The organism is Ensifer sp. R-19 (assembly GCF_049905105.1).
In the GTDB taxonomy this organism is placed as follows: Bacteria; Pseudomonadota; Alphaproteobacteria; order Rhizobiales; family Rhizobiaceae; genus Ensifer.
In genome coordinates this window covers 3,019,144-3,133,448 of sequence record NZ_CP184569.1, presented here as the reverse complement: position 1 = coordinate 3,133,448, position 114,305 = coordinate 3,019,144, and the positions used below count along the sequence as shown (strand labels likewise).

At 62.9% G+C, this 114,305-nt stretch carries 95 protein-coding genes, 1 tRNA gene and 2 pseudogenes (2 of these 98 only partly in view); 38 read left to right on the top strand and 60 right to left on the bottom strand.

Annotated elements, in window-relative coordinates; all coding sequences use genetic code 11:
* From ACN9MO_RS15235 to rpsU, 3 genes are all read right to left on the bottom strand, one after another.
* Positions 1-306, bottom strand: the 5' portion of a protein-coding gene (locus ACN9MO_RS15235; RefSeq protein ID WP_112996758.1) for a DUF992 domain-containing protein. It extends 171 nt beyond the left edge of the window; only the first 306 of its 477 coding nucleotides appear in the window; its start codon is at positions 304-306; its stop codon lies off the left edge, out of view.
* A gap of 247 nt (positions 307-553) precedes the next feature.
* Entirely contained in the window at positions 554-1,441 is an 888-nt protein-coding gene (locus ACN9MO_RS15230) for a tetratricopeptide repeat protein (RefSeq protein WP_057254590.1), read from the bottom strand.
* Positions 1,442-1,805: 364 nt separating this feature from the next.
* A complete protein-coding gene (gene rpsU / locus ACN9MO_RS15225) occupies positions 1,806-2,018 on the bottom strand; it encodes a 30S ribosomal protein S21 (protein WP_012709405.1) in 213 nt (70 codons plus the stop codon).
* 324 nt (positions 2,019-2,342) lie between these two features.
* Between rpsU and ACN9MO_RS15220 the strand changes: the two genes are divergently transcribed.
* From ACN9MO_RS15220 to soxG, 4 genes are read left to right on the top strand one after another with little or no spacing between them, the layout of a single operon-like run.
* Positions 2,343-3,596 (top strand): sarcosine oxidase subunit beta family protein, encoded by a 1,254-nt coding sequence (locus ACN9MO_RS15220; RefSeq protein WP_058326848.1) that lies wholly within the window; start codon positions 2,343-2,345, stop codon positions 3,594-3,596.
* A gap of 10 nt (positions 3,597-3,606) precedes the next feature.
* Positions 3,607-3,927, top strand: coding sequence for a sarcosine oxidase subunit delta (locus tag ACN9MO_RS15215; protein ID WP_057254592.1), 321 nt, complete (start codon positions 3,607-3,609; stop codon positions 3,925-3,927).
* Positions 3,924-6,917, top strand: coding sequence for a sarcosine oxidase subunit alpha (locus tag ACN9MO_RS15210; protein WP_113132254.1), 2,994 nt, complete (start codon positions 3,924-3,926; stop codon positions 6,915-6,917). Before ACN9MO_RS15215 ends, ACN9MO_RS15210 begins: the two co-directional genes overlap by 4 nt.
* Complete coding sequence (soxG, locus tag ACN9MO_RS15205) at positions 6,910-7,461, top strand: sarcosine oxidase subunit gamma (protein ID WP_113132255.1); 552 nt, start codon at positions 6,910-6,912, stop codon at positions 7,459-7,461. Before ACN9MO_RS15210 ends, soxG begins: the two co-directional genes overlap by 8 nt.
* A 103-nt stretch (positions 7,462-7,564) precedes the next feature.
* Here the strand turns inward: soxG and ACN9MO_RS15200 are convergent, their stop codons facing one another.
* The 12 genes from ACN9MO_RS15200 to ACN9MO_RS15145 form a co-directional block, all read right to left on the bottom strand.
* Positions 7,565-8,053 carry a MaoC family dehydratase gene (locus tag ACN9MO_RS15200; protein ID WP_057254595.1) on the bottom strand — a complete coding sequence of 163 codons (489 nt, stop codon included), beginning with the start codon at positions 8,051-8,053 and terminating at the stop codon, positions 7,565-7,567.
* A gap of 74 nt (positions 8,054-8,127) precedes the next feature.
* Positions 8,128-10,092, bottom strand: coding sequence for a glycogen debranching protein GlgX (gene glgX, locus ACN9MO_RS15195; protein WP_112996778.1), 1,965 nt, complete (start codon positions 10,090-10,092; stop codon positions 8,128-8,130).
* Positions 10,093-10,199: 107 nt separating this feature from the next.
* Positions 10,200-11,828 carry an alpha-D-glucose phosphate-specific phosphoglucomutase gene (locus ACN9MO_RS15190; protein ID WP_057254596.1) on the bottom strand — a complete coding sequence of 543 codons (1,629 nt, stop codon included), beginning with the start codon at positions 11,826-11,828 and terminating at the stop codon, positions 10,200-10,202.
* Between the two features lie 6 nt (positions 11,829-11,834).
* A complete protein-coding gene (glgA, locus tag ACN9MO_RS15185) occupies positions 11,835-13,277 on the bottom strand; it encodes a glycogen synthase GlgA (protein WP_112996755.1) in 1,443 nt (480 codons plus the stop codon).
* 7 nt (positions 13,278-13,284) lie between these two features.
* The gene (gene glgC / locus ACN9MO_RS15180; protein ID WP_057254598.1) at positions 13,285-14,547 is read right to left on the bottom strand and encodes a glucose-1-phosphate adenylyltransferase; all 1,263 of its coding nucleotides are present in this window, start codon (positions 14,545-14,547) and stop codon (positions 13,285-13,287) included.
* Between the two features lie 120 nt (positions 14,548-14,667).
* Positions 14,668-16,878, bottom strand: coding sequence for a 1,4-alpha-glucan branching protein GlgB (glgB, locus tag ACN9MO_RS15175; RefSeq protein WP_058325246.1), 2,211 nt, complete (start codon positions 16,876-16,878; stop codon positions 14,668-14,670).
* On the bottom strand, positions 16,875-19,340 hold the full coding sequence (locus ACN9MO_RS15170) for a glycogen/starch/alpha-glucan phosphorylase (protein ID WP_112996754.1): 2,466 nt from the start codon (positions 19,338-19,340) through the stop codon (positions 16,875-16,877). The genes glgB and ACN9MO_RS15170 overlap by 4 nt, the downstream gene beginning before the upstream one ends.
* 219 nt (positions 19,341-19,559) lie before the next feature.
* Positions 19,560-20,801: a vWA domain-containing protein gene (locus tag ACN9MO_RS15165; protein WP_058326677.1), complete on the bottom strand. Its 1,242-nt coding sequence runs from the start codon at positions 20,799-20,801 to the stop codon at positions 19,560-19,562.
* A 178-nt stretch (positions 20,802-20,979) separates the two neighbouring features.
* Positions 20,980-21,858, bottom strand: coding sequence for a transglutaminase family protein (locus ACN9MO_RS15160; RefSeq protein WP_093233532.1), 879 nt, complete (start codon positions 21,856-21,858; stop codon positions 20,980-20,982).
* 17 nt (positions 21,859-21,875) lie between these two features.
* Positions 21,876-24,284, bottom strand: a complete 2,409-nt coding sequence (locus tag ACN9MO_RS15155) for a circularly permuted type 2 ATP-grasp protein (RefSeq protein WP_112996753.1) — start codon at positions 24,282-24,284, stop codon at positions 21,876-21,878.
* Complete coding sequence (locus ACN9MO_RS15150; RefSeq protein WP_112996752.1) at positions 24,285-27,611, bottom strand: DUF2126 domain-containing protein; 3,327 nt, start codon at positions 27,609-27,611, stop codon at positions 24,285-24,287.
* Positions 27,612-27,773: 162 nt separating this feature from the next.
* On the bottom strand, positions 27,774-28,808 hold the full coding sequence (locus ACN9MO_RS15145) for an aldo/keto reductase (RefSeq protein WP_112996751.1): 1,035 nt from the start codon (positions 28,806-28,808) through the stop codon (positions 27,774-27,776).
* Positions 28,809-28,940: 132 nt separating this feature from the next.
* On the opposite strand from ACN9MO_RS15145, the gene ACN9MO_RS15140 reads away from it, so the two are divergent.
* Positions 28,941-29,852 (top strand): LysR family transcriptional regulator, encoded by a 912-nt coding sequence (locus tag ACN9MO_RS15140; protein ID WP_112996750.1) that lies wholly within the window; start codon positions 28,941-28,943, stop codon positions 29,850-29,852.
* Here ACN9MO_RS15140 and ACN9MO_RS15135 read toward each other — a convergent pair.
* The 4 genes and pseudogenes from ACN9MO_RS15135 to ACN9MO_RS15120 all read right to left on the bottom strand — a co-directional run bounded on the left by ACN9MO_RS15135 (position 29,824) and on the right by ACN9MO_RS15120 (position 34,112).
* The gene (locus tag ACN9MO_RS15135; protein WP_058325240.1) at positions 29,824-31,641 is read right to left on the bottom strand and encodes a GGDEF domain-containing protein; all 1,818 of its coding nucleotides are present in this window, start codon (positions 31,639-31,641) and stop codon (positions 29,824-29,826) included. The genes ACN9MO_RS15140 and ACN9MO_RS15135 overlap by 29 nt on opposite strands.
* A 305-nt stretch (positions 31,642-31,946) precedes the next feature.
* A complete protein-coding gene (locus ACN9MO_RS15130; RefSeq protein WP_058325930.1) occupies positions 31,947-32,714 on the bottom strand; it encodes a VOC family protein in 768 nt (255 codons plus the stop codon).
* A gap of 127 nt (positions 32,715-32,841) precedes the next feature.
* Positions 32,842-33,280, bottom strand: a pseudogene (locus ACN9MO_RS15125) (DUF1579 domain-containing protein).
* 103 nt (positions 33,281-33,383) lie between these two features.
* Positions 33,384-34,112: a DUF899 domain-containing protein gene (locus ACN9MO_RS15120; protein ID WP_112996749.1), complete on the bottom strand. Its 729-nt coding sequence runs from the start codon at positions 34,110-34,112 to the stop codon at positions 33,384-33,386.
* Positions 34,113-34,173: 61 nt separating this feature from the next.
* Here ACN9MO_RS15120 and ACN9MO_RS15115 point away from each other — a divergent pair, with 61 nt between their 5' ends.
* On the top strand, positions 34,174-34,620 hold the full coding sequence (locus tag ACN9MO_RS15115; protein WP_093233523.1) for a MarR family winged helix-turn-helix transcriptional regulator: 447 nt from the start codon (positions 34,174-34,176) through the stop codon (positions 34,618-34,620).
* 113 nt (positions 34,621-34,733) lie between these two features.
* Here the strand turns inward: ACN9MO_RS15115 and ACN9MO_RS15110 are convergent, their stop codons facing one another.
* Positions 34,734-35,207 carry a MarR family transcriptional regulator gene (locus ACN9MO_RS15110; protein ID WP_113132256.1) on the bottom strand — a complete coding sequence of 158 codons (474 nt, stop codon included), beginning with the start codon at positions 35,205-35,207 and terminating at the stop codon, positions 34,734-34,736.
* A 438-nt stretch (positions 35,208-35,645) separates the two neighbouring features.
* On the opposite strand from ACN9MO_RS15110, the gene ACN9MO_RS15105 reads away from it, so the two are divergent.
* Positions 35,646-36,050, top strand: coding sequence for a GFA family protein (locus ACN9MO_RS15105; RefSeq protein WP_057254613.1), 405 nt, complete (start codon positions 35,646-35,648; stop codon positions 36,048-36,050).
* A 20-nt stretch (positions 36,051-36,070) separates the two neighbouring features.
* Here the strand turns inward: ACN9MO_RS15105 and ACN9MO_RS15100 are convergent, their stop codons facing one another.
* Positions 36,071-36,499: a lipocalin-like domain-containing protein gene (locus ACN9MO_RS15100; RefSeq protein ID WP_057254614.1), complete on the bottom strand. Its 429-nt coding sequence runs from the start codon at positions 36,497-36,499 to the stop codon at positions 36,071-36,073.
* A gap of 159 nt (positions 36,500-36,658) precedes the next feature.
* On the bottom strand, positions 36,659-38,497 hold the full coding sequence (gene ilvD / locus ACN9MO_RS15095) for a dihydroxy-acid dehydratase (protein WP_057254615.1): 1,839 nt from the start codon (positions 38,495-38,497) through the stop codon (positions 36,659-36,661).
* Between the two features lie 301 nt (positions 38,498-38,798).
* On the opposite strand from ilvD, the gene ACN9MO_RS15090 reads away from it, so the two are divergent.
* The 6 genes from ACN9MO_RS15090 to ACN9MO_RS15065 all read left to right on the top strand — a co-directional run bounded on the left by ACN9MO_RS15090 (position 38,799) and on the right by ACN9MO_RS15065 (position 45,102).
* Complete coding sequence (locus ACN9MO_RS15090) at positions 38,799-39,293, top strand: hypothetical protein (protein ID WP_058325235.1); 495 nt, start codon at positions 38,799-38,801, stop codon at positions 39,291-39,293.
* An 11-nt stretch (positions 39,294-39,304) separates the two neighbouring features.
* Positions 39,305-40,243, top strand: a complete 939-nt coding sequence (gene dapA / locus ACN9MO_RS15085) for a 4-hydroxy-tetrahydrodipicolinate synthase (protein ID WP_113132257.1) — start codon at positions 39,305-39,307, stop codon at positions 40,241-40,243.
* Positions 40,244-40,329: 86 nt separating this feature from the next.
* Positions 40,330-40,521, top strand: a complete 192-nt coding sequence (locus tag ACN9MO_RS15080; protein ID WP_058325233.1) for a hypothetical protein — start codon at positions 40,330-40,332, stop codon at positions 40,519-40,521.
* 32 nt (positions 40,522-40,553) lie between these two features.
* Positions 40,554-40,814, top strand: a complete 261-nt coding sequence (locus tag ACN9MO_RS15075) for a hypothetical protein (RefSeq protein ID WP_112996746.1) — start codon at positions 40,554-40,556, stop codon at positions 40,812-40,814.
* Between the two features lie 218 nt (positions 40,815-41,032).
* Positions 41,033-44,293, top strand: a complete 3,261-nt coding sequence (locus ACN9MO_RS15070) for an adenylate/guanylate cyclase domain-containing protein (protein ID WP_113132266.1) — start codon at positions 41,033-41,035, stop codon at positions 44,291-44,293.
* A gap of 128 nt (positions 44,294-44,421) precedes the next feature.
* A complete protein-coding gene (locus ACN9MO_RS15065) occupies positions 44,422-45,102 on the top strand; it encodes a peroxiredoxin-like family protein (RefSeq protein ID WP_058325920.1) in 681 nt (226 codons plus the stop codon).
* Positions 45,103-45,231: 129 nt separating this feature from the next.
* Here ACN9MO_RS15065 and ACN9MO_RS15060 read toward each other — a convergent pair whose 3' ends face one another.
* The 3 genes from ACN9MO_RS15060 to cpdR1 all read right to left on the bottom strand — a co-directional run bounded on the left by ACN9MO_RS15060 (position 45,232) and on the right by cpdR1 (position 46,919).
* Complete coding sequence (locus ACN9MO_RS15060) at positions 45,232-45,924, bottom strand: alpha/beta fold hydrolase (RefSeq protein ID WP_057254621.1); 693 nt, start codon at positions 45,922-45,924, stop codon at positions 45,232-45,234.
* A 283-nt stretch (positions 45,925-46,207) separates the two neighbouring features.
* Positions 46,208-46,282: transfer RNA gene (locus ACN9MO_RS15055), tRNA-Val, on the bottom strand.
* Between the two features lie 271 nt (positions 46,283-46,553).
* Positions 46,554-46,919 carry a response regulator CpdR1 gene (cpdR1, locus tag ACN9MO_RS15050; RefSeq protein ID WP_034786813.1) on the bottom strand — a complete coding sequence of 122 codons (366 nt, stop codon included), beginning with the start codon at positions 46,917-46,919 and terminating at the stop codon, positions 46,554-46,556.
* A gap of 199 nt (positions 46,920-47,118) precedes the next feature.
* On the opposite strand from cpdR1, the gene ACN9MO_RS15045 reads away from it, so the two are divergent.
* Complete coding sequence (locus ACN9MO_RS15045) at positions 47,119-48,000, top strand: N-formylglutamate amidohydrolase (RefSeq protein ID WP_112996745.1); 882 nt, start codon at positions 47,119-47,121, stop codon at positions 47,998-48,000.
* A 338-nt stretch (positions 48,001-48,338) separates the two neighbouring features.
* The gene (gene hisN / locus ACN9MO_RS15040; protein WP_112996744.1) at positions 48,339-49,112 is read left to right on the top strand and encodes a histidinol-phosphatase; all 774 of its coding nucleotides are present in this window, start codon (positions 48,339-48,341) and stop codon (positions 49,110-49,112) included.
* Between the two features lie 72 nt (positions 49,113-49,184).
* Here the strand turns inward: hisN and ACN9MO_RS15035 are convergent, their stop codons facing one another.
* Entirely contained in the window at positions 49,185-50,150 is a 966-nt protein-coding gene (locus ACN9MO_RS15035) for an alpha/beta fold hydrolase (protein WP_057254624.1), read from the bottom strand.
* A gap of 386 nt (positions 50,151-50,536) precedes the next feature.
* On the opposite strand from ACN9MO_RS15035, the gene ACN9MO_RS15030 reads away from it, so the two are divergent.
* A complete protein-coding gene (locus ACN9MO_RS15030; protein WP_057254625.1) occupies positions 50,537-50,998 on the top strand; it encodes an Hsp20 family protein in 462 nt (153 codons plus the stop codon).
* Positions 50,999-51,216: 218 nt separating this feature from the next.
* On the opposite strand, the gene ACN9MO_RS15025 is transcribed toward ACN9MO_RS15030, so the two are convergent.
* The gene (locus tag ACN9MO_RS15025; RefSeq protein ID WP_112996743.1) at positions 51,217-52,206 is read right to left on the bottom strand and encodes a bile acid:sodium symporter family protein; all 990 of its coding nucleotides are present in this window, start codon (positions 52,204-52,206) and stop codon (positions 51,217-51,219) included.
* A gap of 95 nt (positions 52,207-52,301) precedes the next feature.
* Between ACN9MO_RS15025 and ACN9MO_RS15020 the strand changes: the two genes are divergently transcribed.
* Positions 52,302-53,159 carry a LysR substrate-binding domain-containing protein gene (locus ACN9MO_RS15020; RefSeq protein WP_112996742.1) on the top strand — a complete coding sequence of 286 codons (858 nt, stop codon included), beginning with the start codon at positions 52,302-52,304 and terminating at the stop codon, positions 53,157-53,159.
* A 76-nt stretch (positions 53,160-53,235) separates the two neighbouring features.
* Here the strand turns inward: ACN9MO_RS15020 and ACN9MO_RS15015 are convergent, their stop codons facing one another.
* Complete coding sequence (locus tag ACN9MO_RS15015; RefSeq protein ID WP_112996741.1) at positions 53,236-54,282, bottom strand: threonine aldolase family protein; 1,047 nt, start codon at positions 54,280-54,282, stop codon at positions 53,236-53,238.
* Between the two features lie 553 nt (positions 54,283-54,835).
* On the opposite strand from ACN9MO_RS15015, the gene gltB reads away from it, so the two are divergent.
* On the top strand, positions 54,836-59,560 hold the full coding sequence (gltB, locus tag ACN9MO_RS15010) for a glutamate synthase large subunit (RefSeq protein WP_112996740.1): 4,725 nt from the start codon (positions 54,836-54,838) through the stop codon (positions 59,558-59,560).
* 108 nt (positions 59,561-59,668) lie between these two features.
* The gene (locus ACN9MO_RS15005) at positions 59,669-61,126 is read left to right on the top strand and encodes a glutamate synthase subunit beta (RefSeq protein WP_058325223.1); all 1,458 of its coding nucleotides are present in this window, start codon (positions 59,669-59,671) and stop codon (positions 61,124-61,126) included.
* Between the two features lie 297 nt (positions 61,127-61,423).
* Here ACN9MO_RS15005 and ACN9MO_RS15000 read toward each other — a convergent pair whose 3' ends face one another.
* A complete protein-coding gene (locus tag ACN9MO_RS15000) occupies positions 61,424-62,677 on the bottom strand; it encodes an SGNH/GDSL hydrolase family protein (RefSeq protein ID WP_058325319.1) in 1,254 nt (417 codons plus the stop codon).
* A gap of 134 nt (positions 62,678-62,811) precedes the next feature.
* On the bottom strand, positions 62,812-64,032 hold the full coding sequence (locus ACN9MO_RS14995) for a lytic murein transglycosylase (protein WP_058325318.1): 1,221 nt from the start codon (positions 64,030-64,032) through the stop codon (positions 62,812-62,814).
* 399 nt (positions 64,033-64,431) lie between these two features.
* Here ACN9MO_RS14995 and galU point away from each other — a divergent pair, with 399 nt between their 5' ends.
* Positions 64,432-65,319, top strand: a complete 888-nt coding sequence (galU, locus tag ACN9MO_RS14990) for a UTP--glucose-1-phosphate uridylyltransferase GalU (protein WP_112996739.1) — start codon at positions 64,432-64,434, stop codon at positions 65,317-65,319.
* Between the two features lie 115 nt (positions 65,320-65,434).
* Here galU and ACN9MO_RS14985 read toward each other — a convergent pair whose 3' ends face one another.
* The 8 genes from ACN9MO_RS14985 to ACN9MO_RS14950 form a co-directional block, all read right to left on the bottom strand.
* Positions 65,435-66,880, bottom strand: a complete 1,446-nt coding sequence (locus ACN9MO_RS14985) for an outer membrane beta-barrel protein (protein ID WP_112996738.1) — start codon at positions 66,878-66,880, stop codon at positions 65,435-65,437.
* Between the two features lie 110 nt (positions 66,881-66,990).
* The gene (locus ACN9MO_RS14980) at positions 66,991-67,449 is read right to left on the bottom strand and encodes an NfeD family protein (protein WP_058325221.1); all 459 of its coding nucleotides are present in this window, start codon (positions 67,447-67,449) and stop codon (positions 66,991-66,993) included.
* A gap of 3 nt (positions 67,450-67,452) precedes the next feature.
* A complete protein-coding gene (locus ACN9MO_RS14975; RefSeq protein ID WP_058325912.1) occupies positions 67,453-68,451 on the bottom strand; it encodes an SPFH domain-containing protein in 999 nt (332 codons plus the stop codon).
* 200 nt (positions 68,452-68,651) lie between these two features.
* Positions 68,652-69,689: a ferrochelatase gene (gene hemH, locus ACN9MO_RS14970; protein WP_112996737.1), complete on the bottom strand. Its 1,038-nt coding sequence runs from the start codon at positions 69,687-69,689 to the stop codon at positions 68,652-68,654.
* Positions 69,690-69,805: 116 nt separating this feature from the next.
* Complete coding sequence (locus ACN9MO_RS14965; protein WP_113132258.1) at positions 69,806-71,692, bottom strand: 5'-nucleotidase C-terminal domain-containing protein; 1,887 nt, start codon at positions 71,690-71,692, stop codon at positions 69,806-69,808.
* A gap of 228 nt (positions 71,693-71,920) precedes the next feature.
* Complete coding sequence (gene omp10, locus ACN9MO_RS14960) at positions 71,921-72,289, bottom strand: outer membrane lipoprotein Omp10 (RefSeq protein WP_112996735.1); 369 nt, start codon at positions 72,287-72,289, stop codon at positions 71,921-71,923.
* Between the two features lie 173 nt (positions 72,290-72,462).
* The gene (locus ACN9MO_RS14955) at positions 72,463-73,914 is read right to left on the bottom strand and encodes a homospermidine synthase (protein ID WP_057254637.1); all 1,452 of its coding nucleotides are present in this window, start codon (positions 73,912-73,914) and stop codon (positions 72,463-72,465) included.
* A gap of 227 nt (positions 73,915-74,141) precedes the next feature.
* Positions 74,142-74,282: a hypothetical protein gene (locus ACN9MO_RS14950; RefSeq protein WP_373419820.1), complete on the bottom strand. Its 141-nt coding sequence runs from the start codon at positions 74,280-74,282 to the stop codon at positions 74,142-74,144.
* A 152-nt stretch (positions 74,283-74,434) separates the two neighbouring features.
* On the opposite strand from ACN9MO_RS14950, the gene ACN9MO_RS14945 reads away from it, so the two are divergent.
* Positions 74,435-75,385 (top strand): GGDEF domain-containing protein, encoded by a 951-nt coding sequence (locus ACN9MO_RS14945; protein WP_057254638.1) that lies wholly within the window; start codon positions 74,435-74,437, stop codon positions 75,383-75,385.
* Here the strand turns inward: ACN9MO_RS14945 and ACN9MO_RS14940 are convergent.
* From ACN9MO_RS14940 to ACN9MO_RS14930, 3 genes and pseudogenes are all read right to left on the bottom strand, one after another.
* Entirely contained in the window at positions 75,350-75,982 is a 633-nt protein-coding gene (locus ACN9MO_RS14940; RefSeq protein ID WP_110879136.1) for an aminotransferase class IV family protein, read from the bottom strand. The two genes, ACN9MO_RS14945 and ACN9MO_RS14940, sit on opposite strands and share 36 nt — an antisense overlap.
* A 62-nt stretch (positions 75,983-76,044) precedes the next feature.
* Positions 76,045-77,196, bottom strand: a pseudogene (locus ACN9MO_RS14935) (aminodeoxychorismate synthase component I); the annotation flags it as partial.
* 45 nt (positions 77,197-77,241) lie between these two features.
* Positions 77,242-79,101, bottom strand: coding sequence for a M3 family oligoendopeptidase (locus ACN9MO_RS14930; RefSeq protein WP_110879134.1), 1,860 nt, complete (start codon positions 79,099-79,101; stop codon positions 77,242-77,244).
* Positions 79,102-79,290: 189 nt separating this feature from the next.
* Between ACN9MO_RS14930 and ACN9MO_RS14925 the strand changes: the two genes are divergently transcribed.
* Complete coding sequence (locus tag ACN9MO_RS14925; RefSeq protein ID WP_057254642.1) at positions 79,291-80,835, top strand: sigma-54-dependent transcriptional regulator; 1,545 nt, start codon at positions 79,291-79,293, stop codon at positions 80,833-80,835.
* 180 nt (positions 80,836-81,015) lie between these two features.
* Entirely contained in the window at positions 81,016-82,875 is a 1,860-nt protein-coding gene (locus tag ACN9MO_RS14920; protein WP_110879133.1) for a DUF882 domain-containing protein, read from the top strand.
* A gap of 160 nt (positions 82,876-83,035) precedes the next feature.
* Here the strand turns inward: ACN9MO_RS14920 and ACN9MO_RS14915 are convergent, their stop codons facing one another.
* From ACN9MO_RS14915 to ACN9MO_RS14905, 3 genes are all read right to left on the bottom strand, one after another.
* Positions 83,036-83,299, bottom strand: coding sequence for a DUF2312 domain-containing protein (locus tag ACN9MO_RS14915; RefSeq protein ID WP_057254644.1), 264 nt, complete (start codon positions 83,297-83,299; stop codon positions 83,036-83,038).
* 126 nt (positions 83,300-83,425) lie between these two features.
* The gene (locus ACN9MO_RS14910; RefSeq protein WP_057254645.1) at positions 83,426-83,731 is read right to left on the bottom strand and encodes a DUF1244 domain-containing protein; all 306 of its coding nucleotides are present in this window, start codon (positions 83,729-83,731) and stop codon (positions 83,426-83,428) included.
* Positions 83,732-83,776: 45 nt separating this feature from the next.
* On the bottom strand, positions 83,777-84,565 hold the full coding sequence (locus tag ACN9MO_RS14905; protein WP_057254646.1) for an N-formylglutamate amidohydrolase: 789 nt from the start codon (positions 84,563-84,565) through the stop codon (positions 83,777-83,779).
* Between the two features lie 193 nt (positions 84,566-84,758).
* Here ACN9MO_RS14905 and ACN9MO_RS14900 point away from each other — a divergent pair, with 193 nt between their 5' ends.
* A complete protein-coding gene (locus ACN9MO_RS14900) occupies positions 84,759-85,235 on the top strand; it encodes a DUF1036 domain-containing protein (protein WP_057254647.1) in 477 nt (158 codons plus the stop codon).
* Complete coding sequence (gene pyk / locus ACN9MO_RS14895) at positions 85,235-86,674, top strand: pyruvate kinase (protein ID WP_057254648.1); 1,440 nt, start codon at positions 85,235-85,237, stop codon at positions 86,672-86,674. The genes ACN9MO_RS14900 and pyk overlap by 1 nt, the downstream gene beginning before the upstream one ends.
* 27 nt (positions 86,675-86,701) lie before the next feature.
* Here pyk and ACN9MO_RS14890 read toward each other — a convergent pair whose 3' ends face one another.
* From ACN9MO_RS14890 to ACN9MO_RS14865, 6 genes are all read right to left on the bottom strand, one after another.
* A complete protein-coding gene (locus ACN9MO_RS14890) occupies positions 86,702-87,718 on the bottom strand; it encodes an alpha/beta fold hydrolase (protein WP_082616139.1) in 1,017 nt (338 codons plus the stop codon).
* 571 nt (positions 87,719-88,289) lie between these two features.
* Positions 88,290-88,904, bottom strand: coding sequence for a hypothetical protein (locus tag ACN9MO_RS14885; protein ID WP_057254649.1), 615 nt, complete (start codon positions 88,902-88,904; stop codon positions 88,290-88,292).
* Between the two features lie 74 nt (positions 88,905-88,978).
* Complete coding sequence (gene ykgO, locus ACN9MO_RS14880; RefSeq protein WP_034806120.1) at positions 88,979-89,104, bottom strand: type B 50S ribosomal protein L36; 126 nt, start codon at positions 89,102-89,104, stop codon at positions 88,979-88,981.
* A 172-nt stretch (positions 89,105-89,276) separates the two neighbouring features.
* Positions 89,277-90,332, bottom strand: a complete 1,056-nt coding sequence (locus ACN9MO_RS14875) for a 5-(carboxyamino)imidazole ribonucleotide synthase (protein ID WP_057254650.1) — start codon at positions 90,330-90,332, stop codon at positions 89,277-89,279.
* On the bottom strand, positions 90,329-90,793 hold the full coding sequence (gene purE, locus ACN9MO_RS14870; RefSeq protein ID WP_057254831.1) for a 5-(carboxyamino)imidazole ribonucleotide mutase: 465 nt from the start codon (positions 90,791-90,793) through the stop codon (positions 90,329-90,331). The genes ACN9MO_RS14875 and purE overlap by 4 nt, the downstream gene beginning before the upstream one ends.
* A gap of 54 nt (positions 90,794-90,847) precedes the next feature.
* Positions 90,848-91,051 carry a YdcH family protein gene (locus ACN9MO_RS14865; RefSeq protein WP_057254651.1) on the bottom strand — a complete coding sequence of 68 codons (204 nt, stop codon included), beginning with the start codon at positions 91,049-91,051 and terminating at the stop codon, positions 90,848-90,850.
* A gap of 214 nt (positions 91,052-91,265) precedes the next feature.
* Here ACN9MO_RS14865 and ACN9MO_RS14860 point away from each other — a divergent pair, with 214 nt between their 5' ends.
* Positions 91,266-91,439 carry a YdcH family protein gene (locus tag ACN9MO_RS14860; protein ID WP_082616141.1) on the top strand — a complete coding sequence of 58 codons (174 nt, stop codon included), beginning with the start codon at positions 91,266-91,268 and terminating at the stop codon, positions 91,437-91,439.
* A 162-nt stretch (positions 91,440-91,601) separates the two neighbouring features.
* Here ACN9MO_RS14860 and ACN9MO_RS14855 read toward each other — a convergent pair whose 3' ends face one another.
* Both ACN9MO_RS14855 and ACN9MO_RS14850 read right to left on the bottom strand, forming a co-directional pair.
* Entirely contained in the window at positions 91,602-91,862 is a 261-nt protein-coding gene (locus ACN9MO_RS14855) for an ArsR/SmtB family transcription factor (RefSeq protein ID WP_057254652.1), read from the bottom strand.
* 101 nt (positions 91,863-91,963) lie between these two features.
* A complete protein-coding gene (locus ACN9MO_RS14850) occupies positions 91,964-92,743 on the bottom strand; it encodes a sulfite exporter TauE/SafE family protein (RefSeq protein ID WP_057254653.1) in 780 nt (259 codons plus the stop codon).
* A gap of 107 nt (positions 92,744-92,850) precedes the next feature.
* On the opposite strand from ACN9MO_RS14850, the gene ACN9MO_RS14845 reads away from it, so the two are divergent.
* The 6 genes from ACN9MO_RS14845 (at position 92,851) to ACN9MO_RS14820 (ending at position 99,932) form a co-directional block, all read left to right on the top strand.
* The gene (locus ACN9MO_RS14845; protein ID WP_057254654.1) at positions 92,851-93,498 is read left to right on the top strand and encodes a thiamine phosphate synthase; all 648 of its coding nucleotides are present in this window, start codon (positions 92,851-92,853) and stop codon (positions 93,496-93,498) included.
* Between the two features lie 78 nt (positions 93,499-93,576).
* Complete coding sequence (locus ACN9MO_RS14840) at positions 93,577-94,656, top strand: tetratricopeptide repeat protein (protein ID WP_245296007.1); 1,080 nt, start codon at positions 93,577-93,579, stop codon at positions 94,654-94,656.
* Positions 94,657-94,973: 317 nt separating this feature from the next.
* Entirely contained in the window at positions 94,974-95,774 is an 801-nt protein-coding gene (locus ACN9MO_RS14835; RefSeq protein WP_057254656.1) for an inositol monophosphatase family protein, read from the top strand.
* A 253-nt stretch (positions 95,775-96,027) separates the two neighbouring features.
* Positions 96,028-97,128 carry a hypothetical protein gene (locus tag ACN9MO_RS14830; RefSeq protein ID WP_057254657.1) on the top strand — a complete coding sequence of 367 codons (1,101 nt, stop codon included), beginning with the start codon at positions 96,028-96,030 and terminating at the stop codon, positions 97,126-97,128.
* A 3-nt stretch (positions 97,129-97,131) separates the two neighbouring features.
* A complete protein-coding gene (locus ACN9MO_RS14825; protein WP_058321021.1) occupies positions 97,132-98,163 on the top strand; it encodes a peptidoglycan -binding protein in 1,032 nt (343 codons plus the stop codon).
* Between the two features lie 122 nt (positions 98,164-98,285).
* Positions 98,286-99,932 carry an FAD-binding dehydrogenase gene (locus ACN9MO_RS14820; protein WP_112996732.1) on the top strand — a complete coding sequence of 549 codons (1,647 nt, stop codon included), beginning with the start codon at positions 98,286-98,288 and terminating at the stop codon, positions 99,930-99,932.
* A gap of 130 nt (positions 99,933-100,062) precedes the next feature.
* Here the strand turns inward: ACN9MO_RS14820 and ACN9MO_RS14815 are convergent, their stop codons facing one another.
* Together ACN9MO_RS14815 and ACN9MO_RS14810 are read right to left on the bottom strand one after the other, a co-directional pair.
* Positions 100,063-101,055, bottom strand: coding sequence for a Bug family tripartite tricarboxylate transporter substrate binding protein (locus tag ACN9MO_RS14815; RefSeq protein ID WP_093233897.1), 993 nt, complete (start codon positions 101,053-101,055; stop codon positions 100,063-100,065).
* Between the two features lie 132 nt (positions 101,056-101,187).
* Positions 101,188-102,990, bottom strand: coding sequence for an ABC transporter transmembrane domain-containing protein (locus tag ACN9MO_RS14810; RefSeq protein WP_093233898.1), 1,803 nt, complete (start codon positions 102,988-102,990; stop codon positions 101,188-101,190).
* Between the two features lie 207 nt (positions 102,991-103,197).
* Here ACN9MO_RS14810 and rpmE point away from each other — a divergent pair, with 207 nt between their 5' ends.
* Complete coding sequence (gene rpmE, locus ACN9MO_RS14805) at positions 103,198-103,419, top strand: 50S ribosomal protein L31 (RefSeq protein WP_034806140.1); 222 nt, start codon at positions 103,198-103,200, stop codon at positions 103,417-103,419.
* Between the two features lie 82 nt (positions 103,420-103,501).
* On the opposite strand, the gene ACN9MO_RS14800 is transcribed toward rpmE, so the two are convergent.
* Entirely contained in the window at positions 103,502-105,010 is a 1,509-nt protein-coding gene (locus ACN9MO_RS14800) for a winged helix-turn-helix domain-containing tetratricopeptide repeat protein (protein WP_112997184.1), read from the bottom strand.
* Between the two features lie 115 nt (positions 105,011-105,125).
* Between ACN9MO_RS14800 and ACN9MO_RS14795 the strand changes: the two genes are divergently transcribed.
* Both ACN9MO_RS14795 and ACN9MO_RS14790 read left to right on the top strand, forming a co-directional pair.
* Positions 105,126-105,368 (top strand): DUF1127 domain-containing protein, encoded by a 243-nt coding sequence (locus ACN9MO_RS14795; protein ID WP_425985426.1) that lies wholly within the window; start codon positions 105,126-105,128, stop codon positions 105,366-105,368.
* 67 nt (positions 105,369-105,435) lie between these two features.
* The gene (locus tag ACN9MO_RS14790; RefSeq protein ID WP_057254663.1) at positions 105,436-106,590 is read left to right on the top strand and encodes an MFS transporter; all 1,155 of its coding nucleotides are present in this window, start codon (positions 105,436-105,438) and stop codon (positions 106,588-106,590) included.
* A gap of 76 nt (positions 106,591-106,666) precedes the next feature.
* Here the strand turns inward: ACN9MO_RS14790 and ACN9MO_RS14785 are convergent, their stop codons facing one another.
* From ACN9MO_RS14785 to ACN9MO_RS14775, 3 genes are all read right to left on the bottom strand, one after another.
* Positions 106,667-107,185, bottom strand: a complete 519-nt coding sequence (locus ACN9MO_RS14785) for a DUF1465 family protein (protein WP_043610604.1) — start codon at positions 107,183-107,185, stop codon at positions 106,667-106,669.
* Between the two features lie 355 nt (positions 107,186-107,540).
* Positions 107,541-107,729 (bottom strand): DUF1192 domain-containing protein, encoded by a 189-nt coding sequence (locus tag ACN9MO_RS14780; protein ID WP_057254664.1) that lies wholly within the window; start codon positions 107,727-107,729, stop codon positions 107,541-107,543.
* Positions 107,716-109,017 carry an MFS transporter gene (locus ACN9MO_RS14775; RefSeq protein ID WP_112997187.1) on the bottom strand — a complete coding sequence of 434 codons (1,302 nt, stop codon included), beginning with the start codon at positions 109,015-109,017 and terminating at the stop codon, positions 107,716-107,718. Before ACN9MO_RS14775 ends, ACN9MO_RS14780 begins: the two co-directional genes overlap by 14 nt.
* A gap of 305 nt (positions 109,018-109,322) precedes the next feature.
* Here ACN9MO_RS14775 and ACN9MO_RS14770 point away from each other — a divergent pair, with 305 nt between their 5' ends.
* Positions 109,323-109,478 (top strand): hypothetical protein, encoded by a 156-nt coding sequence (locus ACN9MO_RS14770; protein WP_093233901.1) that lies wholly within the window; start codon positions 109,323-109,325, stop codon positions 109,476-109,478.
* A 111-nt stretch (positions 109,479-109,589) separates the two neighbouring features.
* A complete protein-coding gene (locus ACN9MO_RS14765) occupies positions 109,590-111,527 on the top strand; it encodes an adenylate/guanylate cyclase domain-containing protein (RefSeq protein WP_113132259.1) in 1,938 nt (645 codons plus the stop codon).
* Between the two features lie 26 nt (positions 111,528-111,553).
* Here ACN9MO_RS14765 and ACN9MO_RS14760 read toward each other — a convergent pair whose 3' ends face one another.
* A complete protein-coding gene (locus tag ACN9MO_RS14760) occupies positions 111,554-113,068 on the bottom strand; it encodes an MFS transporter (protein WP_112997182.1) in 1,515 nt (504 codons plus the stop codon).
* Between the two features lie 104 nt (positions 113,069-113,172).
* Here ACN9MO_RS14760 and ACN9MO_RS14755 point away from each other — a divergent pair, with 104 nt between their 5' ends.
* On the top strand, positions 113,173-113,727 hold the full coding sequence (locus ACN9MO_RS14755) for a TetR/AcrR family transcriptional regulator (RefSeq protein ID WP_093233904.1): 555 nt from the start codon (positions 113,173-113,175) through the stop codon (positions 113,725-113,727).
* A gap of 119 nt (positions 113,728-113,846) precedes the next feature.
* Here the strand turns inward: ACN9MO_RS14755 and ACN9MO_RS14750 are convergent, their stop codons facing one another.
* Positions 113,847-114,305, bottom strand: the final stretch of a protein-coding gene (locus ACN9MO_RS14750; protein WP_112997181.1) for a PhzF family phenazine biosynthesis protein. It continues 477 nt past the right edge of the window; only the last 459 of its 936 coding nucleotides appear in the window; the start codon falls outside the window, past its right edge — the gene reads right to left on this strand; it ends in the stop codon at positions 113,847-113,849.

Here is a 114,305-nt window from a genome sequence, read left to right as displayed (position 1 = left end):
GCCGGCAAGCGCGAATTTGCTGACCGGCGTTCCGGTCTTTGCAAAGACGTCCCAGACCATCGTGCTCTTGCCCGTCTTGCCGATGTCGATGCCGATCTTGCGGATCGTGCCGGCATAGACGGCCTTCGGTCCGCCATTGGTGGGCGTGAACGTGCACATCAGGTTCTTCGTCGAGGTCACGATCATGCCGGTGCCGCCTTCCGAACCGCAGACGAGGCGGCCGAGTGCGACATAGTTCTGCGCGGCGGCCGGACCGCTGGCAAGCGCGGCCAGTGCCAGCGCAGTGACGAGGGTTCGTTTGATCATGGCTTGGTCTCCGTTCTTACTGCGCCGCGCGTCCCTTAGGGCGCTTGGTCGCGGTAGTACTTCGAATAGCTGCATGTCTTGCCCTTGGATCGGAGCCGATCCGAGGAAACAGGCAGTGACGCCTCTGGCAAACGGATTATGGCCGGGAAGGTTCCGCTTTGGCGGAAAGGGCAGGGTGGCAAGCGGCACAAACGAAAACGCCCGCGAAGTGTCGCGGGCGTTTCGAGGAACATGCTCGGGGAAGGACTTACGATGCCTTGACGCGGGCAAGGCCGGCGCGCGCCGGCTCGTATTTTGGGTCGAGCTGCAAGGCGTGCGAATAGGACTTCGACGCCTTGGCCTTGTCGCCCTTGCGCTCGTAGATCAGCGCCTGGTTGGCCCAGGATTCGGCGACCTTGCCATTGAGGTTGATCGCAGTGTTGAAATCCGAGAAGGCGTTGTCATCGTCGCCCTGGGCGACATAGGAAATGCCGCGGCCGTTATAGGGCTCCGGCGAGCTCGGCGACAGAGAGATCGCGGTCGAGAAGTCTTCAATCGCCTGGCCGTGCTGGTTGCGTGCCTGGTAGATCAGGCCGCGATTGTGATAGGCGCGGGGATCGGTCGTGTCGAGCTGGATCGCCTTGTTGAAATCGTTGAAGGCGGAATCGAGCTGGCCGGCCTGGCGATAGAGGTTGCCGCGGCCGATATAGGCGACGTCGTAGTTGGCGTTGAGCTGCAAAGCCATGTTGTAGTCGGCAAGTGCGGCCTGGGTGTTGCCCATGTTGCGGTGAACCAGCGCCCGGTTGGCATAGGCCTGGTAGAAGCGTGGGTTCAGCTGGATCGCCTGGTCGAAATCGGCAATGGCGCGGCGGTATTCGCCGGCGCGGCCATAGGACGAGCCGCGGACATTGTAGCCTTCGGGATCGCTCGGGTTGGAGGCGATGACGCTCGAGAGCGAGGCGATGTTTTCCTGCGAGCCCTGTTCGCGCTCGACCTTGTTGGTCATCGAGTCCGGGCCGTCGGTCGTGCAGCCTGCGAGAAGAAGGGCCGAACCAAGGAGCAGCATCGCGGCAAGCCTCGGCTTGCGCTGGTGGCGGCGAGACGCCTCATGGACAGTAAAACCGGAGACGTCCGCAGTCATGGCAGCAAGTGTCAAAGGTTGATCCCTCAAATCGACAAGGTCTCGAAAGCTATCGGCTTCCGTTCCTACAGCGCCGCGTGTCGTCATGACGCGCCAAGATCGCTGTAACACGTTGAGTTTCTGCATAATTCTGCCCTTAAATCGAACCCGATTTAAGGAACTATGCAGTAGAGCCGCTGAAACTCCCCGCGGGCTCCGCAGCCGGGCTTCATCGTGCCTCGGCAAGCCGTCCGGTTAAACGCTCCGGCCGGCCATCCGTCACCGGCAGCGTCGATCACGCTAGCCTGTCGGCGGAAAAGATGTCCATACCAAAAAAAGGCGGTGGCGATATTTCGCCCCCGCCACGACTTACATCGGAAAGCGTCGAAAAAACGACAAATCAGCGGGCCAGGAGGCCTTCGCGCTGTGCACGCTTGCGTGCCAGCTTGCGGACGCGGCGAACGGCTTCAGCCTTTTCGCGGGCGCGCTTCTGGGACGGCTTTTCATAGAAATCGCGCATCTTCATTTCGCGGAAAATGCCTTCGCGCTGCATCTTCTTCTTGAGAGCGCGGAGCGCCTGATCGACATTGTTATCGCGGACAAGTACCTGCACGTGAAATCCCGTTCCTTTGGTTCGAGTTGTTTGTGACTCCGTCAGGTGCCGGAGGCAAAAGAATAACATTCGCTAAGCTGGAAGCTTTACGATTAGAGGAGCGGATACCAGATCATCAGGCGAAAGTCCAGCGACGACATGAGGAAGCGCTGAAAAATCCTGGGATGCGGGGCGGCACCTGTTCCCGCCCCGGAAGTAGCTGATCGGCGACCATGTCGCAACTGCGCGCAAGTCCACGCAATTGCGTCGCAAAAGAAACGTTGCGCGGGCGTCGGATTTGCGATCTCTAACGCCAATGAGAACGGGGTTCATGGAGTGAGGCCGATGCGCAAATATTCAGTTTTCGCCGTGGCGCGCGAGGCGTTGCGCGGCCACAAGGGGTGGGCCCCGCAATGGGCGTCGCCGGAGCCGCGCAAAGAGTATGATGCGATCATCATCGGCGGCGGTGGCCATGGCCTGGGTGCGGCCTATTACCTCGCCAAGGAGCACGGCATCACCAATGTCGCGGTGCTCGAAAAGGGTTGGATCGGCGGCGGCAATACCGGTCGCAACACCACGATCATCCGGTCCAACTATCTCTATGAAGAGAGCATGGACATCTACGAGCATTCGCTGAAGCTCTGGGAAAACCTGTCGCAGGATCTGAACTACAACGTCATGTATTCGCCGCGCGGCGTCATGATGCTGTCGCACAACATCCACGACCAGCAGTCGTTCAAGCGCCATATCAATGCCAACCGCCTCTACGGCATCGACAACGAATGGCTGACGCCGGAACAGGCCAAGGCCTATTGTCCGCCGCTCGATATCGCCAAGACGGCGCGTTACCCGATCAACGGTGCGGCCCTTCAGCGCCGCGGCGGCACGGCCCGCCACGACGCCGTTGCGTGGGGTTACGCACGCGCCGCCTCTGACCGCGGCGTGCACATCATCCAGAACTGCGAAGTGACCGGCATCCGCCGTGACGAGACCGGCCGGGTCGTCGGCGTCGACACCAACCGCGGTTACATCGGCGCCAAGAAGGTCGGCGTCTCCGCCGCCGGCCATTCCTCGGTGCTGATGCAGATGGCCGACGTGCGTGTGCCGCTGCAGAGCCAGCCGCTGCAGGCATTGGTCTCCGAGCCGCTGAAGCCGATCTTCCCCTGCGTCGTCATGTCGAACTCGGTTCATGCCTACATCTCGCAGTCCGACAAGGGCGAGTTCGTCATCGGCGCCGGCACCGACCAGTACAATTCCTATTCGCAGACCGGCGGCCTGCAGATCATCACCCATACGCTGGATGCGATCTGCGAGCTCTTTCCGATGTTCCGCCGCGTCAAGATGATGCGGCAGTGGGGCGGCATCGTCGACGTCACCCAGGACCGCTCGCCGATCCAGGGGGTCACGCCGGTTCCGGGCCTGTTCCTGAATGCCGGCTGGGGTACGGGCGGCTTCAAGGCGACGCCGGGCTCGGCCAATCTCTTCGCCCATCTGATCGCCAAGGGCGAGCCGCATCGTCTCGCCGCGGGCCTGACGCTGGAGCGCTTCCGCACCGGCCGGCTCATCGACGAGGCGGCTGCCGCTGCCGTTGCGCACTGAGGATTTCGAGATGCTTCTGATCTACTGCCCCTATTGCGAAGAAGAGCGCTCCGAGCTCGAATTCCGCGGCGCCGGCGACGCCCATATCGCCCGTCCGACCAACATCGCCGACATCACCGACGAGGAATTCGAGGAATATTTCTTCCTGCGTCAGAACCCGAAGGGTCTGATCTTCGAGCGTTGGCGCCATATCCATGGCTGCGGCCGTTTCTTCAACGCCGCGCGCGACACGGTCAGCGACCGCTTCTACACCACTTACAAGGCTGGCGAGCCGAAGCCTGACATCGCCGCCATTCTTCAGAGCGAGCAGGATAAGGGAGCTGCGAAATGATGGGGGCCAATCGCATTCCAGGCGTGGGCCGCCTGACACCGGCGCGCACCGCACGCTTCACCTTCGACGGCCGCACGCTGACGGCGCTCGAGGGCGATACGGTCGCCTCGGCGTTGCTTGCCAACGGCATTCACCTTGTCGGCCGTTCGTTCAAGTATCACCGCCCGCGCGGCATTCTGTCGGCCGGTGCGGAAGAGCCGAACGCGCTGCTCGATGTCTCGCGTGATGCCGCCCGACGGCAGCCGAACGTGCGCGCCACGGTGCAGGAAGTCTTCGACGGCATGAAGGTGGAATCGCAGAACCGCTGGCCGTCGCTCGCCTTCGACGTCGGCGGTCTCAACGATCTGATGTCGCCGTTCTTCGCCGCCGGCTTCTACTACAAGACCTTCATGTGGCCGAAGGCCGCCTGGCACGCGATCTACGAACCCTTCATCCGCCGCGCGGCCGGTCTCGGCGTCGCCCCGACGGAAGCCGATCCGGATCACTATGCGAGCCGCTACGCCCATTGCGACGTGCTCGTCATCGGTGCCGGGGTTGCCGGACTGTCGGCAGCACTTGCCGCCGCCAAGGCGGGCGCCAAGGTAATCATCTGCGACGAACAGCCGGAAGTGGGCGGTGCGCTGCGCTATGAAAGCGGCACGACGATCGACGGCAAGGACGGCTGGGACTGGGCGCAGGAGACTGCCAAGGCGCTTGCCGCCATGGACAACGTCACGCTTTTGACCCGCACCACCGGGTTCGGCTACTACAACCACAACTTCGTCGGCCTGGTCGAACGGGTGACCGATCACCTGGCGGCGCTCGACAAGTCGCTGCCGCGCGAGCGGCTGTGGCAGGTGCGTGCCAAGAAGGTGATCCTTGCCAACGGCCAGATCGAACGGCACATGGTGTTTGCCAACAATGACCGGCCGGGCATCATGCTCGCTTCGGCCGGCCGCACCTATCTCAACCATTTCGGCGTCGCCGTCGGCTCGAAGGTTGGCGTCTACACCGCCCATGACTCCGCCTATGAAGCCGCCTTCGACCTGAAGCGCGCCGGCGTTACCGTGGCGGCGATCGTCGATTGCCGCGAGAATCCCGGCGAGACGGTGCTCGCCGAGGCGCGCCGTCTCGGCATCGAAGTGCTGACGGGGCATTCGGTGATCAAGGCCGGCGGCAAGCTGCGCGTGAACTCGATCAGCGTTGCCCGCAACGGCGGCGGTTCGGCGCGCAAGATCGCCGTCGACGCGCTGCTGGTCTCGGCCGGCTGGACGCCGTCGGTGCACCTCTTCTCGCAGTCGCGCGGCAAGGTGAAGTTCGATGCGGCAACGCAGCGCTTCCTGCCCGGCACCTATCTGCAGGATTGCCTGTCGATCGGCGCCTGCAACGGCACCGACGATCTTCAGGCAACGATCGACGAGGCGCTTGCCGCCGGCGAACTGACCGCCCGTGCGGCCGGTGCCGAAGGCGGGGCGCAGGTGGCGCTTTCGGGTGAAAATCGCTTCGGCTGGACCGGCGGCATGATCGGCGCTGCAGAAGGCGCCGGGCCGGACACGACGGTCAAGGCCTTCATCGACTTCCAGCACGACGTCTGCGCCAAGGACATCCGTCTGGCGGTGCGCGAAGGCATGCACTCGATCGAGCATATCAAGCGCTTCACCACCAACGGCATGGCGTCCGACCAGGGCAAGCTGTCCAACATGCACGGTCTGGCGATCGCCGCCGAAGCGCTTGGCAAGGACATCCCTCAGGTGGGCCTCACCACCTTCCGCCAGCCCTATACGCCGATAACCTTCGGCGCGATCGTCAACCATTCGCGCGGCGCCCTCTTCGATCCGGCGCGCAAGACGCCCATGCATGCCTGGGAGGAGGCGCATGGCGCCGAGTTCGAGGACGTTGGCAACTGGAAGCGCGCCTGGTTCTATCCGCGCGCCGGCGAAGACATGCACGAGGCGGTCGGGCGCGAATGCAAGACCGTGCGTGACGTCGCCGGTGTCTTCGACGCCTCGACGCTCGGCAAGATCGAGGTCGTCGGCCCGGATGCCGCGCAGTTCCTCAATCTCATGTACACCAATGCCTGGGACAACCTGAAGCCGGGCCGCTGCCGCTACGGGATCATGCTGCGCGACGACGGCTTCGTCTATGACGACGGCGTGGTCGGCCGCCTGGCAGAGGACCGCTTCCACGTGACGACGACGACCGGCGGTGCGCCGCGCGTCATGAACCACATGGAAGACTATCTGCAGACCGAGTTCCCGCATCTGAAGGTGTGGCTGACCTCGACGACGGAACAGTGGGCCGTCATCGCCGTCCAGGGGCCGAAGGCACGCGAGATCATCGCGCCGCTGGTTGAAGGCATCGACCTTTCCAACGAGGCCTTCCCGCATATGAGCGTTGCCGAAGGCAAGATCTGCGGCGTCCCGACCCGGCTCTTCCGCATGTCGTTCACTGGCGAGCTCGGCTTCGAAGTCAACGTTCCGGCTGACTATGGCCAGGCGGTCTGGGAAGCGATCTGGGCGCGGGCCGAGCCAATGGGCGCCTGCGCCTACGGCACGGAAACCATGCACGTGCTGCGCGCCGAGAAGGGTTACATCATCGTCGGCCAGGATACCGACGGTACGCTGACGCCCGACGATGCCGGCCTCTCCTGGGCGGTGTCGAAGAAGAAGCCCGACTTCGTCGGTATCCGCGGCCTCAAGCGCCCGGATCTCGTCAAGGATGGCCGCAAACAGCTCGTCGGCCTGCTCACCAAGGATCCGAAGGTGGTGCTGGAGGAGGGCGCGCAGATCGTGGCCGATCCGAACCAGCCGAAGCCGATGACCATGCTTGGCCATGTGACGTCGTCCTACTGGTCGGAAAACTGCGGTCGTTCGATCGCGCTGGCGATGGTTGCCGGCGGGCGCGAGCGCCTCGGCCAGACACTCTACGTGCCGATGGCCGATCGCACGATCGCCGTCGAGGTGAGCGACATGGTGTTCTTTGACAAGGAAGGGGGTCGCCTCCATGGTTGATCAGGCAATTGCAAGCCGCAAGGCGGCGCTCACCTCGCGCGGCGGCTCGGCCGAAGCGATCCTGACGCCGGCACCGGCGGCGACACGCATCTCGTTGCGCGCCGGTGCCGATGCACTGCCGGCGCTCTCGGCAGCGCTCGGCGTCACCCTGCCGACGCGGCCGAAGACCTCGGCCTCATCAGGCCAGCGTCATGCCCTGTGGATCGGGCCGGACGAGTGGCTGGTGTTCGATGAAGGCGAAGCCGAGCTGATGGCGGCGGCTGCTTCGAGCGGGACACTACATTCGGCGGTCGACATTTCGCATCGCAACGTTGCCGTCATCGTCAGCGGTGCGGGCGCGGACGTGGCTGTTAACAGCGGCTGCCCGCAGGATCTGTCGCTGCCGGTCTTCCCTGTCGGCGCCTGCTCGCGCACCATCTTCGGCAAGGCGGAGATCATTCTCCTCCGCACCGGTGAGGACCAGTTCCGGGTCGAGTGCTGGCGGTCGTTCTCGCCCTTCGTCTTCGGTCTGCTGTCCGAAGGTGCTGCCGACGCGGGGCATTGAATAGAAGAGCCGGGAAGTGCCTGCAAGCGCTTCCCGGCTTTCTCAGACCGTCTGAAAATTGTCCGCTCTCATTGTGCTGGCAGGACGCGTGGGCCATGCCGCCTCACGCATCCGCTGGCCGGTCCTTCGGATCGAACTGGATGATCGTCTGCCAGGTGGCCGTCAACGCCGGCTTGCGCTCGCCCTCGATTTCGACGCTGACGTCGTAGGTGATCATCAGCATGCTGGCGCCGCGGAAGCGCGCATCGGCCATCACGAAGTGGCCGCGCACCTTGGCGCCGCTCTTCACCGGAGCGATGAAGCGCACTTTTTCGAAGCCGTAATTGATGCCCATGGTCTGTTCGCGGATCTTCGGCAGGCAATTGTAGTTCATGGCCGAAAGCAGCGAGAGCGACAGGAAGCCGTGTGCAATCGTGCCGCCAAAGGGTGTTTCGGCGGCGGCGCGGACCGGATCGACGTGGATATACTGGTAGTCGCTGGTCGCTTCGGCGAACTTGTCGATCGTTTCCTGAGTGACCGTGATCCAGTCGGAAACGCCGACCTCCTTGCCGACCAGTACCTTGATCTCAGAAAGTGATATGTCCTGCAGCATGTAAACGCCCCGAAACAAGCCCCCCGAACGATCTATAGGCCCGCCCGGTGCAACCTGCAAGCGGTGGAAAAGCTTTAGAAAACTTCGACAAGGAAGGTGACGGACCGCGGCGCGACATGGTCTGGAATGGCAGGTCTTGCCAGCACGTTCTGCCACTTTCCGTCGATGCTGTCGGGGAGCCTGACGGGGTGGGGCGCGTGGCTGCGGTTGATGACGACGGCAAGGCGCGTCGCCCGCTTCTGCGTGCGGTCACGGGTGGCGAGCACCATCATCAGATTGTCCGTCGCCGGATGCTCCCAGTCGCCGACGGCCATGGGCTGTCCGTCCAGCCGCCGCCAATCGACATCGCCGTTTCCGGTCAGGAACGCCGTTTGGTCAAATACGTCGAAGCGTCGGCGCATCGCCGACAAGGCCGCTGTGTGGGCGACGATATCGTCGTCCATCGCGGTCCAGTCGAGCCAGGTGATGGCGTTGTCCTGACAATAGGCGTTGTTGTTGCCGTGCTGGCTGCGCCCGCCTTCGTCGCCGGCGGTCAGCATGATCGTCCCGCGGGAGGAAAACAGCGTGCCGAGCAGCGCCATCACGTCATGACGTCGGGCCGTCAGGATTTCCGGATCTCCGGTGGCGCCTTCCGCGCCGTTGTTCCAGGAGTGGTTCTCGTTGTGGCCGTCGCGGTTCTCTTCGCCGTTCGCCTCGTTGTGTTTGCCGGCGTAGGAGACGATGTCGGCGAGCGTGAAGCCGTCATGGGCGGCGATGAAGTTGACGGTGCGTGTCCCGCTCTCGCCCCAGCGGGCAAAACTGCCCGACGAGCCGGCGAGCGCCGTCGCCAGAGCGCCGATCGCGTGGCGGTCGCCGCGCCAGTAGATGCGGATGTCGTCGCGCGCGCGGTCGTTCCATTCAAGGAAGGGGGAGGGGAAGTTGCCGAGTTGGTAGCCGCCCGGGCCGATGTCCCAGGGTTCGGCGATCAGCACGCGGTCGGCAAGCAGCGGATCGGCCGAGATCGCCTGGAAGAGCCGCGCCTCGCGATGGAAACCACCCATGTCGCGGCCGAGGATCGAGGCGAGGTCGAAGCGGAAGCCGTCGACACCGGCGGCATGCACGAAATGGCGCAGGCTGTCGAGGATCAGCGCTTCGACCACCGGGTGGTCGCAGGCAATGGTATTGCCGCAGCCGGTGTCGTTGATGAGTTCGCCTGGGCGATCGGTGACATGACGATAATAGGTCAGGTTGTCGAGGCCGCGCATCGACAACGTGGTGCCGAAGCGGTCGCTTTCGCCGGAATGGTTGAAGACGAGATCGAGGATGACACCGATGCCGGCCTTGCGCAGCGCCTCGACCGTCTTGCGCAGTTCCTTGATGCCGCCCGGCACCAGCCGCGGGTCGAGCGCCATCGGCGCGATCGGATTGTAGCCCCAGCCGTTCCTGAGACCGAGGGGCGGCAGGTGGCGTTCGTCGATCCAGGCGACGATCGGCATCAGTTCGACGGCCGAGACGTCCAAGCGCTTGAGATGCTCGATGATGACGGGCTCGGCCAGTGCCGCCACGGTGCCACGCTTGGCTTCCGGGATATCCGGATGGAGGATGGTGAAGGGCTTGACGGCGATCTCGTAGATAAGGCCGCCAGCACGGAAGAGTGGCGCCTTCGGCTTGACGATCTTCGCCTCGGTGACAATGGCTTTTGGCACCAGATCAGCTGTGTCTTCGCCAAAGATCGTCAGGCGCGGATCATGCTGGAAAGGCCGGTCGAGTTCGATGGCGTAGGGATCGACAAGGAGCTTGGAAGGGTCGAACCAGAGGCCGTGGTCGGGTGAGTAGACGCCGTCGGCACGAAGGCCGTAGCGCGTGCCCTTCGGCGCATCGACAACCGTCAGGCTGTGCAGGTCGCCGTTGCGGACCATCGGTAGCTGCCGCAATTGCCTGGAGCCGGTCTTGTCGAACAGGCAGAGATCGATGCGCGCGGCGTTGCGCGACCAGACGGAAAACACTGTGCCCTCAGGCGTGACGGTGGCGCCGAGGGGTGGATTTCCGGTGGTCGGCATGAAGGCGGCCCTCTTGTTCCAGATGTGCCCGAACACCCCCTCTGCCCTTCCGGGCAAAGGGGGTGTTCGGTCGACAGAAAAAGGGCCGCATAAAGCGGCCCAGGATCTCAGGTGATGACGCTCGGCTCGGTGCGGCCGGTGCGGGTCTTGATGCCGGCGATCTCGTCGGCAACGGCGATGAGATCGGCAAGCGCTGTCTGCGTTTCGATGTCGTGGCGCGCCGCATCGGGCTCGAAGCGCTCGATGTAGACGCGCAAAGTCGCGCCCGAGGTGCCGGTGCCTGACAGGCGGAAGACGACGCGCGAGCCGCCCTCGAACAGGATGCGGATGCCCTGGTTCTTGCTGATGGAATGATCGACTGGGTCGTTGTAGGCGAAGTCGTCTGATGTCGCCACCTTGAGCGCGCCGAAGGACATGCCGGGAAGCGTGGCAAGCTGGTCGCGCAGGTTGGCGATCAGGCCGTTGGCGGCGTCGCTATCCACTTCCTCGTAGTCGTGGCGCGAGTAGTAGTTGCGGCCGTAGGTCGCCCAGTGCTTCTGAGCGATGTCGAGGGCACTTTCCTTGCGCACGGCGAGAATGTTGAGCCAGAGCAAGACGGCCCAGAGGCCGTCCTTTTCGCGCACATGGTTTGAGCCGGTGCCGGCGCTTTCCTCGCCGCAGATCGTCGCCATGCCCTCGTCGAGCAGGTTGCCGAAGAACTTCCAGCCGGTCGGCGTCTCGTAGATGCCGATGCCGAGCTTCTCGGCGACGCGGTCGGCCGCGCCGCTGGTCGGCATCGAACGGGCAATGCCGGCAAGGCCCTTGGCGTAGCCGGGCGCCAGATGCGCGTTGGCGGCAAGCATCGCGAGGCTGTCGGAGGGCGTGATAAAGATGCCGCGGCCGATGACGAGGTTGCGGTCGCCGTCACCGTCGGAGGCGGCGCCGAAATCCGGCGCGTCGGGCGCCATCATCGTCTCGTAGAGCGCGCGGGCGTGCACCAGGTTCGGGTCCGGGTGGTGGCCGCCGAAGTCCGGCAGCGGAATGAAGTTCATCACCGAGCCCTTGGGTGCGCCCAAGCGTTTCTCGATGATCTCCTTGGCGTAAGGCCCGGTGACGGCGCTCATGGCGTCGAAGACGACGCGGAAGCCGCCCGAGATCAGCTTGCGGATGGCTGCGAAGTCGAACAGGCTTTCCATCAGCTCGGCGTAGTCGGCCACCGGATCGATGACGGTCACCGTCATGCCGTCGATCTCTTGCGTACCTTCGGCATCGAGGTTGATGTCGGCGACGTCAGACGTCTTGTAGCTGTCGATCACCTTGCTGCGGGCATAGATCGCGTCGGTGACCTTTTCCGGTGCCGGGCCGCCATTGCCGATATTGTATTTGATGCCGAAATCTTCCGTTGGGCCGCCGGGATTGTGGCTGGCCGAGAGCACAATACCGCCAAAGGCCTTGTATTTGCGGATGACGTTGGAGGCGGCCGGCGTCGACAGAATGCCGCCACGGCCGACGAGTACGCGGCCGAAGCCGTTCGCCGCCGCCATCTTGATGGCGATCTGGATGACTTCGCGGTTGTAGTAGCGGCCGTCGCCGCCGATCACCAGTGTTTCGCCCTGAAAGCCCTCGAGCGAATCGAAGATCGACTGGATGAAGTTCTCGGCATAGTTCTTCTGCTGGAAGACCGGGACCTTCTTGCGCAGCCCCGACGTGCCAGGTTTCTGGTCGCCATAGGGGGTTGTGGTAACCGTTCTTATCATGCTGACTTAACCTTTCCCGAGAAGACCGGAATATAGAGAGACGTAACGATCGGCACTTGTGGCCCAGGAAACGTCCGATTTCATGCCCTGGGTCTGAATTTTCGCCCAGACCTTGGGTTCGCTGTATGCACGCAGTACGCGCCGGATCGCAAGACGCAGCCCGTCGGCGTTCACTGGCGTGAACTGGAAGCCTGTGGCGACCTTGGCCGCAAGCCCGGCTTCGTTCGCGTCGATGATGGTATCGGCAAGCCCGCCGGTCCGGGCGACAACCGGCACGCAACCGTAGCGCAGGCCATAGAGTTGGGTCAGCCCGCAGGGCTCAAATCGCGACGGGATGAGGATCGCGTCGGACCCCGCCTGCATCAGATGCGACAGCGGCTCGTTGTAGCCGGTGACCATGCCGATATGGCCACGATGGCGGGAGGCGGCGGCCAGCAGCGCGCCTTCGAGCGCCGCATCGCCGGAACCGAGCACGATGAGCTTTCCACCCATGGCGACGATTTCGTCCGCGACTTCCGCGACGAGGTCCATGCCTTTCTGCCAGGTGAGCCGGCTGACGACGCAGAAGATCGGACCGTTGCCCTTTTCGAGGCCGAAGCGTTCTTCGAGCGCTCGGCGGTTGCCGGCGCGCTGCTTCAAGGTCGTCGCGCTGAAATGCTGGGCGATGTGCGGGTCGGTCTGCGGATCCCAGATATCGGCGTCGATGCCGTTGACGATGCCCGAGAGATCGGCGACGCGGCTCTTCAACAGGCCTTCGAGGCCCATGCCGAATTCCGGCGTCAGGATCTCCTGTGCATAGGACGGGCTGACCGTGGTGACCGCGTTTGCGGTCTGCAGACCGCCCTTCAGGAAGCCGACATCGCCGTAGTATTCGACGAACTGCATCGAGAAGGCTTCCGGGGGAAGCGCAAGCTCGGGGAAGACCGAGGCGCCGAACTGGCCCTGGAAGGCGATGTTGTGGATCGTCATGACCGTCGGGGTCGCGGCAGCGGAGCCGAAATGCATGTAAACCGGCGTCAACGCCGTCTGCCAGTCATGAGCGTGGACGATATCGGGCTTCCAGCCGGAAACGACATCGCCGCCGGCGATCTCGGCCGCCGCAAGCGAGAGTGCTGCGAAGCGGCGGAAATTATCGACATAGTCGCGGCCGGTCGCATCGACGTAAGGCCCGCCGTCGCGCGCGTAGAGTGCGGCCTGATCAAGGACCAGCAGGTCGAGCCCGTCGACCTCGGCGGCCAGAATTGTTGCCGGATTGCCGAACAGGTTGGCGAAACTGCCGACCTTCTTTTTCTTCTTCAGCTTCTGCAGCACGGCAGGATAGCCGGGCACCAGGGTGCGGGTCTTGACGCCGTGCGGCACAAGCGCTGCCGGGAGCGCGCCGACGACATCGGCGAGCCCCCCGGTCTTGATCAGCGGATAGACTTCGGACGCAACGGACAGGACGTTCATGGAGTGCCTACATTCCCAGCTTGTCGATCATCGTTTGCGTGATCAGGCAGACGCCGTTCTCCGAACGCCGGAAACGCTTGGCATCGAGCTCCGGATCGTCACCGACAACGAGCCCCTCCGGGATCACGACACGGCTGTCGATGACCACGTTGCTCAAGAGCGCATGGCGACCGATCTTCACATCGGGAAGAACTACGGCATTCTCCAGACGGGAATATGAATTAACTCTGACGCCTGTGAATAACAGGCTGCGGTTGAGCGCAGCACCGGAGATGATGCAGTCGCCTGATATAAGCGACGACGTCGCCGAGCCGCGCCGGTTCTCGTCGTCATGCACGAATTTCGCCGGCGGCTTGATCTCGGCAAAAGTCCAGATCGGCCAGGTGCTGTCGTAGATGTCGAGCTCGGGCGTCACATGGGTCAGGTCGATATTGGCCTGCCAGTAGGCATCGATCGTGCCGACGTCGCGCCAATAGGCCTCGCGCTCGAAATCGGACCGCACGCAGGACTGAGCAAAGCGGTGGGCGACGGCTTTGCCGTTGTCGACGATGTAGGGAATGATGTCCTTGCCGAAGTCGCGGCTCGATTTCGGATCGGCGGCGTCGCGGCGCAGGAGATCCATCAGGAACTTCGTGTGGAAAACATAGATGCCCATCGAGGCAAGCGCCATGTCCGGATTGCCGGGGATTCCCGGCGGATCGGCCGGCTTCTCGACGAAGGCGATGATGCGGTCCTTGTCGTCGACATGCATGACGCCGAAGCCGGTCGCTTCCATGCGTGGCACTTCGAGGCAGCCGATGGTGACGTCGGCGCCGGAATCGACGTGCTGCTGCAGCATCAATTCGTAGTCCATCTTGTAAATATGGTCGCCGGCAAGGATCACCATGTACTCGACGCCGTGGTCCTCGATGATGTCAATGTTCTGATAGACGGCATCGGCGGTGCCCTCGTACCACTGCGTTTCGGAAACGCGTTGGCTGGCGGGCAGGATGTCGAAGCTTTCGTTTCGCTCGGGGCGGAAGAAGTTCCAGCCGCGCTGCAGGTGTCGGATCAGGGAATGCGCCTTGTACTGGGTGGCGACGCCGATGCGGCGGATACCGGAGTTCAGCGCATTCGATAGCGCGAAGTCGATGATGCGGGCCTTGCCGCCGAAATAGACCGCCGGCTTCGCCCGTCGGTCCGTCAGTTCTTTCAGACGACTGCCGCGACCGCCAGCGAGAACATAGGCCATGGCATCACGTGCCAGAGGTTGCGAACGCTTTTCCACCATTTGTCCTCCCCAATCATTGACTTCCGGGGTCGTCACGGCGGCTTTTGGCGACGCCTTGCGGCCCTCGAATTTTACAGTCTCGTTCCGCCTGCCGATTTCGGGGGGCGGACCGGATGAAGTTTACTCCTGCTCCAGCATCAGTGTCGCCAGCGGCGGCAGCGTGATGTTGGCCATGATCGCTCCCGTGGTGCTCTTCCCGGCATAGACGGCGCCGCCGTTGCCCTTGCCGCTTCCTCCGTAGATTTCCGCGTCAGAGTTGAGGATCTCCTTCCAGCGACCTTCAACCGGCAGCGGGATGGCGTAGCTCTCCCGGTACACGGGCGTGAAATTGGTGATGACGGCGACGAGTTTTTCACCGGGCGCCTTGCGCAGCCAGGCAAAGACCGAATTGTCGCGGTCGTCGGCAAGCAGCCACTCAAAGCCGTCGCCTTCGCAATCGCGGGCATGAAGGGCGGGCTTGGCGCGGTAGGTGCCGTTGAGGTCACGCACGAGGCGCCGCATGCCCTCGTGCAGGTGATATTCGAGCAGGTTCCAGTCGAGCGCGCGCTCCTCGGACCATTCGCGCCATTGCGCGAATTCCTGTCCCATGAACAGGAGCTTCTTGCCGGGATAGCCCCACATGAAGGCGTAATAGGCCCTGAGATTGGCGAACTTCTGCCAGTCGTCGCCGGCCATCTTGGCGATCAGCGATCCCTTGCCGTGCACGACTTCGTCATGGGACAGCGGCAAAACGAAGTTTTCGCTGAAGGCGTAGAGCAGGCCGAAGGTCAGGTCATTGTGGTGGAACTTGCGGTGCACCGGCTCGCGCGACAGATATTGCAGCGTGTCGTGCATGAAGCCCATGTTCCACTTGAAGCCGAAGCCGAGACCCCCGGCATGGACCGGATGCGATACATTCGGCCAGGAGGTCGATTCCTCGGCGATCGTCAGGATGCCCTTATGGGATCCGTAGATTTCCGTGTTCAGCGTCTGCAGGAAGCGAACAGCCTCGAGGTTCTCGTTGCCGCCATACTCGTTCGGCACCCACTCGCCGTGCTTGCGCGAGTAGTCGAGGTAGAGCATCGAGGCGACCGCATCGACGCGCAACCCGTCGACGTGGAACTTCTCCGCCCAATAGAGCGCGTTGTTGACGAGGAACGACAGGACTTCCTGGCGGCCGAAATTGTAGATTGCTGTGTTCCAGTCCGGGTGAAAGCCCTGGCGCGGGTCCTCGTGCTCGTAAAGTGCCGTGCCGTCGAACCAGCGCAGCCCGTGCTCGTCGGTCGGGAAATGTGCCGGCACCCAATCGAGGATGACGCCGATGCCCACCTTGTGGCAGCCGTTGACGAAACGGGCAAAACCTTCCGGCTCGCCGAAGCGGGCGGTGGGCGCATAGAGCCCGGTCGTCTGGTAGCCCCAGGACGGATCGAAGGGAAATTCGGAGATCGGCAGGAACTCGATATGGGTGAAGCCCATGTCGACGCAATAGGGAATCAGCCGGTCCGCCAGTTCGTCCCAGGAGAGCATCTCGCCATTGTCGCGGCGCTGCCAGGATCCGGCATGGACCTCGTAGATCGAGATCGGCTGGCGACGGGCATCGACCGTTGCCCAATGCTTGCGATGTGCCTCGTCGTCCCAGGTTTGCGCAATCTCCGGCGTCGTCACGGAAGCGGTGTTGGGGCGAAGCTCGGAGCGCCGGGCAAAAGGATCGGCTTTCAACGGCAGCCGCGTACCGTTGCGATCGAGGATCTCGTATTTATAGGCGAGGCCGCCTTCGACGCCGGGAATGAAGATTTCCCAGATGCCGGTGTCGGTGCGCAGCCGCATGACGTGTCGCCGGCCGTCCCAGTCGTTGAACTGGCCGACGACGGAAACGCGCTTGGCATTGGGTGCCCAGACGGCGAAGTGGTAGCCGTCGGCGCCGTCATGGTGGATCGGGTGCGCGCCCATCTTGTCAAAGAGCCGGAGGTGCGAACCTTCGCGGATGTAGTAGTCGTCCATCGGGCCGAGCACCGGACCGAAGCTATAGGGATCGACGACGATCCATTCGCCGCCCTCATTGCGGGCGCGGTAGCGCACCGGCTGGGGTTTCTTCAGCGACACGGACCCTTCGAAGAAACCGGCGTCGTCACGTCGCTCGAGCGTGCCGAGTTCCTTGCCGGCGAGCGTTTCCACCGTCACGGTCTCGGCATCGGGGATGAAGCAGCGGGCAAGGACGGCCTTGCCGGCGGGGTGCACGCCGAGGACTGCGAAGGGGTCTTCGTGCGTGCCCGAAAGAATGGCCGCGATATCCGGCGCTGACAGCAGACCTGAAGCTGCGGGTTCCGGGTCCTTGCCGGCCGAAGGCGTCATCCAGCTCTCCAGATTTCCCCGGCATATTGCCGGATGGTGCGATCGGATGAGAACCAGCCCATCCGTGCGGTGTTGCGGATCGCTTGCGCATACCAGTCGGACGGTGTCGTCCAGAGCTGGTCGATCTCGCGCTGCGCCTTGGCATAGGCCTCGAAATCGGCCGCAACCATGAACCAGTCGTGATTGTAGATGCCGTCGATAAGACCGGAGAAGCGGTTGCGGTCGTCCGGCGAGAAGACGCCGGAGGCGATCGCCTGCAGTGCCTGCGACAGCTCGCGCGATCCTTCGATGATGGCGCGCGGATTGTGGCCCTCGGCGCGGGCCTTCGTCACCTCTTCGGCGGTCATGCCGAAGATCTTGATGTTTTCCTCGCCGATCCAGTCGCGCATCTCGACATTGGCGCCGTCAAGCGTGCCGATCGTCAGCGCGCCGTTCAGCGCGAACTTCATGTTGCCAGTGCCGGACGCTTCCATGCCGGCGGTCGAGATCTGCTCGGAGAGGTCGGCGGCCGGAACCATGATCTCGGCGAGCGAGACGTTGTAGTTTGGCACGAAGACGATCTTCAGGAGGCCGCGCACCGCCGGGTCGTTGTTGACGACGCGAGCGACGTCGTTGGCGAGTTTGATGATCAGCTTGGCATTGTGATAGCTGGGCGCCGCCTTGCCGGCGAAGAGCTTGACGCGCGGGACCCAATCGAGCTCCGGATGCGAGCGGATCTGGTCGTAGAGCGCCACCGCCTCGATGATATTCAGAAGCTGGCGCTTGTATTCGTGGATGCGCTTGATCTGGATGTCGAACATCGCCGACGGATCGAGCCTGATGCCGAGCCGGCTCTGAACGAGCTGGGCGAGGCGGACCTTGTTGGCGCGCTTGACGGCGGCGAAATGCTCCTGGAAATCCGCCTTGTCCGCAAAGGCATCGAGTGCCTGCAGCGCCTCGGTATTGTCCATGAACTCGTCGCCGATCGCGTCGCGGATCAGGCCGAAAAGACCGGGATTGCACTGCATCAGCCAGCGGCGCGGGGTGATGCCGTTGGTCTTGTTGTTGATGCGATCGGGATAAAGCCCGTGCAGGTTGGCAAAGACCGTTTCCTTCATCAGCTCCGTATGCAGTGCCGAAACGCCATTGATCGAATGCGAACCGACGAAGGCAAGGTTGCCCATGCGCACGCGACGTTCGCCGCTCTCGTCGATTAGCGAGATGTTGCGGATCTCGTCGTCCGTTGCGCCCTTCTGCCGGCGAGCCTCGATCAGGATCTTGGCGTTGATCGCGTAGACGATCTGCATGTGGCGCGGCAGCAGCCGCTCGATGAGCGGCACCGGCCAGCTTTCGAGCGCCTCCGGCAGAAGCGTGTGGTTGGTGTAGGAGATCGTGCGGCGGGTGATGTCCCAGGCCTGCTCGAAATCGAGGCCGTGCAGATCCGTCAGGAGGCGCACCAGTTCGGCAACGGAGATGGCCGGGTGGGTGTCGTTCAACTGAATGGCGACGGCGTCCGGCAGCGAGGTGAAGTCCGGATATTGCTGCAGATGCCGGCGCAGGATGTCCTGCAGAGAGGCGGAGGAGAAGAAATATTCCTGGCGCAGCCGCAGTTCCTGGCCGGCAGGCGTCGCGTCGGCGGGGTAGAGAACGCGGGTCAGGCTTTCCGCCTTGTTGCTCTCCCGCAGCGCGCCGATGTGGTCGCCGGCGTTGAAGGCGGCAAGCAGGATCGGGTCGATCGGCTGCGCCGTCCAGAGGCGAAGCGTGTTGACACGCTTTGCCCGCCAGCCGACGGCGGGCGTATCGAAGGCCGTGGCGATGACGCGTTCGGCCGGCTTCCAGACGAAACGCTGGATTTCCTCATCGACATTGGCGGTTTCGACGATGCCGCCGAAGCCGATTTCGTAGGAGCTTTCGCGCCGCTCGAACTCCCAGGGATTGCCGTGGGCAAGCCAGGTTTCCGGCAGTTCCACCTGCCAGCCATCGGCCATCTGCTGGCGGAAGAGGCCGTGCATGTAGCGGATGCCGTAGCCATAGGCGGGCACGTCGACGGTCGCCATCGATTCCATGAAACAGGCGGCGAGACGGCCGAGACCGCCATTGCCGAGCGCCGCATCCGGCTCGAGTTCGGCAACGACATCGATATCGACACCGAGCGAAGCGAGCGCATCACGCATCTCGTCCATCAGGCCGATATTGGTCATGGCGTCGCGCATCAGGCGGCCGATGAGGAATTCGAGCGAGAGGTAGTAAACGCGCTTGGCACCGGTCGCATAGGTCTTGCGGGTGGAATCCATCCACTTGTCGGTGATGCGGTCGCGGGCGACCAGGATCGCGGCCGTCAGCCAGTCGTGCGGCTTGGCAACCTTCGGATCCTTGCCGATGCGATACTTCAGGCGTTCGAGGATTTCGACGGCGAGCTGGCCGGGTTCGGACGACCTCAGGGCGGGCTGCGGCACGTCGTTGGTGGAGAGCCTGTTCATCATGAAACTGTCTTTACCCTTTTGCGTTGGGAGGTCGCAGGCCGGACCCGACCGGGGATAAAGGCAATTTATGCATCGATCCGAAGCGCTTGCAACAGATGTTTTTAAATGGATTAGAACTGTCTCAAACGGTGGGAAGTCGTTGGTGGAGCAGGCCGGCGATACCGAAAGCAAATGCCGCCCGGCAGGACCGGGCGGCAAGAAGGGCACGGGTTTGGTGTTTTATTTCGTCAGGCGCGTAGCCATGGCCGAGGCTTTTTCACCGATCGCCTTGAAGGCTGCGATCAGATCGGCGGCTTCTTCCGCCTGGAAGTAATTCGCTTCGGTCGTAGCGCAGGCCTTGAGCAACGCCTTGCCGCGATCCGGCGCCATGAATGCGACGGTATAGACCTGAACTTTGTTCTTTCGTGCGGTGTCGCACCACGTCAGGGTTGTCGTGTCGTCGCTCGTGTTGTTGTTGTCGCCGTCGGTCATGAAGACGATGTACTTTGTGGGAACCTGGCCGTTCTTAGCCTTGTGGGCGTCATCCTCGGTCGTCGCGGCAACGCGGTTGTAGGCTGTCTTGAACGCGTTGCCCGATGCCGTGCCACCTGTTGCGACAAGGGCGTTCACATAAGTCGAGGTGCCGGTTGTACCCCATGCGAGGTTCCCTGCCGTGTCCTGCGCGGAATTGTAGGAGACGGCCGCCGTGCGGACATACAGAGTGTTCGGGTCGGCGGTGTTCAGCTGCTTGACCAAATCGCCGACAGCGCTTTTCAGCGCGTCGATCTTCGTCACGTAGCAGGGGTTGCTTGCCTTCAGGTTCGGATACTTGCTCCAGTTCGATTCCGTGTAGTTCGGGCACGACGTCTTGGTCGTGTCCTTGGTATTGGTCTTCCAGGCCATGGAGCCGGAGCGGTCGAGCACCAGATACATCGAGAGCGCATTCTTGCTCTCTGTCGCGCTTTCGGCGGTGGCACGGGTTTCGATGTTGATTGATGTCTTTCCGAGCAGGCGTGTCATCGCGTTGAACTGGAACGTCTGCTTGTTCAGGACCGTGACGTTGTAGGCCCTACCGGTAGGGCCATTGCTGCTTTCAATGATGTCGATGACCGGCTGGCCGGCCGTCGACGCTTCCGCCGAAGCGGTTTTGGCCAGCGATCCCGTGCCGCCTGGATCCTGCCCGCCAGGAACGTCGACGGCGGTGCCGCCCGACTGGTTCTTGAGGAAGGCCGCGGCTATTTCCTTTGCCTTCGCAATCGTCGGTGGATCCTTCGCAACCAGAGAAGAGGCCGCCGCAAGCGCTGCGGCATCCGCTGCATCCTGCATTTGGTTCTTGGCCGTCATCATGCCGGCCATATCTATGGCGACGCCGCCGGCTGCCAATATCAATGGCGCTGCGAGTGCGGCCATAATGCCGAAATTGCCACCCCGGTCCTTGAGCATCGCTACGAAGGACCGGCCTACAGTGTATCGTCTTCCCATCTTTGCACACCCCAAAGGAACACGTTGCAAGCTTGCGGGCATCAATAGCGTCGATGGCTTACGATTTCGTTCCGGCGATCGCTGCAATTTTAACGGAATGCAGGAAAACCAGTGCTTACAGCGGGTTCCGCGGCATATGCCGTGTATGAAAATGAGAATTGTGGTGTGTCAATTCGGGTCAGGGCACGGGAATGACGTCGACGGCCTGTTTCGTCGTCTGGCTGCCATAGCTCTTCAGGACCCCGATGACGGGCGCAACGTCGCCATAGTCGCGCCCGTGACCGACGACGATATGGTCGGTTCCTGCCGGAATATTGTTGGTCGGGTCGAGTTCGAGCCAGCCGCCTGTGGTACCGCACCAGATCCGCACCCAGGCGTGCATGGCGTCGGCACCCTCGAGGCGTTCCTTGCCGGGTGGAGGGATTGTCCGCAGGAAGCCGCTGACATAGCCGGCGGGGATGCCGAGGCTTCGCAGCGCCACGATCATTACATGGGCGAAATCCTGGCAGACGCCGCGCTTCAGTTTGAACGCCTCGCCCGGCGTCGTGTTCACCGTCGTGGCCTCGCCGTCATAGGTGAAATCGTGGTGGATGCGCTCGCAAACTGCCGCGGCGATCTGTCGGACCGTCATGGTGTCCGTGACGATTGCCCGCGCATAGGCGGCAATGTCAGGTGCTTCCGGCAGGAGCGGGCTTGGTCCCGTGAAGTGATGCGGTGCGTCGGCGTCGACGGACCAGCAAGCGGAGAGCTCGGCCGGCAGGCCGGCGAGGTCAGGCGAAAAATCCGCGGTCAAAAGCTGCGACTCTACTTGTACCCGCGCTTGCATGCGGATCGTCAGGTCGTCGTGAGAGGACCGAAACAGGATCGAGGTGAACGGGTTGGCGAAGAAGTCGATGCTTTCGGCGCGCTCGGCCGGCATTGGCTGGCAGCTCAGCGAACCGACGATGAGCCGTTGGCGACCGGGGAGCGTCGCCGGCATCACGCGCACGAGATGGCGCCCGCCGGAAACCGGTACTTCATAGTCATAGGTGATCTTCAGGCTGATATCGTAGAGCATGTCCGTCCCTTCGCCCGCTAGCCGAGATAGGTTCGCGCGAGCAGATCGGACAGGCTTTCGAGATCCCGCTCCAGGCGATTGTAGACACCCAGGTTCATCGCTTCCGGCGTCATCACCGCGAGGCCCGAATGCAGGCGCATCGCCTCGCGGTAGAAGGGTGACATCTGCCCGTTGACGAAGGCGTTCGGCAGCAGTTCCACCTCGGTCTTGATCTCGTTCAACTGGTAGAGCACCGAGCGCGGGTTGAGCGGGTCGAGCGCCAAAAGATCGGTCACGGTCAAGGCGGCGGTGCTGACATTGTAGCGCCGGCGGTGGGTCATGACGCTGTCGCCGATCTCGAGCAGCATGTCATAGGCGCCGTCGGGCGCATCCGGGCCCGACATATGGCCGAGCAGCCGCGTCATGTGAAGGCCGCGCTCCAGGTATCGGCCGATCGACAGAAAGCGCCACCCGGTGAAACGGTACATGTTTTCATGCACGAGACCGGCAAAGCCGGCGAGCTTGCGGAGCAGCACCGTCATCGCGCGGGTCGCATCGTCGCCGGCCTGCACCGTCGCGTGAAACTTGCGCGCCGTCTGCGACAGGTCGTTGAGCGCCAACCATCCGTCCGGGGAGAACCGGTCGCGGATGTTGCCGGCGCTGAAAAGGGCGCTGGAGATGTTGGCAAGCAGACTGTCGGGCACCGCCTGGCGCGTGTCGATGTCCAGCGCGCCGAGATAGTCGCTGACATCCCTCAGGAGCGGCAGGTCCGGATCGGCGGTTTCGGCGAAGCGGCCGTGCCAGGCGCGCAGGATGCGCAGCGCCCCTTCCGAACGCTCGATGTAGCGGCCGAGCCAGAAGAGATTGTCGGCTGCGCGGCTCGGCAGGCTTCCCGGCATGTTGCGGGTAAAGCTTTCCTCAGCCGGAAGCAGTGTCGTGCGTTCCACCGGCCGGTCGCTGACGATCCAGACGTCGGCGGCAGTGCCGCCTGCCTGCATGGCGATTGCCGCGACATCGTCGCCGGAGCCGATGCGGGCGAAACCGCCGGGCATGATCTGCCAGCCGTCACGGGTGCGTGCTGCAAAGACGCGCAGGCTCATGGGCCGTGGCGTCAGCCGGCCGCGAACCCAGGCGGGGGTGGTCGAGAGCGTGACGACCTCCTGGCCGACGAGATTGCCGCCCTCGGCGCCGAGCCAATCGGCGATCGAGGCGCGGGCTTTCTCGTCGAGCGTGGCGCCGAGCACCGACTGGCCGTTGTCATCGAAAAAGGGGCGCGTCGCATAGGCCGGGCCGATGACCATGCGATCGAGGTTGGCAGCGACCTGTTCGCGCTCGGCCGGCTGTCCGCACCACCAGGTGGCGATCGAGGGCAGCTTCTGCTCCTCGCCGAGCAAATGGTGGCAGATCGCCGGCAGGAAGGCGAGGAAGGCGCGTGTCTCGACGATGCCGGTGCCGAGCGCGTTGACGATCGAGACGGAGCCGGCGCGAAGCGCCTCGACGATGCCGGGTGTGCCGATATGCGAGGACTGGTTGAGCTCGAGGGGATCTGCAAAGGCCGCGTCAAGGCGGCGCCAGAGCACGCCCACCGGCTTGAGGCCGGCGACGGTTCGCACCATCACCCGGCCGCCCAGGACCGTCAGGTCTTCACCTTCAAGCAGCATGAAGCCCAGGTAGCGGGCGATATAGGCGTGTTCGAAATAGGTCTCGTTGGCGATGCCGGGCGAAAGCACGGCGATGCGGTCATCCGGATGCAGCTTGCGGCTCTGAAGCGCGTCTCGGAACTCACCGAAGAAGCCCGCCAGTCGGTGGACATGAGATTCCGCGTAGAGATTGGAAAAGGCGCGCGTGGTCGCGACCCGGTTCTCCAATGCGAAGCCGGCGCCGGAGGGCGCTTCCGTGCGGTCCGAAAGCACCCACCAATTGCCGTCGGGGCCGCGGCCGATCTCGAAGGATACGAAATGCAGGAAATGACCATCGGCCGGCTTCACGCCGACGAGCGGCCGCAGGAACTCCGGGTTTGAGGCGACCAGTGCCGGCGGCAGGAGGCCCTCGCGCACCAGCCGGTTCTCGCCGTAGACATCGGCGACCACCTTCTCCAGGAGTTCGGCACGCTGCACGAGCCCTTGTGAAACCGTTGCCCATTCCTTCTCGTCTATCAGGACGGGGATATGCGACAGCGGCCAGTTCCGGTCAGAGGCCTCCTTGGCACCGTAGACACGGTAGAAGACGCCAGCATCGCGCAGGTAGCGGTCGGCGCGGGCGAAGCGGTTGGCAAGTTCCGTTTCGTCGAGCCGCCCCAGGGTCGCGAGTAGCCGCTGCCAGACGGGGCGGACATTGCCCTCCCGGTCGAGCATCTCGTCGGCGATATCAGGAAGGGCGCGGTAACCGAACACCGGATCGTCCTCGGTGCCCCGATGGCTCTCGGCGGCTGTTTGCTTTTTCGCCATTTACGCTCCTGGCGGACGCCTGAGATCAAGCGTCATCGGGAATTCCATCGACGGGCTTTCCGGGTGAAGCGGATATCCTCCTGGCGTATGACCCCAGGGCTCGAACCGCGACAGGCGCCGAGCCTCCGCCTCGTTGCCGTTGACCGGAAACGTGTCGTAGCTGCGCCCACCCGGATGGGCGACGTGGTAGATGCATCCGCCAATCGCCCGATTCGACCATGTATCATAGATATCGAATGTAAGGGGAGTGTTGACCGGCAGGACCGGGTGCAGGCCCGAGGCCGGCTGCCAGGCCTTGTAGCGGACGCCGGCAACAGCCGAGCCGTTGGAGCCGGTGCGCGTCAGCGGCACGGGCCGGCCGTTGCAGGCGACCGCGTAACGCTCGGGGTTGGCGGTATCGAGCTTGACCTGGAGGCGCTCGACCGAGCTATCGACATAGCGCACTGTGCCGCCGATCGCGCCCTGTTCGCCCATCACGTGCCAGGGTTCGAGCGCCTGACGGATTTCGAGCCTGGCGTCCTGGTATTCGACCTCGCCGCAGAAGGGGAAACGGAACTCGAGCTGGGCCTCGAACCATTCAGGCTTCAAATCGAAGCCGTGGGCGCGAAGATCGGCCAGCACTTCGAGAAAATCCTGCCAGACATGGTGCGGCAGCATGAAGCGATCATGCAGCGTCGTCCCCCAGCGCACGAAGCGGCCATCAACAGGGTGTTTCCAGAAGCGGGCGATGAGCGCGCGCACCAGCAGTTGCTGAGCAAGCGACATGCGGGCGTTCGGCGGCATCTCGAAGCCGCGGAACTCGACGAGGCCGAGACGCCCGGTCGGACCATCCGGCGAGAACAGCTTGTCGATGCAGATCTCGGCACGGTGGGTGTTGCCGGTGACATCGACGAGCAGATTGCGGAACAGCCGATCGATCAGCCAGGGCAGGGGTGGTGGGGTCGCCGAACCCGGCATCGGCACCTGGGCAAGCGCGATTTCAAGCTCATAGAGCTGATCGTGCCGGGCCTCGTCGATGCGCGGCGCCTGCGACGTCGGGCCGATGAACAGGCCGGAGAACAGATAGGAAAGCGACGGGTGGCGCTGCCAGTGCAGGACGACGCTCTTCAGAAGATCCGGACGACGCAGGAACGGGCTGTCATTGGGATTGGCGCCGCCCACGACCACATGGTTGCCGCCGCCGGTACCGGTGTGGCGCCCGTCGATCATGAACTTGTCGGCGCCAAGCCGGCTCCGCCGCGCCTCTTCGTAGACCGCCGTGGTGATGTCGACGCAATCCTGCCAGCTGGCAGCCGGATGGATGTTGACCTCGATCACGCCCGGATCCGGCGCAACGCGGATGACGTTGATGCGCTCGTCCTGAGGCGGCGCATAGCCCTCGATGTGCACGGGCAGTCCGATCGCGGCTGCAGCGCGTTCCGCGGACGCGATGAGGTCGAGATATTCCTCGACGCTGGCCATCGGCGGCATGAAGACGCAGAGCCTGCCGTCGCGCGGCTCGACGCTGATGGCGGTGCGCACCAGCCCGGCTATTTCGTCGCGTGGCTGTGCCTGCGGGCTTTCCGGTACTTCCGCGGCTTGAAAGCGGGAATGCTGCGGGCGGGCGCTGCTTTCGGCGAAATCAGGCAGATCGTTCCGGGGAACGGTCGGGTCGACCGGATGGATATAGGGATAGGCGGAGGGCGCGACATAGGGCAAGGCGCCGAGCGGCAGGCGATAACCGACGGGGCTGTCGCCGGGAACGAGGAAGATGCGGCCGCGGCGCGTCTGCCATTTCTCGCTCATCCACCGCACGCCAGTGGCACGCGCATTCCAGGCCTGCACAGGCAGCACGTAGCCGGTCGGTGCCGTCAGGCCGCGTTCGAAGACGCGGGCCATGCGGCTGCGCTCTTCGGGGTCCTTCAGCTTGGAATTGGAGGGATCGACGTTCTCGGGGAGGTTTGCCTCCTTCAGCAGCCAGTCGGCGGGATCTTCGAAGGCCGGTTGGACCATCTCGGTCGGCACGCTCAATTCGCCTGCCATCAGATGCAACAGACGTTCGGCGTCCTTCGCGGTGACGTCGTGGTGGCCTGCCTCCTCGGCGATGAGGTCGGGGCGGCGCCAGATCGGCACGCCGTCCTTGCGCCAGTAGAGCGAGAAGGTCCAGCGCGGCAGGCTTTCGCCGGGATACCACTTGCCCTGGCCATAGTGCAGGAAACCGCCGGGCGCGAAGCGTTCGCGCAGGCGGCGGATCAACGCGTCCGCCTTCTCGCGCTTGGTCGGGCCGACCGCGTCAGTGTTCCACTCCTCGGACTCGAAGTCGTCGATCGAAACGAAGGTCGGCTCGCCGCCCATCGTCAGCCGTATGTCGTTTTCCTGGAGCACGCGATCGACCTGTTCACCGAGCGCGTTCAAGGCTTCCCAGCTTTCGTCGGAGAACGGCTTGGTGATGCGCGGATGTTCCGCGACACGTGTCACCTTCATGTCGAAGGCGAAATCGGTTCGGGTGTCGGGATCGCCGAAGAAGCCGCCGGAGATCGGCGCGGCGTTGCGATAATGGGGCGTTGCGGCAAGCGGAATGTGGCTTTCGCCGGTCAAGAGGCCCGAGGTGGGGTCGAGCCCGACCCAGCCGGCGCCGGGCAGGTAGACCTCGGCCCAGGCATGCAGGTCGGTAAAGTCGTGGTCGGTGCCCGAGGGGCCGTCGAGCGCCTTGAGATCGGGCGTGAGCTGGATGAGATAGCCAGAGACGAAACGGGCGGCGAAGCCGAGATTGCGCAGGATCTGGACCAGCAGCCAGCTCGAATCGCGACAGGAACCGCGGGCCGACGTCAAGGTGTCCTCCGGCGTCTGGACCCCGGGCTCCATGCGGATGACGTAGCCGATCTCCTGCTGCAGGCGCGCATTGAGCCCGACCACCATATCGATCGTGCGTTGCCGCGCGCGGTCGACTGTCGCGAGGAAAGCGCCAAGCGCCGGCCCGACCGGTTCCGGCGTCATATAGATCTCAAGATCATCGCTGAGATCTGCAGGATAGGGGAAGGGCCAGTGTTCCGCCTCTTCTTCGACGAAAAAGTCGAAAGGATTGTAGACGGTCATGTCGGCGACGAGATCGACCTCGATCTTCAACTCGCTGACCGGATCGGGAAAGACGAAGCGGGCAAGGTAGTTGCCGTAGGGATCCTGCTGCAGGTTGACGAAATGATTGGCGGGCGAAACCTTCAGCGAGTGGCTGATGACCTTCGTCTTGGAATGAGCCGCAGGCTTCAGCCGGATGATCTGCGGCGACAGCCTTACGGGACGGTCATAGGTGTAGTGGGTCAGGTGATAGATACTGGCCTTGATCGACATGCCGAATTTGATCCCCTTCGTGGTAGGTCTTGCGCCCCCATCTCCGGGAAGTTTGTGCAATGCAAAGTAAGAAAGCAAGCGCGAAAGTGGCTGAGGAAAATCAAGGCGCTGCAGCGCTTTCGCACGCCCGTTCAGGCGTGCGAAAGACTGGCTCCATTGCGGTTAGACGAGCGGCGGGTTGATGCGTGCAAACCCTTCCTGGCGGTAATAGGGGAAGTAGGGATAGGCCGGCGTCGTCTTGCTCGCTTCATCGAGTCGGGCGATCTGTTCCGGCGACAGCGACCAGCCGACTGCACCGAGGTTCTGGCGGAGCTGCTCCTCGTTGCGGGCGCCGATGATGACGCTCGAAACGGTCGGGCGCCGCAGGAGCCAGTTGATGGCGATCTGCGGAACCGTCTTGCCGGTCTCTTCGGTCAACTGGTCGAGCACGTCGACGACGTCGTAGAGCTTCTCGTCATCAACCGGCGGGCCGAAGGCCGCGGTGTCGTGCAGGCGGCTGCCTTCCGGCCAGGGCTGGCCGCGGCGGATCTTGCCGGTGAGGCGGCCCCAGCCGAGCGGGCTCCAGACGAGCGCGCCGACGCCCTGGTCGGCCGCAAGCGGCATCAGTTCCCACTCGTAGTCGCGGCCGACGAGCGAATAGTAGACCTGGTGGGCGACATGGCGCACGAGGCCGTGCTTCTCAGAGGCGGCCAACGACTTCATAAGCTGCCAGCCGGCGAAGTTGGAGGCGCCGACGTAGCGTAGCTTGCCGGCGGCAACGAGGTTGTCGAGAGTCGATAGCACCTCTTCGACCGGCGTGCCGGCGTCGAAGGCGTGCAGTTGCAGGAGGTCGATGTAATCGGTGCCGAGCCGCTTGAGGGCGTCGTCGACGCCTTTGATCAGGCGCGCTCGCGACGTGCCGGCATTATTCGGCCCATCGCCCATTGGCAGCGCGATCTTGGTCGAAATCAGCACGGCATCGCGCCGTCCCTTGATCGCGGCGCCGAGCACGCTCTCGGAGGCGCCGTCCGAGTAGACGTCGGCCGTGTCGAAGAGGTTGACGCCGGCTTCGAGCGAAATGTCGATCAGTCGTCGCGCTTCGGCTGCGTCGCTGTTGCCCCAGGCGCTGAAAAGCGGCCCCTTGCCGCCGAAGGTCCCTGCGCCGAAGCTCAGGGCCGGCACCTTCAGTCCCGATGATCCAAGCCGTCTGTATTCCATGTCTTCAATCTCCTCGTTGGCTTTGTTCGCGCGAGACACCGGCCGTCGATGCTCGCTTCAAGGAGAAGGTGGTGTTGGGTTCATTTGCGATGTAGAGCTCATGAAGGAACATCATTTGTGAGTTGAAGTCACATGTCGCGCTTGACGATCAATCGTTCGGGGGAGATGGCGGTTTTTGCCAAGGTGGTGGAGCTTGGCGGCTTCTCGGCTGCGGCAAAGGTCTGCTGCATGACGCCCTCGGCTGTCAGCAAACTCGTCCAGCGACTGGAGGAAAGGCTTGGCGTCCGGCTCGTCAACCGGTCGACGCGGCGGCTGCAACTGACGGCGGAAGGCTGCGTCTTCTATGAGCGGGTCGTACGCATCCTCGCCGACATTGATGAAGCGGAGCGCTCGGCGGGCGCCGGCGAAACGCCGGAGGGCCGGGTGCGCCTCAATGTCAGCGCGTCCTATGCGACGCATGCGTTGATGCCGGTGCTGCCCGAATTCCTGGCGGCGTTTCCGTCGGTCTCCCTCGATATCCTGCAGACCGATGCCGTGGTCGACCTGATGGCGGAGCGGGTCGATATCGCCGTGCGCGCCGGACCGCTCAAGACATCGAGCCTGATCGCACGCAAGCTCGGCACCACATCGATGACGATCGTCGGTGCCCCATCCTATCTCGATCGTTTTGGCGTGCCTCAGACCATCGAGGATATCGAGGTGCACAACCGGCTGAGCCATAGCTACGCACGGGCGTTCGATGGCTGGCCGTTGCTGTCGAATGAAGAGCAGATCGTTCTGCCGCCGACGGAACGGGTGCGGGTCAGCGATGGCGAGGGCTTGCGCCAGCTTGCGCTTGCGGGTGTGGGCCTTGCCCGGCTTCCGACCTTCACGGTCAGGGAAGATATCCAGGCCGGCCGGCTGCTGCCGCTGGTCGAGCATCTCAATCCCGGTGATATCGAGACTTTTCATGCCGTGTTTCTCGGCCAAGGCGGAGCCTTGCCGTCGCGTGTGCGGGTCGTGCTCGATTTTCTGGCTACGCGCGCGCGGATTTCGTCTTTGTGAAGTGGGAAAGGGTCGCCTCTGCCGGGTGGCCGCAGACGCGGTTGCGGCCTTCGGATTTGGCGCGATAGAGCTCCGTGTCGGCGCACTCGATCAGGTGCTTCCAGCCGCCGTTTGCGGTTCGGCCCTCCGCCACGCCGAAGCTGGCGGTGACCTTCAGTTGCTGTCCATCCGCAACGACGATCGGCTCGCGCGCAAGGTTGGCCCGGATCCGCTCCGCCAGCGCAAGGGCCGACTCGATGTTGTCGCCGGGCGTGATGACCGCGAACTCCTCGCCGCCGAAACGGGCGACGAGATCGGAGTTGCGCACGGAGTTGCGGATGACGCGGGCGATTTCCTTGATCACGATGTCGCCGACCAGATGGCCGTGGGTATCGTTGATCTGCTTGAAATGGTCGATGTCCATCAGGATCAGGCAGGCGTCCTGGCTGCTGTCGGCCGTGTCTTCCGCGCCGCCGATGAGCTCCAGCGCCCGGCGGTTGAGCAGGCCGGTCAGCTCATCGGTTTCAGCCTGATGTTCAAGGTGCTGCATCAACAGCGCGCGTTCGTCGAGGCGTTTGCGCAGCACGTCGATCGCGTCGAACAGGCGCCCCATCTCGCCTTCACCGCCCTTGCCCTGAAGGCGGGCGATCGGCCGGTCGTTGGCGAGCTCGATGATGCTGTGGCGTGCGATGAGCAGCGGTTCGAAGACCAGCGAGCGGGCGCGGCGCATCAAAACCAGCAAGACCAGGAACAGGGCGAAGGTCGCAAGGCTGGCGACCGCTAGCTTGACCGAGGCCCTCGTCTTGTTTGCCGCAAGCCGCGCGACGGTCGCATCCATGAAGGCACGGCGAAGATCCTCGAGCGGCTTCATCTTCGGGACGAAGCGGTCGGTCAATTGCTCGGCGGTCATTGGATAGGCGCCCGATTGTCTGCCGATGGCGACGATGCTGTCGATGATCGCAAATCCTTCGCCGAAGAATTCGCGGTCGATCCTGGCGAGATCTGCGATATTGGCCGGTTTCAGACCGGGAAGGGCGCCGGGCTTGCCGACGATGGACCAGATTTCCTGCAGCCTGCCGCGTGTGCGCTCGCTATCGGCGATGTTCTTTGCTTCGAGCGGCTGGCCGACAGCAACCGGGGCCATGACCTGCGAGCCGAGGCGACCGCCGTCCTCGCGCAGATTGGCGAGCATCTGTGCCGCAAGTGCGATGCCGGCAAGGTTCGCGTCGGTGTTGGTCAGGCGTTGGATGTTCCAGTCGATCGCCGGGCGAAGCGCGTCGATGACGCCGAACATTGCCTCGATCGTCGCCTGGATCTCCGTCAGGTCCCGCTGTTCGGGCGGAAGCGCGGCAATGCGGTCGATCTCGGCGCGCGCCAGCATCAGGCGGCGGCGAACTTCGACCAGAATGGGCGAGAGGGCGCCGGCAGGTTCGGTGCGGCTGGCACCGTCGATGTCCTCGGTGAGCTTGGCGAGCGCCGCGTCGCTGCGGGTACGAAACTCGGCAAGCCGGGCCTGGACCGGCGAACCGGGCGCCACGCCGATGCCGAGCACGCCATTGGACGGGCCGCGCTCGGCCGAGAGGTAGTTTGCAGCGTCGAGCACGCGGCAGAAGGCCATGACTTCGGTCAGGTTGCGGCGAGCGATGACGAAATCGCTATAGGAGGCGGCGATGATCTCGGTGGCGAGCACGCCGGTGCAGGCAACGACGATGGCGAGCAGCCATTGGAGCTTGCGGCGCAGCGCCTTCGCCGTGCGCGCTTCTGCAACGCCCGTTTCCGGGGGCGTATAGCTGCCGCCTTTGTTCTTCATTTACGCGAAGTTGCTCCACTCATGTCGCCGCTCATCGCTTGGGCTGTCGCGACAATTCTTGTCGTGTGACAAGAAACCCATCCGAAATCAGTGTGCTCGTTGCCCCTGTTATCGTATAAGGTGTTAAATAACCTTGAAATACCCTGAAATACTAGGGGTCGCGCCGCAACCGAGGGATGCGCGTGGTGCAGGGCAGCGGCTTGCATTCCGTCACCGCACAGCGCCCATCGGATAGAAAAGAGGCCCGCCTCCTGATGGGAGGCGGGCCCTGTCTCATGCGCGTGCTTGTCGGTTGACGCGACCGTTCAGCGCTTCGGCGCGACCAGCGCGAAAAGGGCGCCTTGCGGGTCGAGCGCCTGGACGATCCAGGCGCCGCCGGGCACCTCCATCGGCTCGAGCACGACCTTGCCGCCACCGGCCTTGATACGCTCGATCGATGCGTCGAGCGCAGGCACGTTGATGTAGTAGAGCCAGTAGGGCGCGGGCACTTCCTTCGGCTTGGTCATCATCCCGCCGATCGGGGCGGCGCCATGGGCAAAGATCTGGTAGGTGCCCATCTCGCCCATGTCCATGCCCTGGTCCTTCGTCCAGCCGAAGAGCTCGGCGTAGAAGGGGAAGGCGGTGTCGAGGTCGCCGGACGCGAGTTCGTGCCAGCCGACGAGACCGGGCGCCATCGGATCGGTGACCGGCGGCGGATCGCCCGTTCCCTTGAAGATCGCGAACACGGCGCCGTGCGGGTCGGTGACGACGGCAAAGCGCCCAATGCCCGGGATATCATCCGGCGCCCGATGAACCTTGCCACCCTTGGCAGCGATCTTGGCGGCGGTCGCATCGACATCATCGACACCGACATAACCGAGCCAGGCGGGTGGTACCTTCATTTCGAGCGCACCTTCCGGCATCGTCATCAATCCGGCAACCGGCAGCTCGCCGATATTGAACAGCGTGTAGCTCATGCCGGGCATGCCGGAATCGCGGGCATTCCAGCCGACGACGTCCTTATAGAAGGTCTCCGCCGCGGCCATGTCCGTCGTCATCAGTTCATACCAAACAAATTTGCCGTGATCTGCCATTGCCTTCCTCCAGTTTGCTTGGCGCGGCGCATTTCGTGCCGCTTGGTTGCATGTTCGAATGGGCCGACGTCGGAGCGGGTTGAAGCGGGACGCGGCCGGGAACCGGGCACGGTCGCTCGTCCCGCGGTCAATCCCGGCGCAGGTATTCCGCCGTCATCATGTCTTTCCAGCTTCCGTCCGGCGCCTGCACTTGCGCCGTCAGCAAGCGCCGGGAGTGATCGAGGAGCGTTATGACGTCCCGGTACCGCGCGGTTCTGCCGGGGTTTTCCTTCCGCATCCAGTTCGCCGTCATAGACCCACATATGGGTCAGCATGGAGCCGACCCAGGTACCGATGTAGCGTTTCGTCTCGGGATTGTAGCCGAGCGTCATGAGCGTTTCGCCGAAGCTGCCGCCCGGCATCGTTCCCTGACCTTCGCAGACGATCCAAAGGCCATGAAGCGAGCGAACGTGTTCGGTCCAGGGGCCGCTCCCGTCGGGCTCGCCATCGGATCCGGCCGTGCGAACCTGCCAGTCGCCCAGCATTTGTTCGAGCCAGCGATGCGCTTCTTCCGGTTCTGCTTTCACGGAATTTCCTTCTTGGTCCGGGCGCAGGTCATCGGCCCGGCACGCGAGCGTTCTGGAAACGATTTCGCAGGCGAAAGGTTCCGCCCGCGAAGGACGAGGAGGATCAGCCTGCCTTGCGCCCGCGCACCTTTTCGTACTCGTCGTGGCGGCGGACGAAGCTCATGGTGTGGTCTTCGTTGCGGCCCTTCGGCGCGCGGTCGAGCAGCATCAGCGTGCCGACCAGTTCCTCAAGACCGCGGGCATAGGACGAATAGGTGTGATAGATCGCGCCGTCCTCGCCTTTCTGGAAGGCGCTCAGTCCTGGCAGTTCCTCATGCGCGTTGGCGCTTTCGATCTCGGTGAAATTGTAGGCGACCTTGCCGCTTGCCAGTTCGTCAGGAGAAAAGGCGACGTGGTAATCATGGTTGAAGCCGTTGCCCTCCGCAGAGACCCAGGGGAAGTGCCAATCCATGCGCTTCCTGTAGGCTTCGATCTTCGCCAGCGGCGCATTCGATGCGGCGATCAGCGTCACGTCGTGGTGGTTGAGGTGTGGCAGCATGCCGGCGAAGTGGTCGACCAGGAAGGAGCAGCCGGGGCAGCCGGCCTCCCAGGTGGGGCCGAACATGAAATGGTAGACAATGAGCTGACTGCGACCGTCGAACAGTTCGGACAGCGACTTGCGCCCGATCACCGTGTTGAAAACGTAGGTCTTTTCCATTTTCACCCAGGGCAGAGCCAGCCGGGCGGCATTGACCTTGTCGCGTGCGTGGGTGTGTTCCTTTTCCAGCGCGAGCAGTGCTTTGCGCGCTTCCAACCACTCCTGAGGCGATACGACTGCGTGGTCCTGTCTCATGCCCGTTCCTCCTTCCAACGTTGCACTTGACTAATTACGTTGATATCAACATTAATCAGCCATGTCAAAGATGCCTTTAATTCCATTCGAGACCACCCTGCATGTGAAGGATACCTGCCTCTGCCTGCATGTGCAGCGTGCCGCGCGTGCCATAGCCCGCCGGTTCGATGAGGCGCTGCGGTCCCTCGATATCACCAACGGGCAGTTCTCCCTGCTGATGTCGCTCAATCGTCCGGCGCCTCCGAACATGGGATCGGTTGCGTCGCTGCTCGCCATGGACCGAACGACGCTGACTGCGGCGCTGAAGCCCTTGGAACGGCGGGGCCTGATCGAGATCTTTCCAGATCCGGAGGACCGAAGGTCGCGGCGGCTGCGACTGACGCAGGAGGGCGCAGCGCTGTTGGCGCGTGCCATACCCATCTGGAAGGCATTGCATGAGGCGCTCGATCCGGTGCTTGGCGAAGGTGGACCGGACCGCCTGCGCGCGGATCTCCTGACACTGGCTTGAACGGCGGTTGCTTAGAGCGCCGTGCGTTCAAGTGAACGCACAAAGGACGCTCTAGCACTTTGAATCTAGAGCATCTTTCCGCCTCCAGTGATTCCACTTGAGAGCGGGATGCTCTAGGGCGCGGGATCTTCCGGTGAGAATCGTTCCTTGAGGACTTCGATGATCTCCGCCATCAAGGCCGAGGCCTGTCGCAGGCGTCTTTCACCCAATTCGGCACCGAGCCTGTCGGCCCAGGCCGCCTGCCGCACTTTGATTTCGCGCAGCGCCGTTTCGCCGGCCGCCGTCAGGACCATGAGTTTTGCCCTTTGGTGGGTCGGATTGTCTCTGTAGGCGATCAGGCCTTCGGCTTCCAACAGGTCGGCGATGCGCTGCACGCCCTGGCGCGCGAGGCCGAGGGCGCGCGCGGCATCGGCGACCGACATGGGGGCGTGGTTTGCTGCTGCCAGTACCTGCCAGCGGGCGCTCGTCTGTCCGGAAGGTTTGGCAAGTGCGTCGCCGGCCCGCGTCAGCGGACCGGCAAGCCGCAACGCGGTTATCGCAAATTCCGCAAAGGCGTCGCCGGCGTGCGTGCGTTCAGGGTCTTTCATGTTGACAGTGCCACCCGTTGTGTGAAATTTTTTTGCATGACATTATGTTGTCATGCTGAGTTGGTTTCAGCAAGTCCTTTCAGCAAGGGAGAAGAGAGCATGGCGAAGAGGACTTACAAGGGCAACTACCATTGCGGCAAGGTGCGATAGGAGGCGGCTTTCGATCTCGATGCCGGGACGACCAAGTGCAATTGCTCCTTCTGTATCAATGTCGCCACCCTGGATGATGTCGATCGTGTCGGTGGATTATCTGGATGGCCGAAACGACCGATGGGATGAAAGACCTCTCTGACGGGCGCACCGAACAATTGCTTTCAGTTGACAACATATTGTCAATGTGGCAAACGAATTGCATAAGCTGTCATCTGACAGCGTGTTGTCAAATTGGTGGGCGGCAAAGTGGGGTCTGCCTGGGCCCGGAAAGCAGGAGTGACGGTTATGAAACTGACCTATAAGGGAAGCTGCCATTGCGGAAATATCCGCTATGAGGCCGATGTCGACCTCGATGCCGGCACCGGCAAGTGCAATTGCTCGATCTGCTGGAAGCGGCGCTATTGGGGGGCAATCGTAAAGCCCGACGGTTTCCGCTTGCAGTGTGACGAAGCCAACATCGCCGACTACCAGTTTAGCAGCAACAGCGTGCATCACCGTTTCTGCAAGATCTGTGGCGTCGCGGCCTTCGGCCACGGCTACATCGAGGAGATCGGCGGTGCCTATTATTCGGTCAACGTCGCCTGCCTCGACGATCTCGATCCGGCGGTGCTCGCCGACGCGCCGGTGCAATATATGGACGGACGCAACAACAACTGGTTCCACGCGCCGGCCGAGACGCGTCATCTCTGACGTCTGGAAATGGCGGCTGGTCACATCCGACGAAACTCGAGATTGTATGTGACCTCTTCTCCAGTCCGGGGGTCGATGGCTGGTGCGCCGTAGATCACCAGCCTGTCGCCTTCCACGTAGAACGGGCGGATCAGATCGGACATGCCCCAGGCCGGGTTCCAGCTCGCATCCAGCTGGTGGATTACCCGGCCATCCTCAAGCCTGTAGGATCCGGCATAGGCGAGCATCGAATCGAAGAGCGCCGCCTTTTCGTCGCTCGTCGGTACGGCGCCTTTCAATGCGGGGCGATCACGCCTCACCACGACGGCGCTGACGCGGCCATCGGGATAGTAGGAGAGGTAGCCGATAGGATCGGCCCCCATGGCATCGCTGGTTTCGCCGGTGGCGACAACCTTGCGTTTCCAGGAGAGCATCTTCCAGGTGCCGAGCAGTTCGGAAGCGTTCGCCATGACCCACCTGTTTTAATCTTAGGGTAGCCTAAAATAACAGATGCACGCGGCCGGGCAAAGAAGGCAGCGGTGCGGAACGGGCCAGAGCCTGACATCCGGCCAAAGAAAAAAAGGCCCCCGAACATCGGGAGCCTTCGGACTATCTCTGTTTTTTTCGTCTCAGCGGTCGCCGAGGTCGCGCACTGCTCCGCGGTCGGCCGAGGTGGCGAATGCGGCATAGGCCTTGAGCGCCGTCGTCACCTTGCGCTTGCGCTGCTCGGCCGGCTTCCAGCCCTTGGCGTCCTGCTCGGCGCGGCGGCTCGCAAGCTCCGCCTCGTCGACGCGCAGGCTGATCGTGCGGTTCGGGATGTCGATGTCGATCATGTCGCCTTCGCGCACGAGACCGATCGTGCCGCCATTGGCCGCTTCTGGAGAAACGTGGCCGATCGAGAGGCCGGAGGTGCCGCCGGAGAAGCGGCCGTCGGTGATCAGCGCGCAAGCTTTGCCGAGTCCCTTCGACTTCAGGTAGCTCGTCGGATAGAGCATTTCCTGCATGCCCGGGCCGCCCTTCGGGCCTTCATAGCGGATGACGACCACGTCGCCGGCCTTGATCTCGTTGCCGAGGATCGCCTTGACCGATGCATCCTGGCTTTCGAACACGCGGGCCGGGCCGGAGAACTTCAGGATGCTCTCGTCGACGCCGGCGGTCTTCACGATGCAGCCGTCGATGGCGATGTTGCCCTTAAGCACAGCGAGGCCGCCGTCCTTGGAGAAGGGGTGTTCGACCGAGCGGATGACGCCCTTTTCGCGGTCGGTGTCGAGCTCGTCCCAGCGCGACTCCTGGCTGAAGGCAACTTGCGTCGGGATGCCGCCCGGCGCCGCGCGGAAGAAGTTGCGCACCGTTTCGCTCGATGTGCGAGTGATGTCCCATCGGTCGATGGCGTCGCCGATCGTGGCGCTGTGGACGGTCGGGCAATCGCGGTTGATGAGGCCGCCTTTCTCGAGTTCGCCGAGGATCGACATGATACCGCCGGCGCGGTGCACGTCTTCCATGTGCACGTCGCTTTTCGCAGGCGCCACCTTTGACAGGCACGGAACCTTGCGCGACAGCCGGTCGATGTCGGCCATGGTGAAATCGACTTCACCCTCATGGGCGGCGGCGAGAATGTGCAGCACGGTGTTGGTCGAACCGCCCATGGCGATGTCGAGCGCCATGGCGTTTTCGAAAGCCTGCTTGGAGGCGACGTTGCGCGGCAGGACGCTTTCGTCCTCCTGCTCGTAGTAGCGGCGGGCAATATCGACGACCAGATGGCCGGCCTCGACGAACAGGCGCTTGCGGTCGGCGTGGGTCGCGAGCGTCGAGCCGTTGCCGGGCAGCGACAGGCCGAGGGCCTCGGTCAGACAGTTCATCGAATTGGCGGTGAACATGCCGGAGCAGGAACCGCAGGTCGGGCAGGCGGAGCGCTCGATGACCTTGACGTCCTCGTCGGAAACATTGTCGTCGGCGGCGGCGACCATGGCGTCGACCAGATCGAGCGCATGCGTCTTGCCGTGCAGCACGACCTTGCCGGCTTCCATCGGGCCGCCGGAGACGAAGACGGCGGGGATATTGAGGCGGAGCGCCGCCATCAGCATGCCGGGCGTGATCTTGTCGCAGTTCGAGATGCAGACCATGGCGTCGGCGCAGTGGGCATTGACCATGTACTCGACCGAGTCGGCGATGATCTCGCGCGACGGCAGCGAATAGAGCATGCCGTCATGGCCCATGGCGATGCCGTCGTCGACGGCGATGGTGTTGAATTCCTTGGCGACGCCGCCGGCCGCCTCGATCTCGCGGGCGACGAGCTGGCCGAGATCCTTGAGATGCACGTGGCCCGGCACGAACTGGGTGAACGAATTCACCACTGCAATAATCGGCTTGCCAAAATCGCTGTCCTTCATGCCCGTCGCGCGCCAGAGGCCGCGGGCACCGGCCATGTTACGGCCATGGGTGGTGGTACGTGAGCGATAGGCAGGCATGGGCATGTTCCTTCACGGACAGGGCATTGCGCGAAATATGGCGATCCTTATCGCCACAGAAGGGGCTACCTAGCGCAAAATTGCGTGCACGTCATCTTTTACGTCAGATTATTTCGACGCCGCGCGCCTGCATTTCGCGGTGTTTTCAGTCCCTTCGAACGTCAATCTAGCCGCGCGTGAATGCCTTGGACAGCACCAATCGGAAGGCTTTACGGAAATCTTATGCCGGGTGCCCGAAGTCGGAATCGAATCCGGGCGCCTGATGGAGCTAGGTTCCCCTCATCGAATACGGATGAGTTCCATGTCTCTTCACGATTTCAGCTTGCGTCATCATGTCCGGAGCCTTCTGCCCGATACGGGGTTGCGCCAGCGGCCCGTTACTGTCGAGGCGAATGCAGATCCCCTGGATGTGCTGCTGCTGCGGCTGAGCGCGGTTCGCCGCCTGCGTGAGCACCATGTCTGGGAGGCTGTCCGCGTCATCCGGGAACTGCCCGGTCTCGCCGTGGACGAGTGGCCGTCGCGTCGGTTCCGCGATCTGATGGCGGCCGATGCCCTGGTCGATGCGGTCATCCACCTGTCGTCTACGACTGAGGCAAAGCTCTGTCTCAGAACACTCAGCAACGAACTCGGGCTTTGGACCTGTGCGCTGCGTTATCAGCCGCCAGGCGCGGGCCGGCTCACGTTCAAGGCGCGGCATGCCGATCTGGCCGCCGCGATCCTCGGCGCCTTCCTGCGTTCCTGCCGCGGCTATCAGCTTGCCATCGCGGCTACCGACCGCGGCCAGTTTCCCACCTGAAGGATATTTCCATGAACATGCACTCGTTGCGCCTCGACGGGGCGATCACGGCGCTCGTCACACCGTTTCGCGACGGCAAGGTCGATGTCGCCGGTCTGATGTCGCTGGTCGAATGGCAGATACGCCACGGCATCTCCGGCATCGTCGCTTGCGGTACCACCGGCGAGGCGCCGACGCTGTCGCGTACCGAGCGGACAATGGTGATCGAGCGCTGCGTCGAGGTCGCCGAGCGGAAGATCCCCGTTATCGCCGGAACCGGCACCAACAGTACCGAGACGACGATCGACCTGACGGCGGAAGCCAAGGCGCTCGGCGCCGATGCGGTGCTCATTGTCGCGCCCTATTACAGCAAGCCGTCGCAGGAGGGGCTCTATCGGCACTTCGAGGCGGTCACCAGGGCGGTCGATTTGCCGGTCATCCTCTACAACGTGCCCGCCCGCACCGGCGTCGATCTGACACCGCGAACGCTCGAGCGGCTGGCGGAGCTTCCCGGCATCGTCGGCATCAAGGATGCGACCGGCGACATCGGCTGGCTTCTTTCGATGTCGGCTGAGCTGAAAAACTGCCTTCGTCCGCTTTCCGGCCATGACCAGACGGCGCTGCCGTTCAATCTTTGCGGCGGACACGGCACCATATCGGTGGCGTCCAATGTCGTTCCGCGGCTGGTGGTGGCGATGCATCAGGCAATCACGACCGGCAATACAGGGGCGGCGCTTGCCATCCATGAACGGATAAGGCCGTTGCTGGTGGCGCTCGAGCGCGAGACCAATCCGGGACCGATCAAATATGCGCTGCACCTGGCGCGGGCCCTCAGCCCCGAACTGCGCTTGCCATTGACGCCGGTTGCGGCGGAAACGGCGGCCGAGATTCGTGCGGCACTCGAGCCGCTCACCGAACTTCCGTCCTCCACCCATATCGGCCGCGGCGTCCGCATCGCGCTCGCGAGCTGAGTTCCCTCAACAATTCCCGTCCTGCCAGCATCCCCTCATTCGTTGAGCTCGGTGCGCGGGACCTTATGTCAAAAAGGAGACAGATCATGTCACGCTTGCCGCATCTTGCCGCTCAGGCCGAACAGCGCCGACGCGCCCAGGGCAACGAAAACATCGAGAACCGCCAGGATAACGACAGCGCGGTTCGCGACGCCTTTCTCGGCATCGGCGTCCGCCTCGGTATCGTTCTCGGCCTTGCCTATGGCATCCAGGCCGCCATTCCGTGGATTGCCGGTTAAGCCTTTTTCCGATCAACGAGGATCATTCCATCATGGACAGTACGCAGCAGATTCGGCGTGGTTTTCGCGCGCGCGCACGTTTCGTCGTTGGCCGCGATAGGCACGGCTGGTGGGTCGTTTCCGACCGCAAGGGCGTCGTTGGCGGCCTCTTCACCAACGAGACGGCGGCGATCCACTTCGCCGTCGAGGCCAGCGATCGGCATCCGGAGGAGGTGTGCCGCGCGCCGGAAGGTGCAGCCATCGATCTCGATACGTTTTCCCGTCCACCGAAGCCGCGCCGTGCCCACTCCTGACAGCGCTTGAGGCCGACATTGCCGACGAACCATTGCCGGACTGTTCGATCGGGAAACCGTCGGGAGGCCCTGGAGAAGGCCGCATTCGCGGTCTCCCATCGAGATTGTTGCTGTTGCTTGCAAAGCAGGTGACGCGGGTCCATTCTTTCGAAGCCATCATGTCCCGGCTGGCTCCGCATTCGCCGTGCCAGCCTGGTTCGTTCGAAGGTTCGTCGTCGATGAACTGCCACGAGTGCGGTTGCGAGATCCAAGGCGGGTTTGCGTTTTGCCCGAATTGCGGTGCCAAGCAGCATAGCCCGTGTCCCGGTTGCGGCGCACTCTGCCCGCCACACTTCTCCTTTTGTCCCACCTGCGGCACCCGGCTTGGAAGCCCGGCACCAATAAAGCCGACGGTTTCGCCACCTGCGACGGCACAGACGCCTCGGGCGCGACCTTCTGGCGGAGAGGAGGCGGGCGCCGACCGCCGCACAGCCACCATTCTCTTTGCCGACCTCTGCGGCTTTACTGGTCTCAGCGAGCAGGTGGATCCGGAAGTCCTCAGGGCTTTCCAGAACGAACTCTTCGAAGAACTGACCGAGGCGGTCGAGGCTTACGGTGGCTTCGTCGACAAATTCATCGGCGACGCGTTGCTGGCCCTCTTCGGCGCGCCGGTGGCGCACGAAGACGACTCCGAGAGAGCGCTTCGTGCTGCGCTCGACATGACCGTTCGGGCAAGGCGGGTCGGCGAACGCTGGCAGCGGCGGATCGGCGAGCCACTGAACCTCCATATCGGGCTCAACACCGGAACCGTCGTGGCGGGGCGTTTGGGCGCTGGCGACGGCAAGGCCTATTCGGTGACCGGCGACGCAGTCAACACGGCGCAGCGGCTGCAAACGCTGGCAGGGCCTGGGGAGATCCTCGTCGGGCCTGTGACCTATCGGTTGACCTGCCACGCCTTTGCCTACGAGGCGCTTGGCGCGATGACGCTGCGCGGCAAAGCGGAAAGCGTCGAGGTCTACAGGCTGACGCAGTCTCTGGAGGCACCGCGCACGGCACGCGGTCTCGAAGCGCTGGGGCTCGGTGCGCCGCTGATCGGACGTGAGGCGGAGATGAAGCGCCTCATTGATTGCCTCGAGCTTGCCTGCGGCGGGACGGCGCAACTGGTGCGTCTGACGGGAGAGGCAGGGCTCGGAAAATCGCGGCTGATCAAAGAATTCCTCGAACGGGTGGCCGCGGATCCGCGCTTTTCGAACGTCGTCGTTCGCCGCGCCGGCAGTTCGTCGCTCGGAGAACCGTCCTATGGCGTTCTCGCGGCGGTGCTGCGCGGTGCCTACGGGATTTCGATGAGCGACAGCCTGCAGCGGACGACAGAGCTACTCGCCGCGGGACTGGCCGAGATCGGATTTGCGCAAGACAAGCTCGAACAGCTCGTACCACTGTTTCTGCGGATCCTGGGCTTGGGTTCCCAGGATGAGCTGTTGCGCCATGTGGAGCCGGAACAGATGCGCCGGCAGCTTTTCGCAGGGGTGAGGGCGATTTTTGAACGACGCCTGTCACGAACGCCCTTACTGCTCGTGATCGAGGATTTGCACTGGGCCGACGCTGCCTCGCTCGAGGCCATATCCTTCGTCCTCGAGCGGACGGAAGGCAGCCCGTTGATGCTGCTGACCACCCAGCGGCCCGACGCCGATGCCGATCAGCTGAAGCCCGGCCATACAAACTTGACGGCGTTGCGCCTCGCACCGCTTTCGGAAGCCGACAGGCGTCGGCTGCTTGCGGCATTCTTCGGTAGGGATGGGCTGCCTCAGGCGCTCGCCGAGCGCATCTTGGCACGGGCCGGGGGCAATCCCCTGTTCATCGAGGAAATCGTGCGCGGCCTGATCGATGTATCCGCCGTGCAGCGGGTCGGCTCGACCTGGCGGGTGGTGGAGCGCGAAGCGGCCGCCGACATTCCGGTGACCATCGAGGCGATACTGCTCGGCCGCGTCGATCGGCTACCGCCGGACGCCCGCCGAATGCTGCACCACGCTGCGATGATCGGGCCGCGATTCGATGCGGATCTGCTGCAAGCGGTTTCGGGGCGGACACCGGTGGATACGATTCTTGATCTGCTCTGCGATGCGGAGATCATCGAAGAAGCCAGGGACGGCGGCGGGTTCCTGGGCACACAGACCTATCGGTTTACCCAGACGTTGCTGCAGGAGGTGGTCTACAACAATCTGCTGCTCAGTCGGCGCACGGACGGGCATGCATTAATCGGCAAGGTGCTGGAGCGCCGGTTCGGCGAGGATACCGACCGGCCCGAGGAAATGGCGCTGCTCGGCCACCATTTCGGCCTCTCCGAACAGAAGGCCAAGGGCGCACATTACCTGGTCGCGGCCGGAGACCGGGCGCGGGCGCTCTATGCCAATGATGATGCCATCCGGCTTTATGAACAGGCGATGGCGGCACTGGCGGCCACCGGCGAACAGGGCCCCGAATGGCTTGCCGCACGCGAACGCGTCGCTGATCTCCTGGGCCCGACCGGCCAGCGTGAGGCGGCGGTTCAGCACTACGGCGCACTGTTGGAGATTTACAGCGCCATGGACGACCGGATTGCCGCGGCACGAATCCGGCGCAAGTTCGGCCATCATCTCTGGGAAACCGGGCGGCGTGACGAGGCGTTGGCTTCCTTCGCGGCAGCCGCCGAGCTGCTCGAAGGCGTGAGCGCGCCGATTGAAGGTGCGCATCTTTCACAGGAATGCGGCCACCTCGCCTTCCGCATGGGAGACTATGCCGGCGCCCTCAAGGCGGCGGACGACGCCCTGGATCGCATTGCGGCATATACGCCGGAGACCCCAGAGACTGAGCGGGAGGCGATGCGGGTCATGGCCGAAGCGCTGAACACCAAGGCCGTGACGCTTGCCCGCCTTGGCCGCAGCGCCGAAGCGATCGGTATCGTCGAGCGAAGCGTCGCGGCAGCGGAAGGCGCGAACCTGTTGAATGCCGCCTGCCGCGGCTATACCAATCTGGCGGTGTTCTACGCGGTCACCGATCCGAGACGTGCGATTGAGGTTTGCCGCTGCGGTTTCGACATGGCAAGGCGTATCGGCGACCTCGGTTTTCAGGCGCGCCTGCTCGCCAACCTTGCCGTCGCCTATTGCACCTTCACCGATCGCTGTGCGCCGGACGGCGTGCCGGCAGCCGAGCGCGCGATTGCGATTGACCGGGAACTCGACCAGCGCGACCACTTGCCGGTGTCGCTGCTGGTGCTCGGCCAGATCCATCAGTGTCATGGCCGGGCAGATGTCGCCCGCGGCCTTTATCAGGAGGCGCTCGACCTTTGCGGAGAAACGCAAGAGGCGCAGCTCCTGTTTCCGTGTTATGATGGCTTGGCGACGCTTTGCCTGGACGCCGGCGATCTCGATGCAGCGGAAAGGTACTTCGCCTTGGCGAGAGACATATGTGCGCAACATGGTCTCGATCCCGAGGCGTTGATGATTTTGCCGTTTCTCGACTGATATTTCCGATCGTCGCCTGGGGCGCGGCGTCCACGTTTTGATTGCTGCGCACAGCTTGCCGGAGAAAAAGCGCCTGCCTTGCCACAAGGCGTACCAGGAGCGTTCCGGCCGGGATGAGGAGATGAAACATGGTTGAGCCGCTGAGTGGACGGCCGTTGCAGCCGGGGGATCGGGCGCCGAATGTGGTGCTCGACGCAATCACGCAGGAAGGTCAGATCGCCCTTGATGATTTTCGCGGCCGCAAACCGGTCCTGGTCGGCCTGTTCCGCGGCCTGCATTGTCCGTTCTGCAGACGGCAGATCGCCGCCATGGCGCAACTCGACGGCGCCTTGCGGGAGCGGGGCATCGAGAGCCTGACGGTGGTCAATACGCCGATCGATCGAGCGCGCCTCTATTTCCGTTATCATCCTGTGCCGAATTTGCTGGCCGCCGCCGATCCCGAACGGGTCTCGCATCGGGCGTTCGGGCTGCCCAACCTCGAATTCACCGAGGACGAGGACGCCTGGCCGTACAAGATCGCCCAGAAGACGATCATGGCGATGAAGGTGAATATGCCGGGCGAATTGCCGGAACCGATGGACCCGATCGCAGCTATGGCCTATCTCGACAAGGCGGAAGGCTACCAGATCACCGAGGCCGACGAACGGATGATGGCGACCGGGGCCGGGCAACTCGTCGGCGAGTTCCTGCTCGATCGTGATGGCGTTGTGCGCTGGAGTTTCACGGAAGTACCGGACGGCGGCCAGAACATGTTCGGAGCCCCGCGTCGCGACGAATTGATGTCCGCCGCCTCCGCCATGGTGCATTAAGGCGTCGACTTTGGCCGTCGACGGCGGTTGGCGGTGATCCTGGAACAAGGCCCCGTCGGTCCGGTGATCGACGGGGTTTTTCGTCGCGATGTTATCGCAAAACCGCTGCGCACTTTTGCGCGACATACTTTAGCCGAGTGAAGCGATCGCCTCGTCGATCAGCGCGACGATCTCCTTTGGATGCGATGCAAGCGAGGCGTGGCTGGCGTCGAGGGTGATGATCTTCTTTGCCTTGATGCGTTCAGCCATCCACTGTTCGGTTTCCGGCGGGATCATGTTGTCGTGGCGCGATACCTGGTACCAGCTCGGCTTTTCCTTCCAGGCCGGGGGGCCGGCCTCGTCTTCAAAGCAACGCCCGGCAATCGGCTTCTGCGTCACCGCCATGACCAGCGCGTCGGTCTCGTTCAAATCCTGGCCGAAGCTCTGGCGGAAGGTGTCTTGCGCCAACCAGAGGAAGCCATCCTTGTCGGGGCGGATACTGGCAGCACCGGAGGGTGGATTACGCCGCGCAAAAATGCTGCCGAGGCTGTCGCCCTCATCCGGCGCGAAGGCCGCGACATAGACGAGGCCAACGACATTGGCTGCATGGCCGGCGCCGCTGATCACCGCGCCGCCATAGGAGTGGCCGACAAGCAGGGTCGGGCCATCAAGCGATTCCGCCAGTTTGCGCGTGCGCTCGATGTCGTCGGCAAGCGAGGTCAGTGGGTTCTGCACTGCAGCGATCCTGTAGCCCTTGGCGTGGAGTGGCGGGATCACGTGACGCCAATGGGAAGCATCGCCCCAGGCGCCGTGTACGAGCAGGATGTTCTTGACGGCAGGCATTGTCCGTTCCTTTCTCATTCAGAGAAGATGTGGTCGGCACGACGTCGCGTTCGCGTATCGAGACGCGAGATGGGTGGCCGGCCGTTGGTCACGGATGCGATTAAAGGTCTGCGGGTGCGATCGGATTGCGAATGCAAACTAGGGCGCGGAACGGGGCGCTTCCATGGCGCAAGACATTAAACTTCGTACAGAATTGGGATGGGTGGAGGGTGTCGCCAACCGGCGCGTCCCGGGACAAACGAAAAGGGCCTCTCGATTTCTCGAAAGGCCCTTGGAATTCGAATGGTGGGCGTGACAAGGATCGAACTTGTGACCCCTACGATGTCAACGTAGTGCTCTCCCGCTGAGCTACACGCCCATCCGATGTCGGCGCATAGACCACAAAACCCGTTGTCGCGTCAATAGGGTTTTCGAAGGTTTTTTGACAGAAATTTCGAAGGCATGTTTTTTCCCATCCGGGGGTCGGTCGCGGCGGCGTGGCGAGGGCCCGGATTTGCGGGATTCCTGCTAAGGCCTTGAAACGAAAAGACCGCCGGAGATCCTTGTGGATCGCGGCGGTCGATCGGAAATCGTCTTGGCTTGTCGCCACAGTGTGCCGCAAGCGGCAGCGACTGTGGAAAACTAGTCGCTTAAGCCGCGGCCAGCATCTTGTTGACCTCGTCGACGAGGTCGCGGAGGTGGAAGGGCTTCGAAAGCACCTTGGCATCTTTCGGCGCCTTGGAGTCGGGATTGAGCGCAACGGCGGCAAAGCCGGTGATGAACATGACCTTGAGGTCCGGATCGAGTTCGGTCGCGCGGCGCGCCAGCTCGATGCCGTCCATCTCGGGCATGACGATGTCGGTGAGGAGAAGCGAGAATGGCTCCTCGCGAAGCCGGTCATAGGCGCTGGCGCCGTTGTCGTAGGACATGACCTTGTAGCCGGCCTTTTCGAGCGCCTTGACCAGGAACCGGCGCATATCGTTGTCGTCTTCGGCAAGAAGGATTTTCGCAGTCATGAATTCGGCCGTGCTTCTCTTTTTTCAGTTTATTGCGCGTAGATTGCGGCGTTTTATCCAAACCCCAACGCGGTAAATATCTCGTGAACGCGGGACGTCAATTCCCCGGGAGCTGTGATTGGTCACTATGGACACAGAGCGGACCAACTGGCAACATGATGACAATTGTAAGAACCGCATATGGTAAAAAAGGGTTCAGATGGGGGAAATTGCGGAGAGGGAACTGTTTGAGGTCCTGGAACCTCCGATCCAGCGCATTCCCTTTGTGTTCAATTCACCGCATAGCGGCCGGTCCTATCCCCAGCGCTTTCTCGATCAGTCGCGGCTCGACGCTGTTTCGATTCGCCGGTCGGAAGACCACTATGTCGATGAGCTGTTCCAGAACGCGACTTTTCTCGGAGCGCCGATGCTGCTGGCGCATTTCCCGCGCGCCTTCCTCGACGTCAACCGTGAGCCCTATGAGCTTGACCCGCGCATGTTCGACGGCCCGCTGCCGCCGCACGCCAATATCAGCTCGATGCGTGTCGCCGGCGGCCTCGGCACGATACCGCGGCTGGTCGCCGAGAACATGGAGATCTACCGCGGACGTTTCCCGGTGGAAGACGCGCTGACGCGGATCGAGACGATCTACAAGCCCTACCATGCCACCCTGCGCAAACTGATCGCGCGCACCCACGTGCAGTTCGGCCTGTCGGTGCTGATCGATTGTCACTCGATGCCCGGGAACGTGCATCTGCCCGGCAGCGCCCAGCGTCCCGACTTCATCATCGGCGACCGCTACGGCACCAGTGCCGCGGGTGAACTGTCGCGCGCCGCCGTCGATCTGTTGCAGCAGCTCGGCTATAGCGTCGTGCGCAACAAGCCCTATGCCGGCGGTTTCATCACCGAGCATTACGGTCGCCCGACACGCGGGCTGCATGCGCTGCAGATCGAAATCAACCGGGCGCTCTATGTGGATGAGACGACGCTGGTGCGCAAGCCCGGCTTCGGCGCGCTGGTCGCAGATCTCACGACCTTCGTCGCGTCGCTTGCCCGCCATGTCGAAGACTACGGCGCCTACCTCCCGCTCGCAGCGGAGTGACTTCAAGATTTTCTGTCGGGGAGCTTCAAAAAAAACCGCGCCAACGGCGCGGTCAAGTCTAGGGAGGAAACACCCAAGGAGGGTATTTACAGTCACAGGTGACTGTACCCAAACCTTAATATTGCACTGCACAAATGTCAAGTTGAAGCAGTGAAGACTTTTGCAGTGCATCAAACGTTTTTCAGTCCAAAGCGGTATCTGAACCGATTGAAACGCTAGAAATCTGAAAACACAGGCGATTTGGTCGCTGCTGCCATCGCATCAGCGCGTTTGCCTTTCGGTAAATTTCGTCTATGCAGGACGAACCTTCCTTCGTCATGCTTCCCTGAGAGAGAGCCATGCTGCCTGACCGCGCCTTCTTCGATCGCCTTGCTGAAGCTGCCAAGGCAGAGACCCTGCCGCGATTCCGGATCGGCACCAGCGTGGTCAACAAGATCGAAGGCGGCTTCGATCCGGTAACGGAGGCGGACCAGTCGGCGGAAGCTGCGATCCGTGCGCTGATCGAGAAGCATTTTCCGGAGCATGGCATCCTTGGCGAAGAGCATGGCAATGTCGGGCTCGACCGCGAATATGTGTGGGTCATCGACCCGATCGACGGCACGCGCGCCTTCATTTCCGGCCTGCCGGTCTGGGGCACGCTGATCGGCCTCTATCGCAATGGCGAAGCGGTCATGGGCCTGATGGATCAGCCGTTCACCGGGGAGCGCTATTTCGCCGATGGTGAGAAGGCGACCTACCGGGGTCCCGGTGGCGAAAAGGTGCTTTCGACCCGTGCATGCAATTCGCTTTCGGATGCGGTGCTGTTCACCACATCGCCGCACCTCTACACCGGCGCGTTCAAGACTCGCTACGAGGCGCTGCAGAGCAAGGTCCGGCTCTTCCGATACGGCTGCGATTGCTACGCCTTCGCGCTGCTCGCCGCCGGCCACATCGACCTGGTGGTCGAATGTGGACTGAAGCCTTACGATGTCGGCGGCCTCATTCCGCTGATCGAGCAGGCTGGCGGCATCATCACCAATTGGCAGGGTGGACCGGCGGAAATGGGTGGTGAAGTCATCGCTGCCGGCAGCGCCGAACTGCATGCTCAGGCGCTGGAAATCCTCAAAGGCTGAGGCCGCCACGCTCCGGCGCTGATTCCGAAGCGAGATGCAAAATCAAACGATTGGCGAGTGTGCCCGCCTGTATCAGGCGGCGCTGTTTTCGCGTTCGTCACCCTCTTCGGGGATGACAAAGGCAAGGATCGCGGCCATCGCCTGGGCGCGATAGCGATCCGCTTCATGCAGCAGTTCGTGGCGGGCGCCATCGATCGGGATCATCTGGGCGGCGCGGAAGTTGCGCGCCAACCACTCGACGGCGAGATGCGGCACCAGACGGTCAGCCGTCGGCGCCAGGATGATCGTCGGCAGGGTGATGCGCGTCAGATGCTCGCGACGGATGACGCGGCGCATGGCGCGGAAGGCCTCGCTCAGCCAGCGCGCGGTGGGCGGGCCAAGCCTCAGTTCCGGATGCGTGTCGGTCAGTGCGATGTTGCGCAGGTAGCGGCGCCGGTCCGCCGTCAGCACGTTGCTTTCGAACGGGCGGTTGCCCTTGTCGGGATGGGCCGGCAGGGTGCCGAGGCCGATGCAGCGCATGAGGGTCGCAATCGCCGCAATGCTGGGCTCGCCGAGCGCCTGTCCGCCAAGGCCGACGAAGGGTGCCAGCACCACCAGCCGGTCGATCCGGCTTGCTAGCATCGGTGCCAGCGACAGGGCAACGAGCGCACCCATGGAATGGGCGACGATCGAGAAGGGCAGGCGCGTATCCGGCAGCACGATCTGTTCGAGGAAGGTGCTGAGGTCGCGTTCATAGTCGGAGAAGTGGTCGACGTAGCCGCGGCCCGGGTGTGGCAGCAGCCGCTCGGAGCCCGCCTGGCCGCGCCAGTCGAAGGTTGCGACCCAAAGACCTGCAGCCGTGAGATCAGCGATCGTCTCGAAATATTTCTCGATCGATTCGTTGCGGCCCTGCAGCAGGACGACCGTGCCGCGCGCAACAGGCTGTTTCGTCCTGAAGATCGCGTAGCGAATCTTGCGACCGCCGACGCCATCGAAGAACCCAGCCACGTAGTTTTCCGGGGTCGGATTGTCCGGTGTCGAGTGGAGGATCGAGGTCATGACGTGGTGACGGCCAAGAGCGGGTTGATCGGTATCATCAAGGGATAGGCGGCAGGGTCTCCGTCGTCAAAGAAAAAAGCCGGAAACGGTGGGTGAAATCCGGACGATCACCGTTTCCGGCTGCTGAAGAGGAAGGGACGTATCACTTCAGCCTGGGAGTTGCCGCCCAGAGTTTTCTTCTAGCCCACCGGGGCTGAACGGAAGCCGAAGCGGCCGTTCATGTCGGGTTCACGGGAAAATCGTAAGCGCTCGCGTCTTGAAGTCGCGAATTTGCCTCCCCAAATCAGGGTCACGGGCGCCGAAGACGGGTCCGTTCACCGGTCTTGCCGCTGCCAGAATGGGGTGGCCGACCAGACATCGCAAACCGTTGCTCCAAGGAGGACACAATGCGTCACTTTGATTTCTCTCCCCTTTACCGTTCCACCGTTGGCTTTGATCGCCTGTTCACGATGCTCGACAGCCTCGGCCAGCCGGGTGAAGCTCAGACCTATCCGCCCTACAACATCGAACGCACCGGCGAAAACGCCTACCGCATCACCATGGCCGTTGCCGGCTTTGACGAGAGCGAGCTTTCGATCGAGGCCCGTGAGCACACGCTGACGGTCAAGGGCGAAAAAGCCGAGGAAAAGGGCGACGAAAGCCAGTTTCTCCATCGCGGCATTGCCAAGCGTGCCTTCGAGCGTCGCTTCCAGCTCGCCGATCACGTGGAGATCAAGTCCGCTTCGCTGAAGAACGGCTTGCTGCACATCGACCTCACCCGCGAGATTCCGGAAGCAGCCAAGCCCCGCCGGATCGAGATTTCGTCCGTTGCCTCGCAGCCGAAGCAGATCGAGGCCCAGACCCTCTAACCGCGAAGACAATCTCCCAAGACAGGCGGCGTCCCCCAGGGGCGCCGCTTTTTTATTGGTTCATTGAAATCACGTAGTTCCGAACGGAGACCGCTTCGGACTTTTCCTGACTTTCTAAAGCGCGTCGCGATCTTTCAGATTCGCTCCTTGCGCTTTAAGTTTTTGATGTTTCGCATGTCGTTGTCGCAAAACCGCTGCGCACTTTTGCGCGACAGGCTTTAGGATCTGGCCGGCGCGGGCACGGCAGACGTCTGCTTCTTGGCGGCATAGCGCTGTGCGATGACGGCGCAGGCCATCAGCTGGATCTGGTGGAACAGCATCACCGGCAGAACGATCGCGCCGATGTTCTGCCCGGCGAAGATGGCGCTCGCCATCGGAACGCCGCTCGCAAGGCTCTTCTTCGAGCCGCAGAAGGTGATGGCGATCTCATCCGCCTTGTCGAAGCCGAGCAGGCGGCTGCCGAACATGGTGACGGCAAGCACGAGCGACAGCATGACGATTTCGATGACGACGAGAACGCCGAGATCTGCCAGCGAATAGGTCTGCCAAAGGCCCGATGTCACCGCCTGGCTGAAGGCGAGATAGACGACCATCAGGATCGAACCGCGATCGACGGGCGCCAAGAGGCCCTTGCGCGCCCGGATCCAGTTGCCGATCAAGGGCTGCAACAGCTGGCCGATGACGAAGGGTGCAAGCAATTGCAGCAGGATCTGCTTCAGCGCGTCGAGCGTGACGCTGCCGTGGCCGCCGGCGGTAAACAGCAGCCCGACCAAAAGCGGCGTCAGAAACATGCCGAAGATGTTGGACGCAGACGCCGAGCAGATCGCGGCCGGCACGTTGCCGCCGGCCATCGAGGTGAAGGCGATCGACGACTGCACCGTCGAGGGCAGCACGCAGAGGAAGAGGATGCCGGTGTAGAGCGACTGCGGAAGGATCGAGGTCGGGACGAAGTCGATTGCAAGACCGATCAGCGGGAAGAGCACGAAGGTGGAGGCGAGGATCGTCAGGTGCAGCCGCCAGTGCAGGATGCCGGCGATCACCACGTCGCGCGAGAGGCGGGCGCCGTGCAGGAAGAAGACCATGCCGACCGCCACCTTGGTCGCCAATCCGAACCAGGCGGTCGCCTCACCATGGATCGGCAGGACGGATGCCAATAGCAGCGTCGCCAGAAGCAGGATGGTGAAGGTATCGGGAAGGTAGCGGCGCATATCCGGTCACTTGCTGGTGATGAAACGTCTTGCCGGGATCACTCATTATGAAGCAGGATGCAAGGAATAACAGTTATCGCGATTTGGGATGAGCCATGCTGGATCTCGTGCAGTTGCGCAGCTTCGTCGCGCTCGAACAGATGGGCAGTTTCACGCAGGCGGCGGAGAAACTGTCGCTTGGGCAATCGACCGTCAGCCAGCATATTCAACGGCTTGAGGCCTCGCTCGGGCGAACCCTGGTCGCCCGCGATACCCACCGCGTGTCGCTGACGGCGGATGGGCTGGCACTGCTTGCCCATGCGCGTTCGATGCTGGCGATCGACGGCGAGGTTCGGGCGCTTTTTGCCGAAAGCAGTCTGCGTGGTCGCCTGCGGCTTGGTGTTTCCGAGGATTTCGTCATGAGCCGGTTGCCGGCGGTTCTCGAAGATTTCGTCCGGGCGCATCCGTCGGTCGATCTCGAACTCACCGTGGCGCTCAGCGGCGTGCTTTACCAGATGCAGGACAACGGCGAGATCGACCTCGTGCTCGCCAAGCGCAGGCTCGGCGACGTGAGAGGCGAGCTCGTCTATCGCGAGCCGCTCGTCTGGCTCGCCCGCGACCCTGAAAGGATCAGGCGTGACAAGGTACTGCCGCTGATCGCCTTCCCGCCGCCGAGCATCACCCGCAGCGTCGCGCTCGAAGTGCTCGACCGGCATCGCCTACCATGGCGCATCGTCTGTACCTGCGGCAGCCTCAGCGGGCTGACGGCGGCCGCGCGCGCCGGAATGGGCGTGCTCGTGCAGCCGCGCAGCATGGTGCCGCAGGGGTTGAAGGAGATACCCGCCGGCGCCCTGCCGCCGCTTGAAGACGTCGAGTTCGTGCTGGTGCCGAGCAAGGGCGTCGACCGCAAGCTGAGTGCAGCACTTTCGGCCGAGATCCTCTCCAATGTGAGGACGCTGCAGGGACAGGCTTGATACGGGGGATCACCCCGCTCAGGTGGCGGGATGGTCGTCCGGACGGAAAAGCGTTCGCCGTTTTCCTGGTACTGCTTCAGCAGGCGGCGACGAACCGGTCGACATCGTCGGCCTTCGTCGCGAAGCTGGTCACGAGGCGGTAGAGACCCTGATCCGGCGCAAGACTTCCATCGAGGTCGTGGGGCACGGGCCAGTCGTAGAAGACGGCGCCATCCTGCCTGAGCTTCGTGGCCACGTCTTTCCTGATGATGGGGAAAACCTCGTTGGCGTCCGCCTGCCAGGCGAGGCGGCTCGTCTTCGAGGCGGCAATGCCCTCGGCGAGGCGTGCGGCCATCGCGTTGGCATGGCGCGCGAGGTTCAGCCAGAGATCGCCGGCGAAGTAGGCGTCGAACTGTGCGGAGACGAAACGCGACTTGGAGAAGAGTTGGGCCGAGCGCTTGCGCAGGAAGTGCATTTCGTGCGCCTTCGAGAGATCAAAGAGCACCAGCGCTTCGGCGCACCAGCAGCCGTTCTTGGTGCCGCCGAAGGAGACGAGATCGACACCGCGCTTCCAGGTCATTTCAGCGGGCGTTGCGCCAAGGCCGACGAGCGCATTGGCGAAGCGGGCACCGTCCATATGCAGTGGCAACTTATGCGCCTTGGCAACGGCAGCGATCGCCTCGATCTCCGCAAGCGAATAGACCGTGCCGCTTTCCGTTGCCTGCGTCAGCGAGACCGCCGTCGGCTGGCCGCCGTGGACATTGTCGAGCGGAAAGCGCCGAATCTCGGCTTCGAGGCGCGCGGCCTCCATCTTGCCGCGGGGGCCGTCGACAGGCTTCAGCCTGGCGCCGTGCGAGAAGAATTCCGGCGCGCCGCATTCATCGGCGATGACATGCGCTTCGCGATGGCAGAAGGCGATGCCGCCTGCGCGGTTGGCTGTCGCAAGTGCCAGCGAATTGGCGGCCGTTCCGGTGCCGACGAAGAAGACTGCGACATCCTTTTCGAAGATTTCCGCGAACTTCTTCTCCACCTTCCGGTCGAGGTCGCTGGTGCCATAGGCGGACGCATATCCGCCTGCATGCGCCATCAGGCTTTCGGCAATCGCGGGATGGGCGCCAGCCCAGTTGTCAGACGAAAAAATCATCACATTCCACCCTGTATTACAGTCTTTTCGACGGATTTGGCCGACCTTAGCCGAGTTCTCGGCCGGATCAATCACGGTCAGCGGCCGAAAGGCCAACTGGAGACCAGTTTGAAACCAAAAGGAAGAAAACGCCGGAAAGCCGTAATTAAATTATAAAAGCCGGAAACTTCCGGCAATGTTCGGCAAAATCTTCTCTATTATTTGCTCATATGCCTCTTGCGGAGGGGGGTAGTTTCTGGCATAGAGCACATGAAATAGGACAGGTTTGCTGTCCTATTTCGGTCTAGGGACCGGAACAATCGCCGCGAGTGCCTAAAAAAATGGCACCCGGCGTGCGAAGCGGGGGGATTTGCCGGATTTCATCCGGTTGTTATCGCCTGCCGTCAGGATGGTCGCAGACATCAGTGCCTGATGATGCCGTGCTTATTTGCGACCTGATCAGGATCATGAGACGATAGTGCCCCGGCTTTTTGGCGTGCCTTTGCGCGCAACGAAGAGCCATGCGCGGGCGGTGCCATGCCCGGCAGTGCCGGGTTTAACAGGAGGGAAAACGATGACGGATCATTCGCCATCACAGCAATCTGGGCTCAACCTCGCACACAGCGTTGCGACGGCTGAAAAAACGCCCGCATTCCCGACTGGCCTGCCGCGAAAACAGGGTCTCTACGATCCGCGCAACGAACATGACGCCTGCGGCGTCGGTTTCGTCGCGCATATGAAGGGTCAGAAGTCGCACAAGATCGTCCGCGACGGCCTGTTCATGCTCGAAAACCTGACGCACCGCGGTGCCGTCGGCGCCGATCCGCTGATGGGCGACGGCGCGGGCATTCTCGTGCAGATTCCCGACCGCTTCTTCCGCGAGGAGATGGCCAAGCAGGGCATCACTTTGCCGAAGGCGGGCGAATATGCCGTCGGTCACATCTTCATGCCGCAGGACGATGCGCTCGTCGAACACTTCAAGCAGGTGATCAAAGACGTCGTCGTCGAAGAGGGCCAGGTGCTCATCGGCTACCGCGACGTGCCGGTCGACAATTCCTCGCTCTCGAAGGCGCCCGAGATTGCCGCGACCGAGCCGCGCCATGTCCAGATCTTCATCGGTGCCGGCCGCGACGCCGCCACGAACCCCGAGTTCGAGCGTCGTCTCTTCACTCTGCGCAAGGTGATCTCCAACCGCATCTATGACGAATACAAGGGCGAGGAGAGCAATTTCTACCCGGTATCGCTGTCGTCCTCGACGATCGTCTACAAGGGCATGTTCCTCGCCTATCAGGTCGGCGCCTATTACAAGGACCTGTCCGATCCGCGGTTTGAGAGCGCGGTGGCGCTCGTGCACCAGCGCTTCTCGACCAACACCTTCCCGTCGTGGAAGCTCGCGCATCCCTACCGCATGGTCGCGCATAACGGCGAAATCAACACGCTGCGCGGCAACGTCAACTGGATGGCGGCGCGCCAGGCGTCGGTTTCTTCGCCGCTCTTCGGCGAGGATATCTCCAAGCTCTGGCCGATCTCCTATGAAGGCCAGTCGGACACCGCCTGTTTCGACAACGCGCTCGAGTTCCTGGTGCAGGGCGGCTACTCGCTGTCGCATGCTGTCATGATGCTGATCCCGGAAGCCTGGGCCGGCAACCAGCTGATGTCGCCCGAGCGCAAGGCTTTCTACGAATACCATGCGGCGCTGATGGAGCCGTGGGACGGACCGGCGGCAGTCGCCTTCACCGATGGCCGCCAGATCGGCGCGACGCTCGACCGCAACGGCCTGCGTCCGGCCCGCTACATCGTCACCTCTGATGATCGCGTCATCCTTGCTTCGGAATCCGGCGTGCTGCCGGTCGACGAGGACAAGATCGTCAAGAAGTGGCGCCTGCAGCCGGGCAAGATGCTGCTGATCGATATGGAGCAGGGCCGCATCATCTCCGACGAGGAGGTGAAGTCCTCGCTCGCCCAGAAGCACCCCTATAGCAAGTGGCTTGAAGACACCCAGCTCATCCTCGAAGAGCTGAAGCCGGTGGAGCCGCGCGCGCTGCGTCGCGACGTCTCGCTCATCGACCGCCAGCAGGCCTTCGGCTACACGCTCGAAGACACCAAGATCCTGATGTCGCCGATGGCGACGACCGGCCAGGAGGCGATCGGCTCGATGGGCACCGATACGCCGATCTCGGCGATGTCGGACAAGCGCAAGCTGCTCTATACCTATTTCAAGCAGAACTTCGCGCAGGTTACCAACCCGCCGATCGACCCGATCCGCGAAGAGCTGGTGATGAGCCTCGTCTCCTTCATCGGACCGCGCCCGAACATCCTCGATCACGAGGGCATGGCCCATGCCAAGCGGCTCGAGGTGCGCCAGCCGATCCTGACCAATGGCGATCTCGAAAAGATCCGCTCGATCGGTCACACCGAGGATCGCTTCGACACCAAGACGCTCGACTTCACCTATGACATTTCGCGCGGTGCCGAAGGCATGCCCGATATGCTCGACCGTCTCTGCGAACGCGCGGAAGCGGCGGTGAAGGGCGGCTACAACATCATCGTGCTGTCGGACCGCCAGGTCGGTCCGGACCGCGTGGCGATCCCGGCATTGCTTGCGACCGCCGCCGTGCACCACCACCTGATCCGCAAGGGCCTGCGCACCTCGGTCGGCATCGTGCTCGAATCCGGCGAACCACGCGAAGTGCACCACTTCTGCCTGCTCGCCGGCTACGGCGCCGAGGCGATCAACCCCTATCTCGCCTTCGATACGCTGATCGACATGCACAAGCGCGGCGAGTTCCCGAAGGAGGTCGATGCGAGCGAGGTCGTCTATCGCTACATCAAGGCCGTCGGCAAGGGCATCCTCAAGGTCATGTCCAAGATGGGCATTTCGACCTACCAGTCCTATTGCGGCGCGCAGATCTTCGACGCCGTCGGTCTGTCGTCGAAGCTGGTCAACCAGTTCTTCTTCGGCACGGCGACGACGATCGAAGGCATCGGCCTCGAAGAGATCGCGGCCGAGACCGTCGCCCGCCACAAGGCGGCGTTCGGTGCCGACCCGGTTCTTGCCAACACGCTCGACATCGGCGGCGAATATGCCTTCCGCATGCGCGGTGAAAGCCACGCCTGGACCCCGGACGCGATCGCATCTCTGCAGCATGCCGTGCGCGGCAATGCGCAGGACCGCTATCGCGAATTCTCCGAGATGGTGAACAACTCGGCGCTGCGCATGAACACCATTCGCGGCCTGTTCACGGTGAAGAGCGCCGAGGCTCTCGGCCGCAAGCCGATCTCGGTCGACGAGGTCGAGCCGGCTACCGACATCGTCAAGCGCTTCTCGACCGGTGCCATGTCCTTCGGCTCGATCAGCCGCGAGGCGCACACGACGCTGGCAATCGCCATGAACCGGATCGGCGGCAAGTCGAATACCGGCGAGGGCGGTGAGGAAAGCGACCGTTACCTGCCGCTGCCGGACGGTTCGATGAACCCCGAGCGTTCGGCGATCAAGCAGATCGCCTCCGGGCGCTTCGGCGTGACCACGGAGTACCTGGTCAATGCCGACATGCTGCAGATCAAGGTGGCGCAAGGCGCCAAGCCCGGCGAAGGCGGCCAGCTGCCCGGCCACAAGGTCGATGCGACAGTTGCCAAGACCCGTCACTCGACGCCTGGCGTCGGCCTGATCTCGCCGCCGCCGCACCACGACATCTATTCGATCGAAGATCTGGCGCAGCTGATCTACGATCTGAAGAACGTCAATCCGGAAGCGGACGTCTCGGTCAAGCTCGTCTCGGAAGTCGGCGTCGGCACGGTTGCCGCTGGTGTCGCCAAGGCGCGCGCCGACCACATCACCGTCGCCGGCTTCGATGGCGGCACCGGCGCCTCGCCGCTGACCTCGCTGAAGCACGCCGGCAGCCCCTGGGAAATCGGCCTTGCCGAGACCCAGCAGACGCTGGTGCTGAACGGCCTGCGCTCGCGCGTCGCCCTTCAGGTCGACGGCGGTCTCAAGACCGGCCGTGACGTCATCATCGGGGCGCTGCTCGGTGCCGACGAGTTCGGCTTCGCCACCGCGCCGCTGATTGCCGCCGGCTGCATCATGATGCGCAAGTGCCATCTCAACACCTGTCCCGTCGGTGTCGCCACCCAGGACCCGGTTCTGCGCAAGCGCTTCAAGGGCACGGCCGAGCACGTCATCAACTACTTCTTCTTCGTCGCCGAGGAAGTGCGCGAGATCCTGGCTTCGCTTGGTGTGCGCAAGCTTGACGAGATCATCGGTGCCTCCGAGCTGCTCGAAAAGGACGGTGCGCTTGCCCACTGGAAGGCGAACGGCCTCGACTTCTCGAAGATCTTCCACAAGGTGGAAGCCGCCAAGGAAGAGACCTACTGGACCACACGCCAGAAGCACCCGATCGACGACATTCTCGACCGCAAGCTGATCGAGGAAGCCAAGGTCGCGCTCGAAACCAAGGCGCCGGTCAAGATCGAAGCTGCGATCAAGAACGTCGACCGCTCGGCCGGTGCGATGCTCGCCGGTGCGCTTGCCAAGCGCTGGGGCCACAAGGGCCTGAAGGACGACACCATCCACGTGACCCTGAGGGGCACGGCCGGCCAGTCCTTCGCCGCGTTCCTGGCACGCGGCATCACCTTCGACCTGGTGGGCGACGGCAACGACTATGTCGGCAAGGGTCTTTCGGGCGGACGCATCATCGTCCGGCCGCCGGAAAACGCGACGATCGTTCCGCAGGAATCGATCATCGTCGGCAACACCGTGCTTTATGGCGCGATCTCGGGCGAGTGCTACTTCAACGGCGTTGCCGGCGAGCGCTTCGCCGTGCGCAACTCCGGTGCGGTCGCGGTCGTCGAGGGCGTGGGTGACCATGGCTGCGAATACATGACCGGCGGCGTCGTCGTCGTTCTCGGCACGACGGGCCGCAACTTCGCGGCCGGCATGTCCGGCGGCGTTGCCTATGTGCTGGACGAGGAAGGCGATTTCGCCCGTCGTTGCAACATGGCGATGGTCGAGTTGCAGCCGGTTCCGGAAGAGGACGACATGCTCGAGAAGCTGCATCACCACGGCGGCGACATCATGCACAAGGGCATGGTCGACGTCTCCGGCGACATGACGCGTCACGATGAAGAGCGGCTCTATCAGCTGATATCCAACCACCTTCACCACACGGGTTCGCCCCGGGCGAAGGAGATTCTCGATCACTGGACGGATTACCGGCCGAAATTCCGCAAGGTCATGCCGGTCGAATACCGCCGTGCGCTCGAGGATATGGAACGCATGAAAATGGCAGAGGCGGCTGAATAGGAGGCCCCGGTGACCAAGGCTCCCGGTTCATCACAGACTGGTTCGGGGGTCCCTCACGCGCGCTTGTCAAAAGCGCCTGTTCAGACGCAAAGCTTTCAGGATAGTACGATGGGTAAGGTAACTGGATTTCTCGAGATCGACCGGCAAGTGGCAAAGTACCAGCCGGCATCCGACCGCATTCGCCATTTCCGTGAATTCACCATTCCGATGTCAGAACCGGAAGTGCAGAAGCAGGCTGCTCGCTGCATGGACTGTGGCATCCCCTATTGCCATGGGCCGACCGGCTGCCCGGTGCACAACCAGATCCCGGACTGGAACGACCTCGTCTACAACGGCAACTGGGATGAGGCGATCCGCAACCTGCATTCGACCAACAACTTCCCGGAATTCACCGGCCGCGTCTGCCCGGCGCCGTGCGAGGAAGCCTGCACGCTGAACCTCGAAGACACGCCGGTGGCGATCAAGACGATCGAACAGGCGATCGCCGACAAGGCCTATGAGATGGGCTACATCGTGCCGCAGCCGGCCGTCACCAAGACCGGCAAGAAGGTCGCGGTCATCGGCTCAGGCCCAGCCGGCATGGCGGCAGGCCAGCAGCTTGCCCGCGCGGGCCACGAAGTTCACGTCTACGAGCGCGAGACCAAGGCCGGCGGCCTGCTGCGCTACGGCATTCCGGACTTCAAGATGGAGAAGAACTTCATCGACCGCCGCGTCGAACAGATGAAGGGCGAAGGCGTCACCTTCCACTGCGGCATCAATGTCGGCGTTGACGTGCCGATGCAGCGCCTGCTCGACGACCACGATGCCGTGCTTTATTGCGGCGGTTCGGAGACGCCGCGTGACGCGGGCATCCCCGGTGTCGAATTCGCCGGCGTGCATGATGCGATGCCCTATCTCGTGCAGCAGAACCGCCGCGTCGGCCGCGAGAACATCGACAGCGTCGGCTGGCCGTCGCAGCCGATCCTTGCCGGCGGCAAGCACATCGTGGTCGTCGGCGGTGGCGATACCGCGTCGGACTGCGTCGGCACTGCCTTCCGCCAGGGCGCAGTCAAGGTGACCCAGCTCGACATCCGACCGCAGCCACCGGAGAAGGAAGACAAGCTTGCCGTCTGGCCGTTCTGGGCAACGAAGATGCGCACCTCGTCCAGCCAGGCCGAAGGGGCTATCCGCGAGTTCCAGGTGGCGACGCTCGAATTCATCGGCGACGAGGATGGCAACCTCACCGGCGTGAAGTGCTGCCAGGTGGACGATCGCCGCAAGCCGGTCGCCGGCACGGAGTTCATCATCAAGGCGGATCTTGCCTTCATCGCCATCGGCTTCCGCGGTCCGTTTACCAGCAGCGTGCTCAAGGATCTCGGCGACAAGCTGACGCTCAACACCGACCGCCGCGGCTCGACCAACGTGGTTGCCAACGAGCGCGACTACAAGACCTCGGTCGAGAAGCTCTGGACCGCGGGCGACGTGCGTCGCGGCCAGTCTCTGGTCGTCTGGGCGATCCGCGAAGGCCGCCAGGCGGCGCGTGCGATCGACGAGGCGCTGATGGGCTCAACCACCCTGCCGCGATAAACGGTTTACTCCCAAGCATGAAAAAAGCCCCGCAGAGATGCGGGGCTTTTTTGTGGGCTGTTGCCGGAGGCCCGACAGCCTTGGGCCGCGGCTGGTTCTAGATCATTTCATTGTTTCGTCGAAACGGTGAAATGATCTAAGTCTCTGAAATAGCGCAATTCCGGACGGAAAACCGCTTCACACTTTTCCTGGAATTGCTCTTAAGCGCGTCGCGATCTTTCAGATTCGCTCCTTGCGCTTTAAGTTTTTGATATATCGCATACCGCAAAACCGCTGCGCACTTTTGCGCAACAGGCTTTAGTTGCGGATCACCGGATTGCTGATGACAGTGCTTGGCTTCGACAGGCGGAAGTCGTCGACGCGGCCGGTCGGTGCGGCGGCGATATCGCCCTTGTCGACCAAAAGGTCGCGCGGGCTCTTGCCATTGCCCTTGTCCGGGGCGGCGTTGCCAAGCAGGGACCCCGCGCCATCCAGCGCCGGATCGGTCAAGCCGATCGGCTGGGTCTTGACGATATCCTCGTTGCCGAGCGGCGCCGTCACCACCAGGTCCTTGAGTTCGCCCGCCCCGGGCACGTTCTTGTCCGTCGCGGCGGCATCGCCGAGCAACCGGCGAATGTCCTTCTCGACGTAGAAAGCCAGCTTGCGCTTGCCGGCCTTGGTGAGGTTGATGCCATCGGCGCCGCGCAGACGAACCTGCTGGCCGTTGATGTCGGAGCCGGTCAGGACGAATTTGCCGCCCTCGTCGACGAAGCCATCCCAGATGTCGACGAACTGGCCACCGACCTTCTCGATCTCCTCGCGATAAATGCCGTTGAAGGTCACCATGTCGGCGGTCATTGCGGCGGACTGGAACGGCGGCATGCCGACCCACAGAACCGGCAGCTTCTCCTTGCGGGCAAGGGCCGCCAGCGCATTGACGCGCTTGCGATACTCCTCGGTCCAGAGATCGCTGCGGAACTTCTCCTTGACGTCGCCCATCTGCATCTGCTGCCGATCGTTGGCGCCGAGGCTGATGATGATCACGGATGGCTTTAACTCGCCGACGTAGCCGGGAAGCGTGCCCGGCCAGTTGAAGTAGTCTTCGCGCACCAGGCCGGACGAGCCATTCGCCCGTGTCTCGACGGCGATGCCGGGCGTCATCTCGAAGGCGGTCTTCAGGCCGTCGCCGAGGCTGCCGGCCATGAAGTCGCCGACGACCAGAACCTTCTTGGCGTCGGGCGCTTTCTCCACCACCACCGGCGCGACTGCCGGTGCATCGGCGATCTTCGGCTTCTGCTTCTGTTGCCCCTGGCCCTTCTGGCGCTGCTGTTGCTGCTGGCGTTGGCGTTTCGGGCGCGGCTGCTCAGGGAAATAGGTGCGGTCTTCGTAGACCGGCCGCTCGCGCGACAAGCCGCCGAAGAGCATCTGGAACAGGGTGCGCCGCTGGGCGCGCTCCTGCGCCTCGGCAAAGCTTGCAAAGAGGCTGACGGCGACCATCGCCATTGCGGCGATGCAGATCGTCGCAATCCCGAAGGGCGTTCGGCGCGGTTGGTTGCGGCGCTTGCTCGTCATCTGCTCTTCTGCCCCGTTGATCGCGTGTTCGCCGGTTTTCAACCGCCCTCACGTTTCAGTGCGCCGCACGGGGTGCAGCGCGCTACTCGTCATTTATCTCACGGATGTGGCGATCGTGAAACCGTTTCGAGCCGCTAGTTGCGAAGGGCGCGCAGCAGCATCTGGGTCGGCTCTCCGTCCGGCGCCAGGCCGTTCTTCGACTGGAACGCCTGGATCGCGGCCTTCGAGCCGGAACCGAAATTGCCGTCGACTTCGCCGCTGTAGTAGCCGAGCTCCTTCAGGCGGTTCTGCAGTTCGAACTTTTCGCTGATGTCGAGCGATCCGTCCGGACGCGGCCAGCGCTGCTGCATGCCCTGATAGCCGGCGATCTGGTCGGCAAGAAGGCCGACGCCGAGAGCGTAGCTGTCGGAGGCGTTGTAGCGCTTGATGACGAAGAAGTTCTTGGTCATCAGGAAGCCGGGACCCTCGCCACCGCTCGGCAGCTTGAGTTCGGCGCGTATGCTGCCGTTGCGGAAGCCCTTGCCGTTGGGTCGGCCGAAGCCGAGCGACGCCCATTCGGCGAGCGTCTTCGTCTGGCCGGAATATTTCGCGGCATTTGCCGGCGGCGCGACTTCGTAGCCCCAGGTTTCGCCCGGCTGCCAGCCGTTCTTCTTCAAAAGGTTGGCGGCGGTCGCAAGCGCATCGGGCACCGAGTTCCAGATGTCGCGGTGACCGTTGCCGTCGGCGTCAACCGCATAGAGCAGGTAGCTCGTCGGGATGAACTGGGTGTGGCCCATGGCGCCCGCCCAGGACCCGGTCAGCTCGCGCGGCGTGATGTCGCCGCTCTGGAGGATCTTCAGCGCGGCGATCAGCTGCTTCTTGGCGTAGTTCGAGCGCTTCGGATCGGCATAGGCAAGGGTGGCGAGCGCGCGCGGCACATAGTGCAGGCGGTCATCCTTCTCGAGCACGGCGCCGTAGTTGGATTCCATCGACCAGATCGCCAGCAGGATGGTCTTGTCGACGCCGAAGTGCTTTTCCAGCGCGTTCAGCGTGCGGGCGTGCTTCGTCGCCATCTCCTGGCCGACGCGCTTGGTGTACGGGTTCACGCGGGAATCGATGTATTCCCAGATCTTGTGCTTGAACTCCGGCTGGTAGTTCGCCTTCTCGATCACCGTCTGGTCAGGCGACTTCACGCCGGCGAAGGCCTGGCGATAGGTCGACTTGCTGATGCCGGCCTTGGCGGCCGTCGTGTAGAATTCGTTGATCCAGTTCTGGAATCCGGCATCGGCGCGCGCGGGCGCGGTGCCGAGTGTTGCGGCGGATAGGACGAGGGCGGCTGCGATATGACGGAAAAACGTCCTGCGGTTTCTGATCATCAGCTGTCGGTTCCGTTTCTCTGCGGGGGCTTCGGCCGTCATGGCCCGAATCACTCCGCAAGGTGGCAGTCTGGGGCCAGCCTCGACGGTGGGGGCAGTCGTCGGCGGCTCCTGTTTCGGATCCGGCCGCGATTGTTGCATTGCCGGATTGCAACGAATCTACAGAAACGTGGTCAACAAACCCTTTACCATGAAATTGTGGTGGCGTCTTCCGCTGTAGAAAATGTCAAGCCATGGTCGTGGAGTTCGCATATGCATTTGTTCCGTCGGTTCAGGCTGTGTTCAGCTGACGGCATAGAGATTGCGGCTCCATTACGGAGCGCTGTATGGTTTCAGACGGATTGTAGTCCGGGACCATCCGGTAAGACTTATGAGTGAGTTCCTATCAAGGAGGTATCGATGACCGACAAGCGTAAAGTCCGCAAAGCCGTGTTCCCAGTCGCAGGGCTGGGCACACGTTTCCTGCCGGCTACCAAGGCCGTGCCGAAGGAAATGCTGACGGTGGTGGACAAGCCGGTCATTCAATATGTGGTCGATGAGGCGCTGGAAGCCGGCATCGAGCATCTGATCTTCGTCACGGGCCGCAGCAAGGCGGTGATCGAGGATTATTTCGACATTCAGGTCGAGCTCGATCAGACGCTGCGCGAGCGCAACAAGAAGGCCGAGATCGCCCTGCTCGACAGCATTCTGCCGAAGGCCGGCACGACCAGCTTTACCCGCCAGCAGGCCCCGCTCGGCCTCGGCCACGCGGTCTGGTGCGCCCGTGACCTCGTCGGCAACGAGCCGTTTGCGCTGCTCTTGCCGGACATGATCATGAAGGGCGAAAAGGGCTGCCTCAAGGGCATGGTCGAGCTCTATGAGCAGAGCGGCGGCAACGTCATCGCCGTCGAGGAATGCGCACCCGACCAGGCCCACAAATACGGCATCGTCGGCGTCGGCGACAAGGTGGGCGATGGTTTCAAGATCACCAAGATGGTCGAGAAGCCGGCACCGGGCACAGCCCCGTCCAACTTCTTCATCAACGGCCGCTACATCCTGCAGCCGGAGATCTTCCCGATCCTCGAAAAGCAGGAGCGCGGCGCCGGCAACGAAATCCAGCTGACCGATGGCATGCTCAAGCTCTCCGACAGCCAGCAGTTCGCCGCCTATCACTTCCGTGGCGACACCTATGACTGTGGCGCCAAGGACGGCTTCATCCTGGCAAACGTTGCCTTTGCTCTGGAACGCGGCGACATCCGCCCGAGCGTCGAGGGGCCGCTGAAGAGCCTGCTCCGCAGCCTGAGGTAATTTCGGTTCCACCGAAACGAGAAGGCCGCGTTCCCCGAGGAATGCGGCCTTTTTCATTGGCTGCTGGCAATGAGTGTTGTTACCGCTCTAGCTTTGCCGGCGGCTGACCTTTGGCTCAACGCCGCAGGAGGAGGCCGACGCCGACACGGGTGATGTCGGTCGGATCGCCGACGTCGGGCGTGGTGCGCTCGTAGCTGACGTCGCCGGTCAGCGCCAAGTAGCGGTTGATGTCGTAGGTCAGGCCTGCGCCCGTGCGCCAGGTCGTCTCGTCGGAGGAGCGGGAGTCCGACGGATATTTGCGGATGATCAGAGTGTTGGACAATCGTGCGACCAGATCGGAGCGCATCTGGTGGGTGATGATGTTGGTCAAGGTATAGTCGATCGATCCGGAAACGCCCGCCGTCGTCGACGGATCGAGATCCGTCAAAACCGCGAAGAGCACATCGGTGCCGCGCTGCGGCGACCAGTTGAGGCGGCCGTCGACGGACAGGCCGCTGACGTCTTCGAGCCTGTCATCATCGAAGCGATAGGTCTCGTAGCCGAGGCCGAGCTCACCATAGAGTTTCTCGCCGAGATCGACCTCGATACCGCCGCGTCCGGCATAGGTCTGGTAGGAACGCTCGAAGCCGGACGTGTCCTCGCGCAGGTCGTAAAGCGACTTGCCGACGGAGGCTTCGAGGAACGGAATCAGCGCCGGCGACAGTTCGTAGCCGACGCGGGCAATCAAGTTTCCGGTGTTGCGGTTGCGGTCCTTCTCGGACAGTGTCGTGCCGTTTTCGAGTTCGACATCGCCATAGGTTTGGCGGTCGAAATCGATTCCGACCGAACCGCGGATCAGACCGAAATCGCGCTCGATGGCGGCACCGAGGCGGTAGGTGTTGACCGCCGACTGGGTCTTGGCGTTCGAAATCGCGTTCGGGTCGTCGGCGTCTTCTCGGTAGAAACTGTATCCGGCCCGGAGTCGTGCGATCGTTTCGTCCCAGAGATCGAGGCGCAGTTCCGCGTCTACATCGGCGCGCGGCTCTTCCTCCCCTTCGCCTGAGATGTTGTTTTGCAGGATGCCTTCGCCGGTGACGGTCAACTGGTGACGCGACCAGTCGGAGGTCAGGGTGCCGCGGATGCCGGTTTCGAGATAGCCGCGGTTCGTCTTGGTGTCACCGTCGTTGCGCCATTCATGGTTGATGGTCTCGCTGACGCTGGGGCGCAGCGTGAAGGTCCCGATGCGAACGCCCGGCGTGGTACGATACCCCTCCGTATCGGTTCGAAGCCTCAGGCCATCGATCGTCGGCTCCCGCTGGTTGAGGCGGAGGAAATCCTCGTTCTGCGCCGGCGGAAGATCGTCGCCGCTGACGGCGCCGGTGGTTTGCGGATCGGCGATTGCGGGCGTGGTGGCCGGGACTGTTGCCGGGGTGGTGGCGACGCCATAGGAGGTCGTCGGGGCCGTGGCCGTTTGCGCGCGCAATGACGATGGTGCGAACAGGGCAGTGCCGGCCAATAGCAACGCCAGCGAGGTCGAACGCCGCGCGTCTCCTTTGGTCGAGCGAGATGAGCCTGGCACCATATGCCGTTTGTCCACGAAGCCTGATTGCAATCCTTTCGCAATCGTAAAGCGACGTGGTTAAGCAATCGTTTCCAAATGGGAAAAACGTCGTGGCATCAGCCGCTTGCCGATCAGGCGCTTTCGACGGTCAGGTTTCGGCCATGGCTGGAAACGACGCGGACCCGGGTGCCGGCCGGCAGGTCCGGCCCCTCGATGATCCAGAACGTATCGTCGAGCCGGATGCGGCCGCGGCCCTCAGCGATCGGTTTCTCCAGCACCGCGGTACGACCGACGAGACTTTCCGCTCTCTGGTTCAGCAAGGGTTCGTCGCTGGTTTCGGCTGAGGACAGAACGAAGCGGCGGCCGAGCAGCACAGCGACCACCGAGAGGACGGCGAAGAGGACGAACTGAACCTGCCACATCCAGAAGCCGGTCTCCCAGAGCATAAGGGAGAGCATTCCGATAATGAGCGCGGCGATGCCGATCCAGATCAGGAACACGCCGGGTGCCACGAGTTCGGCTGCCAGCAGCACGAAGCCGAGAACCCACCAGCTCCAGGGACCGAGTTCTTGAATGGCGCGTTCGATCATCGCCTATTTCCCTTGCGAGGGATCTGCCGGGAAGGCGGGCGTGGTCCGAGGAGTCGATGGGCGCGGGCGTGTCGCCGGTGCCGTCTGTCCATCGCCAAAAACCTCCTTGGCGATGGCGCCGATACCGCCGAGTGAGCCGATCAGTGCGGAGGCTTCCATCGGCATCAGCACGATCTTCTGGTTGTTGGCGGTGCCGATCGAGGCGAGCGCCTCGGTGTATTTCTGCGCGACGAAGTAGTTGATCGCCTGGATGTCGCCGGCGGCAATCGCGGCAGAGACCATCTGCGTCGCCTTGGCTTCGGCCTCGGCCAGACGTTCGCGGGCCTCCGCATCGCGGAAGGCCGCTTCGCGCTGGCCCTCGGCCTGGAGGATCGCCGACTGCTTGGCGCCCTCGGCGCGCAGGATCTGCGCGTTTCTCGAGCCTTCCGCTTCCAATACCTGGGCGCGCTTTTCGCGTTCGGCCTTCATCTGTCTTGCCATGGCGTCGACAAGGTCCTTCGGCGGTGCGATATCCTTGATCTCGATGCGGGTGATCTTGATGCCCCAGGGGTTGGCGGCCTCGTCGACGACATGCAGCAATCGGTCGTTGATCGTATCGCGATTGGAAAGCAGTTCGTCGAGATCCATCGAGCCCATGACCGAGCGGATATTGGTCATCGTCAGGTTGAGGATGGCGTTTTCCAGGTTGGCGACCTGATAGGCGGCCTGCGCTGCGTTCAGCACCTGGTAGAAGGCGACGGCGTCGGCCGAGACGCTGGCATTGTCCTTGGTGATGACCTCCTGAGTCGGAACGTCGAGCACCTGCTCCATCACGTTCATCTTGGCGCCGATCCGGTCGATGAAGGGCACGATCAGGTTCAGACCTGGCTCCAGCGTCTTCGTGTAACGACCGAAGCGCTCGATGGTGTAGCGGTAGCCCTGCGGCACCGTCTTGATCCCCATGAAGAGGACCAGGATGATGAGAACCACGAAACCGACGACGACGATATCCAACCCGCCCAAGAGATGCCCCCTAAATTTGCAATCCCGACCCGAGACAGCACTTTAGCGCAATAGTTGTCGGTCCGGAATCGGTTTCCGCGGATTGCGCATAGATTCAAAATGTTAGGGACGCGCACTCGCCGGTGAGCGCGTGCGTGTTCCATTCATCCAGAAGTGGTGATCGGGGCACCGTTTTCAAGCGGCGCGGCAAGGAATGGGAGCTAGAGCCAGCCGGCGAGTTCGCGGCGCACGACGTGTTCGAGGACCGCCATGCCTTCGGCGCTGTCGTTGAGACAGGGAATGTGGGTGAACTTGTCGCCGCCATTGTGGTGGAAGCTCTCGGCCGCCTGCTCGGCGATCTCCTCCAGCGTTTCCAGACAGTCGGACACGAAACCGGGATTGATGACGGCAATACGCTTGACGCCTTCCTGTGCGAGTTTCTCGACCGTCTTGTCGGTGTAGGGCTGCAGCCATTCCTCGGGCCCGAAGCGCGACTGGAAGGTGACCTGCAGCTTCTCCTTGGACCAGCCGAGCTTTTCGCGCAGCAGCCGCGCGGTCTTCTGGCATTGGCAATAATAGGGGTCGCCCTTGTCGAAATAGCTCTTCGGAATCCCGTGGAAGGAGGTCAGAACCACTTCCGGTTCCCAGTCGAGCGTCGCCAGATGGCGCTCGATCGAGGTCGCGAGCGCGTCGATATAGACCGGATCGTCGTGGTAGGGCGGAACCGTGCGCAGCGCCGGTTGCCAGCGCATCTTCAAAAGCGCCTCGAAGGCCTTGTCGTTGACGGTGGCGGTCGTGGCTGCCGCATATTGCGGATAGAGCGGGAAGACGAGGATGCGTTCGCAACCGGCCCTCTGCAGCGCTTCCATGCGCGAGGCGATCGAGGGCTGGCCGTAGCGCATGCCCCAGTCGACGATCACATCAGGGCGATCGGCGAACGTTTTGGCCATCAGTTGCGCCTGGTTGCGGGTGTAGGTCCTGAGGTAGCTTTCGTTCAGCTCCTTGTTCCAGATCGTCTCATAGGCCTTGCCCACCTTGCCGGGACGGGTGTTGAGCACGATGCCGAACAGGATCGGGTACCAGAACAGCCGCGACCATTCGATCACCCGGCGGTCCGTCAGGAACTCCTTCAGGTAGCGGCGCATCGAGGTATAGTCGGTGCCGTCGGGCGTGCCGAGATTGACCAGCAGAATGCCGACCTTTCCGGATTTGACGGAAGGGTGGTCGGCAGGGGCGGTCACGTCAAGCTGTTCGGTCATCTCGGTCCTCGTCGGTCCCGTTCAATCGGGACACTGCTTTCGGTTTCAAATCCTTCTAAAAAGAAAAGCCGGCGCGGGGAAGCCCGCGCCGGCTCTGAAAGTAGAGGCAAATTGTCTTACTTTGCCGGAATTTCCAGTTCCGTGCCGACATGCAGCGCGCGCGGCGCCGGCTTGCCGTTGGCTTCGGAGATCTTCTTCCACAGCGAGCCTTCGCCGTAGAACGACTTGGCGAGGTCCCAGAGCGTATCGCCCTTGGCGATCACGTGCTTCTGCGGGCCGCTTGCCGCGGGCGCTGATGCATCGCCGGAGGTTGCTGCCGGCTGGGTTGCCGTGGTGTCGGTGCCCGTCGCCGGCTTCGTTTCCGTCGCCGGTTCTGCCGGTGCAGCACCTGCAGCCGAAGCGACCTCGGTGATGCGGCCATCGGTATAGGGCTTGAACGGCTGGTGGGCAGCGAGATAGTCGGCGAGCACGGTTTCGAGGCCCGGACCGTAGTCGTAGGCGTTTTCACCCTTCTCCTTGAAGACGTCGTAGCCGTCGCCGCCATTGCGCATGTAGTTGTTGGTGACCAGCGAATAGGTCTTGGCCGGATCGAGGGCGACGTAGCCTTCGCCTTCCTTTACCTCGACCGAGACGACACGGCTGCCGACCGGCTTCGTCTTGTCGAAGGAGAACTTCATGCCCGCCACCTGCGGGAAGCGACCGCCGCCTTCCTCGAGCTTGCTGAGGCCGTTTTCCAGCGCTTCACGGATGCCGTCGCCCTTGATCTGGAAGGTCGCGACGGTGTTCTGGAACGGCAGAACGGTGATCGCTTCGCCCATCGAAACGTCGCCGGCGTCGATCGAGGCGCGCAGGCCGCCGCCGTTGGTGATGGCGATGGTGACACCCTGGCCCTTGACGCGGTCGAGCATGGCGTCGGTGAGCAGGCTGCCCATTTCGCATTCCTTGGTGCGGCAATTCTCACGAGAGCCGTCGATCGGCGCTTCGGTCTTGGCGATGATCTTCGAGCGCAATTCCTCGATCGGTTTGCCGAGTTCGGCGACGCGCGCCAGCACGGCCTCATCCGGCTTGACGGACGAGTCGACCAGGATCGGATCGCCCTTGGCGGCTTTGACGACGCCCTTGTCGTCGAAGGTGACGACGAGATCGCCGAGATACTTGGTGTAGGATGCGGCCTGGACGACCGGAACCTTGTAGCCACCGGGATTGTCGACCATCGTCGGGTAAGGACCCTCGGCTTTCGGGTCGGTGTTGGACAAGAGGCTGTGCGAGTGGCCGCCGACGACGATATCGACGTCCGGGATCTTGGCAATCGCTGCGAGATCGCGCGGATAGCCGACATGGGTCAGCGCAATAATCTTGTCGACGCCCTGCTTCTTCAGTTCTTCGACGGCGGCCGTGGTGGTGGCAACGTCATCGCCGATCAGGATGTCTGGGCCGGGCGAGGACAGTTCCGGCGTGTCGTTGGCGACGGCGCCGACGATGCCAACCTTCTGGCCGCCGACGTCGAGCACGATCGACGGCTTGATGCGGTCGCCGATCTTCGACTTGTGGCTCGGCAGGACGTTGGCGGTGACGACAGGGAAGGTAATCTTATCGAGGAAGCCGGCCAGGCCGTCTTCGCTCTCGTCGAATTCGTGGTTGCCCACGGTCATCGCGTCGAACTTCATCAGGTTGAGGAACTCGGCTTCGGCCAGGCCCTTATAGGTGGTGAAGAACAGCGAGCCCTGGAAATTGTCGCCGGCATTGAGCAGCAGCACGTTCTTGCCGGAGAGTTCCTGGCGCTTCGTGTCGATCAGGGTCTTCAGACGGGCGACGCCGCCGAAGCACTCGTTCTTGCCTTCCTCTTCCGCCGAGCAGGTCGAGTCGAACTTGTTGATCGACTCGATGCGGGAATGGAGGTCGTTGATGTGCAGGATGTTCAGCTCATAATCGGCGAAGGCTGCGCCCGAGGAGAGGGCAAGAATGGACGCGGTCATCAGGCCGGTCCGCATGTGTCTGATCATGATGTTCTCCTGTTTGCCGGTTGTCAGCCGACCGTTTCCGGAGCCGTCAAGACGGAACCGTTCCCCACGGTCGGAGTGGCTTTGCCGGGCCGGATGTTTTCATCACTTGAAGGTGACTTCAAGCGCTAAAACCAAGCTCGCTTTGTCAATTTATAACGAGGTTAAGCTGCGATCCTGCAACAAAAAAAGCCCCCGATCGGGGGCTTCGATACTTGCGTATGCGCTGTTTTAGCCGCGCCGCGTCAGCGAGAACTGCGCGCCGGCATCGGTGGTGCAATTGAGCTGGTTCTGCGTGACCAGGGCGCAAGCGACCTTGGACTGGGTATTGCGCACGAGCGAGGTCATGTTGATCTCGACGAGCGTCGGGCTCGTCTTGACGTAGTTGCCCGAAGCAAGCAGCTGGTTGGTGTCGGTCGTGCGGGTCGAGAAGGTGCCGCCCGCAAAAGTCGAGACGATGCCGTTCGGGTCCACCCAGGAGCCTTCGACGCCGGTCGCCTGGCGCGACGGCCCGCCCTCATCGATGATCCGGGGCGACGACTGGCAGGACGCCAAGGCCGCAGCGGTTGCGATTAGGGTCAGAACTGCGAATGGCTTCATAGGCGATTTCCCCCGCATTGGGCCGAGCGGACTGTTTCATTCCGGCATGACCATGCCGCGATCATGAGTTGAAAGCAAGAGCGGCAGGGGGCGGCCGGCGCCTTTTCCCGCACAGATGAAAAGGCCCGGGACACGGTCGTGCCCCGGGCCGGATGACGTTTTACGTCAAAAGCTTAGCGAACGAGGATGTTCTTGAACTGCCAGGGATCCTTGGTGTCGATGTCTTCCGGGAACAGGCCCGGACGACCGTCGAGCGGGGTCCAGTCGGTGTAGTGGCCTTCAACCGGACCGAGATAGGGAAGCTGTACTTCCAGGCAGCGCTTGTAGTCCATCTCGTCGGCTTCGACGATGCCGGCCTTCGGGTTTTCAATCGCCCAGACCATGCCGGCGAGAACCGCAGAGGTTACCTGCATGCCGGTGGCGTTCTGGTAGGGAGCGATGCGGCGGGTCTCTTCCAGAGACAGGCGCGAGCCGAACCAATAGGCATTCTTGTCGTGGCCGTAGAGCAGGACGCCCAGTTCGTCGAGGCCCTCAACCAGTTCCTTCTCGTCGAGAACGTGATGGACCGGCTGGGCGTTGCCGCCGTTGCCGAACATCTCGTGCAGCGACAGGACCGCGTCGTTGGCCGGATGGTAGGCGTAGTGGCAGGTCGGACGGTACGTCACTTCGCCGTCCTTATCGCGAACGGTGAAGAAGTCCGAGATCGAGATCGCCTCGTTGTGGGTGACAAGGAAGCCGTACTGCGGGCCAGGCGTCGGGCACCAGGTGCGTACGCGGGTGTTGGCGCCCGGCTGCTCCAGGTAGATCGCAGCCTTGCAGCCCTTCTTGTGCTTCTTGGCGTTCTTCGGCATCCAGTTTTCATGGGTGCCCCAGCCGAGTTCGGCCGGCTGCAGACCTTCGGAGATGAAGCCCTCGACCGACCACGTGTTCCAGAACACGTCGAGCGGCTTCGGCTTCTTCGTCAGCTGCGTGTCGCGCTCGGCAATGTGCACGCCCTTGACGCCGACCTTCTTCATCAGCTTCGCCCAGCCTTCGCGGTCGTCCTGATGCGGCTCTTCAAACTTCACGCCGAGGTCGTTGGCGAGGTTCAAGAGGCCCTGCTTGACGAACCAGGAGACCATGCCGGGGTTGGCGCCGCAGGTGGAAACGGCCGTGGTGCCGCCCGGGTTCTTTTCCTTTTCCTTGCGAACGGTTTCGCGCAGCGCATAGTTGGTGCGCTCGGAATTGTCCATTTCGGCGTCGAAATAGAAACCGAGCCACGGCTCAACGACCGTGTCGATGTAGAGAACGTCGAGCTTGCGGCACATCTTGATCAGGTCGAGCGAGCCGGTATCGACCGACAGGTTGACGCAGAAGCCCTGGCCTTCGCCTTCGGTGAGCAGCGGCTTCAGCAGTTCCTTGTAGTTGTCCTTCGTCACATGAGCGCGAACGTGACGTACGCCATGCCGTTCGAAAATCTCGTTGTCGGCGGCGTCCTCACGGGGTTCGACCACGATCAACCGGTTCTTGTCGTATTTGAAGTGGCGCTCGATCAGCGGCAGGGTGCCGCGACCGATCGAACCGAAACCGATCATGACGATCGGACCGGTGATCTCGCCGTAAACCGGGTAGGTGGTATCTGCCATTTTTGTCTTACTCCTGAGGAAACTTTCCTGTGACGGTGGGTGACTAAGCATGAGGAAGCGGCTGGTGCCGCTGTTCCAGCTTGACGGGTGTGCCGCAGCGGCTTCGGTGCCGAATGCGGCACGCGGGCGCTGTAGAGCATAGATCGCTGTCACAATAAAGAGCCGGCGGGTCAACCGCTATCTGAGATAGTGCTTAACCGGCGATCGAAAGCAGGGCCGCGACTGCCTCACGCTTCCGCAAGAAGGCACTTCTTTTCTGAGAGATAGTGCTGTAGCTGTTCGTCAGGCTCGATCCAGCGATCGGGATCGAGCTGGGCAAGGCCGATGGTGAGGGGCTTGGAGGAACCGTCGTAGGGCGTATGCTTCATGCACTTCGGCCGGTCCAAGACGGTGATTTAACCATATCCCCATCGTTTCACACGCGTAAACGCTTGTCACAAGCACTTCGTGCTATAGCTTCGTCTGAAGCATCCGCTTCGCGCCATGATTGATATTGTCCGACCCGGAGGCGTGACAGACCGTGACCGGTAGTCATCTCAAGGCTCTTGCGGCCTTACAGAGCAAAACACCCGTACTGATCGCGCTCTACGATCAGCACGATCGATTGCGGTTTGCCAACACGGCATTTCGCGCGGCCTATCACGTCGGTCCAGACGAGAGCCCGACCTGGGCGGAGATCATGCGCCGCAACTACGCGGCCGGTCAGGGGACCGTCCTGAAAACCGACGACGTCAACGCCTGGATTGCCTCGACGGCTCACCGGCGCGGCAAAGTGCCTTTTCGTGCCATGGAAACCGACTTGCATGACGGCCGCTGGCTGTGGATGACGGAGACGGTGGATTCCGACGGCTATATGCTTTGCATTGCCGTCGATGTCACCACTATCCATGCGGGCGAGCGCGAGCTCCGGCAGGACCGCGATTTCGCGCTTCGGGCGGCCCAGGTCGACGAGCTGACCAGTGTGCCCAACCGTCGCTACACGATGGGGCGGTTGACTGAATTCATCGCCAATTGTGCCGAAAATCCGCATATGTGGGGTTGCGTCGCGATCATCGACATCGATTATTTCAAGGCGATCAACGACCGCCACGGGCACCAGCGCGGCGACGAGGTTCTGCTCGACTTCGCGCGTCAAATGCAGGAATTCGTGCGTCGCTCGGATTGCTTCGGCCGGATCGGCGGTGAGGAATTCATGCTCATCCTGCCTGATACCACCATCAGCGAAGGCAATCGCATTCTCGACCGTCTGCTCGAAAGGGTCAGAAGCTCCCGGCCGCTCGAGAATATTCCGGAGTTCTTCTACACCTGTTCGGTCGGGCTCGCGGAATATCGCGATGGCGATTCCGTCAGCGATCTCTATGCGCGCGCCGACCAGGCGCTCTACCTCGCCAAGCGCGATGGGCGGGATCGTGTCAGACGCTACACGCTTCCCGGTTCAGACCAGGAGTCTCACCCGGATCATACCGCGTAGCGAATTGCCGACATAGAGCGTTCCGTTTGTGAGATCCGCCGGCGAAAGGCGCGCTACCCGCGCGCGTCGTTGGCAGATGAGTTCGGTACGAAGCACACCGGCGAGCAGGCCGCAGGCGATCGGCGGTGTCTTCAGGACACCGCTACCGTCGTCGAGGAAAACCGAGGTGATCGTGCCTTCGCAGACCTCGCCCTTCTCGTTGAGCAGAAGAACCTCGTCAGCCTCGCTCGCTGCATATTCGCTGCGGGCCGTTTCATAGGCCGCCCGGCGGCTGGTCTTGTAGCGCAGCAGCGGATCGCGCGAGTTGAGCCGGGTGGCGGCGATCCGCACCCGCCAGATCGTATCGTCCGACAACGGTACGAACGGTGCGGTCTTTACCTCGATGCGTCCGTCCGGGAAAAGCTCGAGCCGTACACGGTGTGCGAGCTTGTCGTCGCCGCTCTTCACCGCGGCCAGCAAGGCCGCTTCTGCCCCTTCCGCTCCGGAAAAACCGAGACGTCGCGCCGATCGCTTCAGCCGCGCCAGATGCAGGCGCGATCGGACGAAGCCGTTTTCGGGCTCGTAGCGCAGCGTTTCGATCAGCGAAAAGCCCGTCATCGCGCGATCTCGTCATCGCCCAGCGCGACCCTGTCGTCGCCCAGCGCAATCTTGTCGCCGAGCGCGATCTTTTCGTCGCCAATGGCGAAGCGGGCCTTCAGCAGGCATTCGTCATATTCGGATTGGGCGTTGCTGTCGAAGACGATGCCGCCGCCGACATTGAAGATAGCCTCGCCGTTGGGGAAAAGCGAAATCGTGCGGATGGCGACGCTGAAGCGCATGATCCCGCTCGGGGCGATGAAGCCGATGGCGCCGCAATAGGCGTCGCGCGGTCCGTCTTCCAGATCGTGCAGGATTTCCATGGCCCGCATCTTCGGCGCGCCGGTGATCGAGCCGCAGGGGAACAGGGCGGCGAAGATGTCCTCGATACTGATCTCGGGCAAGAGCTTTGCCCGAACATGGCTCACCATCTGGTGCACGGTCGGGTAGGTCTCGATTTCGAAGAGCTTGGGGACGCTGAGTGTGCCGACTTCGGTGATACGCGAGATGTCGTTGCGCAGGAGATCGACGATCATCCGGTTTTCTGCCTGGGTCTTTTCGTCGGCGCGCATGGTCGCGATGATCTCGGCGTCTTCGGTCGCAGAGGCGCCGCGCTTGGCCGTACCCTTCATCGGGTGCGTCTCGATCCAGCCGTCCGCATCAACGCGGAAGAAGAGCTCCGGCGAACGCGACAGGAGGACCGGCCCGTCAAGCGCAACCAGCGCCCCATATTTCACCGGCTGGCGGTCGATCAGCGACCAGAAGGCGGCGCGCGGATCGCCAGACCAGCGGGCACGGATCGGCATCGTCAGGTTGGCCTGGTAGCAATCACCCTGGCGCAGATGCTGGTGCAGACGATCGAAGCGCTCGCGGTAGGTGCCGAAGTCCCAGCCGGCGCGCGGCTCAGCGAGGAAAGGCTCGTTCTCGATCCGGCGCTGCGGCTCGGCGAGAGGGTGGTCTTCAGCGGGCGCATCGAAGATGCCGAAGGACATCAGCGGCGTTTCGCGGCCCTCCTCGGCAAACCTTGTGAGTTTCTGCTCGAAGAGGTGGCCGGCCTCGTAGGCCATGAAGCCGGCGAGCCACTTGCCCGCCTTGTGGGCGCGCTCGAGCTCGGCAAGGCCGCGGGTGAATTCGGCTTTCGTGCGCGCGGTGACGATGCGCGAAGGCTCAGCGAAAACCGTGGTGCGGTTTTCGCTGTCGTCCCGGAACAGCACATAGGGTGCGGTGTCGCTCATAGAGTCGTCTTGTCGATCGCGCCGTGATCCGGACCTGTGCCCGGATCAGGCCTTATCAAGCGCCTCGAGTTCGTCGATGAGCCCTTCGATCATCGACAGTCCCTGTGCCCAGAACGACGGATCGGTGGCATCGAGGCCAAAGGGCGCGAGCAACTCGGAATGGTGCTTGGTGCCGCCGGCCTTCAACAGTTCGAAGTACTTCTCCTGGAAGCCTTTTTCGGCGTTCTGGTAGACGGCGTAGAGCGAGTTCACCAGGCAGTCGCCGAAGGCATAGGCGTAGACGTAGAACGGCGAGTGAATGAAGTGGGGGATATAGGCCCAATAGGTCTCGTAGCCTTCGGAGATGCGGATCGCCGGCCCGAGGCTCTCGTTCTGCACCGACAGCCACAGCTTGCCGATGTCGTCAGCCGTCAGTTCGCCTTCCTTGCGGGCGGTGTGGACCTTGCGCTCAAACTCATAGAAGGCGATCTGGCGCACCACCGTGTTGATCATGTCCTCGACCTTCTGGGAAAGCATGGCCTTGCGCTCGCGCTTGTCCTTCGTCCGGTCGAGCAGCGCGCGGAAGGTCAGCATCTCGCCGAACACGGACGCGGTTTCAGCCAGGGTCAGCGGAGTAGACGCCATCAGCGCGCCCTGTCCCCCGGCCAGCACCTGGTGCACGCCGTGGCCGAGTTCGTGTGCAAGCGTCATGACGTCGCGCGGCTTGCCCATGTAATTGACGAGCACGTAGGGGTGCGCGGATGGTACCGTCGGATGGGCGAAGGCGCCGGGTGCCTTGCCCGGCCGCACCGGCGCGTCGATCCAGCTCTCGTCGAAGAAGCGGCGGGCGATCGCGGCCATTTCCGGATCGAAGGCATTGTAGGCGGAGAGAACCGTGTCCTTGGCTTCGTTCCAGGAAATCAGCGCGTTCGGCGTTTCCGGCAACGGCGCATTGCGATCCCAGAAATCCATCTCCTGCATGCCGAGCCATTTTGCCTTCATCGTGTAGTAGCGATGCGACAGGCGCGGATAGGCGGATTTGACGGCTTCGGCCAGCGCATCGACAACTTCGCGCTCGACGCGGTTCGCCAGATGGCGGCTGTCGGCGATGTCCTGAAAACCGCGCCAGCGGTCGGAGATTTCCTTGTCCTTGGCCAACGTGTTGGTGATCAGCGTGAAGGTGCGGATATTGGCCTTGAAGGTTTCGGCAAGCGCCATCGCCGCCTTCTTGCGGACCTCTGTCGCCGGATCCTGCAACAGGTTCAGGGCGACTTCCAGCGGCAGGGCTTCGCCATCGACGCTGAAGGTGAGGCTCGTCATCGTCTCGTCGAACAGCCGGTTGAAGGCGGCAGCACCCGTCATCGATTTTTCCAGGAAAAGCTGCTCCAGCTTGTCGTCGAGCTGATAGGGCTTGTCCATGCGCAGGTCGGTCAGCCAGGGCCTGTAGTGCGCGGCAAGCGCATCGTTTTCCAGCGCCTTGTCGAGGATCGCGTCATCGATCCGATTGAGCTCCAGCGAGAAGAACAGCAAATGCGCCGACATGTCGGTGAGCTTCGACTGTACGTCGCCATAAAGCTTGCCGTTCTCGGGCTTGGACGTGTCCGAGAAATAGGTGAGGCCGGCAAAGGAAGCGATGCGGCCCATGACATCTTCGAGCGCTTCGAACTCCCGGACGGCGGCGCCGATGCCGTCGTCACCACGCTTCGTCGCGGCCTCGGCCAGCTTGCCCTTCCACTTGGTTTCGAAGGCGGTCGCTTCGGTCTCGGCCTTTTTCAGGTCGTTGCGAAAGGCATCCGATGCGGCCGACGGATAGAGATCTTCGAGCCGCCAGGAGGGCAGGTCGCCGAGATCCGCGGTAGCGCCATGGGATTGCCCGGCGGCGGCGCGGACAGCGGATTGCTCGGGAGCGAAGGGGCGGAAGGTCATCGTCGGATTTCTCTCGTTCGTGACAGGAAGAAGGCAAGCGATATGGGTTCCATTGCTATCGCCGGCAATGGATAAAATGCAAGCATTTCTCAAAACATGATGTTCAGCCCTTTATGGCACAGATGCCTGACGTCATTTGGCACATGAGGTTGGCCAAATAGTACTGCGTGTCCAAAGCAGGAGGCTTCCGTGACATCACATATTCTGGTCATTGATGACGATCCGGTGCAGCGCCGGTTGTTGACGAACATGATCGAGCGTCTCGGCCATGTAGCGCATCTCGCCGACAATGGCCGCAGCGGTCTGGAGCTCCTGGAGCGCAAGGGCGGCATGATCAATGTCATTCTGCTCGACCTGTTGATGCCGGAAATGAACGGGCACGGCTTCCTTGAAGCGCTGGCCGAGCGCGGCGTCGATATGCCTGTCATCGTACAGACCGGCCAGGGCGGCATCGAAACCGTGGTTCACGCGATGCAGGCGGGTGCCTTCGACTTCCTGGTGAAGCCCGTCTCTCCGGAGCGGCTGTCGGTCGCGATCAGCAATGCGCTGAAGATGGCGAGCCGCGACGGCAAGGTCAAAACCTCGCGCCGTCCGCGCGGCGGCGCCGTCGGCTTCGAGGACATCGTTTCGGCAAGCCCGGCGATGATCCGGGTGATCGACCTGGCGCGCCGTGCCGCCCAGTCCAACATTCCGATCGTGCTCGAAGGCGAGTCCGGCGTCGGCAAGGAAATGGTGGCCCGCGCCATCCAGTCGGCGAGCGACCGGGTCGGCAAGCCCTTCGTCACCGTCAATTGTGGCGCGATCCCGCATAACCTGGTCGAGAGCATTCTCTTCGGCCACGAAAAGGGCGCCTTTACCGGCGCGACGGAAAAACACACCGGCAAGTTCGTCGATGCCGACGGCGGCACCCTGTTCCTCGACGAGATCGGCGACCTGCCGCTCGAAGTCCAGGTGAAGCTGTTGCGTGCCGTGCAGCAGGGCGAGATCGAGACGATCGGCGCGCGCCATCCGCACCGGGTCAATGTGCGGCTGATCTCGGCCACCAACAAGGACCTGATCAACGAAGTGCGCGAGGGCCGGTTCCGCGAGGACCTCTATTACCGCCTCAACGTCTTCCCGATCACCATCCCGGCGCTGCGTCGGCGCAAGGAAGACATCCCGGTTCTGGTGCGTTCCTTCGTCGAGCGTTTTGCCGCCGAGCAGCGCCTGCACACACCGCTCGCCATTTCGAGCGGCGCCTTGGCGCTGCTGACTGCCTATGACTGGCCAGGCAACATCCGGCAGCTCGAAAACGCGATCTTCCGGGCTGTTGTGCTTGCCGAAGGCAACGAGCTGACGGTGAAGGATTTTCCGCAGATCGCCACCCAGATCCCGGGCTACGTCGTTTCCGACCGCTCCGGCTTCTCCTGGGGCGAAGCCGGTCCGGAACGGGAAAGCGGGCCGGCGGAACAGGTGCCGAATGTCTATCCGGACTTCGCGAGTGCGGCGAAATCGATGGAAGGCGATGCCGGGCACGACCCGCGGATGGACAACGCGATCGCCAGCGTCGACGAGGGTGGTGACGTCCGCAAGCTCGCCGAAGTGGAAGAGGAACTGATTCGTTTTGCGCTGAAATTCTACCGCGGACAGATGAGCCAGGTGGCTCGCAAGCTCGGCATCGGCCGGTCTACTCTCTACCGCAAGCTGAAGGATTATGGCATCGATCCCGAGAACCCATTGAGGGAGGCGGCATAAAATCGACGCATTCACAATTCATTAGCCCTGCTATTCAGTCACCGCCGTTTAGACCTTGTTAGTGAAGTGTTCACTATATTATAAGGGGCGGTGACGACTGTGGCATATTTGCCATGCTGTCACCTTATTTGACAGTCATCTGAGACAGCGAAGCACGGTTGTCCGTCGGACGGGGATTGAATGCCAAATTTGTTCGGTTTTAAGAAGCCGCTCGGCTCCTTAGCGAGAGTCTGCGCGGCCTTTACCCGTAAGGTGCCGCAGGTTCTTACATCCGTTGCTATTGCGGCTTCCCTCGTGACTCCAGGTTTCGCGCCTCCCGTAGAGGCCGCGGGCCAGACCCGGACACTGAAACTCTATTTCATTCATACCCAGGAAAAGGCGCAGATCACCTTCAAGCGCAATGGCCGTTACGACACCAAGGGCCTGCAGGAGATCAACCGATTCCTTCGCGACTGGCGTCGCAACGAACCGACCAAGATGGACCCGCGCCTGCTCGACCTCGTCTGGGAAGTCTACCAGAAGAGCGGTTCGCGCGATTATATCCACGTCGTCTCGGCCTATCGTTCGCCGGCAACCAACGGCATGCTGCGTTCGCGCTCGAAGGGCGTCGCCAAGAAGAGCCAGCACATGCTCGGCAAGGCGATGGACTTCTACCTTCCCGACGTGAAGCTGAAGACGCTGCGCGAAATCGGCGTGAAGTTCCAGGTGGGTGGTGTCGGCTATTACCCGACCTCCGGCTCGCCTTTCGTTCACATGGATGTTGGCGGCGTTCGCGCCTGGCCGCGCATGAGCCGCGCCGAACTCGCACGCCTCTTCCCTGATGGCAAGACCATGCATCTGCCGTCCGACGGCAAGCCGCTTCCGGGCTATGACCAGGCGGTCGCCGACTACAAACGTCGCGTCGGTGCCTCGGCGATCGAAGTCGCCGGTGGCGGCGCAACCGGTCCTGGCGATAGCGCAAGCGGCAAGCGTCGCGGCAACCTGTTCGCCATGCTCTTTGGCGGTGGCGGCGACGAGGATGAAGAACCCTCGGCGATTGCGGCCGGTCCGGGCGCTGACGATGAAGGCGGCGCTGCGCCCGCCAAGGTACAGACAGCTTCCGCTCCCGCAGCCCAAGAAGCGCTGCCAGGTGTCGCCGGCTCGGTTGCTGCCGAACCGACAGCTGCTGCCACTGCAACAGCCGAACAGAACATCAATGCACCGGTTCCGGCCGTTCGTCCTGCCTTCAAGGATGCGCCGGCCGATGGCGGCGTAGCTGTTGCGCTGGTGGCGCCGCAGAAGAACGCGGCCCAGGATGCGCTTGCTGCTGCCCTGCCGCAGACCACGGAAATGCCGAGCGAATTCGCCGATCTCGGCTCGATGAAGGTGCCGGTGCCGCAGATGCTTGACCGTCGCGACATGAATACGCTTGTCGCTTCGGCCGATCCTTCCGCGGATGTGCAGGCGCTTGGTTTCGTTCCGGTTCCGGCGATGCGACCTGCGGGTGACGCGGCCCTTGCCGCCGTTGCCGATGCGCAGGTCGTGGTTCCATCCTTCGCGGAGCGCCCGGTGGTTGCGTCCACAGAGCCGCCGCGTGACGTTGCCGCCGAGGCTGCGACCCGTGTGGCGCTTGCTGCTCCGACGCCGGCCCAGCGCGAGCCGGTATCGCAACAGCCGATCGAAATGGCGGCCTATGCGCCACAATCGAACACGAACGCCCGTGCGGCTGTCTTCGACGATGCCTTCGATACGCAGGCCGAAGCGCCGGCAAAGGGCGGCCGACCGAAGAAGAACGACGCCGACGCAGCGACCCGCTCGTCGGTCCGCACCGAACCGAAGCTGACCCAGAAGATCATTTCCGAATGGGCGCTGACGACGGGTCGTGTGGCGACGCTTTCCAAGCCGGTCAAGGCGCCGCGCTTCGTCAGCAAGTCGCTCCGCACCGCACCGACCACGGTCTATGCCGCCGGCTTCTCGAACGGCGCTGGCACGGTGGACACGGCCCGCTTCAGCGGCAATGCGGTCAACTTCATGGAAGTGAAGAAGTTCAGCACGAACTGAGCTTCGGCCGAACAGCAGACACGAAAAAGCCCGCCGAACCGGCGGGCTTTTTGATTCTGTATCGTGCTTTCGGGTGCTGTCGTCTCTGGTCGGGTCGGGGGCAGCCTGCTCCCTATCGCTGTCCGGACGAGGCCGCCTGTCGGCGGCCCTGCAAGCCTGCTTATTCTTCGGCGGCTGCCGGCACCATGCCGAGCGCCTGGAGGTAGGTGTCGAGGATCGCTTCCTGTTCCATGCGCTCGTCGTGGTCCTGCTTGCGGATCGAGATGACCTTGCGCAGGATCTTGGTGTCGAAGCCCATGGACTTGGCTTCGCCGTAGACGTCCTTGATGTCGTCCGCGATGGTCTTCTTTTCTTCTTCCAGGCGTTCGATCCGCTCGATGAAAGCGCGAAGCTGATCGCGTGCGACGCCGTGAGCATCCGACATGGTCTTCTCCTTGATACGGGGAATTGAATTTCGTGGGTGCCGTGACGTGCCGAAAACGGCCGCCAAGGTCAAGGGTCAATGCGCAACAACGCGGTCAATTCCGTGGCAAGCGCCGCCGAAACGCCCTTATTCCTTCGGCCTGTTGATCTCGAAGGCTGCCTTCTGCTCGGCGGTCGCTTCCCTTTGATGGAGCTCGCGCCATTCCTCATAGGGCATGCCGTAGATGATCTCGCGCGATTCCTCCTTGGCGAGAGCAACGCCTGCCTCTTCGGCGGCTTCTCGGTACCAGTTGGAAAGACAATTGCGGCAGAAGCCGGCGAGGTTCATCAGGTCGATGTTCTGGACATCGGCGCGTTCGCGCAGATGGGTGACGAGACGGCGAAAGGCGGCTGCCTCGAATGCCGTCTGCTGCTCCGGGGTCAGTTCGGTCATGGACGTTGATCCTCTTCGGTTACTGCGTACTTCCGGACCCAAGCTCTAATAGGCGCCGGTGCGGGAGGCGTGGCGCTCGTAGCGATGCAATTCGGTCATGGCGTTGAGACCCGCAAGGATTGGCGCCAGCCGCTCGGCCCAGCCAGCAACGCCCGTCTCGTCGGCGATCAGGTCCTGGCGCACCTCGATCAGGGCGTGGGGAATACCCGGCATCATGCAGTGCCGGAACATGGTATCCCCGCGCAGCGCACCGTCATAGGGTTCGTTGTTGCCGACGACGATATCGCCCGACGCCTCGAGCTTCTCGATCAGCGGCAGGACGGCACGCGGATCGTTGTCCCAAAGCACGGCGGCGTGCCAGGGGCGGGCCACACCCTTCCAGGCCGGTGTGTAGGAGTGGATCGAAATGACCAGCGGTGCCGCGCCATGCGCCTCGGCGCTTCGGCCGATCGTCTCGGAAACGGCGCGATGATAGGGGCGGTGGAACCGGTTCAGCCGGTTCTCCCATTCCTCTGCGCTGATCGGGTGGTTGCCGGGCACGATCGCGCCGTCGGAGATCTTCATGACCAGCGTCGGGTCGTCCTCGCCGCGATTGGGATCGATCAGCAGGCGGGAGAAGCAACCGAGCACGGCCGGCGCATCGAGTATTCGCGAGAGCCGCCGCACCAACGCCTCGACACCGATGTCATAGGCGATATGCCGCTCGAATGCCGAGGCGGGCAGGCCGAGACTGCCGTATTCCGGCGGCAACCGGTTCATCGCGTGGTCGGCAAGCAAAACGAGCCCGGTTGCAGGCTTGGCTTCGATAATCTCATAGGGAGAATAGTGTTGCATGCCGGTCCAGTCTCTTGTCTAGCCTCGTCCTCGCTGATCGCACGCACGCGCGTCAATCGCAAGAAACGCGCAACTGTTTAGCGCAATTTGAACGCAATTTGCCGATTGTAATCGATTAGAGTTACGTTGACTTTCGGGGCTGGCCGTCGCAAGAAAGTGCCACGCAAATCAAAACGGAGTTCCATCGGAAACCGTGTCCAGAAATCCTTTTTCCAAAGCGAAGCCGGGGCTGACGACACTGGGAGGCATCCTCCTGTTTTTCCTGGCAACCTCAAGCTCATTTCTCTTTGCCGATGAAGCGCGCGCCGATTTTCGCGTCTGCAACGGCACACAAAATCTCGTCGGCGTGGCGATCGGTTACCGGGCCAAGGAAGGCTGGGTAACGGAGGGCTGGTGGCAGGTTCCGGCCACCACCTGCGCGACCCTGATCGAGGGCGAGCTTGAGTCACGATACTATTATCTCTACGCGGAAGATGCGGCCCGCGGCGGCCGCTGGACCGGTGACGTCAACATGTGCGTCGCCGAGAACGAGTTCAAGATCGCGGGCGTTCAGGACTGCTTCGCCCGCGGCTTCCAGCGCATGGGATTCAAGGAATACGACACGGGGCGGCAAGGGAGCTGGATGGTTCAGCTCTCCGAAACGCCCGGCACGCAGGAAAGCCAGAATTGATGAAGCGGAACAGAAAAGTCAAAATCCTCGCCACGCTCGGACCGGCGTCTTCCGATGAGCAGATGATCCAGAAGCTGCACGAGGCCGGGGCTGATCTGTTCCGTATCAACATGAGCCATGCGAGCCACGACGTGATGCGCACGCTGGTTCAACGCATCCGCACGGTGGAAAGCCACTGTGGTCGGCCGATCGGCATTCTCGCCGATCTTCAGGGCCCGAAGCTGCGCGTCGGCAAGTTCGCAGAAGGCAAGGTGGATCTCAAGGTCGGTCAGACCTTCACGCTCGACAACAAGGACGTGCCCGGCGACAACACACGCGTCTACCTGCCGCACCCGGAAATCCTCGAAGCGGTCAAGCCCGGCCATCGCCTGTTGATCGACGACGGCAAGCTGCATCTGCGCGCTGAGAAGACCGACGGCAAGAGCATCGTGGCCACGGTCGTCGCGGGAACGAAGATTTCGGACCGCAAGGGCGTCAGCCTGCCGGACACGCTGCTCGCGGTCGGTGTTCTGACCGACAAGGACCGGGCTGACCTCGACGCCGTTCTCGCCACCGGCGAGATCGACTGGGTGGCGCTCTCCTTCGTGCAGCGGCCGGAAGACCTGGCCGAAGTCCGCAAGATCGCCCGCGGCCGCGTCGGCCTGATGTCGAAGATCGAGAAGCCGCAGGCACTCGACCGCATTGATGAGATCATCGAGCTTTCGGACGCGCTGATGGTCGCGCGCGGCGACCTCGGCGTCGAAATGCCGCTGGAATCGGTGCCGGGCCTGCAGAAGCAGCTGACGCGCGCATGTCGCCGCGCTGGCAAGCCGGTGGTTGTTGCCACGCAGATGCTGGAATCGATGATCTCCGCACCCGTTCCGACGCGCGCCGAAGTTTCCGACGTTGCGACGGCCGTCTTCGAAGGCGCCGATGCCGTCATGCTGTCGGCAGAATCGGCCTCGGGCGAGTATCCGGTGGAGGCCGTGTCGACCATGGCGTCGATCGCCAGCAACGTCGAGCGCGACCCGCACTATTCCAGCATCATCTACGCGCAGCGCACGCCGCCGGAGGCAACCGGTGCCGACGCGATTTCGCTCGCTGCCCACCAGATCGCCGAGACGCTCCGTCTTGCCGCGATCGTCTGCTACACCTCGTCCGGCACCACCGGTCTTCGCGCCGCCCGCGAACGGCCACAGGTTCCGATCATCGCTCTCTCGCCGATCGTCCAGACGGCACGCCGTCTCTCGGTCGTCTGGGGCCTGCATTGCGTCGTCACCGAGGACGCGACGGACCTCGACGATATGGTCAACCGTGCCTGCCGCATCGTTGCGGCCGAAGGCTTCGGCAAGCCCGGCGAACGCGTCATCATCTCTGCCGGCGTGCCCTTGGGTACGCCTGGCGCCACCAACATGCTGCGCATCGCCTATATCGGTTCGGACGGCATGAGCGGCATCTGATGCAGCCTTGGCAAAGTGCGAAGCGGGTCAGACTTGGCCGATGGCTTCGGACGACATGATCAGGCGGGCTTCGGCCCGCCTTTTTATTTGCTCGAGATCCGTCGGCTGGCCCGCCATCTTTTCGAGCGCAGCCACGACCACGTCCGTGACCACATAGTCGGGCTTGTGGCCGAGATTGCCGATCCACAGCAGTTCCGCGCCGGGGATATCGCGCGCCAGCCCGCGGGAATGGATGTCGGCCAGCACGATGCCGTCGCTATCGCCGGTGATGATCACGGTCTGTGCCGTGATCTCGCGGTAGCGGGGTGCCGTCGCGGTCAGATAGGCATGGAGATTGGCTATGTCGCGCGCATTGTTGCGGAAGGTCGCCGGACGCAGCACCAGATGCGGGCCGGTCTTGTCGATGTAGTCGTCGGGCCGCGGATTGGGTGAAAAAATCGAGTGTGTGCCGCCTTCGATGCGGCGCTGCCCCAGGGGCGTCACCAGCGTATGGGCGAAGAGCCAGCCGACGAGGGGGAGCGCCGTGAGGCGATAGTACCATTCGATGCCGCCTGGCCAGGGGTGCGTCGCGGGCGCCAGCAGGATGAGGCCGGCCGTCTTTTCCGGGTGATGCAGGGCGAAGCTCGCAGCGATGGCGCCGCCGAAGGAATGGCCGACGATGACCGCGCGACGGATGCCGCGCTTTTCCATCAGCTTTGCGATCGCCGTCGCCTGGCCGTCCGGAAGGTCGTTTTCCGCTCCGCCCCGCTCGGAGTAGCCGTGACCCGGACGATCGACGAACAGCATCTCGGCGCGGCCATCAAGGGCTGGGGCGAAGGCATGCAACTGATCGAGCAGATTGCCACTGGCGCCATGGATGAAGATGACGGGCAGGAGATCGGCCTGCTCGCCTGCCGGCAGGTGCACGCTGTTCATGCGATAACCGCCGATGTCGATCAGTTCGCCGGCATTCGGAAACCGCCGGGTGAAGGCTCGCGCGTGCCAGAGGCTGTAGGCAATGCCGACGAGCGCTAGTCCAATGAGCAGGAATGTGGCTGGTACCATTGTCTCAATCTGTCTTCCGGCGTCCGTAGGCCCGTCAAGGCGTCTGCGTTGGCGAGGCTTCAGGGCAGGGGAGCCCATCGACTGCCATCGTGGCCAGATGGCGTCAACGGCGCGCTGGCGGGCAAGCACGAACTCAGGCAGCGCGGTATCCCGGTCGCCCTTGTTGTAGCGGGTGTCCATGCTGTCGACAACGAGCACCGGAGGGGCGCCGAACTGATCGGCGGTGATGTCGACGATGTAATCGCCGCATTCGACCCAGGCATGGCTTTGCCAGCGTTCCCCGCAGAAGAAGCCGTAGGGGCCGATGTCAGGCCCGGAAGGCGCACTCCGCGGCGCTCCGGAGGCTCAATGGGCATCGAGGCCTTGGGCAATCAAGACACGTGCCAGGAACAGGCTCGAGCGGCCGCAGGTCCATTGTGAAGCGATCGCGGGGAGATCGCCACCCCAAGCCCGGTGCCATTCCAGCCAGATCGGCTCAATGAAACGCCGAGCGGCTGTCGCTACTTCGAGAAGAGTGCTTTCATTGGTGCAGAGGGGCATTGAAGGCTAGGGTCGAGTGTGTCGCGTTCAGTCAGGTCTTGCTGCCGGCGAGCTTCTCGGCGAGCTCGCCCAGCTGCTCCTGCGCCTTGCGATCGGCGGGATAGATGTCCAGGAACTGCTCCCATGCCCGCATGGCGAGCTCGTCCTTGCCGGAGGCGCCGAGGATCGCTGCCATGCCGGCAAGCGCGCCGAAATGACGAGGCTCGATCGTCAGCACGCGGTTGATGTCCGACATCGATTTCCGATAGTTGCCCATCGTGTAATGCAGGGTCGCGCGACGGTTCCAGCCTTCGACATAGTTGGGCGCAAGCGTGATCACCTGATCGAGGATGTCGAGCGCCGCCGCCTGCTTGTTGTCGGTGATGGCCTTGTCGGCCCACTGCATCAGGAGATTGACGGTGGCGCTGCCGGAATCCTGCCATTCCACACGGATCTGGTTGGCGAGTTCACGCGCCTTGTCGGCATCGCGTTCCTTCTTGAGGTCCGCGAACAGGCCGTCCAGTCGTTGCTTGGGTGTGGTGAGGCTGGCCGATTCCGTTTGGGTCGATGCTTCCGCCGCGAAGGAGAAACTGCCAGCTCCGATGGAGGTGGCGAGCAGGGCGGAACACGCCAGAATCAGGGGTACAAAAACTCGCATGGCGAGCATGTTAGCCCGCCATGGATCAACTTCATAATCAATTTTGGGACATCGCCGAAGCGATGTCTGCCACCCGGCTTAGATCAGCCCTGACGAGCCTTGAAGCGCGGGTTCGACTTGTTGATGATGTAGATGCGGCCCTTGCGACGAACCAGACGGTTTTCGCGGTGACGGGTCTTCAGCGACTTGAGCGAATTCTTGATCTTCATTTTCCTGATCCGCAGGTTTCGGGGAACGAAAATTCGCCCGGTATCTTCTAACAATCAAAAGCGCGCCGTTCAGCGCGCTCCTTTAAGGTGGGATGGCACATACCGTGTCCCCCCTAAGGTGTCAACCACAAGACGCCCCATTTTGGCGTCTTGCCCCGCATTTCTGCGGTCTTCAGCCGCGGACGAGCCGTGTGACGTGGCCCATTTTGCGGCCGGCGCGCGCTTCGGTCTTGCCATAGAGGTGCACCAGAACATCGTCCTTGGCAAGCCATGCCGGGACATCGTTGAGGTCGTCGCCGATCAGGTTCTGCATGACGCAGTCGGAATGGCGGCGGGGATTGCCGAGCGGCAATCCCGAGACGGCACGAATATGCTGCTCGAACTGCGAGACGACGCAGGCCGCCTCCGTCCAATGGCCGGAGTTGTGCACGCGCGGCGCCATCTCGTTGGCGATCAGGCTGCCGTCGGCAAGTACGAAGAATTCGACGCCGATGACGCCGACATAACCAAGTGCATCGAGGATCGCCTTGGCGGCCTTGCGGGCCGCGTCCGCCGTGCCGTCGCCGACTGCTGCCGGTACCGTCGAGGTGTGGAGGATGCCGTTGCGATGCACGTTCTCGGCCGGATCGAAGCAGGCGACCGTGCCATCGGTGGAGCGGGCGGCGATGATCGAGATCTCCCGTTCGAAGGGTACGAAGCTCTCCAGGATCAGGGGCACGCCGCCCAGCTCCGCGAAGGCGCCGGCAGGACTGTCGGCTGCGGAGCGGAACACGCGCTGTCCCTTGCCGTCATAGCCAAGGCGACGGGTCTTGAGCACGCCCGATCCGCCGAAATCGGCGAGTGCTGCTTCGAGATCGGCCTGGCTGTCGACGGCGTGAAAACGCGCCGTCGCAATGCCGCAGTCATTGATGAAGCGTTTTTCGACGAGGCGGTCCTGCGCGACTTCCAGCGCCTTCGGCGGCGGGAAGACAGGTCGTTTCGCGGCGAGCCGTTCGGCGGCCGCGACCGGCACATTCTCGAATTCGTAGGTGATGATGTCGCTCACGGTCGCGAGCTGGCTGAGCGCGGCTTCGTCGTCATAGGCAGCAATGATCTGCTCATTCGCCACCTGTGCCGCCGGACAGTCGACCTGCGGCTCGAGGATCACGGTGCGGAAGTTCAATCGGGCAGCTGCCATCGCCAGCATGCGGCCGAGCTGGCCGCCGCCGATAATGCCGATGGTGGTCATGCCTGGTCCACCGGGTATTCGGCGACCGAAATCGTCTGCTGTTCGCGCCAGTCGTCGAGCCTGTCGGCGAGATCGTCGTCGCTGAGCGCGAGCACGGCTGCAGCAAGCAACGCGGCATTGACGGCGCCGGCGCGGCCGATCGCCAGCGTCCCGACGGGGATGCCGGCGGGCATCTGCACGATCGAGAGCAGGCTGTCCTGGCCGGAAAGCGCCTTCGACTGCACCGGCACGCCGAAGACCGGCAGCGGCGTCATTGAGGCGCACATGCCCGGCAGATGGGCAGCGCCGCCGGCGCCGGCGATGATCACCTTGAAGCCCTCGTCGCGAGCGCCCTTGGCGAAATTGACCAGCCGATCGGGCGTGCGATGGGCGGAAACGATGCGAGCCTCATAGGCAATGTCGAGCGCGTCGAGCGTGTCGGCGGCGTTCTTCATCGTCTCCCAGTCCGACTGGCTTCCCATGATGATGGCGACGGGTGGGGTCGTGGTGTCGATCACGTCTGTCCTGTTCCGCGTTCAGGCGATGATGTCGGGGATGATCTGGTCTTCGATCTTGCTGATCTTGTCCTTGATCGCCAGCTTCTTCTTCTTCATGCGCTGGATTCTCAGCGCGTCGCAGCCGGTCTCGATCATAGCGTTGATGGCAGCGTCGTAGTCTTCATGTTCCTGCCTCAGCCGCGCGGCGGTCAGTCTGAGTTCGGCCTGGTCCTGGTCCGGCATGCAAAGCGATCCCCATCAGCCCGGTTGCGAAGTCCTCCTCGAACCGGAATTCCATGCGTCGCTCTATCACATCTTGGGCGGTAACGGGAAGTTATCCGACGTCATCATTTCGCCTTCGACAAATGAAAAATGGCATGGCACAGTAGTAAGGTTACAAACCATGGAACATCCGGCATTCGCATGCCGGATGCAAGCAAAAGGAAGGGACTGCCAAATGACTGTTGAGGCTCATCTTGCAACGCTTGAGAAAAAACATGGCGTCCTGGAGCAGGAGCTCCATGCGGCATTGAATCAGCCGTCGGTGGAAGACGAACTGATCAACGACATCAAGCGGAGGAAGCTGCGCATCAAGGACGAAATCGAAAGGCTTCGTTCCTCGACTCACTGATTATCAACGGTATTTCCCAGGACTATCGGGAGGCGCCATCTCCCCTCTGAGTAGGCGCAACAAGGTTTAGAACCAATCCCCCCACAGTGGAATATACGGAATTTTGGACCGGGCTTGACGCCCGGTCTGTTTCTTTCGGGCGCAGCGTTCGCGCCGCCGGGCTCAGGACCAGAACTGGTCGAGCCACAGATTGAGACGGTCGAAACCCGGCCGGTTGATCGCATAGATCCGCCGGGTGCCGCTCGCCGAAACCGAGACCAGATTGCAATCCAGCAAGGCCTTCAGGTGCTGCGATACGGCCGGGCGGCTGATCGGCAGGCCCTCCGCCAGTTCGTTCACGGTTCTCGGCGCGCGCCGCAGTTCCTCCAGCAGGTGGCGCCGGTTCGGGTCCGCAATGGCATCGAAAGGGTCCGCGATCGTCATGCGCGGACGTTAGGCGAAATTTTGCGAAGCAGCAAGAAATTTGTGCGATGCGAAATGCTAATTTTGCTTTGCAATATTTCCGTAATACTTGGGTCCGCGGCTCACCCGCCTGCGACCAGGCTGTTGATACCGTCCCAAAGCAGTTTCGAGCCCGCGATGAAGGCCATGGTATACATGAAGGGGTAGAAGATCTGCGGCTTCATGCGGCGAACGATCCAGGCGCCGCACATGGTTGCGACAATGGCGAGCGGAAATAGCGTCGCCGAGATTTTCAGGTTGCTCAGATCCAGTTGCCCGAGCGCGAAATAGGGGATGAGCTTCACCGCATTCAGGATCGCGAAGAAGCGCACGATGGTGCCGGTGTATTCGCGCGGGTCGAGCTGCAGCGGCAGCGCGTAGATCTGGAAAGGCGGGCCCCCGGCATGGGCGACGAAGCTGCCATAACCGGCAAAGGAACCCCAGAGTGCTGCGGGACCGGCCCGCTGCTTCTTCGGCGCGATGGTGATGCCAAGGCGCGTGCGCCAGACATTGTAGACGTATCGCAGCACGAAGAGCACGGTGATCAGGCCGATGATCAGGCGAAGGAGGTCCCGCGAGACGTAGGCCGAGGTCGCCCAGCCGATGAAGATGCCGGCAATGGCGCCGGGCAACAGCATGAAGAGGGTGGTGCGATCGCCGTGCTTGCGCCACATCCAAAGCGAGACGAGATCCATCGCGATCAGGATCGGGAGGAGGAGGGCGGCCGCCTGGACGGGTGACACCGCCATCGACAGGATCGGAACGCCCATCAGCGAAAGCGCTTCCCCCATGCCACCCTTGCTGAGGCCAACGAGCAGAACTGCCGGAATGGCGATAAGATAGAAGTCGAGATCAGGAAGCATGGGGGGCGGTTGATCCTTTTGCAGTCTCCGTCTATCGGTTTTCCCAAATGAAATCGAGCGCTGGTTTCGCCATCCTGGCGGATGCAGCCGGAAATGGATGTCTTGATATGACAACAGAACGTTGCCGCCTGGTGCTGATCGCGCCCGACATGCCCGATGCGGCGGAACGCGCAAACGTGCTCGCCGATGCCCTGAAGGGCGGCGACGTCGCCTCGGTGATCGTGCCGCAATACGCACTTGATGACTCCGAGTTCCAGAAGCACGCCGAGCGTCTGGTGCCGGTGATCCAGGAGGCCGGCGCCGCCGCGCTCATCGAGGGTGACTCCCGCGTGGCCGGACGTGCCAAGGCCGACGGCCTGCACGTTGCCGGCAATGCGGAAGTGCTGGGTGAGGCGGTCGAGAAGCACACGCCGAAGCTGATCGTCGGCGGGGGCAATGCGGCCGACCGTCACCACGCGCTGGAAATCGGCGAAGTGCGCCCGGACTACGTGTTCTTCGGCAAGACGGATGGCGACATCAAGCCGGAGGCGCATCCGAAGAACCTGGCGCTGGCCGAATGGTGGGCGTCGATGATCGAGATTCCCTGCATCGTCATGGGCGGCACGGACCCGCAATCGGCACTTGCGGTGGCGGAGACCGGTGCTGAGTTCGTGGCGCTTCGTCTTGCCGTCTTCGGCGAACCCGGCCAGGCGCCTTCCGTCGTTGCTGCGGTCAACGCACTTCTTGACGAAAAAGCGCCACGGTTTGAAGATTAAGACGTTTCGATGTTGAGCCGTCTGCCTTCCAGATTGAGTCGAGGTTTTTCCCTTGTTGCCATGGCCGTCGCCCTGGCTATGCCTGCGCATGCGCAGGAGCAGAAGAGTGGCGAGGACGCCGGCGTCGAAAAGCGCGGCCGCATCACGCCCTTCAACGGGGCGGCGATGCCGGAGGGCGCGACGCCGACCGACCAGAAAGACGACAAGTCCGCTGTCGGACCCAATAAGAAGCCGGCCGACGGCTCTGTCCCATCGTCCGGCGTCACTGTTTTCGATCGCATGGGTGCCGAATTGCCGGCACTGCCAGCGGAAAAGCCCTTTACCGGCAAGGTCGACGATGCCTATGGCGCGTTCCAGCGCGGCTACTACCTGACCGCGATGGATCTGGCGCTGCCGCGCGCGCAGCTTGGCGACCCGGCGGCGCAGACCCTGATCGCCGAGATCCTGCAGCAGGGACTGGGCGTCGTGCGCAATCCCCAGCAGGCTGCCTTCTGGTACGGTCAGGCCGCGGAAAAAGGCGATCCGGCCGCGATGTTCAAATACGCGCTGATCCTGATGGAGGGCCGTTACGTCAAGCGCGACCGGAAGAAATCCGAAGAGCTGATGAAGAAGGCGGCCGATCTCGGCAATGGCTCGGCGCAATTCAACTACGGCCAGACGCTCGTCGCCGACAATCCCGGACCCAAGGGTTTGAAACTGGCGATGCCCTATTACGAAAAGTCGGCCGAACAGGGCATCGCGGATGCGCAATATGCGCTGTCGCAGATCCTGGTCAATGTCGATGGCATCGAGGAAAGCAAGCGGACGCGGGCGCGCGAATGGCTGATCCGCGCGGCGCGGGCGGGGTACGACACCGCTCAACTCGACATCGCGATCTGGATGATCGAGGGCATTGCCGGCGAGCGTAATCTCGAAGAGGGTTTCGGCTGGATGCGGCGGGCGGCCGAGGGCGGCAACGTGGTTGCACAGAACCGGCTTTCGCATCTCTACGTCAACGCCATCGGCACCCGGCCCAATCCGGTCGAGGCGGCGAAATGGTATGTGCTTTCGCGTCGCGCCGGTCTGAAAGACGACGCGCTCGAAGACTTCTATCTCGGTCTCAACGAAGAGCAGCAGAAGCAGGCACTCAGTGCCGCCAACAAATATCGCCGGAGCTGAACGGCGCCGCTCGCGGTCGAATCTTTGGCGGTCGTTCGGCGGAAATGCTATTTCGCTTGAACTTGCGGGCCATTTGTGGTTCTGAGGCCGCGGTTTTGCTCGTGGTGCCGCGACAGTTGGCGGCGACGGCGAGCGGAGTGAGAATTCACTCGGTTTTTTGACGACGGAGCTCAATCTGCGGCTTGCCCTGCGTCCTTGGATCGGTTCCGATCAAGGGAATTTGCAAGTAGGGCCGGCAATGCGGCCGCGTTCCGTCAAGCAGGTTCAACGTCCGATCGATTGTTTTCGATCGGCCTTCGTTATCAAGGGATCGCCAGATGGCCCGTTCAGCACTTCTCAATGTCATGGTTCAGGCCGCCTTCAAGGCCGGCAAGTCGTTGGCCCGCGATTTCGGCGAAGTCCAGAACCTGCAGGTCTCGCTCAAGGGACCGGGCGACTATGTTTCGCAGGCCGACCGCAAGGCCGAAAAGCTCATCCGCGAGGAACTCCTCAAGGCCCGTCCGACCTACGGCTTCCTTGGCGAGGAAGGTGAAGAGATCGTCGGCACCGACGGCGCGCATCGCTGGATTGTCGACCCGCTCGATGGCACCACCAATTTCCTGCACGGTATCCCGCACTTCGCCGTTTCGATCGCACTCGAGCGCCAGGGCGAGATCGTCGGCGCCGTCATCTTCAACCCGGCGACCGATGAACTCTACACCGCCGAGCGTGGCGGTGGCGCCTTCCTCAACGACCGTCGCCTGCGTGTCGCCTCGCGCAAGCATCTTTCCGATGCCGTGATCGCCACCGGCACGCCGCATCTCGGCCGCGGCAACCACGGCAAGTACCTGATCGAACTGCGCCACGTGATGGGCGAAGTGGCCGGTATCCGCCGCATGGGTGCCGCCTCGCTTGACCTCGCCTATGTGGCCGCCGGCCGCTACGACGGTTACTGGGAACGCGACCTCGCCGCCTGGGACATCGCGGCTGGCGTGCTTCTCATCCGGGAAGCCGGCGGCTGGGCGCACGATATCAACGGCGGCGCCAAGCCGGTCGACGACGGTTCGGTCGTCTGCGGCAACGAATATATCGTCAAGGCGCTGAACGACGTCGTGCACCGCCCGGTGCCGACGAAGTAATCAGCGACCCTATTCCTATGCTCGGCCTCCGGCGCTCACCCGCCGGAGGCTTTGTTTTTCCGCTTGATCCGGAATGGGGCAACACGACAGTGCCACATGCCTGTGCCTATCTACGCGCGTCGCGGCCGTCGCCCCACTTTGGGAACGGCTGAATTTCGTCCTTGAATCGATTTCGGTTTCGGGAATTATGCAGTAGTCTCCGGGCCGGCGCCGCGCCGTTCCGACAAGTAAAAACCGGGAGATACTTACACCCATGACGAAACTGCATCTGTCCGGATGGAACGGTCGGGAAGGCATGGAAGAAGGCTATAATCCGCACAAGCTTTCGAGCCCCATGCACTATTTCTGGACCATGGTGGTCTTCCTGATCATCGTCGGTTTCGTGGGCGCAATCCTCTTTCGGCAGGCACACAACGCCTTTCTGGCCAACCCCGGCCTCAACGGCTTGATCCTTGGGGTGCTGCTGATCGGCATCCTGCTCGTATTCACCCATGTGCTGGGCTTGCGTCCCGAAGTGCGCTGGTTCAACTCCTTTCGCGCCGCCGGCAGTGCCGACAAGGTGGGCCGCGATCCGGTGCTGCTGGCGCCGATGCGGGCACTGATCGGTGCCCGTCAGACGGCGATCTCGACGACGGCGCTGCGCTCCATTCTGGATTCGATTGCGACCCGCCTCGATGAATCCCGCGACATCTCGCGCTATCTGACCGGCCTTCTCGTGTTTCTCGGTCTGCTCGGCACCTTCTGGGGTCTTTTGGGCACCATCGGCTCGATCAACACGGTCATCCAATCGCTGGATGCCGGTTCGGGAACCACCGAAGACATTCTGGCGGCCTTGAAGAGCGGCCTGTCGGCGCCGCTGACCGGCATGGGTACGGCGTTCTCGACATCGCTGTTCGGTCTTTCCGGTTCGCTGATCCTCGGCTTCCTCGATCTGCAGGCCGGCCGCGCCCAGAACCGTTTCTATACCGAGCTTGAAAACTGGCTTTCTTCCGTGACCGATGTCGGCTCCGAGCTGACTTCTGCGCTCGATGCGCCGTCGGGTGCGCCGGTCGAGGAGTTGAAAAAACTTACGGATCAGCTGGTCCGCCTCAACCAGGAGGGCGGTTCGAGCCAGCGCACGACCGCCGCCATGGCAAGCCTTGCCGAGGGTATCCAGGGCCTGGTGAAAAATATGCGCGGCGAGCAGCAGATGCTCCGGGACTGGATCGAAGCCCAGCAGGAAGAGGCCAAGGCGATGCGCAGGACGCTCGACAAATTGTCGTCGCGCATCGGAGGCGAGCGGATCGCCGTGACAAGCGAGAGGTCGTCATTGCCGGCCAAGCTCGGACAGTTGGACGAGACCGGAGGAGAGTAATCCATGGCGCTCGCCCGCAAAGGCCGCACGCAGCGCACGATCGATTATTGGCCGGGCTTCGTCGACGCGCTGTCGACGCTCCTGCTTTCGATCATGTTCCTGCTCACCGTCTTCGTTCTCGGGCAGTTTCTGCTGAGCCGCGAAATCAGCGGCAAGGACGAAGTGCTGACCCGGCTGAACAGCCAGATCAACGAGCTCACGCAGCTCCTGGCGCTCGAAAAGAGCGGCAAGCAGGATCTCGAGGATTCGCTCGCCAATCTCCAGGCTTCCCTGTCCCAGTCGGAAGGCGAGCGCTCGCGGCTGCAGGCGCTGCTCGATCAGGGCGCCGGCAGTACCGATGTCGCCAACCAGAAGATCGGGCGCCTCGGCTCGGAGCTTGAGAACGAGCGTGAGATCAGCGCCCGGGCGATGAGCCAGATCGAGCTCCTGAACCAGCAGATCGCCGCGCTGCGCAACCAGATCGCCGCCATCGAGGTCGCGCTTCAGGCATCGGAGGCGAAGGACCAGGCGTCGCAGACGAAGATCGCCGACCTCGGCCGCCGCCTGAACGTGGCGCTTGCCCAGCGCGTGCAGGAGCTCAACCGCTACCGCTCCGATTTCTTCGGACGCTTGAGGGAAATCCTCTCCGACCGCGAAAACATCCGCATCGTCGGCGACCGCTTCGTGTTCCAGTCGGAAGTGCTGTTCCCATCCGGCGGCAGCGAACTCAATCCCGAGGGGCAGGCGGAGATGGGCAAGCTCGCCTCGGCGCTGCTTGATCTCGCCAAGGAGATTCCGGCGGAGATCAACTGGGTGCTGCGCGTCGACGGCCATACCGATAATGTCCAGCTTTCCGGAACAGGCCGCTATGCGGACAACTGGGAACTTTCCTCGGCGCGTGCCACCTCGGTGGTCAAATTTCTGATCTCGAAGGGGGTGCCTGCCGATCGCCTGGTCGCGGCCGGCTTCGGTGAGTATCAGCCGATTGCGCCGGGCGAGACCCCGGAGGCCCGGGCCCAGAACCGCCGCATCGAACTCAAGCTGACCGAAAAATAGGCCGCGGCCGCGAAACATACCGCGGCCAACGCCCGACCCTTGAATTGACCTTGACGTACGCGTAACAGTTGCTGCAGCCATTCGTATGGCGGCGCTGTATGGGGTGCAGGGGAGGGCATTTCGTGGATTGCGATGTATTGGTCATCGGTGCGGGCCTTGCCGGCCTGGTTGCCGCCTCGGAAGCGGCCGCCCTTGGCCGCAAGGTCATCGTTCTCGATCAGGAAGGCGAACAAAACCTTGGCGGTCAGGCTTTCTGGTCGCTGGGCGGTCTGTTCTTCGTCGATAGCCCCGAGCAGCGGCGCATGGGCATTCGTGACACGCGTGAGCTTGCCTGGCAGGACTGGCTGGGGTCTTCGCAGTTCGACCGTCCGGAGGACCACTGGCCGCGGCTTTGGGCGGAAGCCTATCTCGACTTTGCCGCAGGCGAAAAGCGCCGCTGGCTGCATTCCCTCGGCATGCGCTGGTTTCCGGTCGTCGCCTGGGCCGAGCGCGGCGGCGGCCTTGCCCATGGCCACGGCAATTCGGTGCCGCGCTTCCATGTCACCTGGGGCACGGGGCCAGCGGTACTCGATCCGTTCGTGCGGCTGACGCGGGAGGCGGAAAGCCGCGGTCTGGTGCGCTTCCGATTCCGCCATCGGGTCGATGAGCTCATCATCACGGATGGAACGGTGACGGGCGCCCGCGGTGCCTTGCTGAAGGAGGATCCGGTCGGGCGGGGCGAGCGCAGTTCACGCGACGTCTCCGGCGATTTCGAGATATCGGCGGGTGCGATCGTCGTCACCTCGGGCGGTATCGGCGGCAACCATGATCTCGTTCGCCGCAATTGGCCGCGCAAGCGCCTTGGCCAACCGCCGGCAACCATGGTCTCGGGCGTGCCGCATCACGTCGACGGACGCATGCTGGAGATCAGCAGCCGGGCGCGCGGCTCGGTCATCAACTCAGACCGCATGTGGCACTACACCGAGGGGCTCAGGAACTTCGACCCGATCTGGCCGGATCATGGCATCCGCATCCTGCCCGGCCCATCATCCTTCTGGTGCGACGCCGACGGCAACCGTTTTTCCGCGCCAGCGATGCCGGGCTTCGATACGCTCGGCACATTGCAGGCGATCCGCGACAGTGGTCACGACTACAGCTGGTTCATCCTGACGCGGGCGATCATCAAGAAGGAGTTTGCGCTTTCCGGTTCGGAACAGAACCCGGATCTGACCGGCAAGAGCATCTCTCTGCTCCTGAAGCGGCTCGGCAAGAATCCGCCAGCACCGGTCCAGGCCTTCATGGACAAGGGTGAGGATTTCATCGTCCGGGACCGGCTCGAGGACCTTGTGCCGGCGATGAATGCACTGACGGGCGAGAACCGGCTGTCGCTCGACCATCTACGCCGACAGATCGAGGCGCGCGATCGCGAGATCACCAACCCGTTCTCCAAGGATGCGCAGGTCACCGCGATCCGCGGCGCCCGCGCCTATCGCGGCGATCGGCTGCTGCGTACTGCCAAGCCGCACCGGCTGCTCGATCCGAAAGCCGGGCCGCTGATTGCCGTTCGCCTGCATATCCTGACCCGCAAGACGCTGGGCGGCCTGCAGACCAACCTCTCGGGCCAGGTGCTCGAACAATCGGGTGAGCCGGTGCCGGGCCTCTATGCCGCCGGCGAAGTCGCCGGTTTCGGCGGCGGCGGCATGCATGGCTACAATGCGCTCGAAGGCACCTTCCTCGGCGGTTGCATCTTTTCCGGCCGCGTGGCGGGGCGGGGTGCTGCTGGGGTGTGATCGCTTCCCGCCGCTCGCTTTTGGGCTGCCCCTCACCCTAGCCCTCTCCCCGCACGCGGGGAGAGGGGACGGCCGAGCGTGCAGCTAAACTTGGCAAATGCTTCGAATGTCTGGACAAGTCGGCTGACGATCAATCCATCTGCACGTTGGCGTCGCGGACGACCGGCGTCCACTTCGCCAGTTCTGCCGTCACATGCGCACTGAGCTCTTCCGGCGTCGAGCCGACGATCTTGGCGCTGAATTCCTTCATGCGTTCGATGACGGCGGGATCCTTCAGGGCCTTGTTTGCTGCCTCGTTGAGGCGGGCGACCACAGGCTGCGGCGTGTTCGCCGGGGCGAAGAGCGCGTTCCAGGTATAGGTCTCATAGCCTGGGATGCCGGATTCAGCGACCGTCGGAACATCGGGGAAGGAGGGCGCGCGTTCCGCCGTGGTGACGGCAAGTGCCCTCAGCGTGCCTGCCTTGATGTGCCCGGAGGACGAGGGCAGGTTGTCGAACATGATCGGCACCTGGTTGCCGATGACGTCGTTCAGCGCCGGACCGGCGCCCTTGTAGGGGATATGCTGCATGCTGACGCCGGCCATTTTCTTGAAAAGCTCGCCGGAGAGGTGCAGCGGCGTGCCGTTGCCGGAGGAGGCATAGCTGTATTCGTCGGGCTTGGCCTTCAAGAGCGCCAGCAGTTCCTCGACGTTCTTGGCTGGAAGCTCCGGATTGACGACGAGCACGTTGGGCACGATGACCAGCAGCGAGATCGGAGCGAAGTCCTTCTCCGGATCATAGGGCTTGGTCTTGAGGATCAGTGGGTTGAGCGCGTGGGTGGCGACGGTTCCCATCAGGATCGTGTAGCCGTCCGCATCGGCGCGCGCGACATTGGCCGCGCCGAGATTGCCGCCGGCGCCGGCGACGTTCTGGACGATCACCTGCTCGCCGAGGTCTTCAGACATTTTCTGCGCGACGATGCGGGCGACCACGTCGGTCGACCCGCCGGCGGCGAAGGGAACGACCAGTGTTATCGGTCGGTCTGGGAAGCCCTGGGCGAGGGCCGGGGTGCTAAAGGGCAGCGCCGATAGCGCCATCAGGCCCAGCATCAGCGTTGCGCGCCGGGTCAGTTGCGAAAATGCCATGCGAATTTCCTCCCGATCATGTCTGCGAACCGCAGAGAACGGCCTTTGGCAGGCCGGCCCCATAACAATAGGGCTCGCTTCTCAGCCGGCAACTGCCAGGTGTGAAATCGGGAGGGTCGTCGTCGCAACGCCTCAGTTTTTCGTGGCGACGAACAGGGCCTCGGCGCCGTGGTCGAACTGCAGCCGCGCAAGCTTGGCGTAGAGGCCACCCTGGCGGATGAGGGAGACGTGCGTTCCCTCCTCGACGATCCGGCCATGATCCATAACCAGGATGCGGTCCGCCTTCAGAACCGTTGCGAGCCGGTGGGCGATGATGATCGTCGTGCGCTCGCGCAACAGGCCATCGAGGGCTTTCTGCACCAGCGTCTCGCTTTCGGCATCGAGCGCCGAGGTGGCCTCGTCGAGGAGCAGGATCGGTGCGTTCCTCAGGATCGCGCGGGCAATGGCGATGCGTTGCCGCTGGCCGCCGGATAGCGTGATGCCGCGTTCGCCGACGAGCGTGTCGTAGCCGTTGTCGAGGCGGTTGATGAACTCGTCTGCCTGGGCGGCGACGGCCGCAGCGCGCACCGCCTCACGGGTCGCGCCAGGCACGCCGAAGGCGATGTTGTCATGAACCGAGGAGGCGAAGATGGTGACATCCTGCGGCACGATCGCCAGCCGGTCGCGCAGTTCCTTCGGATCGACCGTGCGGACATCGAGCCCGTCGACGGTTACAGCACCCTTGGCGGGATCGTAGAAGCGGAGGAGCAGGGAGAAGACCGTGCTCTTGCCGGCGCCGGAAGGGCCGACGATGGCGACAGTCTCGCCTGGCTTGATCGCAAAGCTGAGGCCGTTCAGGCTCTTGTAGTCGGGTCGCGCCGGATAGGCGAAATAAACGTCGTCGAAGGCGATGGCGCCGGCGGCCGGTGCGGGCATGGCGACGGGGTTTGCCGGCGCCTGGATCTCTGGGATCTCCGTCAGCAGTTCGTTGAGCCGTTCGGCGGCACCGGCGGCCTGAGAGAGCTCGCCCCAGACTTCGGAGAGCGAGCCGAGGCTGCCTGCGGCAAAGACCGAGTAGAGCAGGAACTGGCTGAGGGTGCCGGCGGAAAGATTGCCCGACAGCACATCATGCGCGCCGAACCACAACACCGCAACGACGCTGCCGAAAACCATGGTGATGGCGAAGGCAGTGAGCACCGAGCGCGCCTTGATGGCGGCGCGCGCAGCGCCATAGGCATCTTCTACAGCGGATCCGAAATGGTTGTTGGCGAGTGCCTCGCCATTGAAGGCCTGCACGGTGCGGGATGCGGCGATTGCCTCGCCGGCATAGGCGGACGCCTTGGCGAGTGTGTCCTGAGCCTCGCGCGATCGGCGGCGGACGGAGCGGCCGAAGCCGACAAGCGGGAAGACGATGATCGGGATCGCGATCAGCACCAGGCTCGAGAGCTTAGGGCTGGTATAGACCATCATGCCGATGGCGCCGAGACACAGGATCAGGTTGCGCAGCGCCACCGAGGCGGTGGCGCCGACCGCCGACTTGACCTGGGTCGTATCGGCCGTCAGCCGCGAGACGATCTCGCCGGACTGGTTGACGTCGAAGAAGGAGGCGGAAAGCCGGGTGACACGATCGAAGACGTTGCGCCTGAGGTCGGCGACGATGCGCTCGCCGAGTGTGATGACGAAGTAGTAGCGCGCCGCACTTGCCAGAGCGAGCACGATGGCGAGCATCATCAACATCGAGAAGTAGGTGTTGATGAAACCGGAATCGGGACTGGAGAAGCCGTTGTCGACCATGCGCCTGACGGCGAGCGGCAGCGCCAGCGTCGTGACTGCGGCGAGGATCAGCGAAATGCCTGCGCCGACGACCAGATGGCGGTAGCGGGCGAGATAAGGTAGGAGCGTGGCCAGCGGGCGGATGGATTTACGCGCTGGCGCCTGGATTTCTCGTTCGGACACTTGACCCCTTTCGCCAACCACGGAGGAAAGGCTTTGCCCATGAGTCTTCCGCGCGGCACTTGTTATCCCGCAGACCTTGATGTATAGGCACGGCATCGAATTGGGAAGCCGTGGCCCTTCAGCCGGTCCGCGGCTTCATTTACGTGTTCGGTCTCGAAGTCGCAATGCCTTGCGACAATTGGACCCTGGAACTCTAGGAAGATCGTTATGAAGGCAGACATCCATCCCGATTACCACGTCATCAAGGTAGTCATGACTGACGGCACCGAATACGAAACCCGCTCGACCTGGGGTTCTGAAGGCGCCACCATGAACCTGGAAATCGACCCCAAGTCGCATCCGGCCTGGACGGGCGGCAACCAGCAGCTCATGGACCGCGGCGGTCGCGTCTCCAAGTTCAAGAAGCGCTTCGAAGGCCTCGGCCTCTAATCGAACGCCTCTCGGCATTCTTAAAGCCCGGCCATCGCGCCGGGCTTTTTGTTGGCCGATCAAGAGGCCGCCGGTTCGCCCGTCACTCGGGAAGGCCGGCCTTGCGAAAGCCGTCGACGAAATGCGCAAGCATGGCGTCGTCACGGAACGGCTCGGTCGCCGCCCAGTGGCGGATCGTGAAGCCCGGGTTGGCGACGAGAAACAGGTCCGCTTCCGTATGCGCCTCGTCGAGGCGGCACAGCTGGGCGAGGCTTGCCGCCAGGAACCGGCGTGAGCTCGTGCGATAGGTCTCGTCCCTGCGCAGCGTCTCGACAGCGGCCTCGTAATCGCCGGCCGCATATTGCGCCTGGCCGAGCGTCAGATAGTACCAGCTTGCCGGAAACGGGTTCAGCCGGAACGCCTTGCGGATATGCGCGAGGCTCTCTTCGACCCGCCCGGCGAGAACGTCGATGTCGGACAACGCCGCCCAGGTGTCGGCCTCGTTCGGGTCGAGTTCGATCGCCTTGGCGAATTCCGCCTCCGCCTCGGTAAAGCTGCGCTCATATGCGAGCAGGTAGGCCAGGATCCAGCGGCTGCCGGCATCGTTTGGGTCGATCGTGACGGCTTTGCGCGCGAGCTCCAGGGCAAGGCTGCGGGCGGCCTCCGTCGGTCCGCCGGAGTGCACCCGTCCCATCCATTGGTTCATCGCCAGCCAGCGGTAGGCTTCGGCATAATCGGGGTCGAGCGAAACCGCACGCGTCAGCATCAGGTGCGCTTCCTGGGCGGCCTGCGGCGTATCATCCATCAACCTGCGGGCGCGCACGCAGAGATCGTAGGCCTCGATGTTGCCGGGCCGGTTGCGTGGCAGCGGCGGCGGGCGCAATTGTCCGAGCAACGCTTCCACGATCTTGGCCGTAACCTCGTCCTGAACGGCGAAGATGTCTTCCAGGCTGCGATCGAAGCGCTCCGCCCAGAGATGGTCGGCGCTCAGTGCGTCGACCAGTTGGGCATTGATACGCACGCGTCCCGCTGCGCGCCTGGCGCTGCCTTCCAGCAGGTAACGCACGCCAAGGTCTTCCGCGATCGCGCGCACATCCACCGCCTTGCCCTTGTAGACGAAGGACGAGTTCCGCGCGATGACGAACAGGCCGGGGATCCTCGAAAGGTCGGTGATCAGGTCCTCGGTCAGCCCATCCGTGAAGGGCTCCTGCTCGGGATCGTTGCTGACGTTGACGAAGGGCAGAACGGCGACCGACGGCTTGTCCGGCAGGGGGAGGCGCCGCTTTGCCGCACCGAGCGTCCTCGAACTTCCCGTGAAGCGATAGCCGACGCGCGGGATCGTCGAGATCCACTCGCCACCATCGGCGGCGGGGCCAAGCAGCTTTCTGAGCTGCGCGATCTGGACGGTCAGATTGCCTTCCTCGACAGCCGTTTCCGGCCAGGCCGCATCCATCAGTTCGGCTTTGCCCAGGATTTCGCCGGGCCGCCCGACGAGCGCCGCAAGCAGCCTCAGTCCACGGTAGCCGATCGCGACAGGATCATCGTCCCGGAGGAGCGTTCCCGCACCCGGATCAAGTACGAAGGGACCAAAGGCGAAGCGCGTTTCCTGCATGGGCGCATCTATAGTTCGTTTGGACGTTTTTGAGAACTTTTTGGACGCGCTTAATTACGCTCCGGTTCGTGTCCTGCAGAATTCGTCGGTCTTTCGGGCCGATATGGAGGTTGCCATGAACCACATTCCCATTCCTGCATCCCGACACCAGGCGGCACGCGTGCACGAAGAAAAGCCGCTGCGTTTGCGCGCCGGCCTAGCAACGCTCAGAGGCGTTATCGCGACCTGGGACAGGAGGGCGCGCTTTCGCCGGGATCTCGAGCAGCTCTCAAGTAGCGACCCGCATTTGATCGACGATATCGGCCTCGCAAGGCGACAGGTCGAGATCGAAATCGCCAAACATCTCTGGCAGGCATGAGGCGCGTGTCGAAATGATATCGGACCAAGAGTCTCTGCGTGCGACGCAGCGTCGTCAATTACGCGACATGACCTTACCGCGCGAACAGCCAATCCTGTGGGCGGCGATAGCCGGCACCATCGCAACGGTCACGGTGTTTGCGGTCGCCCAGGGGCTGACCTATCCGCTGCTCAGCTTCATTCTGGAGCGGCAGGGAACGACACCGGGACTGATCGGCCTGTCGGCGGCGATGACGCCGCTGGGTTTCATCGTTTCCGCTCCCCTCATTCCGGCGCTGGTTCGGCGCTTCGGCGCGGCGTGGCTTGCTATTCTTTGCTCGTTGTTTGCCGCGCTAACGCTGATCGCGATCGCCTGGACCCAGGAGCTCTGGGCCTGGATGCCGCTGCGTTTCCTGCTCGGCTTCTTTGCCAATCCGCTTTCCGTGATCAGCGAAACCTGGCTGATCACGATCACGCCTCCGTCGCGCCGGGGCCGCATCATGGGGCTCTATTCTTCGATTGTTTCGGGCGGCTTCGCCATCGGTCCGCTGTCGCTCGGCCTCGTCGGCACGGAGGGCTGGTCGCCCTTCCTCATCGGCATCGTGGCTTTCCTTCTCTGCGGCATGATCTTGCTCGCAGTCGTGCCGCGCCTGCCTGATATGCCGCAGGATGGCGAGGCAACTTCCGTCGGCGGCTTCCTGGCGCTGGCACCTCTTCTTCTGTTTGCGGTTTTCACCGCTGCCGCTTTCGAGCAGATCCTGCTTTCGATGCTTGCCACCTATGGTGCCACGCTCGGAAGCACCGTGGAGCGTATCGCCTCTCTCATTACCTGTTTCATCGCCGGCAATGCGCTGCTTCAGATATTTCTCGGGCGCATGGCCGAGCAGATGGGCTCGATGCGGGCGATGTTGTTCTGTGTGCTGGTCTCGCTGGTCGGGTGCCTGCTGCTGCCATGGGCCTTCAATTCCTGGCTCGTCTGGCCGCTCGTCTTCCTCTGGGGCGGGGTCTCGTTCGGCATCTACACGATGTCGTTGATCCAGCTCGGCGAACGTTTCACCGGCCAGGCCCTGATCGCCGGCAATGCGGCTTTCGCGGTTGCGTGGGGTCTCGGCGGCATCGTGGGGTCGCCCGCGACAGGACTAGCCATGCAGTGGCTTGGCCATCGGGGACTGCCGCTGGCTCTTGGTTTCCTTAGTTGCGTGCTGGTGCTGCTTCTGCTGGCGAAGATGCGGCGCGCGCGATAGTGACACCAGCGACGCGAGAAACAAAAAACCCGGCGATGGCCGGGTTCTGTTTTCCGCACGCTGAAGCGAAGAGCTATCAGTTGGTGCCGAAGGCCGTCTGCAGCAGCTTGATCTGCGCCTTGACGCCGTTCTGGTTGTCCGGAACGATGGCGGCGGCTTCGTGCGGGCGGTAGATTTCGCGGTCGAGCAGGGCGACGCGGTTCTGCAGGCGCAGCGAGCGCTCGATGAGGTCGCGGAAGGATTCCGGCAGTTCGGCCCAGCCGGGAGCGGACTTGTCGACGTTGAAGCTGTCGAGGCGCACCTTGCTCTTTTCCGACATCACCTGGTCACGGCTCATCTCACCGTTGTTGACGGCGCGCTGCAGGAGCAGCCACGAGGCCATCTGCATCAGGCGGGTGGTAAGCCGCATGGACTCGGCTGCATAGAGCACCGACGCCATGCGCGGCAGAACCTTCGAGGCGGCGCGGCCGGGACCATCGAGGTATGTCGCCGTTTCCTCGACCAGACCCATGCCTTCCGAATAGAGCGTCTTGAATTGTGCCGAGGACGCTGCGTGTCCTGCGAAACTGACCGTATTCAATCCTCTCTCGGACATGACCTGTTTTCCCTGGTTCAAACGCATCACGACAGTCAGGTAGTGGACAGTTATAGGAAATAAATCCTTGCCCGTCTCTATGCTCGAAGAATGATCCGATAGCGCATTTCGCGCAAGGGTATTCTTAAGAAAGGGTTAATCTCCACAGTTCTTTAGCGAAAGCTATGCCAAAACAAAAAAAGAGCCGCGAAAAGCGGCTCTCAAGGTAAAACAGGGAGAAAAATCAGACCCATTCGCCAGTCGGAGAAATTGTCTGAAACCGGAAAGCTCCGGATACCCCGACAATCGCAGATAATGCTTAATTTGCCGTTAAACGCGCCTCGTTTTGCTGCGCTGCGGCCGCTCCCGCAAGGTCTCAGCGAAACAGGCCTTCGGCGGCTGAGCGGCTCGCGGATTTGCGCGTCCGCTCGGCTTCGAGCCGGGCGATTTCCTCCGTCAACAGGGCGATACGCTGGGTGAGTTCATCGACTGAAAGCAGTGAAAGATCGCTGCCGATTTCGTGCACCAGCTTCTTTTGTGGTCGGTCGTCGTCAAACAGGCTCATCCGTCTGATCCTCCCATTTCTGGTTGTTGTCCGGTTCGCTATGCGCTTCCTCGAACGGGGCAGCGCGCGGCGAAAGCTGCAGGCTTTCCGGTGTCGTCGGCGCGCCGGCATTGACCGGCGAGAAGGCGTCGCGGTCGGCGACCGGCACGGGCGCGCGCATCCGGCTGCGGATGATGGCATAGGCTGTGATCAAAATGTGGGCGCAGGCGGTAATCATGAACAAACCGTACGGACCGGTTGCCGTCATGACCGGACCGCCGATCGTCGGGCCGATGATCGTGCCGATGCCATAGAGCAGCAGCAGGCCACCGGAGACCTTCACGAAGTCTTCGGCGGTTGCAAAGTCGTTGGCGTGGGAAACGGCGATCGGATAGAGCGCGTTGGCGGCGGCGCCATAGATTGCGATCAGCATCAGCACGATCCAGACCTGACTCGGCTCGATCAGGAAGATGAGCAGGCCGGCGACGGCGCCGACGCCGGCAAGGGTAGCCAGGACATAGCGACGGTCGATGCGGTCGGAGAGGCGGCCTGCCGGAAGCTGCATCACCGCGCCCGCGAAGATCGCCACGCTCATCATTGCCGCAACCGTGCTGTCGGAAAGGCCGGCCTGTCGCCCGAAGACGGCGCCAAGCGTGCCGAAGGCGCCATTGGCGATGCCGACGAGCAGGATGCCGAGGAACGAAACCGGCGAGTTCCGGTAGAGGCCGCGCAGGTCGAGGCTGACCTTCTTCAGCGGTTGCGGCGAGGCGGCCTTGGACATCAAGGTCGGCAGCATGGCGACACAATAGAGGATGCCGCAGATCATGAAGAAGATGCTGGTCGAGGTGTCGCCAAAGGGGATCATCATCTGGCCGCCGACGACGCCGAAAAGCGTGATGGCGATATAGAGCGAGAAGATGACGCCGCGGCTCTCATTGGTGGCGCGCTCGTTCAGCCAGCTTTCGATGATCATCGACGTGCCGGCGGTGGCAAAGCCGGTGAGCGCGCGCAGGATCAGCCACCAGGTCGGATCGATCATGATGCCGGTCAACAGCGCGACGATGGCGATGAGAGAAGCAAAGACGCTGAAGGCGCGCACATGGCCGATGCGCTTGACGACATTCGGGGCGAAGAAGCACCCGAGGACGAAGCCGGCCGCCCAGGACGTACCGATCAGACCGAGGATGGTGGTCGGGTATCCCTCAGCAGTACCGCGAACGGGAAGAAGCAGTCCCTGAAGACCATTGCCCAGAAAGAGAAACAAGGTGCCGAGCAGGAGGGCAGCGACCGGGAGCAGGTTCTTTCTCATCATCCATCCGAAATTCGTTCTGCCGTCAGCAAGTTAGGGCGGTGCCTGGTGAATTGCCAGCCGGTTTCTCTCTACAGCGCTTTGATTACAGTGCCTTGATTTGCCGCCTGTTTCCTTCGACCGGAGACGATTGAAGGAAACAAGCGATTGCCGGTCATTGCAAATCGTCCGCGAAAACACTAGCCCTTTTTGCCAAGCGCAGCGTATCGCTAGCCTTTGGGGGAAGCGGTGCTCCGTGCGACGAAGAGTGCCGGCGTTGCGAACGCTTTGCCGGTTGAGGCAGCCTCCCGGAAGACGAGGGCAATATGCAGAAGGCGCTCGCCCTAATCCTGCTCCTGGCAATGGTGATCCAGCTTCTGTGGCCGCTCGGCATCCCTGGTCTGCGCCGCCGCCGCGACTTCTGGAAGATCGCGGTCTTCGCCATCGTCATGATGATGGTGACCGTGCTGATCCGGCCTTAACCAGGCCATCTTGCCTCTAAGTACCCGTTTCTTTGGAAACTCCGGAGCCGATTGCGCGATGCTATTGGGTTGTACCTATATTCGCTACAACTACAAAAGGGCGCAGGACAGATGGGGAATAACGCGCTAGATTACCTCTTTCACTCCGGAAGTGAATTCGAGGGTTTCTTGGAACGCCGTCTCGCTGCCATTCTCGCCGCCGATGTCGTGGGATACAGCCGCCTGATCGGCGCTGACGAGACCGGCACACTGGCCGCGATGAAGCGACACAAGAATGAACTCGTCGATCCCAAGATCCACCGCCACAAGGGCCGCATCGTCAAGCTGACCGGCGACGGCATTCTTGTCGAGTTTGCGAGCGTCGTGAATGCGGTCGCCTGCGCCGTCGATATTCAGCGCGGCATGCTGATCCGCAATGAAAGTGTGCCGCAGCTAAAGCGCATCGAACTCCGCATCGGCGTGCATCTCGGCGATATCATCGTCGAGGACGGAGATATCTTCGGCGATGGCGTCAATGTCGCCGCCCGTCTCGAAGGGCTGGCGGAGCCATCCGGCGTTGCCGTTTCCGCCACGGTGCGCGATCACGTCGGCACCCGCCTTGATATCGGCTTCATCGACAAGGGTGAGCACACGCTGAAGAACATTGCCGCGTGCGTGCATGTCTATTCGGTGGCGCTCGGTGCGCCGACGAAAGTTGCGGCGGCGCCAAGCGGGGTCGGCCCCATCGTGCTTGATGACGGCTACGGGCTCTCGGTCGGCGTGCTTCCGTTCACCAACATGAGCCATGATCCCGAGCAGGAATACTTCTCCGACGGCATCACCGAAGACATCATCACGGATCTCTCGAAGATCTCGAAGCTGCATGTCGTCGCCCGCAACACGGTATTCACCTACAAGGGGCGGTCGGTGAAGGTGAAGCAGGTGGCCCAGGAACTGGGCGTCCGCTACATCCTCGAGGGCAGCGTGCGCAAGGCGGGTTCGCGGGTGCGCATCACCGGCCAGCTCATTGATGCCTTGACCGGTACACATCTCTGGGCCGACCGCTACGACCGCGACCTGACCGATATCTTCGCCATTCAGGACGAGATCACCCACGCCATCGTCGATCAGCTCAAGATCAAGCTTTTGCCGGCGGAGAGACAAGCGATCGAGAGCGACCCGACCACGAGCGTCGAAGCTTATACCTACTACCTGCGCGGCCGGCAGTTTTCGCATGCCTGGACCCGGTCCTATCTGCTCTTGGCCCGGCGCATGTTCCTGAAGGCGGTGGAACTCGACCCAAACTTTGCCCGCGCCTATGCCGGCATCGCCGATTGCGAGTCGGCGCTGCGCGACTGGCACGAGGACGAGTTCCCGCTGCAAAGCATTCTTTCCACAACCGCGAAAGCGCTGGAGATCGATCCGAACCTTGCGGAGGCTCATGCCTCACGCGGCCTGGTGCTGCACCAGGACGGCCAGGACGATGAGGCGGTCGCCGAATTCGAGCGGGCGTTGACGCTCGATGCCGGCCTCTATGAGGCGAATTTCCATTACGCCCGTTTCCTGTTTATGCAGGGTGCCTTCGAAACGGCGATCCAGTTCTTCAAGCGCGCTGCTGACATTCGGCCGGACGACTATCTTTCGCCGATCCATCTCATGAGCGCCTATAAATCGCTCGGCCGTGACGTCGAACGTGCGCAATGGGCAAGGATCGGGATATCTCGGGCGGAGCGGGCGCTGGAGCTCAATCCGGAAAACTCCGGCCCCGCGCATCGCGGCGCGTTGGCCCTCGCTCATATGGGCGAAGCCCAGCGCGCCCGGGAATGGGCGGCGCGCGCGCTGGCAATCGATCCCGACGACGTCGTCGCGCGATACAATACAGCCTGCGTCTATTCCATCCTCGGCGATACCGACGCGGCGCTCGACCTGCTCGAAACCTTGCTGCCACAGAGTTCGTGCTACCAGCTGCTCTGGTTCAAGCAGGATTCCGACCTTGACGCGGTTCGCCACCATGTCCGCTTCCAGGCGATGGTCGAGGCGATCGCGAAATGCGAGGCGGGGTTGCGCTAACCGCCGGAGGGTGCCGGCGGTTGCTTTCAGTGGTGACTTGCCTGACGGGATTGCGCCGGCGCAGTGTTGCGGCCACCCGTCAACCACCAGATGGCCGCGCCGGTGACAAAGAGCATGGCCGTCGCCACGATCACGACTGCGGTAAAGGCCTGCTCGAACGCGAGCCTAGCGCGGGTTACCAGTTCGCCAGCCACATCCGCCGGCAGTTTCTCGGCAAGAAACAAGGCTTCGTCGAGGCTGTCGCGGGCCATCGGCGAAATGGCTGCACCCTCCGGGAGCACGAGGAAGGCGGTGTAGACGAGCGACATGACGGTGCCGAGAACGGCAATGCCGATTGCGCCGCCGAGCTCGAAGGAGACCTCTTCGATCGATGCCGCCATGCCTGCCCGCTCCGGCGGAGCGTTGAACATGATGGCGCTGGAGGCGGCGGTCATCGAGGCGCCGATGCCGAGGCCGAGGACGACGAGGGTGACGATCTGGGTCAGCGCGCCGGCCTCATGGGCCAGCAGGTATCCGCCGAGACCGAGGGCCGCGAGAATGAGGCCGGAGCGCAGCACCACTTCCGCGCCGAGACGCGGCAGCAGGGTGCCGGTCAGCGGACCGGCGACGAACGCCGCGAGTGGGATTGGCAGAATGAAGAGGCCGGCCCGAAGCGGCGAAAGACCATCCACGAGCTGCAACTGCTGGCTCAGGACCAGCTCGATGCCGACGATCGAGGCGGATGCGACCAGCGCGGCAGCGACGCCGGAGGAAAACGCCGCATTGCGGAAGAGGCTGAAATCGATCAACGGATGCGGGCTCCGGCGCTGGCGGCGCACGAAAAGAATGAGCGCGATGGCGCCGATCACGACGGCGGCGAGGCCAGCTTCCAGCGATGGTTCGCGCTTGCTCGTTTCCTTGACGGCATAGGCGAGACCGACGAGACCGACCATGATCTGGAACGATCCGAGTGCATCCCACGGATGTTTCGGATTGCCTGATGTGTTCGGCAGCACGACGAGGCCGAGCAGGAGGGCAATGGCGACGATCGGCACGTTGATGAGGAAGACCGAGCCCCACCAGAAATATTCGAGCAGGAAGCCGCCAAGCACCGGTCCGATGGCGGCACCACCGGAGGCGATCGCGGCCCAGACTCCGATCGCCAGCGCCCGCTCGCGCTCGTCGGTGAAGGTGAGGCGGATGATCGACAGCGTGGCCGGCATCATCAGCGCGGCGCCGACTGCAAGCAGCACACGCCCGCCGATCAGGATCACAGGGGTGGGCGCGTAGGCGGCAATCAGCGACGCGACGCCGAAGACCGCGAGACCGACGATGAAGGGCGTCTTGTGCCCGAGCCGATCGCCGAGCGTGCCGAGGCCAGGCAGAAGGCCGGCGACGACGAGGGCGTAGGCGTTGACGATCCAGAGCTTCTCGGATGCGCTCGCGCCGAGGTCATGGGTCAGGCGGGGAAGGGCAGTATAGAGCACCGTCATATCGACGACGATCAAAAGGAGTGCGCTCGATACGATGGCCAGAATGAGCCAGCGATTTTGCGGATGCATAGTACACCTCAATTGGCCACCCACAGGGAATTGGGGGCTAGGTCTTGTTAACGTCGGGGTCATTATTTAAATACGTACGTATGGATTTGAAATAGGAAGTCAAGATGGGACGACGTCGAACAATCGATCGTAACAAGGTTCTGGATGCGGCGGAGGCGATCGTGAACGCCGTCGGCGCTGCCGGCCTGACGATCGATGCCGTCGCCAAGGCGGCCGGCATCACCAAGGGCGGCGTGCAATATTGCTTTGGCAACAAGGACGGTCTGATCGACGCGATGATGGAGCGTTGGTTCAACGAGTTCGACACCGCGGTTGCGGCCGAGGGCGGCGACGATCCTGATCCGGTCAAGGCGATGCGCGCCCATGCGTCGGTGACTGCGCGAATGAACACGGCCGACAATGCCCGCACATCCGGCATGATGGCAGCCCTTTTGCAGCGGGAAGAGCACATGGCCAAGAACCGCGCCTGGTACCGCGCGCGTCTCGATGGCATCGACCTGTCGACGGAGGCGGGGCGCCGGGCACGGCTTGCCTTCCTCGCCACCGAGGGCGTCTTCCTGCTGCGCGGTTTCGGCTTCGTCGAGATGGACGACGCCGAATGGCAGGACATGTTCGCCGATATTCTGAAGCTGTTGCCGGAGCCCGGCGACGCCGCCTAGAGCAGTTCCAGGAAAAGTTGAAACGGTTTTCCGTCCGGAATTGCGCAATTTCAAACAGTTGGAGCAATTCGCTGTTTCAATGAAACAGTGAAATGCTCTAACGGTCGCCGAGGAAAGTGCTAGAGGTCGATCAGACCGCGCATCGCACTGATGCAATTGCCGGAAAGGCTGACTTGGCGAACGATGCCGCCTTGTTTGCGGACAGAAGCGCCGATGAGGCTCCGCCGGCCCATCTCCACGCCCTGCTCGATCGCGATCTCGACATCGATATTCTGATCCGGCAGCAGCGAGACGAGATAGGCCGAAAGGGCCGCCGAGGCGCTGCCGGTGGCGGGATCTTCGTTGACATTGTCAAGCGGCGCGAACATGCGCGCCCGGATCTGCCAGGGCGTTTGCAGCGATCGTGCATAGAGGAACAGGCTGAAGCTGTCTTCCTCGGGCTTGTAGCGCGCATTCGCTGCATGGAAGGCCGTCACATTCGGCCGTGCCGTCGAAAGTGTCGCGATATCACTGATTTCCGCGACCGCGAAGGGCAGGCCGACGGAAAGCCGGATTGGCCCATGGGTGCGCGTGATGAT

What these genes read in the sequence shown, in the direction of transcription:
- ACN9MO_RS15200 (WP_057254595.1), bottom strand. Translation starts at nt 8,053, where the DNA reads ATGCTGCAGGACATATCACTTTCTGAGATCAAGGTACTGGTCGGCAAG.
- ACN9MO_RS15220 (WP_058326848.1), top strand. Translation starts at nt 2,343, where the DNA reads ATGCGCAAATATTCAGTTTTCGCCGTGGCGCGCGAGGCGTTGCGCGGC.
- ACN9MO_RS14760 (WP_112997182.1), bottom strand. Translation starts at nt 113,068, where the DNA reads ATGCATCCGCAAAATCGCTGGCTCATTCTGGCCATCGTATCGAGCGCA.
- ACN9MO_RS14850 (WP_057254653.1), bottom strand. Translation starts at nt 92,743, where the DNA reads ATGCTTCCTGATCTCGACTTCTATCTTATCGCCATTCCGGCAGTTCTG.
- purE (WP_057254831.1), bottom strand. Translation starts at nt 90,793, where the DNA reads ATGGGAAGCCAGTCGGACTGGGAGACGATGAAGAACGCCGCCGACACG.
- ACN9MO_RS15025 (WP_112996743.1), bottom strand. Translation starts at nt 52,206, where the DNA reads ATGCGCCGCTACCTTCCCGATACCTTCACCATCCTGCTTCTGGCGACG.
- soxG (WP_113132255.1), top strand. Translation starts at nt 6,910, where the DNA reads ATGGTTGATCAGGCAATTGCAAGCCGCAAGGCGGCGCTCACCTCGCGC.
- ACN9MO_RS14930 (WP_110879134.1), bottom strand. Translation starts at nt 79,101, where the DNA reads ATGACCTTCCGCCCCTTCGCTCCCGAGCAATCCGCTGTCCGCGCCGCC.
- ACN9MO_RS14780 (WP_057254664.1), bottom strand. Translation starts at nt 107,729, where the DNA reads ATGAGCCTGTTTGACGACGACCGACCACAAAAGAAGCTGGTGCACGAA.
- ACN9MO_RS14985 (WP_112996738.1), bottom strand. Translation starts at nt 66,880, where the DNA reads ATGGTGCCAGGCTCATCTCGCTCGACCAAAGGAGACGCGCGGCGTTCG.
- ACN9MO_RS15100 (WP_057254614.1), bottom strand. Translation starts at nt 36,499, where the DNA reads ATGGCGAACGCTTCCGAACTGCTCGGCACCTGGAAGATGCTCTCCTGG.
- ACN9MO_RS15045 (WP_112996745.1), top strand. Translation starts at nt 47,119, where the DNA reads ATGGGGGAAATTGCGGAGAGGGAACTGTTTGAGGTCCTGGAACCTCCG.
- ACN9MO_RS14885 (WP_057254649.1), bottom strand. Translation starts at nt 88,904, where the DNA reads ATGCTCGCCATGCGAGTTTTTGTACCCCTGATTCTGGCGTGTTCCGCC.
- ACN9MO_RS14755 (WP_093233904.1), top strand. Translation starts at nt 113,173, where the DNA reads ATGGGACGACGTCGAACAATCGATCGTAACAAGGTTCTGGATGCGGCG.
- ACN9MO_RS15110 (WP_113132256.1), bottom strand. Translation starts at nt 35,207, where the DNA reads ATGAAAGACCCTGAACGCACGCACGCCGGCGACGCCTTTGCGGAATTT.
- ACN9MO_RS14860 (WP_082616141.1), top strand. Translation starts at nt 91,266, where the DNA reads ATGACTGTTGAGGCTCATCTTGCAACGCTTGAGAAAAAACATGGCGTC.
- glgX (WP_112996778.1), bottom strand. Translation starts at nt 10,092, where the DNA reads ATGCCGACCACCGGAAATCCACCCCTCGGCGCCACCGTCACGCCTGAG.
- ACN9MO_RS15065 (WP_058325920.1), top strand. Translation starts at nt 44,422, where the DNA reads ATGGTTGAGCCGCTGAGTGGACGGCCGTTGCAGCCGGGGGATCGGGCG.
- ACN9MO_RS14770 (WP_093233901.1), top strand. Translation starts at nt 109,323, where the DNA reads ATGCAGAAGGCGCTCGCCCTAATCCTGCTCCTGGCAATGGTGATCCAG.
- ACN9MO_RS15130 (WP_058325930.1), bottom strand. Translation starts at nt 32,714, where the DNA reads ATGGCAGATCACGGCAAATTTGTTTGGTATGAACTGATGACGACGGAC.
- ACN9MO_RS14965 (WP_113132258.1), bottom strand. Translation starts at nt 71,692, where the DNA reads ATGATCAGACACATGCGGACCGGCCTGATGACCGCGTCCATTCTTGCC.
- ACN9MO_RS15060 (WP_057254621.1), bottom strand. Translation starts at nt 45,924, where the DNA reads ATGCCTGCCGTCAAGAACATCCTGCTCGTACACGGCGCCTGGGGCGAT.
- pyk (WP_057254648.1), top strand. Translation starts at nt 85,235, where the DNA reads ATGAAGCGGAACAGAAAAGTCAAAATCCTCGCCACGCTCGGACCGGCG.
- ACN9MO_RS14920 (WP_110879133.1), top strand. Translation starts at nt 81,016, where the DNA reads ATGCCAAATTTGTTCGGTTTTAAGAAGCCGCTCGGCTCCTTAGCGAGA.
- ACN9MO_RS15140 (WP_112996750.1), top strand. Translation starts at nt 28,941, where the DNA reads ATGTCGCGCTTGACGATCAATCGTTCGGGGGAGATGGCGGTTTTTGCC.
- rpmE (WP_034806140.1), top strand. Translation starts at nt 103,198, where the DNA reads ATGAAGGCAGACATCCATCCCGATTACCACGTCATCAAGGTAGTCATG.
- ACN9MO_RS14950 (WP_373419820.1), bottom strand. Translation starts at nt 74,282, where the DNA reads ATGAAGCATACGCCCTACGACGGTTCCTCCAAGCCCCTCACCATCGGC.
- ACN9MO_RS15035 (WP_057254624.1), bottom strand. Translation starts at nt 50,150, where the DNA reads ATGACCTCGATCCTCCACTCGACACCGGACAATCCGACCCCGGAAAAC.
- ACN9MO_RS15030 (WP_057254625.1), top strand. Translation starts at nt 50,537, where the DNA reads ATGCGTCACTTTGATTTCTCTCCCCTTTACCGTTCCACCGTTGGCTTT.
- ACN9MO_RS14905 (WP_057254646.1), bottom strand. Translation starts at nt 84,565, where the DNA reads ATGCAACACTATTCTCCCTATGAGATTATCGAAGCCAAGCCTGCAACC.
- galU (WP_112996739.1), top strand. Translation starts at nt 64,432, where the DNA reads ATGACCGACAAGCGTAAAGTCCGCAAAGCCGTGTTCCCAGTCGCAGGG.
- ACN9MO_RS15075 (WP_112996746.1), top strand. Translation starts at nt 40,554, where the DNA reads ATGGACAGTACGCAGCAGATTCGGCGTGGTTTTCGCGCGCGCGCACGT.
- ilvD (WP_057254615.1), bottom strand. Translation starts at nt 38,497, where the DNA reads ATGCCTGCCTATCGCTCACGTACCACCACCCATGGCCGTAACATGGCC.
- ACN9MO_RS15120 (WP_112996749.1), bottom strand. Translation starts at nt 34,112, where the DNA reads ATGAGACAGGACCACGCAGTCGTATCGCCTCAGGAGTGGTTGGAAGCG.
- ACN9MO_RS14815 (WP_093233897.1), bottom strand. Translation starts at nt 101,055, where the DNA reads ATGGCATTTTCGCAACTGACCCGGCGCGCAACGCTGATGCTGGGCCTG.
- ACN9MO_RS15190 (WP_057254596.1), bottom strand. Translation starts at nt 11,828, where the DNA reads ATGATAAGAACGGTTACCACAACCCCCTATGGCGACCAGAAACCTGGC.
- hisN (WP_112996744.1), top strand. Translation starts at nt 48,339, where the DNA reads ATGCTGCCTGACCGCGCCTTCTTCGATCGCCTTGCTGAAGCTGCCAAG.
- ACN9MO_RS14915 (WP_057254644.1), bottom strand. Translation starts at nt 83,299, where the DNA reads ATGTCGGATGCTCACGGCGTCGCACGCGATCAGCTTCGCGCTTTCATC.
- ACN9MO_RS14865 (WP_057254651.1), bottom strand. Translation starts at nt 91,051, where the DNA reads ATGCCGGACCAGGACCAGGCCGAACTCAGACTGACCGCCGCGCGGCTG.
- glgB (WP_058325246.1), bottom strand. Translation starts at nt 16,878, where the DNA reads ATGACGCCTTCGGCCGGCAAGGACCCGGAACCCGCAGCTTCAGGTCTG.
- ACN9MO_RS14955 (WP_057254637.1), bottom strand. Translation starts at nt 73,914, where the DNA reads ATGGCAGATACCACCTACCCGGTTTACGGCGAGATCACCGGTCCGATC.
- ACN9MO_RS15210 (WP_113132254.1), top strand. Translation starts at nt 3,924, where the DNA reads ATGATGGGGGCCAATCGCATTCCAGGCGTGGGCCGCCTGACACCGGCG.
- ACN9MO_RS15020 (WP_112996742.1), top strand. Translation starts at nt 52,302, where the DNA reads ATGCTGGATCTCGTGCAGTTGCGCAGCTTCGTCGCGCTCGAACAGATG.
- ACN9MO_RS15015 (WP_112996741.1), bottom strand. Translation starts at nt 54,282, where the DNA reads ATGATTTTTTCGTCTGACAACTGGGCTGGCGCCCATCCCGCGATTGCC.
- glgC (WP_057254598.1), bottom strand. Translation starts at nt 14,547, where the DNA reads ATGGTGGAAAAGCGTTCGCAACCTCTGGCACGTGATGCCATGGCCTAT.
- ACN9MO_RS15215 (WP_057254592.1), top strand. Translation starts at nt 3,607, where the DNA reads ATGCTTCTGATCTACTGCCCCTATTGCGAAGAAGAGCGCTCCGAGCTC.
- ACN9MO_RS14910 (WP_057254645.1), bottom strand. Translation starts at nt 83,731, where the DNA reads ATGACCGAACTGACCCCGGAGCAGCAGACGGCATTCGAGGCAGCCGCC.
- ACN9MO_RS14980 (WP_058325221.1), bottom strand. Translation starts at nt 67,449, where the DNA reads ATGATCGAACGCGCCATTCAAGAACTCGGTCCCTGGAGCTGGTGGGTT.
- ACN9MO_RS15165 (WP_058326677.1), bottom strand. Translation starts at nt 20,801, where the DNA reads ATGGGAAGACGATACACTGTAGGCCGGTCCTTCGTAGCGATGCTCAAG.
- ACN9MO_RS15155 (WP_112996753.1), bottom strand. Translation starts at nt 24,284, where the DNA reads ATGGCGAAAAAGCAAACAGCCGCCGAGAGCCATCGGGGCACCGAGGAC.
- ACN9MO_RS14790 (WP_057254663.1), top strand. Translation starts at nt 105,436, where the DNA reads ATGACCTTACCGCGCGAACAGCCAATCCTGTGGGCGGCGATAGCCGGC.
- ACN9MO_RS15000 (WP_058325319.1), bottom strand. Translation starts at nt 62,677, where the DNA reads ATGACGAGCAAGCGCCGCAACCAACCGCGCCGAACGCCCTTCGGGATT.
- gltB (WP_112996740.1), top strand. Translation starts at nt 54,836, where the DNA reads ATGACGGATCATTCGCCATCACAGCAATCTGGGCTCAACCTCGCACAC.
- ACN9MO_RS15080 (WP_058325233.1), top strand. Translation starts at nt 40,330, where the DNA reads ATGTCACGCTTGCCGCATCTTGCCGCTCAGGCCGAACAGCGCCGACGC.
- ACN9MO_RS14940 (WP_110879136.1), bottom strand. Translation starts at nt 75,982, where the DNA reads ATGACGGGCTTTTCGCTGATCGAAACGCTGCGCTACGAGCCCGAAAAC.
- ACN9MO_RS15070 (WP_113132266.1), top strand. Translation starts at nt 41,033, where the DNA reads ATGAACTGCCACGAGTGCGGTTGCGAGATCCAAGGCGGGTTTGCGTTT.
- ACN9MO_RS15150 (WP_112996752.1), bottom strand. Translation starts at nt 27,611, where the DNA reads ATGTCGATCAAGGCCAGTATCTATCACCTGACCCACTACACCTATGAC.
- glgA (WP_112996755.1), bottom strand. Translation starts at nt 13,277, where the DNA reads ATGAACGTCCTGTCCGTTGCGTCCGAAGTCTATCCGCTGATCAAGACC.
- ACN9MO_RS15160 (WP_093233532.1), bottom strand. Translation starts at nt 21,858, where the DNA reads ATGCTCTACGATATCAGCCTGAAGATCACCTATGACTATGAAGTACCG.
- ACN9MO_RS14995 (WP_058325318.1), bottom strand. Translation starts at nt 64,032, where the DNA reads ATGATCAGAAACCGCAGGACGTTTTTCCGTCATATCGCAGCCGCCCTC.
- cpdR1 (WP_034786813.1), bottom strand. Translation starts at nt 46,919, where the DNA reads ATGACTGCGAAAATCCTTCTTGCCGAAGACGACAACGATATGCGCCGG.
- ACN9MO_RS15005 (WP_058325223.1), top strand. Translation starts at nt 59,669, where the DNA reads ATGGGTAAGGTAACTGGATTTCTCGAGATCGACCGGCAAGTGGCAAAG.
- ACN9MO_RS15135 (WP_058325240.1), bottom strand. Translation starts at nt 31,641, where the DNA reads ATGAAGAACAAAGGCGGCAGCTATACGCCCCCGGAAACGGGCGTTGCA.
- ACN9MO_RS15145 (WP_112996751.1), bottom strand. Translation starts at nt 28,808, where the DNA reads ATGGAATACAGACGGCTTGGATCATCGGGACTGAAGGTGCCGGCCCTG.
- ACN9MO_RS14785 (WP_043610604.1), bottom strand. Translation starts at nt 107,185, where the DNA reads ATGTCCGAGAGAGGATTGAATACGGTCAGTTTCGCAGGACACGCAGCG.
- ACN9MO_RS14890 (WP_082616139.1), bottom strand. Translation starts at nt 87,718, where the DNA reads ATGGTACCAGCCACATTCCTGCTCATTGGACTAGCGCTCGTCGGCATT.
- ACN9MO_RS14845 (WP_057254654.1), top strand. Translation starts at nt 92,851, where the DNA reads ATGACAACAGAACGTTGCCGCCTGGTGCTGATCGCGCCCGACATGCCC.
- ACN9MO_RS15090 (WP_058325235.1), top strand. Translation starts at nt 38,799, where the DNA reads ATGTCTCTTCACGATTTCAGCTTGCGTCATCATGTCCGGAGCCTTCTG.
- ACN9MO_RS14775 (WP_112997187.1), bottom strand. Translation starts at nt 109,017, where the DNA reads ATGAGAAAGAACCTGCTCCCGGTCGCTGCCCTCCTGCTCGGCACCTTG.
- ACN9MO_RS14835 (WP_057254656.1), top strand. Translation starts at nt 94,974, where the DNA reads ATGGCCCGTTCAGCACTTCTCAATGTCATGGTTCAGGCCGCCTTCAAG.
- dapA (WP_113132257.1), top strand. Translation starts at nt 39,305, where the DNA reads ATGAACATGCACTCGTTGCGCCTCGACGGGGCGATCACGGCGCTCGTC.
- omp10 (WP_112996735.1), bottom strand. Translation starts at nt 72,289, where the DNA reads ATGAAGCCATTCGCAGTTCTGACCCTAATCGCAACCGCTGCGGCCTTG.
- ACN9MO_RS15115 (WP_093233523.1), top strand. Translation starts at nt 34,174, where the DNA reads ATGTCAAAGATGCCTTTAATTCCATTCGAGACCACCCTGCATGTGAAG.
- ACN9MO_RS14830 (WP_057254657.1), top strand. Translation starts at nt 96,028, where the DNA reads ATGACGAAACTGCATCTGTCCGGATGGAACGGTCGGGAAGGCATGGAA.
- ACN9MO_RS15170 (WP_112996754.1), bottom strand. Translation starts at nt 19,340, where the DNA reads ATGATGAACAGGCTCTCCACCAACGACGTGCCGCAGCCCGCCCTGAGG.
- ACN9MO_RS14795 (WP_425985426.1), top strand. Translation starts at nt 105,126, where the DNA reads ATGAACCACATTCCCATTCCTGCATCCCGACACCAGGCGGCACGCGTG.
- hemH (WP_112996737.1), bottom strand. Translation starts at nt 69,689, where the DNA reads ATGACCGAACAGCTTGACGTGACCGCCCCTGCCGACCACCCTTCCGTC.
- ACN9MO_RS14840 (WP_245296007.1), top strand. Translation starts at nt 93,577, where the DNA reads ATGCCTGCGCATGCGCAGGAGCAGAAGAGTGGCGAGGACGCCGGCGTC.
- ACN9MO_RS14855 (WP_057254652.1), bottom strand. Translation starts at nt 91,862, where the DNA reads ATGACGATCGCGGACCCTTTCGATGCCATTGCGGACCCGAACCGGCGC.
- ACN9MO_RS14825 (WP_058321021.1), top strand. Translation starts at nt 97,132, where the DNA reads ATGGCGCTCGCCCGCAAAGGCCGCACGCAGCGCACGATCGATTATTGG.
- ACN9MO_RS15105 (WP_057254613.1), top strand. Translation starts at nt 35,646, where the DNA reads ATGAAACTGACCTATAAGGGAAGCTGCCATTGCGGAAATATCCGCTAT.
- ACN9MO_RS14765 (WP_113132259.1), top strand. Translation starts at nt 109,590, where the DNA reads ATGGGGAATAACGCGCTAGATTACCTCTTTCACTCCGGAAGTGAATTC.
- ykgO (WP_034806120.1), bottom strand. Translation starts at nt 89,104, where the DNA reads ATGAAGATCAAGAATTCGCTCAAGTCGCTGAAGACCCGTCACCGCGAA.
- ACN9MO_RS14875 (WP_057254650.1), bottom strand. Translation starts at nt 90,332, where the DNA reads ATGACCACCATCGGCATTATCGGCGGCGGCCAGCTCGGCCGCATGCTG.
- ACN9MO_RS14800 (WP_112997184.1), bottom strand. Translation starts at nt 105,010, where the DNA reads ATGCAGGAAACGCGCTTCGCCTTTGGTCCCTTCGTACTTGATCCGGGT.